Consider the following 115,343-nt stretch of genomic DNA (forward strand, 5'->3'; position numbering starts at 1 on the left):
TATATGAGCACCAAATGGGATGATTGATGAACGCTAAAGATCCGCCTAGATGCATCCTCCCCGTAACCGCTATTTATTATGGGGAGGATTTAGTGGCGCGCTGAACGCGCGGCCTGATACGGGAGTTGATAATAATGACGATTCTTATTTTGGGATTGCTCTACGCCATTTTAATGATCTCGGTGGGCGTTAATGAGATTTATTTTTATTCCACCGGAAAATCCAATTTTCTTACTAGCCTCATGCTGACATTCTCTGGCAGTATGCTGCTGATCGCCTTTGTCTGGCAATTATCCGCTAAAGTAAAAAAATAAATCACCGTCTGAATGTGAGCAGCATCATGCAGAATGAAAAACAGGCCGTGGCCAGAAACTCGATGATTGCCAGCGGGGTGCTGGCCACGGGCAAATTCGTCGCCGGCATTTTTACCGGCAGTATTGGCCTGATATCCGAAGGGATCCACTCTTTCACCGATTTTATCGCCACCAGCATCACCTGGCTGGCGGTGCGCATCAGCGATAAACCCGCCGATGACGATCACCACTTCGGCCACGGCAAAGTGGAAAACCTGGCGGCGCTGTTCGAAGTGCTGTTGTTGCTGGGCGCCGCCGGTTGGATTGTCTATGAGGCGGGCAGCAGCCTGCTCGGGCAACCGCATGAGATCGTCGCGGCGCCGGTGGTGATCGCGGTGTTGCTGATCTCCATCTGCGTCGATTTCTTCCGCGTGCGGGCGCTCAACCGCGTCGCCAAAGCCACCGACAGCGCGGCGCTGGAGGCGGATGCGCTGCATTTCTTCTCCGACATGCTTTCATCCGGCGTAGTGCTGCTGGGCATGGTGTTTGTGCTGCTAGGCTTTGGCCGTGCGGACGCCATCGCCGCGCTGATCGTCGCCGGTTTTATCTTTGTCGCCGCAATCAAGCTCGGTAAACGCTCCTTCGACTCGTTGATGGATACTGCGCCCGCCGGAGCCACCGAAGCGATTCGCGCCACGCTGGACAGCTTTCCGGCGGTGCTGGCCTGCGACAGCGTGCGCATTCGCAACGCCGGCGCCGTAATGTTTGTCGAGATCACGGTGGCGGTGTGCCGCACCTTGCCGCTGGAGCGCATCGATACGTTGAAGCGAGAAATCATCGAACGGCTGCGGGAGCAGTACGCCAGGGCGGAATTCACTGTCATCGCGGTGCCGCAGACCCGCAGCGACGAAGACATGGCGACGCGCATTCGGGCGATTGCCGCCAACCACGGCGCGCAGGTGCAGAATGTGACCTTGCAGCAGTTGCCGACGCGTATGGCGATCGGCATGGATTTGGCGGTGCCGGCCCACGTCAGCGTGGCGCAGGCGCATGACATCGCCACGGAGATAGAAGGGATCCTGCGCCAGGCGATCGGCGAAGACACTGAAATAGAGACGCACCTGGAGCCGCAGACGCCGCACTGGCTGACCAGCGAGGATGTCGATGCGGTGGAGCTGGCCGCTATTCGCCGTATCCTGCAATCGGCGCTGGAGCAGGGGGAGAATGTGCAAGACGTACACAACATCCGTGCGCGCAAGACCGACGGCGGCATCATCGTCAACTTCCACTGCCGCGTGTCGCCGGTGGTAACCATCGCCGCCGCGCACGATGCGGTCGATCGGGTCGAGCGGCGGCTGCGCGCGCTTTATCCGGCCATCACGCGCGCGATAGGGCACGTCGAGCCGATCAAGCCCGGCATTTGAATCAGCGCGGCCAACTGCGGATAGAGCACCGCGTTGGCCAGCAGCAGCGGGTTGCCGCGCCGCAGCCCGTTGTTGTGCATAAAGTCATTCGCCACGCCGCCGGCTTCGCGCGTCAGCACCAGTCCAGGCAGACTGTCCCAGGCATTCATGTGCGGTTCGTAATAGCCCAGCAGCCGTCCGGCGGCCACCTGGGCGGTCATCAACGCGCCTGAGCCGCTGCGCACAAACATTCCTCCCGCCTGCAGCAGGCGACAGAGAAAGCCGCTGAATTCCTCCGCCGAGGCGCGCGGTGATATCCCGACGCCCATCACGCCATCCGCAACGCTGCGCCCGGCATGCACGCCTATCGGTTCCCCGTTGAGGAAGGCGCCGCCGCCGCGGCAGGCGCGGAACATCTCGCGGTGGTTGGGATCGTAGACCACACCGATCGTCGGCTCGCCGTCGATCACCACGCCTATCGCGATACACCAGGTATGCAATCCGTTCAGGAAGCAGGCGGTGCCATCGATAGGATCGACGACCCAAACGCAGGCGGCGTGCTCGCCGCTGCTGCCGCTCTCTTCGCCGAGAAAGCCATCCTGGGGAAACCGGCGATTGATCATGCGGCGGATCAGCGCTTCGACGCGGCGGTCGGCTTCGCTGACCACGTCCTGCAGCCCCTGTTTAAACTCGACCGCCAGGCTTTGCCGCCGTTGATAAAAACTGAAAGCGAGATCGGCGGCGGCGCGGGCGATCTCACGCGCGAAGCGGTAGCGCGTTTCGATATCCTGTGGGGAAAGTAACGGCATGGCAGGCTCGATAACAAAGAATGAATCGACTTACTCTGCCATAAAAGAATGAACGTAATGTGTCGTTCAACGCGGCGGATAATAAAAACGTAGCAGTATCAGGGCGTCGTGGGCTGAAAGCGGTTCGGTCTTGGCCTCGGCCGGTATTATCGAGCGCCAAAACGCCAGCCCGCGCGGATTATCCTGGCTGACCGACAGCGACCAACCGCCGGGATGCTGCGCGAACAAGGAATGAGCGGCCCGTTGTCCCAGCCCGTTGCGTCGCCATTCGGGTTTGATGTAGAACTCCGCCATTTCGACGGTGGCGCTATCCAGGCGCCTGACCAACGCGAAACCGGCCGTTTGTCGATCGCTCAATATCAAATAAGGGTAGCGGCCGACCTCGCGCCAGTAGAGCGGCAGATAGGGGTAATCTCCATCGGCGCCCAACTCGCGAAGGCAATCGGACAGCATGGCCGCCAGCAGTGGCCGCTGCGAGAGTGAGGCTTGCTCAAGGGAAAATGCCATGTCGCACTCCATCAAAAAACAGGCCGCCGGATGGCGGCCTGTCAAGGTTAGCCCAGATGCAACCGGGCGGTGATGTCGGCAATCTCGCGGCGCCAGCGCGCCTGAAGCTCCGGTTTCTGATGCTTCGGCTTGCGCGCCTGGTCGGCCTCCAATTTGCTTTCGAGGGCAAACAGAGCGGTCAACAGCGCTTCTTCGCCTTCCAATCGATCGTCCGGCGTCGGGCCATCAGCATTAGCCCTGTCCGCCGTCGGCAGTGCCGGCGCTTCGCCCGCCAGGCGCTGATACACCGGCGCCAGATCGTGCCACTCCTCCAGTTTTTGCTGGTCGATCAGCCAAAAGCGGTTGCAGCTCTGTTCGATCAGCATCCTGTCGTGGGTAACCAGCATGACGGCGCCGGGGAACTGGCGCAGCGTTTCCGCCAGCTCCTCTTTGCCCGCCATGTCCAGGTGGTTGGTGGGCTCGTCCAGCAGCAGCAGCGAATGGTTGGCCAGCGTCAGACCGACGAACAGCAGCCGCGAACGCTCGCCACCGCTCAGCGAACGGATCTGCTGATGGTGGCGCAGGTAAGGAAAACCGGCGCCGATCAGCGCCAGTTTCCGCTGTTCCTCGGTCAGCGGTGCAAACTGCGCCAACGCGTCGCTCAACGTGTCTTCATCGCGCAGCTGTTGCAGGCTCTGATCGTAATAGCCGATGCGCACGCGCGGATGGAACAGCGCCGGGCGCTCCGTTTGTTGCTGATACTCACGCCACAACAGGCGCAGCAGCGACGATTTACCGCAGCCGTTGCGCCCGACGATGGCGATGCGATCGCCGCTTTTCACGCGCAGATGTTCGAGGCTGAACAGCACCGGCGCATCCGGCGCCGGGCGCACCGCCCAGTGCGGCAGCGCCAGCAGGCGATCGGCATCCAGCGCTTCTCCCTGCAGCCGCAACCGCCACGGGCTGCCGGCGGTCAGGGTGGTCTGTTCTTCCTTCAACCGATCGACGCGCTTCTCCATTTGCTTGGCCTTGCGCGCCAGATCTTCGTTGTCGTAGACCTTGCCCCAGGTCGCCAGGCGTTTGGCGCTTTTTTCCACCCGGTCTATCTCTTTCTGCTCGGCGTAGCGCCGCTGTTCGTCCGCGGCGTCCTGTTCCGCCAGCGCGGTGCGCGCCGCAGAGCAGGGCAAACGGAAGAACTGCAGCGTTTTGTCGCGCAGGATCCAGGTGCAGTTAGTCACCTGATCGAGCAGGTAGCGATCGTGCGACACCAGCACGAAGCTGCCGGCCCAGCTGCGCAAGAACTGTTCCAGCCACAGCAGCGTGGGCAGGTCCAGGTGGTTGCTGGGTTCGTCGAGCAACAGCAGATCGGGTTGGCGGATCAACGCGCGCGCCAACAGCAGCCGCGTATGCTGGCCGCCGCTGAGGGTGCCGGCGGTCAACGTCCAGCTCGCCGGTTCAAACCCCAGCTCGGCCAGTAACGCTTCACAGCGCCAGCGTTCACTGAGGTGTTGGCCCGCAGGCAGCCGCGCCAGCACCGCATCCAGCAGGGTGCAGGCGTGCAGCTCCGGCGGCAGGTGCTGCTCGATGCGCGCCATCAGACATTGGTGTGACAATGTCACTGAACCGGTGTGCGCAGGCAGGTCGCCGCTGAGAATTTGCAGCAGGGTGCTTTTGCCGCAGCCGTTATCGCCGATCAAACCGATGCGATCGCCTTTTTTCAGGCTGAAGGATATCTCGCTCAGCAGGACGCCGAACGCGTTGTCGTAACCGACAGATTGTGCAGACAGTAATGTGCTCATTGCTTACTCAAGAGTTACAGGCATGACAATGCCTATCGTCAAACATCGCTGACGACAACCCGGTAAGCCGGAGGGAAGATCCTGGATTTTAGTAAGCTTCGCTCAAGCTGGGTTATCGCAGCACGATACCGGTAATGCTTGAGCGGCGACGATTACCAAAGAAGTGTGAGTGAAAAACCAATTCACACGTCAGCATAGTAAGTCTCCTTTTATTGGTTGCAGGTTAATCGGTGGCTGGAGTATAGAGCGCTTTATGCCGTATCGCCAGTGTAAAAGCGCCTGAATAATCAGCAGGCTAAGGCGAGCACGGGCGCGTGGCACACAATGGGAATAATTACTGTATTTCGGCCGACATTAAGCAGCTATTATAATTAGCGTTTATGGTTAAGCGACGGTTCATCCGCCGCCTTTTCGTCTGTCTATCAGATAATGATGCTGAGCACTGAATTTATGTTAAAGCCCCGTTCGTTCCTGCTGTTGTTGTTATTGCTGTTGGGTTTGCAGCTGACGCCGCTCGGCGCCGTCGCCGCCCCCCAGGATGATCCCACCGCCGAAAGCGCGCCCGATCCCGCTACGCAGCTGAAAGCCGCGCAAAAGCAGTTGGACAGCATGAAGCAGCTGGTTTCAAAGGCTACCACCGACACCCAGCTCAGCAAGCTGCGGCTGGCGACCGACGATCTGGTCGCCAGCATGGATAAATTGTCTGCCGATCTGCAGCCGCTGCAGGAAAAACTGCAGGCACAGCTGGACGTGCTGGGGCCGGCCCCGGCGGCCGGCGCGCTGCCGGAAACCCCGGCTGTCGCCCAGCAGCGTAATGCGCTGAACAGCAGCAAGAAGCAGCTGGACGATGCGGTAAAACGCGCGCAGGCCATCAAGACCAGCGCTTTCGACCTGGGGCAGCAGATCAGCGATCTGCGCCGGGTAGCGTTTAAAACCCAACTGGCGCTGAACACCGGCAGCATTTTGGGCGTCAAATTCTGGACGCCGGTGGTGCAGCCGTCAGCGGATGACGTGCAGCGGCTGGACCAGTTCAACGCCGAGATGAAAGCGGCCTGGGACGCCAGTTGGCAGGACGAATGGCGTTACGGCACGCTGGCGTTGCTGGCGCTGGCGGTGATCGTCTGGTCCTGGGGGCGCTATTTGTCCGAGCGTTTCCTCGCCTGGGTCAGCATTCGCTTCCTGCCGGACGGGCGCCTGCGCCGCAGCTTTATGGCGATCATCACCGTGGCCGTGACGGTGTTCACTACCTCGATCGCGCTGAATTTGCTGTATTACGTTTTTATCCGCGTGCAGCCGCTGCCGGTGATGCTGGAAGACTTCGCCGAAGGCTTTAACCGTCTGGGGATTTTCTGCGCGCTGATCGCCGGGCTGGGGCGTGCGGCGCTGTCGCTGAATCGTCCGTCGTGGCGTTTGGCTTCGCTGGACAATGAAGTGGCCGCCGGGCTGCGTTACTTCTCGCCGCTGCTGGCCGGTCTGGCGCTGGCGTTCGGCACCGTTGAGCTGATCAACAACGTCGTCAGCGCCTCATTGGCCACCACCATCTTCGGCAACGGCCTGGTAGCGGGATTGATCGGCATGGTGCTGCTGGCGGCGCCGCTGCGCGGCCAGCGCATTCGTCGCCGTCTGGAGCAGCAGGGCGCGCACCTGGAAAAACGCACGCTGGTCGGCGGGCTGGTGCATATCGTCACCCTGGTGTGTTCGGTGGTGATCCTGCTTTCCTTGCTTGTGGGTTACATCGCCTTCGCCCGCTTCCTGACCTACCAGCTGATCTGGGTGGTGCTGGTGCTGATGGCGTTCTACTTCATGGTGTTGTTCGCCACTGACCTGTGCGCCGCGCTGTTTTCGCCGCAGACCGTCAGCGGCAAGATGCTGAAGAAAACGCTCAGCTTCAAGGATCGCCATCTGGAGCAGGTGGCGATCATCACCACCGCGCTGGCCAAATGTTCGCTGTTGCTGTTGATGATCGTCGCGTTGTTCAACGGCTCGTTCGGCAGCACCACGCCAGGCTCGCTGATGGAGAAAATCGTCTCGATCCTGACCGGCGAAGGCTTGCAGCGTTTCAACATCGTGCCCGGCAACCTGCTCAACGCCGTGATCTGTCTGGCGATCGGTATCTACATTCTGCGCGCGGTGCGGCGCTGGCTGGGCTCTGAGCTGCTGCCGAAAACCATTTCGGACGTCGGCATCCGGGCCTCGCTGGTGACGCTGTTCAGCAATATCGGTTATGTGCTGGTGATTCTGATCACCCTGGCGGCGCTCGGCATCCAGTGGAGCAACCTGGCGTGGATCGTCAGCGCCTTGTCGGTCGGTATCGGTTTCGGTTTACAGGAGATCGTGAAGAACTTTATTTCCGGCCTGATCCTGCTAACCGAGCGCCCGGTGAAGGTCGGGGATATGATCGGCATCGGCGGCGTGGAAGGCGACGTGCGGCGCATCAACGTGCGCGCCACCGAAATCCAGCTCAGCGACCGTTCCACCATGATCGTACCGAACTCGCAGCTGATCTCGCAGAACGTGCGCAACGCCACCATGGGCAACGCGCAAGGGGTAGTGACCATCGCGCTGACGTTCCCGACCTCGATCGATCCGGAGCAGGTGCGCAATATCTTGCTCAGCGCCTATAACGAGTACGAAACCATTCTGGAGACGCCGGCACCTTATGTGCGCTTTAGCCAGCTGGGGCCGGACGGTATTATCCTGAGCGTGACTGGCTACGTGCCGAGCCCGCGCATGGTCGGCGCCACCAAGAGCGAACTGCTGTTCAATATCCTCAAGCTGCTGCGCGCGCAGGAAGTGAGCCTGTCCAGCCCGCAAGAAGTGGTGTTTATGAAACAGCAGGCGACGCGGTATCAGGCCAACGAAGAGGAACATTCCTCCTAATCCAGCCCTGAGGCGGCGGGCCGTTAAGTGACGGCCCGCCGAACGTGGCTAGTACATCGACGGTTCCACCGATTGCGAGCAGTCGCTGTTGGCGCTGGATTTGGTGCAGGTGTAAGGTTCATTCGGCGATGCCGAAGGCGCATTCGATGGGCCGCCGCCTCCGCCGATACAACCGCTCAGCATCAGCATCAAAAACACGAGAATTATCTTCTTCATCTCACCGTCCTCCATTGCGATTCCTCCCTTAAGTATATGTCGGGAAAGCGAACGGCACCGCTCACCGGTGCAATCTATACTCCTTTGATAACGTTTCGGCGCACAACGGCGGCGAACGAGGAGGGAAAGATGCAAACCGACGACGATTTGACCCACTTTGCCGCGCAGGGCATGCCGCCTACCTGAGCGACAGCATCCCCGGCGCCCGTCTGGTTACGCTGCCGGGCGTCAGCCACTTCGTGCCGCTGCAGTGGCCGGTGTTGTTCAACCGCGCGCGGCTGGATTTTCTCGCCGGTGTGATGCCGCCGCCTGCACGCTGACGTTCGCTGTTCTATGCTGGAGGCGGGGCATTTTGACATCATCGAAGAGGACATCATGAGCGAAAGCATCGTGGTCAGGTCGCTGGAAGCGCGGGATTACACCGCCTGGCTGGCGCTGTGGCAAGGGTATAACGCATTTTACGGCCGTGAGGGGGGAACGGCGCTGCCGGACGACGTGACGCAGGCCACCTGGCGACGCTTTCTCGACGCCTACGAACCGATGTTTGCGCTGGTCGCGGAACATCAGGGCCAGGTGGTGGGGTTGACGCACTATATCCTCCACCGCAGCACCTCTCAACTTCAGCCAAATTGCTATCTGCAGGATCTGTTTACCGCGGAGGCGATGCGCGGCAAAGGGGTGGCGAGGGCGCTGATCGCGGCGGTCTATGAGCGTGCGCAGCAGTTGGGGTTGCCGCGAGTTTACTGGAATACCCACGAAACCAACCAGACCGCCATGCGGCTGTATGATCGGGTGGCAGAGCGCCCCGGTTTTGTGATGTACCGCAAGGCGCTTTGACGTGGGGTGAATTGCCCAATCTTATTTTGCTTTTTAGGGAAAAGGCGGCGTTTATTGCGGGTAACGGGCCACCCGGAGCTCGGGATGTTAAAAGTGAGGCGCCCAATTCAGCAGTTTCTGCGTTAGAAGGGTGGTGTCGTCAATATATTGATACACAAATATATTTTTCCTAGATGAATAAACAGGTGTCTGGGCCGGCAAAACTGGCAATAATAGGCGGATCGGCCGTTTATACTCTCCTCACCGTCGATGGTTGTGACACGAAAAGACGGTCACTTTATGCTGGCGCAAGTCTCTGGATCCAAGATGCAAACCACTTCGTTGTCCGATACCCGTAAAATCTGGCCCGCACTCACCGTTTTTTTGTTGGTGTTCGCGGTTTGCTTGTTGGGCATCGTGAGCCGTCCCGTCGGATTTTTGGCGGTATTCTGGCCGGCAAACGCCGTACTGCTGGCCGTTCTGGTGCGCCGCCCGCAGTGGGCCACGCGCGCCGGTTGGAGCATGGCGGTGTTGGGGTATCTGGCGGCGGATCTGCTGACTGGCAGCTTGCTGGAAAAGGCGCTGTTGCTGAACGCCGCCAATCTGATCGGCGTAGTGGTAGGGTATCTGTTGTTCATGCGCCTGCCGCCGCCGGCGCGTACGCTGCAGCGTGGCGCTTCCAGCATGTATTTGTTCGGTATCTGCCTGGCCGCTGCTGCCGCTACCGGCGTTGTGGGCGCGGGGGCCTCGCAGTGGCTGTTCGGCCGGCCCTATTTGACCTCGCTGGTGCTGTGGTTCTCTTCTGAATTTACCAACTACGTCACGCTGATGCCGTTCATTCTGGCGTTTCCCGCCGATTGGCGGCATAGGCTGCGCGCGTCCTGCAACATGGTGACGCAGCGCAGCCAGTGGCCGATTGCGGGGCAAAAACTGGTGGTGTTAGCGCTGCTGGTGCTGGCGGCGGTTTGCAGCGTGCTGATCGGCGGCCCCGGCGCGGTGATTTTTCCAATGCCGGTGCTGCTGTGGCTGGCGATGTCCTTTTCGCTCTTCAGCACTATGATCGCGGTGCTGGCCTATGTGCTGTGGTGCCATCTGGCGATCGATTTCGGGTTGCTTAGCACCACGCTCGACATGAAGGTGCCGCAGAACGCGGTATCGATGCGCTTGGGCATCGCGTTGCTGGCGCTGGGGCCCATCGCGGTGGCCAGCATGAACTATGCGCGCAACGCGCTGCTGCGCACGTTGGAGCACGTGGCGAATCACGATGCGCTGACCCACGTGTTGACGCGCAATGCGTTTATGCAGCGCGGCGAGCGGGTGATCGACCAGAAAGGCGAGCTGGTGTGCGTCATGATGCTCGACATCGACTATTTCAAATCGATTAATGATCGTTTCGGCCACGACGGTGGCGATCAGGCGCTGATGGCGTTTACCCGCGCCATCGCCACCGATCTGAACGTCAACGATCTGTTCGGCCGCATGGGCGGCGAAGAGTTCGCCATCGTCTCGACGCTCGGCCAGCCGCAGCAAGGATGGCAATTGGCCGAACGCCTGCGGCAACGCATCGAAACGGAGTCTATCCTCATGCCGGCCGGGCATCCGCTGCAGATCACCGTCAGCATCGGCATGGTGACCTGCCCAGGCGGTTCCGGCCATAGCCTGGCTGACCTGCTCAAACTGGCGGACCTGGCGGTATACAAAGCGAAAAATGCCGGCCGTAACCGGGTTGCCACGCCGGAATCTTATCCGCCCAACGATCCGAGCCACACGCCCGCCGTCTAAACTGGTAGGAGGCACGGGCAACGTCGCCCGTGCTGAACCGACGGTCCTTAATCAGACAAGAGGATGCCAGAATGAAATACGTAGACGGGTTTGTGGTGGCGGTACCGGCCGCCAATAAGGAGGCCTATCACCGGTTGGCGGCCGCAGCGGCGCCGCTGTTCAAAGAGTTTGGCGCCACGCGCATCGTGGAATGTTGGGGCGATGACGTGCCCGACGGCAAACTTACCGACTTTCGCGGCGCGGTGAAAGCCCAGGAAGACGAAGTGGTGGTGTTCAGTTGGATAGAGTACCCCTCCAAGACGGTACGCGACGCCGCCAACGAAAAAATGATGAACGACCCGCGCATGAAAGCGCTGGGCGAGATGCCGTTCGACGGCAAACGCATGATCTTCGGCGGTTTCGCGCCGATCCTCGATGCGTAAAGGAGGCACAGATGGCCAGAATTACGCAACATCTGTGGTTTGAAAAAGACATGGAAGCGGCGCTGAATTGCTATGTCGCGTTGATCCCCGGTTCGTCCGTGAACTGGTTTTCCGAGCTGCCGGCGGATACGCCGAGCGGCCCGGCCGGCAGCGTGAAGCTGGCTTCCTTCACGTTGGGCGACCAGCGCTATGCGGCGATCGAAGCCGGGCCGTTGGATCCGTTCAATCACAGCTTCTCCGTGATGGTGGAATGTGACGATCAGGCGGAGGTCGACAGGCTGTGGGGCGCGTTGAGCGAGGGCGGCGAGGCGGAGCAGTGCGGCTGGCTGCGCGATCGCTGGGGGCTGTGCTGGCAAATTGTGCCGCGGCGCCTGACGGAGTTGATGAACGATCCCGACGCCGCCCGCGTGCGGCGTGTCACGGAAGCGATGCTGTTGATGGGCAAAATCGACATCGCCGGGTTGGAAGCGGCGGCGCGCGAGTAGTGCAACGCTCACTGAGGGAGAGAACGGATGCACCGAGAACGGCACAGTATTGAACGCATCGGCTGGCTGCGGGCGGCGGTGCTCGGCGCCAACGACGGCATCGTTTCAACGGCCAGCCTGCTGCTGGGCGTCGCGGCGGCCAGCGCCTCGCATTCCGCGCTGATGATCGCCGGTGTCGCCGGGTGGGTGGCCGGCGCAATGTCGATGGCCACCGGCGAGTATGTGTCGGTCTCATCGCAGGCGGATACCGAAAAGGCCGCGCTGGCGGAGGAACAGGCGGAACTGCTTGAAGACTACCCGGGGGAGTTTCGCGAACTGACGTCAATCTACGTGCATCGCGGTCTGGATCCGGCGTTGGCCCGGCAGGTGGCGGAAAAGCTGATGGCGCATGATGCGCTGGAGGCCCACGCGCGCGACGAGCTGGGCATTTCCTCTGCCACCCGCGCCCGGCCGCTGCAGGCCGCGTTGGCGTCGGCCCTCAGTTTCTCTCTCGGCGCGCTGTTGCCTCTGCTGGTGGCGCTGCGGGTACCGGTCGCCTGGACGCGGCCGGCGCTGGTGGCGTCGGCGCTGATTTCCCTCGGCATTCTCGGCGGCATCGCCGCGAAAACCGGCGGGGCGCCGATCTTGCCGGGCGTGGCGCGCATCCTCATCTGGAGCGCACTGGCGATGGCGGTTTCTTCCGGCGTCGGCCTGCTGTTTGGCGTGACGGCCGGCTAACGTCGCACTTGCATCAATCTATTGCACCTCAAGCTCAGAATTTATCATTTGTCAGCCGCCGGCGTTCGCGGCAAGGTGACGGCAACGCCAACCTCAGTCAGGGACACTTATGCAGAAATCACAGATCCTATCGTGGGTCGCCCAGCATCCGCTGTTGCAACGCATGGTCGCGCTAGAGCCGATCACCTGGTTCAATCCACGCGCGACAACGCTGGCCGCAGGCTTGCCCCACGTCGGGTTGACCGCCGCCGACGTCGCCGACGCGGAGCAGCGCCTGGCGCGCTTCGCGCCTTATCTCGCCGCGGCCTTCCCGGAAACCCAACCCACAAAGGGGATCATCGAATCCGAGCTGGTGGCGATCCCTGCCATGCAGCTCGCGTTGGATCGGCGCTATGGGCAGACGTTGGGCGGACGCCTGCTGTTGAAAAAGGACAGCCATCTGCCGATTTCCGGTTCAATCAAGGCGCGCGGCGGCATCTATGAGGTGCTGAAGCACGCGGAAAAGCTGGCGCTGGAGGCGGGGCTGCTGCACACCGGCGACGACTACGCCCGGCTGTTTTCCGACGAGTTCCGTCAATTCTTCAGCCAGTACCGCATCGCCGTCGGATCGACCGGCAATCTGGGATTATCCATCGGCATCATCAGCGCCCGGTTGGGGTTTGACGTCAGCGTGCACATGTCGGCGGATGCGCGAGAGTGGAAAAAACAGAAGCTGCGCGAAAATGGCGTGACGGTGGTGGAGTACGCCGACGATTACGGCGTGGCGGTCGAACAAGGGCGCAAACAGGCGGCGGACGATCCGAGTTGCTTCTTTATCGATGATGAAAACTCGCAAACCCTGTTCCTCGGCTACGCGGTGGCCGGCGGTCGCCTGAAGCGGCAATTTGCCGAACAGGGCATTGTGGTGGACGCGCAGCATCCGCTGTTCGTGTATCTGCCGTGCGGCGTTGGCGGCGGGCCGGGCGGTGTGGCCTTTGGCCTCAAGCTGGCGTTCGGCGATCACGTTCACTGCATTTTTGCCGAACCGACCCATTCGCCCTGCATGCTGCTCGGCGTCTACAGCGGGTTGCATGACGGCATTGCGGTGCAAGATCTCGGCATCGACAACCGCACGGCGGCGGACGGGCTGGCGGTGGGGCGCGCCTCCGGCTTTGTCGGCCGGGCGATGGAACGTCTGCTGAACGCGTTTTACACTCTCAGCGATGAAGAGATGTTTGCGCTGCTCGGGTTGTTGGACCGGTACGAGCATATCCAACTGGAGCCGTCCGCGTTGGCGGGCATGGCCGGACCGTGGCGCGTTGCCGCCCATGCGAAGGCGCTCAGCGAGCAAGGCATCAGCGCCGAGCACCTGGCGCAGGCGACGCATCTGGTGTGGGCGACCGGCGGCGGCATGGTGCCGTCGGCGGAAATGGCGACGTACCTCGCCGCCGGGCAGGCGGCGGAGTAAGGCACAGTAAAAAGGGGCGAAAATCGCCCCTGATTGTCTGTCGTGCGGTTACAGCTGTTCGCCGTTGCTGGCGATCACCTGGCGATACCAGTCGAAGCTTTTCTTGCGCGAACGTTCGAGCGTGCCGGTACCGTCGTCGTGTTTGTCGACGTAGATGAACCCGTAGCGTTTGCTGTACTCACCGGTGGTGAACGACACGCAGTCGATGCAGCCCCACGGCGTGTAGCCGATCAGATCTACACCGTCTTCAATCACCGCTTTCTTCATCTCTTCGATATGGGCGCGCAGATAGTCGATGCGATAGTCATCGTTGATCTGGCCGTCCGCCTCCACCTTGTCGAAGGCGCCGAAGCCGTTTTCCACGATAAACAGCGGCTTCTGGTAACGTTCATACAGCACGTTCAGCGAATAGCGCAGCCCGACCGGATCGATCTGCCAGCCCCAGTCGGAGGCCTTGACGTGCGGGTTCGGCACGTTGCCCGGGAAGCCGAACATGCCGCCGCTGCCGTCCACCGCGTTGGCCTGCAGCGCGTTGCTCATGTAATAGCTGAAACCGATGTAGTCAGTACAGCCCTCGCGCAGGATCTGCGCGTCCTGCGGCTGCATCTCGATCTTCAGCCCTTTGCGTTCCCAATCGCGCAGCAGGTAGCTTGGGTAGTAGCCGCGCATCTGCACGTCGGTATACAGATAGCGCTGGTGCATCGCTTCCACGGCGTACATCACGTCGTCCGGTTTACAGGAATAAGGATAGAACGGCACGCAGGCCAGCATGCAGCCGATTTTGAATTCCGGGTTGATCTGATGGCCGAGTTTGACCACCTGCGCGCTGGCGACGAACTGGTGGTGCAACACCTGGTACAGCGCCTGTTCCGGGTTGTCTTCCTGGGTGTAATCCACGCCGGAACAGCAGTAGCCGAACAGCGGGTAGCGGTAGTTGCTCTGGTTGTTGATCTCGTTGAAGGTCATCCAGTACTTCACTTTTTCGCGGTAGCGACGCATCACCACCTCGCTAAAGCGCACGAAGAACTCCACCACCCGGCGATTTTTCCAGCCGCCGTAAGCTTTCACCAAATGGTAAGGCATTTCGAAGTGGGACAGGGTGATCACCGGCTGAATACCGTATTTCAGCAGTTCGTCGAACAGGTCGTCGTAAAACTGCAGGCCGGCCTCGTTCGGCGTCGCTTCGTCGCCGTTCGGGAAAATGCGCGTCCAGGCGATCGAGGTGCGAAAACACTTGAAGCCCATCTCGGCGAACAGTGCCACGTCCTGCTTGTAGCGGCCGTAGAAGTCCACCGCTTCGTGGTTGGGGTAACGATAGCCGTCGAGCACGCCGTCGGTCATCACGCGATCCACGCCGTGCGAGCCGCCGGACAGCACGTCGGCGATGCTTGGCCCTTTGCCGCCCCGATCCCAACCGCCTTCAACCTGGTGCGCGGCGACCGCGCCCCCCCACAGAAAATCCTTCGGCAACTGTTTCATCGTCAATGTCTCATCGGTTTATTTAATGAAGGGTAATAACGCTGCGTTGAGAACAGAGTAGCAAGACCGAAAGAAATGTCACGATATAACAAATCACCGTGAAAAGTGATTTGTCACAATAAAAAAACAGCCTGTTTTATTTTTCCGAATTAATATGCCCGAGCCGTTTGCCGATGGTTTCAATAATGTAAAGTACGGGGATCTGCGTGGTAATATTGTGATGCCCGCCGATCAAATGCTGCGGAACGTGGTAGGAGAGGTTGAAGTCCGCCAGCCGCGCCAGCGAAGAGGTTTCGTTGTTGGTGATGCTGATGATCTTGCAGTGGTGCAGGCTGAACTGGCTGGCCAAACGCAGGATCTCTTCGGTCTCACCAGAAACCGACAGCATGATCGCCACCGCGTTTTTATACATATCGCTGTTGACGGGATAATAAGGATCGTCGATATGGGTGCTGAATTTCCCGACGTTGGAAAAGAAACGCGCGCCATATTTCCCCAATGCGCCCGACGTACTGATGCCGACGAAAATAATTCGCTCGGCGGCGGCGATATGTTGCACCGCCTGATCGATCAGCTGATTAAATTCTTCGTTGCTGATGCTTTTAAAAAAGCTGAGGATTTCGCCGATGCCAGAATCGACCGGTGGCGCATCGGTTTGTTCCAGATACAGCTTGAAACGAATGCGAAATTCCGAATAGCCGTCACAGCCCATTTTCTTGCAAAACCGCAGCACGGTGGTGGTGGAGACGCCGGCGGCCTCGGCCAGCTCGCGGATGGTCATGTACATCACTTGATTCTTGTGTTTGCTGACGTAGGTATAAACCATCAGCTCCAGGGCGTTGAGCTCGGCGATTGCTTTATGGGTAAACATGAGTCGGTCCGGCGGCTGAAAACGGGAAGCTTATCTGCGGGTTAACATAGCAAAATTCACCGCCGCTGGCACTGCCGGGCAAAAAGAAAAGCCGCACCAGTCAGGCGCGGCCCAGGGTTCACGACGAACAAATTAAAGCAAAACGTTCCGGAAGACATGCCATGAAAACGCGTTTCATCACACAGGGTTAGCATAGGTCAGCTTATTCCGGTGGCAAAATGCCGGTTTCTGCTTTCTAAAGCCAAAGCGCGGCAAAGGCTATGGCGTCTCGGGTTTATCTTCGGACCAGCGGGCGGCGTTGACGTCCACCTTAACCGGCAGCAGCCCGATGGCGGTGAATTTATCCGCCAACTGCTGTTGCTGCCTGAACACCTCCGGCGACATGCGCTGGCTGCCGAACGGCATGCGGGCGATGGCTCTGGCCCAAATGGCCTGATCCAGGCCGGTGCTCTGAGCGAGGATCGCCGCCGCTTCCTGCGGATGGCCGTTGGCCCAGTCGCTCAGCACGCCGAGCTGTTGAATCACCTGCTTGGCGCTGTCCGGGTAGGTTTCGGCAAAGCGGCGGCTGGCGAGATAGAAGGTGTAGTGCGGCACGAGGCCTTCCGCGTCTTTCAGCCGACGGGCGTTGGCATGGGTTTCCACCTCGGCGTAGTAGGGATCCCAAATCACCCAGGCGTCGACGCTGCCGCGCTGGAAGGCGGCGCGGGCATCGCTCGGCGGCAGATAGACCGGCGTGATGTCCTTGTAGCTCAAGCCGGCCTGTTCCAGCGCGCTCACCAGCAGGTAATTGACGTCAGACCCTTTGTTCAACGCCACGCGTTTCCGTTTCAGATCGGCCACGGAGCGGATCGCCGAATCCTGCGGCACCACGATGGCTTCGGTTTTCGGGCTGGGCGGCGAATGCGCCAAATAAACCAGATCGGCCTTGGCGGCTTGCGCGAAGGCCGGCGGAGCGTCGCCGGTCGCCGCCAGATCGATGCTGCCGACGTTCAACCCTTCCAACATCTGTGGGCCGGCGGGGAATTCTATCCAGCGAACCTTGATACCCTGCGGCTCCAGGGTTTTTTCCAGCGTACCGCGGTATTTCAGCAGCGCAAAAATGTTGGCTTTTTGGTAACCGATGGTGATTTGCTGCAGTTTCTCCTGCGCGCCGGCCGGCAGGCTAAACAGCCCGAGCAGCAGGGCGGCGATCAGCGGCGTTGTGAGTTTTCTCATCATGATCTTCCGATAGGCGAAGTGAACGGTAGCGATGACGCGCTGGGCGTAACGCCATGAAACGGCATTTAAATTTTCCTGCGGCGGGATAAGGGCGATGATAATGAGCGGCGCAGTGGCGTGTAAAGCGCCCGCTTATGCTGAATAATGCCTTGCTTAGCCATAAATCAGCTTAATCGGGAGAGGGTGAGCTCGACGCTACGCCGCGTCACGCTCACGCGAACGCGCCAGCAACAGCGGAACCAACAGATACAGGGCGGCGGCCAACGCCCAGACCAGGCCGGGCCAGACATCGCGCGTGGCGGCGTACAGCGCCGTCGCGACCAGCGGCCCCGCGACGCCGATCAGGCTGCCCATGCTGGCCAGCGTCCCTTGCAGCTCGCCCTGATGATCGTCGTCCACCTTGTGCGCCATCAACGCCTGCAGCGCCGGCAGCGCCATACCGCCCGCGGCGAAGAACGGCAGCAGCGCAAAGGGCGCCCAGCCGCGGGTGGCGATCGATAACAGCACCAGACCCAGCGCGTCGGCCGCCAGGCCGATCAGCAGTGCCTTGCGCTCGCCGAGCCGTGCGACCAGCGGGCCGATGGCGAAGGCCTGCGACAGCGCGTGGCAGGCGCCGTAACCGGCCAGCGACAGGCCCGCCACCATCATGCTCCAGCCGAAACGATCCTGACCGTATAAAATCCACAGCGTGGCCGGCGCCTGTGAAACCAGCGCCATGATCAGGTAAATACCGGCCAGCGGCAGCAGGCCCGGTTTGCCGTGCAGCCGACGCAATGACGAAAACGGATTAAGGCGGATTTTCTCGGCGGCGCGGGCGCGGGGTTTACGCGATTCCGGCAGCAGGAAAAACGCCATGATCAGGTTGAGGGCATTCATCGCCGCCGCCGCCAGGAAGGGGGCATGCAGATGCCATTCGCCCAGCGATCCACCGAGCAGCGGACCGACGATAAAACCGACGCCGAACACCGCGCCCACCAGGCCAAAACGCCGCGCGCGCTGGCCGGCGGGGGTAATATCGGTGACGTAAGCGGTGGCGACCGCCATGTTGGCGCCGGTGATGCCCGCCAGCAACCGGCCCAGATAGAGCCAGGCCAGCGTCGGCGCGAACGCCATCAGCAGATAGTCGGCCGCCGCGCCGGCGAGCGAAATCAACAGCACCGGACGCCGGCCGAAACGATCGCTCAGTGCGCCGAGGATCGGTGAAAACAGGAATTGCATCAACGCATACGCCGCCAGCAGCGCGCCGTAATGCACGCTGCCGGCGTCGAGGCCGCCCAGTGAGCGCAACAGCGCCGGCAGGATAGGCATGATCAGGCCGATGCCTACCGCATCCAGCAATACCGTCAACAAAATAACCAGCATAGGTTTTTTCAAAATTGCGACTCTAACAGTGATAGAGTATTGAGTATTCCATAGTAACCCTATCAGTGATAGAGAGATGAGCGAAAAAAATACCGCGACGCGTTTAACGCGAGAGACCGTCCTGCGCGGGGCGCTGGCGTTGTTGAATGACATCGGCATCGATGCCCTGAGCACCCGTCGCCTGGCACAACATTTGGGGGTGCAATCTCCCACGCTCTATTGGCATTTCAAGAACAAGGCCGAACTGCTGAAGGCGATGGCGGAAACCATCATGTTGGATCACCGTGAAGAGGTGCCCGCCGACATGCCCTGGCAGGATTGGGTCGTTACCAATGCGAGCCATTTCCGTCGGGCGCTGCTGGCTTACCGCGACGGCGCGCGTCTGCATGCCGGCACCCGGCCGCAGGAACCGCAATTCGCCATCATTGAGGCCAAGGTGGCGCTGCTGTGTCGGGCGGGGTTGACGCCGGAACGCGCCGTTAATCTGCTGTTCGCCGTCGGACGTTTCGTGGTGGGCTGGGTGCTGGAAGAGCAACAAATGCAGTCGGACGATGCGCTGAATGACGCCGATCGCCGGCGTTACCCGCTGCTGTGCGAAGGCTGGGAAACATTGCAGGATAAGGGCGCAGACGCGCTGTTCGAAGCCAGCGTGCGGCTGTTGGTTGACGGCGCCGAGGCCGAATTGACGATCGACAATAATCACGGCCAGCAATCATAAAACCGAGCTTATCTATAGGAAATTTATAGGAAATACCCACTTTTCGTTAAAGCCATGGCGGCTACATTCCCTTAACATCATCATGTCTTTTGATGATAATTATTAGCACGCTGCTCAATTGTTCTTCGCAGTGATGTTACGGATTAAATCCGTTTGTTTAAGGGATAGTTTCACCATGGAAATCAATGTTAATGGCCGGGTGGTTCCACTCGGCAATCTCGCGCCCGACACGCCGCTGCTGTACGTTTTACGCAACGATCTGCAATTGAATGGCCCCAAATACGGCTGCGGCCTGGGGGAATGCGGCGCCTGCACGGTGCTGATCGACGGCGTCGCCGCGCGCTCTTGTTCAATGCCGCTGTCCGCCGTAGGAAGCAAATCCGTCACTACCCTGGAAGGCTTGGGCACACCGGACGCGCTGCATCCAGTGCAGCAGGGGTTTGTCGATGAGCAGGCGGCGCAGTGCGGTTACTGCACCAACGGCATGATCATGACGCTGGTCGCGTTGTTCGAACGCGAGCCGGAGGCGGACGAGCAAACGATCAAGAAAGCGCTGGCCTACAACCTGTGCCGCTGCGGCACTCACCTTGAGATCTTGCACGCCGCCGAGCGCGCCCGCGATCTGTTGGCAGCACGGAGGCAAGCATGAGCCGCCTCGAACTGACTCGCCGCCAGTTGTTGCAGGCCGGCGGGGTGGTGATGGTCAGCAGCCTGCTGCCCGCGCCGTTTAACGCCTTCGCCGCCGAGGCGGTTGTAGCGCCTGCCGATCTGCCGCTGGATCGGGTGGACAGCTTTATCAGCCTCACCGCCGACGGCCGGGTAACGGCCTTCAATGGTCACGTCGATCTGGGTACCGGCATTCGCACCGCGCTGGCGCAGATCGTCGCCGAAGAAATTTGCGTGCCGTTCGAGCACGTCACGATGATCCTTGGCGATACGCAGCGCACGCCGGATCAGGGGCCGACCATCGCCAGCGCCACCATTCAGGTCACGTCGGTGCCGCTGCGACAGGCGGCGGCGCAGGTGCGGCACATGCTGACGGCGTTGGCGGCCAAAGCCTTCGAACTGCCGGCCGACCAGCTGACGGCGGCGGCGGGGCAGGTATTTGTGACCAAAAACCCGGGGCGCTCACTGAGCTATGCACAGCTGGCGAGTGGGCAGAATCTGCACGTGATGCTGGATAAAAACGTTCAGTTGAACAGCGAACACCAGAATCGCTACGTCGGCCGCGCCGTTGCCCGGGTCGACATTCCGGCCAAAGTGAGCGGTGGGCTGACCTACGTGCACGACCTGCGCTTGCCCGGCATGCTGCATGGCCGGGTGGTGCGCCCGCCTTACGTAGGCGCCGACAGCAGCGCCCCGCTGGGCGGCGGCCTGCTGTCGGTGGATGAAAATTCGATCGCGCACCTGCCGGGCATCGTGAAACTGGTGGTGATCAACGATTTCATCGGCATCGTGGCCGAGCGCGAGGAGCAGGCGATCGCCGCCATGCGCCAGCTGAAAACCAAATGGCAACCCTGGGCCGGGTTGCCGGATCTGTCGCCGGAAGCGCTGCTCGCCGCGCTGGAAGCCAACCCGAAAACCGACCGCGTCCTGCGCGACGATGCGGGAACGGACGCCGCGCTGGCGGCGCTGCATACCGAAGTGCAGGCCGACTATGTCTGGCCCTACCATCAGCACGCCTCGATCGGCCCTTCCTGCGCGGTGGCGGAGGTTAAAGACGGGCGGGCGCAGGTGTGGTCCGGCACGCAAAACCCGCACGATCTGCGCAAAGACATCGCCACGCTGCTGGAATTGCCGCCTGAGCAGGTGCACATCACCCGCATGGAGGCCTCCGGCTGCTATGGCCGCAACTGCGCCGACGACGTCTCGGCGGACGCGGCGCTGTTGGCTCGGGCCACCGGCCGCCCGGTGCGGGTGCAGCTGATGCGCGAACAGGAATCTGGCTGGGAGCCGAAGGGCACCGGCCAGCTGATCCGGGTACGCGGCGGCCTCGACGCGCAAAACCGGGTGGCGGCCTACGAATTGAAAACCAGCTATCCCTCCAACAATGCGGTGACCTTGCCGCTGGTGTTGACCGGCAAGGTGGCCAACCGGGCCGACGTGCAACAGATGGGCGATCGCACCGCCATTCCGCAATACGCGTATCCGCACATGCGGGTGATCTGTCAGGACGCCGCGCCGATCGTGCGGGCGTCGTGGATGCGCGGTGTTTCGGCGCTGCCCAACGTGTTCGCCCATGAATCCTGGATCGACGAACTGGCCTGGCACGCCGGCGAGGACCCGATCGCGTTTCGCCTGCGTTACCTGAGCGATCCGCGCGCGGTGGCCTTGATTGAGGCCCTGAAGCGGCAAGCCAACTGGCAAGACGGCCCGGCGTACCGGTCGCACGCCGCCGGCGCCGAAGTGGTGAGCGGCCGCGGCTTCGCCTATGCCCGCTACTTCCACAGCAAATTCCCCGGCTTTGGTGCCGCCTGGGCGGCCTGGGTGTGCGATCTCAGCGTCAATCGCCTTTCCGGGCAGATCACGCTCGATAAAATCTTCGTGGCGCATGACTGCGGTCGCATGATCAACCCGGCCGGGGTGCGCCATCAGGTACACGGCAACATTATCCAGTCCGCCAGCCGGGTGCTGAAAGAGTTTGTGACCTTTAACGAGACGGGGGTGACGTCATTGGACTGGGGCGGCTATCCGATCCTGCGCTTCGACGAATTGCCGCAGATCGATATCCAGCTGATTGACCGCCCGGACGAAGCGCCGATGGGCGCCGGAGAGTCCGCCTCGGTGCCGAGTGCGGCGGCGATCGGCAACGCGCTGTTTGACGCGCTCGGCGTGCGGCTGCGCGAGGTGCCGTTTACGCCGGCGCGGGTGCTCGCCGCGCTGCGCGCCCAGGCCGGCCATTAACCCCCCGTAACGAACAAGGACAGCAAAGATGAGTAAGATGAAAAAAATCGTCGGGTGGGGCGGCGTCACGGCGATCGCCGTTGTGGTGGCCGGCGTGGTCGCCAGTTGGCAGCCGGAAATCGCACCGCTCGCCGCCGATGCGACCCACAGTTTCAGCGAGGCGCAGATCGCGCGCGGCAAAACGCTGGCCGATCTCGGCGACTGCGCCGTGTGCCACACCCGTGCGGGCGGCGAGCGCAACGCCGGCGGGCTGGCGATGGAGATCCCCTTCGGCACCATTTACACCACCAACATCACGCCGGACGTGGAAACCGGCATCGGCAGCTGGAGCTACGCGGCGTTTGAACGCGCCATGCGCCACGGCGTCGATCGCCAGGGCCGCTATCTCTACCCGGCGTTTCCCTATACCGCCTTTACCCGCACCCGCGACGACGATCTGCAGGCGCTGTACGCCTACCTGATGTCGCAGCCGCCGGTCAACTCCCGACCGCCGGCCACCGATCTGCACTTTCCGTTCAATATTCGCCAGGGCATTTTTGCCTGGAACCTGCTGTTCCTGACGCCGGGCGCGATGCAGGACGAGGCGGCCCAGAGCGCCGACTGGAACCGCGGCGCTTACCTGGCCGAAGGGCTGGGCCACTGCAGCGCCTGCCATTCGCCGCGCAACGTGCTGTTCGGCGAGAAAACCGGTGACGACCACCTGGCCGGCGGCGTGGCGGAGGGATGGACGGCGCCGGCGTTGACCGGCCGCTCGCCCGCGCCGCTCGATTGGACGCAGCAGGATCTGACTGATTTCATGCGTACCGGCTACTCGGCCAACCACGGCGTCGCCGCCGGTCCGATGGCGCCGGTGATCGAAGAAGGGCTGTCACGCTTGCCGCAGGCCGATCTGCAGGCGATCGCCGTCTATCTGCGCAGCTATCATCCTGAAACGGCGGCGGGCGCTACGGCGGCAACGTTAAACGCTCAGGCGGAACGGCAGGTGGAGCCTCTGAGTTCGGAAGGGGCGCGGCTGTTTTCCGGCGCCTGCATGGCTTGCCATGCGCAGGAAAAAGGCGCGCAGATGGCGGGGGTGCGGCCGTCTCTGGCGCTGAACACTAACCTGTTCGCCGACGCGCCGGACAACGCCATTCGCGTGGTGCTGGATGGCATACAGCGGCCGGCTAACGCCGAGCTGGGCTATATGCCGGGCTTTCGTCATAACCTGAATGACGCGCAGATGGCCATCCTGCTCAATTACCTGCGGCAGCACTACGCCGGTCAGGCGCCGTGGCCCGATCTGGTGGCTCAAGTCGGCCGTTTGCGCGCCGAAACCGCGCAGAAATAGCCGCCGGGGGCTGGACAGCCGCGCCGCGTTGGCGACAATAGGGTCTTTCACATGGACAGAGGCAGTAAAATGAATACGTTAGACGCAATCCGCCAGCGCCGCGCCACCAAGCAGTTCGATACGCAGCACGTGATGACGCTCGAAGAGAAAAAAGCGTTGCTGACTATCGCGCTGCAGGGCGCACCCAGCGCGTTTAACCTGCAGCACTGGCGCCCGCTGCTGATCGAAGATCGCGCCCAGCGCGAGAAAATTCGCGAGGCGGCGTGGGGGCAGGCACAGGTGACCGACGCGTCGATGCTGGTCGTGCTGTGCGGCGATCTGTCGAGCTGGGAGTCACAGGTAAAAAACGTCTGGGCCGAGGCGGCGGAGCCGGTACAGCAGTTCATGATCCCGGCTGTCGATCAGTATTATCGCGGCAAGCCGCAGGTGCAGCGCGACGAAGTGATGCGCAGCAGCGGCATCTTCGCCCAGACGCTGATGCTGGCGGCCAAGGCGCAGGGCTACGACTCTTGCCCGATGGACGGATTTGATTTCGACGCGGTGGGTGAGATTATCAATAAACCGGCGCATTATCAGATCGCGCTGATGGTCGCCATCGGCAAGGCGGCGGGGCAGCCTTATCCGCGCATCGGCAAACTGCCGTTCGACGACGTGGTGAAAACCGACCGTTTCTGATCTGAGCGGTGAATGACAAAAGGGAAGGCTTACGCCTTCCCTTATTTTTTTGTGACGCACAGTTCGTTCCAGTAGCTGAAACGGATGCGCCGTTGCAGGCGGTGATGCCACATAGAACACTCCTTCTACCCTACACGGTTTAAATAAATAGCACCGCGCCGGGCGCAAGGCGAATGTCTTATTGTGCATAGCTTGCCCGTCGGATGGGATTAACCGATTTTACCGACCCGGTGCGCGGCGAGCGTCCATCGCCAGCCGAAGTTCATGCCAGCAGCTGCGCCGAGAATGGCCAACGTGCCCAGCAACTGCAGCAGGCTAAGACGGTGGCCGAACACCGCCCAGTCCACCACGATCGCCACCGCCGGGTAGATGAACGACAGGGCGCCGACCAGGGCCGTGGGGATCTTCTGAATGGCGCCATATAACAACGTGGACATCAAACCGGTATGCACCAGGCCGAGGGTCGCCAGCAGCAGCCAGTCGATGGGGGCCACAGGCGGCGTGGCCAGGCCGGCGAACGGCGCCAGCGCCAACGTGCCAACGGTCAGCTGAATCAACACGATGAGCTGCGGCGGCAGCGCGGCCAGCTGTTTGACGATCGCCGCCGCCAGGGCGTACATCAGGGCCGCACCGAGCGCCAGCGCCACGCCGAGCAGATAGTCACCCTCGCCGCCACCGCTCTGCCGGCCGGCGACGATCAACACCATCCCCGCGAATGCCAGCAGAAGCCAGCCCAGCCGATCAGCCGTCAGTTTTTCGCCGAACAGCAGCGCCCCCAGCACCACCAATATGAACGGCTGAACGTGGTAGGTCACGGTGGCGACAGCGATCGAGGCATGCTTATAGGCGGCAAACAATAGCGTCCAGTTGAGCACCAGCGCGATACCCCCGAGGATGGCGACAGCCAGCTGCCGCCGGTTGATTGCGCCGGGTTTCAACTGCCCAAGCGCGGCGCAGGTGACCAGCATCGCCAGCGCGCCGAACGCGCAGCGCCAAAACACCACCGTCGTGGGCGGCTGCCCTAAAACGAGTACCGGCCAACCGACGGTGCCTGAGATAGTCATGGCGAGGATCATTTGCACTGCGCCGCGCGTCTTTGTTTTCACGTTGTTTCCCTCGCTGCCTGACCGTGCTTGTGGTGAAGCGGCTTAATCATTAAAATGAACAATTGGACATTATGATGAACACGCATGCAGCTGTTCGTCAAGTCGAACAAGCGGATGATATAGCGAACGATGAGCAATAACCTGATGCAGAACATTACGCCGATCGGCCTCTTGTCGGCGGCAATCCGCCGTGAGCGAGAGCGATTGAACCTGTCGGTGACCGAGCTGGCGAAGCGTGCGGGTATCGCCAAGTCCACGCTGTCGCAGCTCGAAGCCGGCAGCGGCAATCCCAGCCTGGAAACGCTGTGGGCGCTGGCGATGGCGCTGGATGTGCCGGTCAACCGGCTTATTTCACAGCCAAGCAGGCAAGTGCAAGTGATCCGCGCCCATGAGGGAACGTCGGCGCTGTCGGAGCAGGGCAACTACGCCGCCACGCTGCTGGCCACCTGCCCACCGGGCGCGCAACGCGACATTTACCGGCTGCGGGTGCAACCCGGAGAAGCGAAACTTTCCCGGCCGCATCCCCCTGGCACCGTCGAGCATGTGATTATCAGCAGCGGACGAGCGCGCCTCGGGCCTGCGGATCAGCCTCAGGTGCTGAGCGCCGGGGATTACATCAGTTACTCCGCCGATCGCGAGCATATTTTCGAAGCGCTGGAGCCGGAAACCACCGCCGTGATGCTGATCGAGCAGGGCTAGCCCGGGCGTTGAAGGTCCGTTTATTGAAAATGATTCTCAATTATATTAGTGTGCCCGCCTGTTTTGACGCCGGGACGGGCGCGTAGCCCGGCGTCGCCGTTTATTGCCCTTCAAGGACCGAAGATGAAAATCGCAATTCCTTCCATACTGTTACTCGCCGGTTTGACGGCGACACACCCGGCCACCGTGTTGGCCGCTGCACCGCCCGCCACGGCGGATCAGGGCCAGAACGACACGGCCAACAACGATTTCAGCTTCGTGCGCTATCGCGCGGATTATCGCGTTAACGCCAACGCCACCAACGTGAAGACAGAAAGCTACGAGGTGCTGCTGAAAACCAAGGCGGCGGTCGAAAAATTCAGCCAGATCCGCCTGAGCTACAGCGAGAAAATGGAAACGCTGGAGGTGGTCGCCGCCTATACGCTGACCGCCGATGGCCAACGCCACGACGTGGCGCCCGATCGCATCTACACCCAGGAAAGCTACTCCAGCGCCACGGCGCCGCTGTATGCCGACCGCAAAGTGCGCGTCATCGTTTTCTCCAACCTGGCACCGGGATCGCGCGTGGTATATGAGCTGCGCCGCACGCAAAACACCCCGTATTTCCCCGACTATTTCGGCCTGTGGGAGACGTTTAGCGTTTTCGATCAGTTCGACGACGCCGAAGTGACCCTGCAGGCACCGGCCAAGCTGCCGATGCATATCTTCACGCGTGGCGTGGAAGGCGGGGACAAGCCGCAGGTCCGCAACGGCCAAGCGCACTGGCGCTGGCATTATTCGCGCAGCGCGCCGATGAAGGCGCAAAACTGGGCAGCGGACAGCTGGACCTTCAGCCCGACCATCATGGCCAGCACCTACCGCGAGTGGCCGCAGCTAGCCAAGGCCTATCAGTTGAAGGCCGACGCGGCGGCGAAGGTGACGCCGGGCATTCAGGCGCTGGCGGACAACATCACCGCCGGCATCAGCGATCGGCGCGAGCAGGCGGAGGCCCTCTATCGCTGGGTGGCGCAAAACATTCGCTACGTGGCGGTATATCTTGGCAACGGTGGGCTGGAGCCGAATTCGGCGCAGAGTATTCTCGACAACCACTACGGCGACTGTAAGGACCACGTGGTGATCCTGGAGGCGCTGCTCGCCGCCAAAGGCATTGAAAGCTCGCCGGTGCTGATCGGTATGGATGAAGGCCCGTTACTGCCTAAAGTGCCGCTACTCAGCCGCTTTAATCACGCCATCACCTATGTGCCGGAATTCAAACTGTACCTGGATTCCACCAATCCCTGGGCGCGGTTCGGGCAACTGCCGCAAGGCGATTTGGGGGCGCCGGTGCTGCTGACGCGCGACGCCAAGCTGGCGCGCACGCCGGGCAACGACGAGCAGCCGGTCAAGAGCGCGCTGAGCGTCGATTTCGTGTTTGATAAAGCGGGCAATCTGCATGGGCAAACCGAGCGTCGGCTGAGCGAAGTGGAAGAGATTGACCTGCGGGGTTACTTCTCGCAGATCAACCGGCAGAACCGGGCGCAGGCCGAAGCGTCGATCATGTCCGCCTCCGGTATCGACGGCAGCGGCGAAGTGGCGATGAACAGCGATCCGTTGGATCTCAAAAAACAGTTCGGTTACCGCTTCCGCTTCAAGGCGGACGACTACGTCGATTTCGGCGTGGTGGGCGGCATGACGCTGCCCAATCCACCCGGCGGCAAGTCGTTCCGCACGCTGTATACCACCACGGCGGTGCCGGGCAATGAAACGCCGTTCTACTGCAGCGCGCAACGCTACGACGAAACCTACCGTCTGCAGCTGCCGGCCAACGTGCCGATCATCGCCATTCCGCAAGACAGGCAGTTCCGCAATGCGGCGGGCGACTATCGCGTCGCGTGGCGGCGCGACGGGCAGCAGGTGATCGTCAATCACCGCCTGCAGGTGAACGCCATTCGCGGCAAGGAAGCGCTGTGCCAGGCGCAGGATTACCCGGCGTTCCGCGAGCTGTTCCAGCAGGTGCGGCGCGGTTTCCGCGGCCAGGTGGTGTACGGCGAATTGGCCAACGGCAAATAAGCCGCTGCCCCGTCGCGCTAAGCGGCGGGGCGCACGCCTCAGTTGAACTCGCCCGCGACCTCGGACCACAGGCTGACGCGGCAGCCGCGTGCGGCGAAAGCGTCCATCTCGCGCTTGATGCCGCCGCTCTCTTGCCAACCCGGCAAATCGAGCACGATCAACTCATCCATCGCCGCCATGAACAGGGCGTCGATCGGCGCCCACAGCTTGCCGATGGCGGTTTTGTCGAGCTCTTGCAAACACAGGTTGATCGGATGTGACATGCTGACCTGGCTAAAAACGGCGCTGCCGGCGCGTACGATAGCGGCGGCGACGTCGTTGCACGCGATAAAGCGTTGCTGCACGACGTTGGCGTCGGCGTGGCTGTAGGGGCAGGCTAAAAATATTTTTCTCATTAGCGTTTGTTCTCTCAATCATTGATGTCCGGGGCGAAAAAAGGGCGCAGCTTCCCCGTGAGGCCGCGCCCCGTTTATTTTTATGGCTTAGGGATAAATTTAGCGAGCGGCGGCGGCGATGGCCGTCGATTGCCTTTGCGTCTGTTCTTTTTCCAGCAATTCGGCTTCCGGCACCGAGATCTTGATGGCGATCAGGACAGCAATCATGCCACCGAGGAATTTGCCCATCATGATCGGCAACACCAGCGAAGGTTGGAAGTTGGCGGTAAAAGCTAGGTGATCGCCCAGCGTGGCCTGTGCGCAGATGCCGAAGGCCACGCACAGCACCTTATCGCGGGCGCGCATGCCTTTGAACAGGTGATAAACGGCGATGATATTGGCCAATACCATAATAAAGCCCAGCGCGCCTGTATCCGATAAACCGAGCTTTTTACCGATGAAATGCATCGGCTTGCGGCAATAGCGCTGGAATAAATAACAAATGGGGAATGTGCCCGCCAACATAATGCCGATATAACCGGCGATCTCGATAGCGCGGAATAATTCGTCTTTGTCGGCAAATAACGGATCGAATACCCAGCCGCCGAACACCTTTTTAAACACACCGGTGAAATGCTCGATGATGCACAGCGCCAACACCAGCTTGATAAAGGCATCCGCCGCCTTGCCGAAGATCAGGAACCCTTTCACCATCGCCGCCGGCCGCAGCTTCAGCCCCAACGCCAACAGGAAGCACAGGGCGAACAGCGGGGACAGCAGCCGCAGCGCCTGCAGCAAGTCCAACTGCAGATAGTGCGCGGCAGGTGACGTGGTGGAGATAATCTCCCTGACCGGCAGGTTGTTGAAGGTGATGGTCACCAGGGCGATCAGCACGGCGAACGGAATGCTGATCAGGCCCGCCATGGCGCCCAGCGCCAGATATTTATGGTCGTCGCGGTTCAGCATGATAAGCCCGACCGGGATCAGGTACACGATGCTGGCGCCGGAGGTGTAGCCCACCAACATGGCGACGATCCACATGTCGCGGTTGGCGGCGATGGCGTCAGCCAACTGATAGCCGCCCATGTCCACGGCGATCACCGCCAGCGCCGCGATCGAGGCGTCGGAGCCGAGCGCCGAGAAGAAGGGGCCGATGCTGTACATGATCAGGTAAGAGATGATTGGGATCGCCGCCATGATGCCCGCCTGGGCGAGAAACACCGGGCCGATGGCGTGAATGCCGTTGACGAACTCACGTCCCAGTTCGCCTTCCGGTTTGACGATCGACGCCAACGCCCCGATCAGAGTGCCGGCCATGATGATATAGATGATGAAATTACCGAACTCAGCCATGGTGTTCCTCCTGCGATGAACGTAAGCCGCGCGAACGCGCGATGATTTCCTGATAGCGGGCAAACCAGACCGCCATATCGACCTCGGTGGGCTCCGTCACTTCATAGCGGTTGAGCACCTTGAGCGGCTGTTCCACGCCCAGCCCTTTACGCGCCAACAGCGCCACGCCCTGAGCGGTGATCTCTTTATTGGCGGGCGTAACGATGCGCTTTTGGATCAGGTTGGCGAGGAACTGCGTGAAATAGCGGTTGGCGGACAGACCACCGTCCACCGAAATGCTGTTGCCGATCGGTTTCAACTTATCCATGGCGTTGATCACCTCGGCGGAACGCATGGCGATGCCTTCGAGTATTGACTGCAGCAGATCCTTGCGTTCGGTTTCCAGCGACAGGCCGGCCCACATCCCGGCGGCGGAGCGATCCCAGTACGGGCAGGCCAGCCCGGAGAGCGCCGGTACAAAGGCCAGGCCGCGCGCGATGGCCGGCTGGGCCGGGAAATCGCCGAATTCATCGAAATCGTTGAACAGGCCTATCTTTCTCGCCCAGTTAATGGCGGAGGCCGCGTTATAAACGCCGCCGTCCAGGCCATACACCGGCTCGCTGCCGGGCAGCTTCCAGCACAGCGTGGGCAACAGGCCGGACTCGCCGGCATCGATCGGACGCGGCCCGGTGATCGCCTGTAAAAAAGCGCCGGTACCGAAGGTGATCTTCATCTGCCCAGGTTGATGGCAGCCGTGGCCGTATGTACCGGCAAACTGGTCGACGATGCAGGCCGTCAGCGGCACCGGTTTGCCGTTGAGCACGACGTCGCCGAAGTGGCCGATGTTGTCTCTGACCTCGGGCAGGCTGTCGATCGGCACGCCGAACAAACGGCACAGCTCCTCGTCCCACTGCAGGGTATGAATGTTGAACAACGAGGTGCGCGAGGCCGAGTTATAGTCGGTGAGATGCCGGCCGCACAGGTGGAACAGGAAGAAGGCGTCCATGGTGCCGAGCCGCAGGCGGCCGCGTTGCGCCAGCTGCCTGGCCCCCGGCGCGTTGTTCATCAGCCAGCCCATCTTGCTGGCGGAGAAGTAGGTATCGAGCGGCAGGCCGGTTTTCGCCATCACCAGCGGTTCGACGCCTTCGCGTTTCAGGCGCTGGATCTCCGGCTCGGTGCGCTGATCTTGCCAAACGATGGCGTTGTACAGCGGCAGGCCGCTGTCGGCGTCCCAGGCCAGCAGACTTTCGCCCTGATGCCCTAAACCGATGGCGTCCACCATGTCGCACTGGCTGAGACAGCGGCGGATATTCGCCAGAATCTCCAGGGCGTCGTGTTCCACCCAGCCCGGATTGGGGGTGATCTGCTTGTGCGGCATGCTGGCCGGCGAATGGTGCCTGCCGTCTTCGCCGAACACCACGACCCGGGTGCCGGTGGTCCCCTGATCAATCGCGGCATAACGTTGATTCATCATTGCTTCGCTCTCTTATAGGTTTTGTTTTTTATTGTGCCTGGTGTTGGTTGTGTGACTGTTTTAATAATCTATCTTCAATTTCACACATTAAAGCAACATAAATCACAAGATAAAATAACCCCGCGTGATCGACCTCATACTTTTTGCTTATCACTGCGTTCTGCGGCTTTTTTTTGGGAGTTATGTTGTTTTTACCATTTCAAATGCGGTTATTGTGTGGTTTTATTGTGGTTATCACATCAAAACGGGACATCAGCATGATGGAAGAACAAACGGATTGGGACATTGTCGTGATTGGCGGCGGTGTGGTCGGGTGTGCGGTATTCCGCCAATTCTGCCTGATGGGCGCCCGAACGCTGCTGTTGGAAAAGGGAGGCGATATCCTGTCTGGCGCCAGCAAAGCCAACAGCGCGCTGCTGCACACCGGCTTCGATGCGCCCAGCGGCAGCCTGGAACTGCATTGCATGCAGGCCGGGTACCGGGAATTTATCGCCATCCGCGAACGGATGAATTTGCCGCTGTTACCCACCGGCGCCTTGGTTGTGGCCTGGGATGAGCAGCAGTTGGCGGCGCTGCCCGCGATCGTGCAGCAGGCGCACGACAATGGCGTGCTGGACGTGGCACAGATCGACGCCGCCGAGCTGTATCGCCGTGAGCCACAGCTGGCGCCCGGCGCGTTGGCGGCGGTCGAGGTGCCGGGAGAGAGCGTGATCGATCCCTGGAGCACACCGCTGGCGTACCTGACGCAGGGCGTCAAACACGGCGGCAACTATCGCTTCAATACCGAGGTGACCGGCGCCGAACGCTTGCCGACCGGCTGGCGGCTAACCAGCAACCGGGGCGAGTTTCACGGCAAAATCGTCATCAACTGCGCCGGCAATCAGGGCGACCGGGTAGAAAGTTTCTGCCATCAGCCCGAGTTTGAAATCCGCCCGCGCAAAGGGCAGTTTCTGGTGTTCGACAAGGCCGCCGCCGGGCAGGTCAACGCCATTATCTTGCCGGTGCCGACGGCCATCACCAAAGGGGTGCTGCTGTCGAAAACCATCTTCGGCAATCTGCTGCTGGGGCCGACCGCCGAAGAACAGCAGGATCGAGAAACGGCAACGGTAGACGAAACCAAAATGCGCGAACTGATCGAACAGGGCACCCGGCTGCTGCCCTCGCTGGCGAATTACAGCGTGACCGCTAGCTATGCCGGATTACGCCCGGCGACCGAACAGAAACACTACCGCATTCAGCACTATCCCGAGCGGCAGTGGATCTGCGTGGCGGGCATTCGCTCCACCGGCCTGACGGCGGCGCTCGGCATCGCGCAATACGTGGAGCAGCTTTACCGCGACCATTTTACGCCGTGCTTCACGCCGACGGCGCCGCAAACCGTGCATTGGCCGCAGATGCCGATGCTCGCCGACTACGCGCTGCGCGATTACGCGCGCCCGGATAACGGCGGCATCGTTTGCCATTGTGAGCTGGTGACTCAGCGGGAGATTGAGGCGACGTTCGATTCCGCCGTGCCACCGGAGTGCATCGGCGGGCTGCGGCGCCGCACGCGCGTGATGATGGGGCGCTGCAACGGGTTTTATTGCAGCAGCCGGGTGGCGGAAATGGTAGGCGATCGTTTTGGCCAGACGCTGGCCGTAGGGAGCATTGATGAAAACTGAGTATCAGGTGGCGATTGTCGGCGCCGGGCCGGCCGGGATCGCGGTGGCGACCGCGTTGCGGCAGGCGGGCATCGAGGATGTGGTGATCCTGGAACGGGAGCAGCAAGCGGGCGGCGTGCCCAGACACTGTCGGCACCCCACCTTTGGGCTGCAAACGTTTTACCGGCCGATGTTGGGCTCCACCTATGTCGATAAGATACTGGCGCGCGCCGGGCAGGTGGAAATCCGTACCGGCGTGACGGTGCTCGCCATCAAGCCGGACGGCGAGCTGACCATCACGGATCGCCGCGGCGTCAGCACCTTGAAAGCGCAGCGGGTGATCCTGGCGACCGGCGTGCGCGAGACGCCGCGCCATCCGCGACTGGTGAGCGGCCTGCGGCCGCAGGGCGTACTCACCGCCGGTGCGCTGCAGCAGTTCGTCTATCTGCGCGGGCTGCAGCCGGGCAAGGCGCCGGTGGTGATCGGCACCGAGCTGGTCAGTTTCTCCGCGCTATGGACGCTGCGTAACGCTGGCGTGCGCGCCGTCGCCATGATTGAAAGCGGCGGCAGACCCGTCGCCTGGCGTCTGAGCGCGCTCTATGCGCGTCTGATGGGGGTGCCGATCCACTACTATTCGCGCGTGACCGATATTGCCGGCCGCGATCGGGTTGAGTCCATCGAGGTGGAAAACCGTCAGGGGGAGAAGCAGCGCATCGCCTGCGACAGCCTGATCTTCACCGGCCGCTTCACCGGGGAGTATACGCTGATCCGCCAGAGCCACCTGGCGCAGCGGCCGGAGAGCGGCTGCCCGTTGACAGACCAGTTCGGCCGCTGTTCCGACGCCGCCTATTTCGCCGTCGGCAACATGCTGCATCCGGCGGACATGGGCGACCAGTGTTATCAGGAAGGGCTGCGCGTCGGCGAGGCCGTTGCCCATTCGCTGCAGTGCACGCTGCCGCCGGCGCAGCAAATCCTGCCGGTGCGGCACGACGAACGGATACGCCTGACTGCGCCCGCCCGTGTGGCGCTGATCGGCAAGCCCGCCACGGTCACGATCAATATGCGCGTGGAACAGGCGGTGTCCGGTTCGGTGGTGGTGCGGCTGGGGGAGAAAGTGCTGTACCGCAAAACGCACCGCTGCCTGCCGGAACGGCGGATCCTGCTGCGCAACATCGCCTTGCCGACCGAGGCTGAGCGTGATGCACTGCACATCAGCATCGAATCCGCCGGGTGAACGATGGCAACGGCTTGCGTCTAACGCCCTGAAACCCGTAGTATTCCGTCAGTTAACGCCGCAAGTCTCGGCGGAGGCAGTCACTCTTACTAAAGGCAGCGAGTGTAATGTGAATGGATATCTCTAATTCCGTGGAAAGGCGCAATGAAATACTGGCGCTGATCCAGGCCAACGGCCGGGTTTACGTGAATGAGCTGGCGGATAAATTCCAGGTTTCGCAGGAAACCATTCGGCGCGACCTGAACAAGCTGGAAGACTATCGGCTGATCAAGAAGATCCACGGCGGCGCGGTGAGCAGCCAGTTTAAATTCGAGCATGAATTCAACGAGCGGGCCAAAATCGCCGAGGCCGAGAAGCGCGCCATCGCGGAGAAAGCGGTGACGCTGATCCAACCGGGCGATACGGTGTTCGTGGATTTCGGCTCCACCACGCTGGAGTTTGCCCGGCAGTTGGCGACGGTCGATCAGTTAACGGTCATCACCAACTCGCCGTTGATTGCCAACGTCTGTCTGGAGAATGACTCCATTGACGTGGTGCTGATCGGCGGGCAGTTCATCGACTCCAAAATGGCGTGCCTGGGTGCAATCGCGTTGAATAACATTGAGGCGTTTTTCGCCGATTACGCCATTATCGGTGCCGGCGCGGTCAACGTGCAGACCGGCGTAATGGATCAGAACGTCAATGAAGCGGCCATCGCGCGCAAAATGATGGCGCAGAGCCGCAAGTGCATCGTGCTGGCCGACGAAAACAAGCTGCGCGGGCATGCGATGACGCTGGTGGCCAAATGGCCCGAGGTCGATTATCTGGTGACCTCCGACAGCGGTAACGCATTAGAAGGCTTGGTTTTCCCCGCCAATGTTAATGTGTTGGTGGCGCAGGTCTAAAGGGGGAGAAGCCTTTCTCCATGCGGAGAAAGGCTCAAACCGCTTCCGTCAGGCGATATCGACCGCGCGCACCTCTTTAGATCTCAACTTCACGCGGATCGGCACCGATTTATACGAAGGCGTGCCGCTCTCCTCATCGATGTAATGCAGCGGCACCAGCACGTTGGCCTCCGGGTAGTAGGCGCCGACCGAACCGGCTGAGATGTTGTAGGCGATCACCGTGATGCCTTCCAGGCGCTGGGTGCTGCCGGGCAGCGCCGTTTCCAGATCGACCACGTCGCCATGTTCCAGCCCCAAACGTTGCAGATCGCTGTCATTCATGAACAGCACGTCGCGCCGGCCGAAGACCCCGCGGTAGCGATCGTCCAGAGCATAGATGGTGGTGTTGTACTGATCGTGGCTGCGCAGCGTTATGAGCCGCAACGTGTCTTTGTCTGTCGTTATCTCGTCCTCATGCAGCCCGCTGAACACGGAAAACATCGCCTTGCCCGTCGTCGTCGGCCACTGGCGTTCGGTCGGCGGCAGCGGCATGCGGAAGCCGCCGGGTTGGCGAATACGCGCGTTGTAATCGTCGAAGCCGGGAATGGTTTTTTCGATCAGCTCGCGGATCACGTCGTAATCTTCGATCAGCTCATCCCAGGGCACCTTGCTGGCGGGCATCACCGCTTTGGCCATGCCGGCCACAATGGCGGGTTCCGAACGCAGCAGTTCCGACGCCGGTTTTAATTTGCCGGATGACGCATGCACCATCGACATCGAATCCTCCACCGTCACCGATTGCCGCCCGCCGGCCTGCATGTCCAGTTCGGTGCGGCCCAGGCAGGGCAGAATGAGGGTTTCTTTTGCCACCAACAGATGGCTGCGGTTGAGTTTGGTGCCGATATGCACGCTTAACTCCAGGGCTTTCATCGCCGGGAAGCTCTGCTCGGGGTCCGGCAATGCTACGGCGAAGTTGCCGCCCAGGCAGATCAACGCCTTCGAGGCACCATCGATCATCGCCTGCATACATTTCACGGCATCGTGACCATGGGCTTTGGGCGGCGTGAAGCCAAACACCGTTTCCAGCTTTGCCAAAAAATCGGCCGACGGTTTTTCGGTGATGCCGACGGTGCGGTTGCCCTGCACATTGGAGTGGCCGCGCAGCGGGCAGATGCCGGCGCCCGGTTTGCCGATGTTGCCGCGTAGCAGCAGCAGATCGGCGATCAGGCGCACATTGGCCGTCCCTTTATTGTGCTGCGTAATGCCCATGCCGTAGGTCACGATGGTGGCGTTGGATTTTGCGTAGGCGGTGGCGACCCGTTCCAGGTCCTGGCGCGCCAGGCCGCTCTCCGCCTCAATCGCATCCCAATCGGTGGCCTTCAGATCGGCGGCGAAATCCGCAAAACCTTCCGTGTGCTCGGCAATAAAGGCGTGATCCACGGCGTTGCCTTGTGTTTCATCCAGCTGCAGCAGCGCTTTGGCGATGCCTTTGAGCGCCGCGGCGTCGCCGCCGGCCTTGACCTGATAGTAGGTGGACGCGATAGGGGTCGAACTGTAGGTCGCCATTTCGATGACGTTTTGCGGATCGGTGAAACGCTCGAGCGCCCGCTCGCGCAGCGGGTTAAACACGATAATCGGTACCTTTTTACGCGCCAGTTCATGCAGCGTGCCCATCATGCGTGGGTGATTGGTGCCCGGATTGTGCCCGATGGAGATAATCAGCTCCGCGCTGTCAAAGTCGTCCAGCGACACGGTGCCTTTACCGATGCCGATCGACTGGGGCAGGCCAACGCTGGTCGGCTCATGGCACATATTGGAACAGTCGGGGAAGTTATTGCTGCCGAACTCCCGCGCAAACAGCTGGAACAGGTAGGCCGCCTCATTGGACGCCCGGCCGGAGGTATAAAACTCCACCTGCTCCGGCGGCAGCGTTTGCAAAACGGCGGCGATGCGTTGAAACGCCTCATCCCAGGCCAGCGGGCGCAAGGTGTCCGTCCCGGCGTCATAGCACAGAGGGGTTGTCAGGCGGCCATAGTCTTCCAACTGGTAATCGGTTTTCTGCAGCAGCGACGTTACGGTGTTCTGCGCCAGAAATTCGGGCGTCACGCGCTTGCTGGTCGCTTCCCAGGTCACGGCTTTGGCGCCGTTTTCACAGAACTGGAAGGTAGATCGATGTTCTTTATCCGGCCATGCGCACCCCGGACAATCAAAACCGTCGGGTTGATTGGTGCGCATCAGCGTCACCGGCGCTTCTAAGGTGTCCATCTGCGTGCGCACGGCGATGGCCGTCGCTTTTAGTGCGCCCCAACCGCCGGCGGGCCCATCGTAGGGATGCACCCCGGGTACTGCTCGTCTTTTCGCCATTGTTGATTGCCTCCGACATCGCTTACGATAAATGCAGGTGATTGATTTACTGAAAATATTATTTTTATCGTCCAAGATGGAACGCAAGCGCCGTCGCCGTTAAACGCGAGCCTGTCGATTCAGTATAGATGAGTGAAAAAGGGAGCAACGTCAGTCTGTGCGGGGAGAGCGGCGGCCCGGCGTGGCTGAAGCGGGCCGCCGGCGCGTTACTTTTTCACCACCAGTCCGACGCCGCGGCCGCGCGGATCGGACGCGGTTTCCGGCGTGCGGCCATCGATGCGGATAGCCTGAATATCCCCCATGTTCCAGCCCTGGTCTTCGAGGGTGTAACCCATGACCTTCAGCTCGTCCGCCGGTTTGCCGGTCAGCGGCGCAAAGCTGTCATAGTAGACGGTGTCCTTCGGCAACAGCTGATGGTGCACGCGCTGGGCGGCCACCGCCTGCGCCAGCGGCAGGTGGTAATCGTAGAGGTTGTTGATCACCTGGAAGATCGAGGTGAAGATGCGTGAACCGCCCGGGGTGCCGATCACCAGAGTGACGTCGCCGTCGCGGGTGATGATGGTCGGGCTCATCGAGGAGAGCATGCGCTTGCCCGGCTCGATGGCGTTGGCGTCGCTGCCCACCACGCCGAAGGCGTTGGCGACGCCGGGTTTGGCGCTGAAGTCGTCCATCTCGTCGTTAAGCAGGAAGCCGGCGCCTTTGACCACCACGCCGCTGCCGAAGTCCCAGTTGAGCGTATAGGTGTTGCTGACCGCGTTGCCGGCGGCATCGACGATCGAGAAGTGGGTGGTTTGGTGGGTTTCCAGCCCCGGCCGCACCTTTTCGGTCGGCGAGATCGCCGTCGGGTTGATCTCGGCGGCGCGTTTTTTCAGGTAGTCGGGGGCGATCAGCTGCGCTTCCGGCACCTGGGTGAAGTCCGGATCGCCGAGGTAGTCGGCGCGATCGGCGAACACGCGCTTTTCGATTTCCGCCAGCAGGTGGATGTAGCGCGCCGAGTTCAGCGGCACGCCCTTGAAGTCGGCGGCGCGATCTTCTTTGATCCCCAGCAGCTGCGCCAGCGCGATGCCGCCGGAGCTGGGTAGCGGGGCGGTATACACGGTGTTGCCGCGCCAGCTGATGCGCATCGGTTCACGCCATTTCACCCGATAGTCGGCCAAATCCGCCGCGCCGATCAGCCCGTTGTCGCGCTGCATTTGCGCCACCAGCAGGCGAGCGGTTTCGCCGTGATAAAAATCGTCGGCGCCCGATTTGGCGATGCGCTCAAGGGTGGCGGCCAGCTCCGGCTGCTTGAACACCGTGCCGGGCTTCATGGCGCCGAAATAGTCGCCGAAGTTGGTTTTACCGGCGAACAGCTTGTTGGCATCTTCGCGGTACTGATACTGCTGATCCGCCACGGTGAAACCTTGCCGGGCGTAACCGATCGCCGGCGTCAGCAGCTCGGCCCAGGGCAGCTTGCCGAAGCGTTTATGCGCTTCCCACAATCCCAGCACGGTGCCCGGCACGCCGGCGGCGCGGCTGCCCACCAGGCTGAGATTCTCGATCACTTCGCCTTTCTCGTTCAGATACATAGTTTTGCCGGCGGCCTTGGGCGCCACTTCGCGGTAGTCGAGGAAATAGGGTTTGCCGTCGACGTACAGCGTCATAAAGCCGCCGCCGCCGATATTGCCGGCTTCAGGGTAGGTAACGGCCAGGGTAAAGGCGGTGGCGACCGCCGCATCGACCGCATTGCCGCCGGCCTGCAGAATGTGCGCGGCGACCTTGGCGCCATACTGATCCGGGGCGGCGACCGCGCCGGCGGTCAGTTCGGCGGCAAAGGCAGCGGGAACGGTGCAGGCAAGGGCCACGCTCAGAGCTATCGTTTTCAATAAACCGGCAGACATAGAAGATCCTTTTAGCGATGTTCAGTTATCAGGTGAATTCAACTAATTATTTTGAAACAGCAGGTTAGCGCGTTTTCTTCGGGCTGTTGCGACGCTTTATTGAAAGTAGCAGCGGTCAGGCGGGGCCGCCTGACCAGAGTAGCAAATCGTGACGTGGCGCGTTATGCGCCGGCGGGCAGCGCCGACTGCAGCCATTGGCAGAAGTGCCGGGCGAGCGGATTGTGTTCGCTGTCGCGGTGCAGCAGCCACGCCCAGTTGGCGCCGCGCACGCGTTGCTCGGTTAACGGTTGCAGCAGCCCGGCGTCGCGCGCGTGTTGCGCCAGCAGTTGGCTGACCAACGCGATGCCGAGGCCGTTGCAGGCGGCGTCCAGCAGCAGACCAGGATCGGAGAAGTTCAGCCCGCTGTCGCGCTGGCCGACGTGCGCGCCGCCCGCCACCGCCCAGTGGCTCCAATCCATCTCGCGTTCGCCGTGCAAGGTCACGCGCTGCTCCGGCGTCAACGCCAGCAGGCAGGGGTGGCAGGCGGGGTAGAGTCGGTCGGTACAGAGAACGTTAAAGGTGCAGTCCGCCTGCGCGCTGAGATCGTCACGGATCGCCAGATCGATGCTGTCCGTCGCCATATCCGGCGGTTCAAAGCTGGTGAACAGCCACAGATCGATCTGCGGATGCTGCCGATTGAAGTCGCCCAGCCGCGGCGTTAGCCAGTGGCGGGCAAAGGCCGGGGTGGTGTTAACGATCAGTTGGTTGGGTTTGCGGTACTGATCCAAACGGCGAATGCCGACGGCCAGCTGTTGCAGCATCACCTGTGCGGTGCTGAACAGATCGTGGCCGGCGTCGGTCAGCGCCACGCTGCGGCCGGTGCGGAAGAACAGCGGTTGCTCCAGAAACGCCTCGAGGCTGCGGATTTGCTGGCTGATGGCCGACTGAGTCAGGTGCAGCTCTTCGGCAGCCTGATGAAAACTGCCCAGGCGCGCCGCCGCTTCGAAACCGCGCAGGGCGCTCAAGGGGGGCCAGTGTTTTAACATTATCGATAAGCCTGTCTAATCAGATATCCGCTAAATATATCGTTTGTCGCGGTGGCAGGGGAAGACTAGCATGGGATTCAAGCGCCGGAGCGTAAAAAAACCGGATAACAGTTTGAATTTAAATCAATTTAAATAGGCTATTTATGTCAACGCGTCGCACCTTTATCAAGCAGCTTTCGGCGGTGGCCGGTGTGAGCTTGACGGCATCATTGGGCATCCCGTTACGCGGTCACGCGAAAGCTGCGCTTAATCCGACCTGGCGGATGCCCGACGAAGGGGAACCGCAACAGCGGGCGTTTCTCGCTTTCGGCGCGCAGCGTGCGATTTGGGGCGGGTTCACCGCGGACGTGCAGGCAGCGCAGGGGCGCATCGCCCGCGCCATCGCCGACTTTCAGCCGTTGACGGTTTTTTGCCGCGGCAATGAACGGCAATTGGCTGAGGCCACCTGCGGCAGTCACAACGTCAGCTATGTTGTCACTGAGCTGGATGATATCTGGATGCGCGACATCGGCGCCAATTTCGTCGTCAATGACGCCGGCGAACTGGGCGCGGTGGATTTCAACTTCAACGGCTGGGGCGATAAGCAGCAACATGCCAGGGATGCGCGTCTGGCAGGGTTTGTCGCCAGGCGATACGGCGTCGCTCAACCGCGCTGCAGCGCGCTGGTAGGCGAAGGCGGCGGCATCGAGGTGGATGGGCACGGCACCGGCATCATGACCGAGAGCAGTTGGGTGAATGCGAACCGCAACCCGGGCTGGAGCCGAGACCGGGTTGAGCAAGAGCTGAAGGCGATGCTCGGCCTGCGCAAAATTATCTGGCTGCCGGGCATTAAAGGCCGAGACATCACCGATGCCCACGTCGATTTTTATGCCCGTTTCGTGCGGCCTGGCGTGGTGGTGGCCAACCTGGATACCGATCCGGCCTCTTATGATCATGCGGTTACCCAAGCGCATCTGACGATCCTCAGAGCAGCGACCGACGCCGACGGCCGCACGCTGCAGGTACATACGCTTTCGCCGCCGCGGGCACCGCGCGAAAGCCGATTCAGTCGCCGCAACCCCGATTTCGCGGCGGGCTACATCAACTATTTCGTCATCAACGGCGCGGTGATCGCCCCTGAATTTGGCGATCCGCAGGCGGATAAGGCGGCGTTTGCGCTGCTGTCGGCGCTCTATCCGCAGCGCAAGGTGGTGCAGCTGGAGATCGACGCCATCGCCGCCGGCGGCGGCGGCATTCACTGCGTGACCAGCCAATTGCCGGTGCATGGCAAGCCAGACCAGTGAATGTTCAAAAAATGCGCACGCGGTTGTTTGTCGCCATAGGGTGTGATTGGCTGAGTGGAAACATAAGGAGGCCATAATGAACGACTCACCCTTGAGCATTCCCACCTGGTATCGCGATCCGCACGCAGAACAGGCCATGGCCGAAGGTCATGCGCCCATCTGGCGGCATCTGCTGAGCCTGGTGCCGGAACACGAATTGTCCGGCGTCAGGGTGCTGGACTTCGGCTGCAATCAGGGCGGTTTTCTGCGTCTGTTGCACCAAATCCGGCCATTTCGTGAAGGGCTCGGCGTTGATATCGCCCGCCAATCCGTCGAACACGCCAACCGCCTGAAAGGAAACCTGCCGATCGGTTATCAGACCGACACGCGGTTGACGGGTTATGAGAACCACTTCGATATCGCCTTCAGTCATGAAGTCATCTACCTGATTGAAGATATCGCGCAGCATGCCGCCGATATGCTGCGGGTGCTGAAACCGGGCGGCGTTTATTATGCGGTGACCGGTTGCCACACCGACAACCCGCTGTGGCCGCAATGGCGCGAAAGGGTGGCTGAACAGACGCATACCGTGGTGCAGGATCGCTCGCTGGACGACTATGCGCGCATTTTCTCCGCCGCGGGATTCCAGGTCTCTGCCCGCCGGCTGGGTTTTTCCGGTTTCGTGCCCTATGAGCCGGACGGTTGGATGCCGAATATCGCGGCGGCGATCGACTACTATTGGCACACCAAAACGGTGTTTAGACTGGTTAAACCCTAAAAATCCCCACGCGGCGCTCGGTACGCCGCCGCTGACGAGATAAGATGGCGAGATTTATGATGGATGAGGATGCGAAAACAATGGACTTTCGTTTGAACACCCGGTTATCCCTGCTTATGGTCTCGCTCTTGGCGCCCGTTGTTGGGGCCAGTGCCGCTACGCTTACGCTCGATAATCAGGATCCGGCGGCGGTGTATCTCATTCCGGACGCGAAGCTGATTCAAGAACGCGAGGGGGTGAAAATCGCCGGGCAGTCATACCGTTATTTCGTACTTCAGCTCGCCGACAATCTCCAGTATGAAGGCTATATCACCCGATGCGCCGACGACGATGCCGATAAATTGAATGAACAAGCGCGGCGACAATTGAACCGTTGTACCGAACAGGTCATCGACGACCTGGATCGGTTGATGGAAAAGACCGCCAACTTGACATTCGACTACGGCGGTACGCAAAACGTTTATCGGGGCGAAGAACATTCAACGCCTTATTATTACTATTCATTCGCCCGCGTGGCCCACTATTATCAGACCGAAGACGGACGTCATCCCCTGTATGGTCTGGTTTATCGTTGCAAACAGCCGGCGAGCGATGCTCATCGGGAGCAAGAGCCTGATGCGACTGAAACGACGCAGCCGCCGGCTGAAGTGGAACGCTTTATTGCATTGGCAAAAAATCGCTGCGCCAATGTGCTGAAACCACGCTGAACGATATTGCTCCACCGTTTCCCGCTTCGACAAGATTTTACGCTATCCTTACGCAACCCTTTCAGAAGCGAATGTCTGCATTCGATATATTGAGAATAGTCATTCTCAATGGGATCGTATTGCAATGCAGAGAAAAACGCTTTTGGTGCTTGGGCTGTCGCTGTTGCTGGCTGCCTGCGATGGGCAAAACGCCGGGGCGCCGACGGGCGCAGGCGGTGAGCAGGAGGTCGGCGTCGTCACGCTGCGCGGCCAGTCAGTGACCCTGAGCAGCGAGTTGACCGGCCGGGTCAACGCCACCATGACTTCCGACGTGCGGCCGCAGGTCGACGGCATCATCAAGCAGCGGCTGTTCACCGAAGGGGCCGAGGTGAAAGCCGGGCAGGTATTGTACCAAATTGACCCCGCCAGCTATCAGGCCAACTACGATCAGGCCGCCGCCCAGCTGAAAAACGCCCAGGCCACGGTGCAATCCACCCGGCTCAAATCACAGCGCTATGCGGCGCTGGTGAAAGAGAACGGCGTTTCTCAGCAGGATGCGGACGATGCCAAAGCCGCCTATTTGGCGGCCGTGGCGTCGGTGTCCCAGTATCAGGCAGCGCTGGAGACGGCGCGCATCAACCTCGCCTATACCCAGGTGCGGGCACCGATCGCCGGCCGCATCGGCATCTCATCGGTGACGCCGGGCGCGCTGGTCACCGCCAGCCAGACCGATGCGTTGGCCACCATCCGCGCGTTGGATCCGATCTATGTCGATCTGACCCAGTCCAGCGCCCAGTTGCTTAAACTGCGCCGTCAGCAGGCCGCTTTGCAGCGCGGTGCGGTCACGCCGGTCGCCATCAAGCTGGAGGACGGCACGCCTTATGCCCACGCCGGCAAGCTGGAGTTGACCGAGGTGGCGGTGGATGAGGCCACCGGTTCGGTCACGCTGCGTGCGGTGTTCCCCAACCCCGAGCATGAGCTGCTGCCCGGCATGTACGTCCACGCCACGGTGGATAACGGCGTCGATCCCAAAGCCATTCTGGCGCCGCAGCAGGGCATCACCCGCAACGCCAAAGGGGAAGCCACCGCGTTGGTGGTGGACGAGCAAAACAACGTGGCGCAGCGCACCGTCAGCGCCGAACGGGTGGTGGGCAGCAACTGGCTGATCGGCAGCGGGCTGAACGAAGGCGATCGTCTGATCGTCGAAGGCACCGGCAAGGTCACGATCGGCGCCGCGGTGAAGCCGGTTGAGGTTTCAGTCGACAAAACCCAACGCGGGGAGCAGTGATATGGCGCAGTTCTTTATCCGGCGGCCGGTATTCGCCTGGGTGATTGCCATCATCATCATGCTGTGCGGCCTGATGTCGATCAATTCATTGCCCGTCTCGCAGTACCCGGATGTCTCACCGCCGCAGATTTCCATCTCCGCCACTTACCCGGGCGCGGACGCGGAAACGCTGGAAAACAGCGTCACGCAGGTGATTGAGCAGCAGCTCACCGGCCTGGACGGCCTGCTGTATTTCTCTTCGACCAGCAGCTCCAGCGGCTCGGTCAGCATCAACGTCACCTTTGATCAGGGCACCGATCCGGATATCGCTCAGGTGCAGGTGCAAAACAAGGTGCAGCAGGCGGAAAGCCGTTTGCCGAGCGCGGTCACTGCGCAGGGCGTGACGGTCAAGAAATCCCAGAGCAGCTTCCTGCTGATCGTCGGGCTGTATGACGAAAGCGACAAGGCGACAATGGCCGATATCTCCGACTATCTGGTCAGCAACCTGCAGGATCCGCTGTCGCGCATCGAGGGCGTGGGGGACGTGCAGGTGTTCGGCTCGGAATATGCGATGCGTATCTGGCTGGATCCGACCAAGCTGGCGAGCTATGCGCTGATGCCTTCCGACGTGCAGACGGCGATCGAAGCGCAAAACACCCAGGTGTCTGCCGGCAAGGTAGGCGATCTACCGGCCGCGGCCGATCAGCAGCTGACCGCCACGGTAAAGGCGCAGTCGCGGCTGCAAACGCCGGAACAGTTTCGCAATATCATCCTGAAAAGCGACAGCAGCGGCGCGCTGGTGCGGCTGGGTGACGTGGCACGGGTTGAGCTGGGCAACGAAGACTACTCCGCCAGCGCGCACCTCAATGGCCACCCGGCGGCGGGGATTGCGGTCAAGCTGGCGGCGGGCGCCAACGCCCTGAGCACCGCCAAACTGGTTAAGGCCAAGGTGGCGGAATACCAAAGCGCGATGCCGCAGGGCTACAAGGTGGCCTACCCGAAAGACAGCACCGACTTCATCAACATCTCGATCGAGGAGGTGGTGAAAACGCTGTTTGAAGCGGTGGTGTTAGTGGTGGTGGTGATGTTCGTGTTCCTGCAAAACCTGCGCACCACGCTGATCCCGACCATCACCGTGCCGGTGGTGTTGCTGGGCACCTTCGGCGTGCTGGCGGCGTTCGGCTATTCGATCAATACCCTGACGCTGTTCGGCATGGTGCTTGCGATCGGGCTGTTGGTGGACGACGCCATCGTGGTGGTGGAAAACGTCGAACGCGTGATGCGTGAAGATAAACTGCCGCCGCGCGAGGCGACGGAGAAATCGATGCGCGAGATCACCGGCGCGCTGGTCGGCATCGCGCTGGTGCTGTCGGCGGTGTTTCTGCCGATGGCGTTCTTCGGTGGTTCCACCGGGGTGATCTACCGTCAGTTTTCAATCACCGTCGTTTCCTCAATGGTGCTGTCGGTGGTGCTGGCGTTGACGCTGGCGCCGGCGCTGTGCGCCACATTGCTGAAATCGACGCATGAAGAACAGACCGACAAAGGGCTGCTGGGTAGATTCAACCGCGGTTATAACCGGCTGCAGGAGAAGTACGCCGACAAGGTCGGCGCAGTGATCCACCGGCCAACGCGCTATCTGCTGCTGTACGGACTGCTGCTGATCGCCGCGGCCGTGATGTATCTGCGTTTGCCGACCGGTTTCCTGCCCAATGAGGATCAGGGTTCGGTGATGGTGCAGTACACCTTGCCGGCCGGCGCCACCAACGCGCGCACCTCGGCGGTGAGCGAGGCGGTGACCGCCTATTTCCTCGATCAGGAAAAGGCCAACGTCAGCACCATTTTCACCATCAACGGTTTCGGTTTCAGCGGCAGCGGGCAAAACGCCGGCATGGCGTTCGTCAGCCTCAAAGACTGGAGCCAGCGCAGCGGCAGCGAGAACACCGCCGACGCCATCGCCAAACGCGCCATGGCGCACTTCGCTTCGCTGCGCGACGCCCAGGTGTTCTCCATGAGCCCACCGGCGATCGACGGTTTCGGTCAGTCCGACGGCTTCACCTTCGAACTGCAGGCCAAAGGGGCGACCACCCGCGCCGAGCTGCAGGCGATGCGCGACCAGATCGTCGCCGCCGCCGGCAACAATCCGGCATTGCTGGCAGTGCGCGCCAACACCTTGCCGGACACCCCGCAGCTGCAGGTGGAGATCGACAACGGCAAGCTGCAGGCGCTCGGCCTGAGCGCCGGTGACGTCAACAGCACCCTCAGCAGCGCGTTCGGCAGCACCTACATCAACGACTTTATCGACCGCAACCGGGTGAAAAAAGTCTATATGCAGGGCGACGTGCAGTACCGCGCCAAGCCGGAAGACCTCGACCGCTGGTTTGTGCGCGGCACCAATGCGTCGGGCGCCAGCAGCATGACGCCGTTCTCCGCCTTTGCGTCTTCGCACTGGATCTACGGGCCGGAGAACCTGTCGCGCTATAACGGGCTGTCGTCGTTCGAGATCACCGGGCAGGGCGCCGCCGGCGTCAGCTCCGGTACGGCGATGAGCGAGATGGAGAAACTGGCGGCGAAATACTCCGCCGGCAGCAGCTATTCCTGGAGCGGGCTCTCCTATCAGGAACGGCTGACCAGCGGCCAGGCGTCGTCGCTGTATGCCATTTCGCTCATCGTGGTGTTCCTGTGCCTGGCGGCGCTGTATGAGAGCTGGTCGATTCCATTCGCGGTGATGTTGGTGGTGCCGATGGGTGTGGTGGGCTCGCTGCTGGCGATCACGCTGCGCGGGCTGGAAAACGACATCTACTTCCAAGTGGCGCTGCTCACCATCATCGGCCTGTCGGCGAAGAACGCCATTTTGATCGTCGAGTTCGCCGAGGAGATGCACCTGCGGGGCGAAACGCTGATTGGCGCGGCGGTCCACGCGGCACGCATGCGCCTGCGGCCGATCCTGATGACCTCGCTGGCGTTCACCGCCGGGGTGCTGCCGCTGGCGGTATCCAGCGGCGCTGGCGCCAACAGCCGAATCGCCATCGGCACCGGCATTATCGGCGGTACGATCACCGCCACCGCATTGGCCATCTTTTTCGTACCGCTGTTTTATGTGTTGGTGCGCCGCATGTTTACCCGCCGGCCCACCAACTCGCCGTCTCAGGCAGGAGAATAACGTGTTGCAACGAGTCATGATGTTAACTTTACCGCTGCTGCTGAGCGGGTGTCTGTCGCTGGATCCACACTACCAGCGCCCAGCGGCGCCGGTGCCCGCCAACCTGCCGCAGGGCGAGGCCGCCGGCAAGCAGGCGTTGAGCTACCCGGACGTCGCCTGGCGCGACTATGTGCAGGACGCCAGGCTGCGGCAGGTGGTGGCGCTGGGGCTGGACAGCAGCCGCGATCTGCGCGAGGCGATCGCCAATATCGCCTCGGCGCGCGCCCTGTACGGTGAGCAGCGCTCGGCGCTGTTCCCGACGATCAACGCCACCGCCGACGGCAGCCGCGGGCGTTCGCTGACCGGTAGCGGCAATGCCACCGCCATCAGTCAGAGTTATGAAGCGCAGGCCGGCGTCAGCGCGTTCGAGCTGGATCTGTTCGGCAAAAACGCCAGCCTGTCGCGCGCGGCGTTCGAAACCTATCTGGCCAATTCGGAGGCGGCGAAAAGTACTCGCCTGACGCTGATCGCCGATATCGTCACCGACTGGGTGGCGGTGGCGGCCGAGCGCAGCAATCTGGCGGTGGCGCAGCAGACGATGGAAAGCGCCAAACGTTCGCTGGACGTGACGCGTAAGAACCAGCAGCACGGCATTGCGTCGCTGGTTGACGTGGCGTCGGCGGAGACCGTTTATCAACAGGCGCGATCGGACGCCGCCAGCTATGCGACCAGCGCCGCGCAGGCGAAAAACGCGCTGGATTTGGCGGTGGGGCAAAGCGTGCCGGAAAATCTGCTGCCGAGCGGTATCGATGGGCTCGGCGAAATCATGCGCAATCTGCCGGCTGGGGTGTCTTCGCAGGTGCTGCTGACGCGGCCGGACGTGCTGCAGGCTGAGCATAACCTGAAATCCGCCAACGCCAACATCGGCTCGGCGCGGGCGGCGTTTTTCCCGTCGATCAGCCTGACCGCCAGCGGCGGCGTGGGCAGCGGTGAACTCTCCTCGTTGTTCAGCCACGGCGCCGGCGTCTGGTCGTTCGCACCGAGCATCAGCCTGCCAATCTTCAGCGGCGGCTATAACACGGCTCAGCTCAACTACACCCAGGCGCAGAAAGACCTGTATGTCGCCACCTATGAGAAAGCGGTGCAGACGGCATTTCAGGAAACCGCCGACGCGCTGGCGCGCAAAGCCACGCTGCAGGAACAGCTGGCGGCGCAAACCGGCTATGTGGCGGCGGCACAGCAATATTATCGCCTGGCCGAGCTGCGTTACCGCCAGGGCGTGGACAGTTATCTGACCTTGCTGGACGCGCAGCGCACGCTGTACACGGCGCAGCAGTCGCTGATCGCCGCGCAGCAGACCGCGTACGACAATCAGGCCACCCTGTATAAAGTGTTGGGCGGCGGCATTGCCGCCGAGCGGCAGGGGGACGGCGTCATCGCCGATAAGGCGACGCTCAGCCGCTAACCCTGGACCGCGCGCGCCAGGTGTTTGGCTGCGCGCGGTTTTTTTATGGAAAGTGTAAAGAAACAGAAAACCCGGCCGGCGGGCAGAACTCGCTGCGGTGAGCAGAGTCAGACAGAGAACCGCATTCATCTTTTATTCATATCGGCTCGAGGTCGTCATGGCAGAAGATATTCAGCAACAGGTCATCGCGCTTATCGCCGCATTCAACACGCCAGGGCGGTTGAAGAAGGGCGTGGCCATCACCCCGGAAACCGAGATCAACACCGCGCTTCACCTGTCGTTCAGCGATTCCAATACGCTGATGCGCCGCTACTTCGATACCTTCGGCGTCGACAGCGGCAACTATAACCACGAGCTGTATTTCCAGCCGCCGGCCAACACCGGGCGCTGGTTTTCTCCCTCCGCCTGCAAAGAGCACCCCCGGCCGCTGTGCGTGTCGATGCTGGTGCGCTCCGCGCGCGCCAAACGCTGGCTGTACGACATCCACTTCCTGATCGAGCAGCTCCGCTAGCGCCGCATTACTGCTCCAATACCTCGGCGAACTTCGCCAGCCACTGCGGGTGCGCCGGCCAGGCCGGGGCGGTGACCAGATTGCCGTCGACGTGCGCCTGATCGATGCCGATCTCCGCATAATGGCCGCCGCCGAGCCGCACCTCCGGCGCGCAGGCCGGGTAGGCGCTGCAGGTGCGGCCTTTCAATACTCCGGCCGCTGCCAGCAGCTGCGGGCCGTGGCAAACGGCGGCGATCGGTTTTTTCGCGGCGTCAAACGCCTGCACCAGCGCGATCACCTCGGGGTTCAGACGCAGGTATTCGGGCGCCCGACCGCCGGGGATCAACAGCGCGTCATAGTGTTCTTCTTTGGCGGCGGCAAAGTCGGCGTTCAGGGTGAAACGATGACCGGGTTTCTCGCTGTAGGTCTGTGCGCCGTCAAAGTCGTGGATCGCGGTCTGGATGTAGTCGCCGACAGCTTTGCCGGGGCACACGGCGTCCACCCAATGGCCGATCATCTGCAATGCCTGAAACGGCACCATAGTTTCGTAATCTTCGGCGTAGTCGCCGACCAGCATCAGGATTTTTTTCTTGCTCATGATCACAACTCCTGCAGGAGGGGGAATGCCTAAGGTATAGCCCAGCCCCCCTGGGAATGCGAACCGCAAAGCGCCTATCTATACTCGTGATACTGCGGCGCTTTTCTCGCCGCTCATTCCCAGGGAGGATCCCCGATGCTGAATCTGGCTACCTTGCTTGAAGAGAGTGCGCGCACCTGGCCGGAACGGCCGGCGGTGATACAGGACGATATCCCACTCAGCTATCGGGCGCTGAACGAAATGGCCAACCGGGTGGCGAATTTGCTGGTCGCGCGCGGCGTGCAGCCCGGCGAACGGGTGGCGCTGGCCTGCCCAAATCGACCGGAGTTTCCGGCTATCTATTACGGCATTCTCAAAAGCGGCGCGGTGGTGGTGCCGCTCAATATTCTGCTTAAAAGCGCAGAGTTCGACTACTACCTGGCGGATTCAGCGGCGGTGGCGCTGTTCTGTTTCGAGGGCAGCAGCGGCTTGCCATTGGGGGAAGAGGCGCTGCGGGCGGCGGCGAAGGCGGAGCAATGCCGCGAGGTGTTTATCATCGGCGATCGGCTACCGCTTGAGGGGGAACGTTTCAGCGCGGCGATAGCCGAGCAGGCTACCGAATTCGCTTCGGCCGCGACGCTCGAAAACGACACGGCGGTGGTGCTCTACACCAGCGGCACCACCGGCCGGGCCAAAGGCGCGGAATTGACCCACGCCAACCTGGTGCTCAACGCGCTGGGATCGGTACGGCTGTTCGACGGCTCAGAGACGGAGCCCGATCGCCATTTGGTGACCCTGCCGCTGTTCCATACGTTCGGCTCGACGGTGCAGATGAATGCCGGGTTTTCCGCCGCCGCTACCCTGGTGCTGGTCGAGCGCTTCGACGCCGCACAGGCCATCGCGCTGATGCAGCGGCACGGCATCACCTTCTTCGCCGGGGTGCCGACCATGTATTGGGCGCTGTTGAATGCGCTGGATGAGCACACGGATATCGAGCGCTTGCGCAGCACGCTGCGTATGGCGGTCTCCGGCGGCGCCAGTTTGCCGGTGCAGATCCTGGAGGATTTTTCGCGCCGCTTCGGCGTCAACATTCTCGAAGGATATGGGCTGTCGGAGACCAGCCCGGTCGCCACCTTTAACCATCCGCACCGCGTGACCAAACCTGGTTCCATCGGCCAACCGATCTGGGGCGTGGAGGTGCGCTTGCTCGACGTCACCGGGCAGCCGATCGACGGAGTCGATCAGGTGGGGGAGATCGCGGTACGCGGTTACAACATCATGAAAGGCTATCTGAACCGCCCCGAGGCGACGGCGGACGTGCTGGAAAACGGCTGGTTTCGCACCGGGGACCTGGCGCGCCGCGACGCCGACGGCTTCTATTTCATCGTCGATCGGGCCAAGGATATGATCATCCGCGGCGGGTTCAACGTCTATCCGCGCGAGATTGAAGAGGCGCTGATTCGCCATCCGGCGGTGTCGTTGGTGGCGGTGATCGGCGTCGAGCATCCGTCGCTGGGCGAAGAGATCAAAGCGGTGGTGGTATTGAAAGAAACGGAGGAGCCCATCGAGGAGGAAACGCTGATCGCCTGGAGCCGGGAGCGGCTGGCGGCGTTCAAATATCCGCGTATCGTCGAGTTTGTCGAACGCTTGCCGATGACCAGCACCGGTAAGGTGTTGAAACGCTGTTTGCGCTGAGGAGAATCCGGCCTGCCGGGGCAGGCCGGGATACGGGCATCAACCTGGGTAGATGCCGCGCTCTTTACGTGCGGTCAGGATGCGCTCACAAGCCACGATGTAAGCCGCGGTGCGCAGGCTGCACTCTTTCTCTGCGGCCTTGTTCCAGACGTGGACCATCGCGTCGGTCATGATCTTGTCCATACGCTCGTTGATCTCGGACTCGCTCCAGAAGTAGCTCGCCATGTCCTGAACCCACTCGAAGTAACTGACCGTTACGCCGCCGGCGTTACAGATAACGTCCGGAACCACGGTGATGTTACGGGAGCGCAGAATGTCGTCCGCTTCTGGGAAGGTTGGGCCGTTAGCCCCTTCCAGCACCAGCTTGGCGCTGAGGATTTCGGCGCGTTGACGGGTGATCTGGCCTTCCAGCGCCGCTGGGATCAGAATGTCCATGTCAACTGACCAGAACGCTTCGCTCTCGATCTCGCTGGCACCCGGGAAGCCGGCGATCTGCTTGTGCTTGGCCTGGTATTCGGTCAGCGCCACCAGGTCAATGCCGTCGGCGTTGAACAGGGTAGCGGAGTGGTCCTGGATGGTGACGACGCGCGCGCCGACGCCGACGAACAGACGGGCCGCTTCGCTACCCACGTTACCGAAGCCTTGTACCGCCACTTTGGCGCCTTCGATCTGCACGCCCAGACGCTTGGCCACTTCGCTGCCGGTCACGAACACGCCGCGGCCGGTCGCTTTCTCACGGCCCAGGGAGCCGCCGAGGTGGATGGGTTTGCCGGTGACCACGCCGGTGATGGTGGTGCCGTGGTTCATGGAGTAGGTGTCCATCATCCAGGCCATCACTTTGGCGTTGGTGCCGACGTCCGGCGCAGGGATGTCTTTCTGTGGCCCGATGATGAAGCCGATTTCGCTGGTGTAGCGGCGGGTCAGTCGCTCCAGTTCACCTTCAGACAGTTTGAACGGATCGACGCGGATGCCGCCCTTGGCGCCGCCGTACGGCAGGTTGACCGCGGCACACTTGATGGTCATCCAGGCGGACAGGGCCATCACTTCGTTCAGATCGACGTCAGGGTGGAAGCGGATACCGCCTTTGCCCGGCCCACGCGACAGGTTGTGCTGTACGCGGAAACCTTCGAAGTGACGGATGGTGCCATCGTCCATCTGCAGCGGGATATCAACAATCAAAGCGCGTTTAGGGTGACGCAGCGTATCAACCCAGCGTGAGAGGTCGCCGAGGTAAGGGGCGACGCGATCGATTTGTTGCAGATATGTAGCCCAAGCGGTGGTGCTGCTGTCTGAAGCGTAGGATAGCTTTTCCATAACCAACCTTTATATTTTAGAGGTATTTATTTCGTTTAACCGTGGATTAGCAAGCGCATAACACTTTGCGACGCTAAATTTACCACTAATTATGCCGGTTGTTAGCCCCCCTCTCATCGGGCCAGCGGACGGTTTTTCGCCGCCTGCAGGGCGGCAAATGAATAGTTAATTACTTTTTGTCGACGGTGAGCGAGCTCATGCATATTTTATGCATATAAAGCGCATAAAAACCCTTTTTATCTATTTTTCAGAAGCTTGAATGTGATCAAAAAGTTTCATTTTATTTAACTGCCATGTTGACAATGGCATTTCCCCTCGCCAGAGTTAAATTAATGTTAAAACGACTCCGGCGTCGTTTTTTTGTTGCACAAGGGAAAGTATAACCATTTGATATTGTAGTGTTTACCCACCACGCTCAGGCTATGTTCGCCAAACGTGGGCGATACGACGGCTCACGAGAGCATTTTCTCGGTACCCATTATTATTACCTCCCTGTCACAACGGGGCGGGCAGCGTTCGGTCTCACTTTTTTGCCGGTTAGAACGCCCACGGGCGTTTCATTCCTGCTGCAGCCGCATATCGGTTGCTTAATCGCCTTAATGACGGACAGGTAACACCATGACAAAAAATCACTGCGATCGGCTGAACCCAGGTTCAGCCGAGGGGCTAAACTGTGCCCAAACCTTGCAGCGCGGGCTGAGCGCGCGCCACATTCAACTGATTTCGATCGGCGGCGCCATCGGCACCGGGCTGTTTATGGGCGCCGGGAAAACCCTCGCGCTGTCGGGCACCTCCATCGTACTGACTTACGCCATCGTCGGCTTTTTCATGTTCATGGTCATGAGGGCGATGGGGGAGCTGCTGCTCACGCGGCTCGATTACCGTTCGTTCGCCGATTTCGTCTCCGAATACCTGGGGCCGCGCGCCAGCTTTTTTCTCGGCTGGTCCTACTGGCTGAGCTGGGTCGTGACCTGCATTGCCGACGTGGTGGTGTGCGGCGGCTACGTGCAGTATTGGCTGCCTAACGTCTCGCCCTGGTTGCCGGCGCTGCTGACGCTGGGGTTTCTGTGTCTGTTCAACATGCTGTCGGTCAAGATGTTCGGCGAAGCCGAATTCTGGTTTGCGATGATCAAGGTGGTGGCGATCGTCGCGTTGATCGCCACCGGCGCCTGGATGGTGTTCAGCGGATGGACCTCGCCGGACGGCGTGACCGCTTCGCTGCATAACGTCACCGATCCCGCCATTTTCATGCCGCACGGCATCTTCGGCTTTTTCGCCGGGTTCCAGATCGCCATTTTCTCCTGTACCGGCATCGAGCTGCTGGGCACGATGTCGGCGGAGACCAAAAACCCGCAGAAGGTGTTGCCGAAGGCGATCAACGCGATCCCGGCGCGCATCATCGTCTTTTACGTGTGCTCGATGCTGACCATTATCGCCGTCACCTCGTGGAGCCACATCTCGCCGGACAGCAGCCCGTTCGTGATGCTGTTCGATCGGGCGGGGCTGCCGGCTGCCGCCGCGGTGATCAACTTCGTGGTGCTGACTTCGGCGATGTCCTCGGCCAACAGCGGGGTGTATTCCAGCACCCGCATGCTGTACAGCCTGTCGATGGAAAAGCACGCCCACGGTCAGTTCCGCATTCTGTCTCGCACCACGGCCATTCCGATCCGCAGCCTGCTGTTTTCCTGCTTCTGCATGGTGGCCGGCACCTTGCTGCTGATACTGGTGCCGAACGTCATGACGCTGTTCACCATCGTCTCTACCGTGGCGGCGATCCTGGTGGTTTACAGCTGGGGCATGATTTTGGTCGCCTACCTGGTGTATCGCCAGAAGCGACCGGATCTGCACGCCGATTCCAATTTCAAAATGCCGGGCGGGGTCGCGATGGCCTGGCTGACGCTGGCATTTTTCGCCTTTACGCTGGTACTGATGGTGTTCGATAGCGATACGCTGATCGCGCTGTGCAGCATGCCGCTGTGGTTTACCACGCTCGGGCTGATCTGGCGCTATCGGGTCCGTGACAGCGTGGCGCGCGAGAGCTACGTGTTTTATCGGCGTGGCGCCGAGGCGGAATAACCGGCGAAGGATACGCCGCTTGCCGCCGCTCCACTCGGCAAGCGGCGGCAACTGCGGTATGCTAAGCGGCTGAACAGCAAACCAAACCGGGCCATACGGAGACCCCCAGCGTGCCGAACTCTTCTTCTCAACTCGAACTTTTGCGCTCGGTCGCTGACGGCATCGCGGCGCTGTTTTTCCCGAATGCGGAAGTGGTGATCCACGATCTGGCCACCAACAAGATTGCCTATCTGGCGAACAACCTGTCGAAGCGTAAACCGGGCGACGACGCCGGGCTGGAAGACTTCGAGCTCGATGGCGGCGCCGGCGTGACCGGCCCCTATGAGAAGCTGAACTGGGACGGCAAAAAGATGCGTTCGGTGAGCATTGCCGCACGCGACGAACAGGGCAAGCCCAGCTATCTGCTGTGCATCAACCTGAGCACCGCGATGTTCGAGGACGCCCGCAACGCGCTGGACATGTTCCTGTCGGTCACGCGATTGCAACCTCAGCCACAAGAGCTGTTCAAAGACGACTGGCAGGAGAAGATCAACACTTTCCTGCACGATTGGCTGCGGCGCGAAAACGCCGCGCTCGGCGCGCTGAGCCGCGAACAAAAACGGCGACTGGTCAGCGATCTCTACCATCAGGGCGCGTTCAAGGCCAAAAGCGCCGCGGACTACATCGCCAACGTGCTGTCGATGGGGCGCGCCACGGTGTACAAGCACTTGCGGGAATTGAAGCAGGAGTAAAGGCGGCGGGAAAGGGCACGACGCCCCAGGGCGAATGCCGAGGTAGCGCAATAGCTGCGATGATCGTTTATGAACGGTCTGAGACGACGTCCTGAAGAAGCCAGTCGTGGAAAATTTTCACTTCATCACGCATGACATGTTGCTGCGGGGTGACCAGATAGTAGGACCATCTAAGTGGCCAGCGATGGTCGGGATGGAGATGAACCAACTGCCCGGTCTCGATAAGCTGCTTTACCAGAGCGTTTCGAACGATGGCCACGCCCCTGCCGCTCAGCGCCGACAGGATCACTGCTGAAGTAGAATTGATATGCAGCCCGCTTTCCCGCGTTTCGGGCGCACCGACCGCTCTCAGTGCATCACCCCATGATGGAAAATCGGCACCAGGATGCGGCGTGTCATCGTGAATGAGTTTTTGCGTGGCGAGCCATTCACTGCAGGCCATTTTCTCGGGGGGAGCCAGGCGTGGACTGCAGACCAGCACGGCTTCCTCATCCATTAGCCAGGTTTTACTCACGCCGGGCCACTCTCCCTGTCCACAGCGAATGCCGATATCTGCCTCGCCATACGACACGTCCATCAGCTTTTCCGTGACGTTAAGCCGCAGATCGATATTCTCATGCGTTTCCGCAAACCGGTTCAGGCGGTCCATCAGCCAGTTCATCATCAGTACCTGGGACGCCGTCACCACGACCACCGAGCGTGACCGGCGACCACGAAGCTTACTTAAACCGGTTTCCAGTTTATCGAGACCTTGAGTGATATCTTGTAGGGCCTCCTGCGCTTCGTCTACCAGCGTCAGTCGCTCCTTGCCGGAGCGGGTGCGGTGAAGAAGCGGGTGTCCGACCCAGTCTTCCAGCGAACGGACCAACTGACCTACGGCGGCGGGTGTGACACCCAGCTCCTGTGCCGCGCCGGTAAAACTGCCATGCCTGGCGGTGGCTTCAAAAGCGTGCAGCCATTTAAGTCGGTTTAACGATCGCATTGTGATCATCCTGATTCATTCTTTTCCTCAGTATACGCCGGCGAGAAAGATTTTCTTTCCTGTGTCGCAATTTCTTCTCAGTCGTCAATCGGTTTTCAGGGTGGCAATCTGGTTTCACACGATGAGAAGCCAGGCTTCTTATTAATGACAACCAGATGAATGTAAAGAGGTTAGCGATGAATACATCTTTTGCTGGCAAAAAACTGTTAGTGGTCGGCGGTACAAGCGGTATGGGCTTCGAAACGGCGAAGCGGGTCCTGAAAAGCGGCGGCAGCGTGGTGCTTGTTGGCCATCGTCAGGACAAAGCCGAGCAGGCCCGTCAGGCGCTGGCTGCAGACGGCCAGGTTTCCGTCATCGTTGCAGACCTGATGAAAGAAGAAGGTCTGCAGCATGTAGTGAACATCATTAACAGCGAACACAAAGATATCAGCCTGCTGGTCAATGCGGCTGGCGTGTTCTTCCCGAAACCGTTTATAGAACACGAAGCGTCAGACTATGACATGTACATGAGCATTAACCGCGCCACGTTTTTTATCACCCGCGACGTAGTGCGCAATATGGTCGAGGCCGATATCAAAGGCGCTATCGTCAATATTGGCTCTATGTGGGCACGACAGGCCATCGGTGCCACACCGTCTTCAGCCTACTCAATGGCCAAAGCCGGTCTGCACGCGCTGACCAAAAACCTGGCTATTGAACTGGGTGAAAAAGGGATCCGTGTGAATGCGGTTTCTCCAGCTGTCGTTCACACGCCGATTTATGAGGGCTTCATTCCGAAAGACGACGTCAAGGATGTGATGAACAGCTTCGACAGCTTTCATCCGATCGGACGCGTGGGTTCACCGGTCGACATCGCGGAAACCATCACTTTCCTGCTTTCTGACAAGACTGGCTGGGTGACCGGCGCTATCTGGGATATCGATGGCGGCGTGATGGCGGGGCGTAACGCCTGATGACCATGCCGCACGAGTTAACCCGCGTGCGGCATGGGGATTGGACAAAGGCGTGGGTTGCAAGGGGCAGCATCTTACGGCCCCTTGCTCATTTTCATTTATCGCCCGAAGACGTCATCAATACCTTCAGAAAAACGCTAACTGACAAACATTACGATGTTGGCCACCCCTTTTTGTTACCAGCGGTAGTTGACCGAAGCGATGATGCTGCGGCCGCTGCCGTAGAAGCAGGCGTACTCGCCGCTGCAGGATGAGACGTATTTCTTGTCCGTCAGGTTCTGCACGTTGAGCTGGAGCGCCGCACCGCGCAGCGCCGACGAAGCCTGGCCGAGGTCATATTTCACCATGGCATCGTACAGCGTGTAGTGCGGCACGTCGTACTGGCCGGTGGCGTCGGCTGGCGCATCGCCGATGTAACGCACGCCGCTGCCGACGGTCAGGCCGTTCAGCGCACCGCTCAGGACGCTGTAGCTGCCCCAGGCGGAGGCCGCGTGGCGCGGGATGCCCGCCGGGCTGTGGCCAATTTCATCCGCCGAGTTGGAGTCTTTGGTCACTACGTCGGTGTAGGTATAAGCGGCGGTCAGCGTGATCTCCGGCGTAGGCTGAGCGTGCACTTCCGCCTCAATCCCTTTGGATTTCACCTCACCGATCTGCTCGTAGGCGGAGGTGAGACGGTTGTAAGACGCCACATTGCGCTGGGTAATGTCGAACCAGGAGAGGGTCAGCAGGGTGTTGCCGCCCGGGATCTGGTACTTCACGCCCACCTCGGTTTGTTTGCCGGTGGTCGGCTTGAGCGGATCGGCGCCCGCGGCACTTGGGTACAGGTTAGGATCGAACGAGGTACTGTAGCTGACATACGGTGAAATGCCGTTGTCGAAGGCGTAGAGCAGGCCCGCGCGGCCGGTGAACTGGGCATCGTTATAGGTCTGCTCTTTGCCGCCGCTGGTGCGATCGCGGGTGTTGACCTGCGACCAGTCCTGACGGCCGGACAGCAGCAGGTTCCAGTTATTCCACTCCAGCTGGTCCTGCAGATACACCCCGACCTGATTCAGCGTCTTCAAATCGCTGGAAGCCAGCGCCAACGTGCTGCCATCGATGCTGGGGCGAACCGGATTGGCCCAGTCGATCGGGTAATCGTTACCGCGATCGCGATACATCTTCGAATCGATATGGCTGTAGCGGTAATCCAACCCGCCCAGCACCGTGTGCTTCACCTCGCCGGTGTCGAACAAACCCTTCAGCTGGTTATCCACGCCAAACTCGTTGGTCATCTGCGTTTCATGCTGTGCCATGCGGGTGACGGTGTGGTCGTTGACCGTCGAGTTTACGTTATAAACCAGATATTTATAGTCTTCATCACGGTGGGTGAAGCGCAGGTTCTGGGTAAACGACAGCGCATCGCTGAAGTTATGCTCGAGGCTGTAGCCGATCGACGCCTGTTCGCGCCGCGACTTGTTGAAGCTGGGCTCGCTGATGTTGAAGTCATAGGGTACATAGCCCGCGCTGGTCGGGAACAGCGTGCCGGCGCGCGGCAGGAAGTTGCGCGATCCGGCTTTCGGATCGTTCTGGTAGCTGGTCAACAGCGTAAAGCTGGTGTCTTCGTTCGGTAGCCAGGTGAAGGCCGGGGCGATGGCCACCCGTTGCTGCTTGCTGTCTTTGACAAACTCATGTTCGGTTCTGGCGATACCGTTCAGGCGGTAGAACAGGGTGTTGTCGTCGTTAAGCTTGCCGCCAAAATCAAACGCCGTTTCCGCCAGATGGCGGTTGCCGGTGCTGAATTTGACTTCGTGAATGCTCTGGGCGGTAGGGCGCTTGCTGGTCATCACCACCACGCCGCCGGGGCTGACCTGGCCGTACAGCACGCCGGCCGGGCCGTGCACCATCTCCACGCGCTCCAACAGCCAGGGATCGATCTGCCCGGCGCCGCCATTTTGGCTCGAGAGGCCAAAGTGCAGGCCGTCGAGCAGCTTGGGCGCATAACGGAAGCCGCGGCTGATCACTTCGTCATTGCGGTTGGAGTTGCCGCGGTAGGTGGTGATCACCCCGCTGGTGTAGTTCAATGCGTCGGCGACCGACGCCGGCTCCTGGTCGTTCATCTGCTCGCGCGTGACCACCGAGATGGCCTGCGGCGTCTTACGCAGAGCGGTGGCGGTCTTGGTGCCAGCGGCGCTCTCTTTAGCGACGATCCCTTTGGCCGGTGCGGTCACGCTGTTTTGTGCGTCGGCGGTCACCAGAATCGTCTCGTCCGCTGCGGCGGACGCGTGTGGCGCGAAGGGCAGTAAGGCCAGCGCCGATCCCAGCAACAGACGCTTGGCGGACATCGCCTCCGCACTTCCGTTTGCTATCCCTTTGTTTTTAATCTTCATTATCTCTCCTGAATACCTGCTTTTGTGTGTCATGCCACCCTGATAAACCCCGAAATGCCGGCAAGCGGTCTTCACCCGTCGACGCGGAGACGTCGTGTTTGCACGACGGTAAAAATCCGACAAATAGTATTGAAAATGATAATGAGTATCAATACGATTGTCAGGTTTTGTAAAAGACACTCATGTTATGTAAGGGGCGCTATGGAGTTTTTGCCGGAAAAGAGGCCAGAAAACGGTCGTGAGGGATTGGCGGCGCAGTGGCTGCGTGAAGAGGCGGCAGGGCAATCCGCGTGGTGGCAGAAGGTTGCCGCTCACGGCACACCCGTGGTCGAACCGCACGATGACAGCCACGTCAAAATGACCTGGCTGTGGCGCGATCCCGACGGCGATGAACGGCACTCGCCGATATGCCGCGTTTACGCCGATATCAACGGCATTACCGATCACCACAGCACGTCCCCCAGCAGCCTGACCCGGCTCCCCGGCACCGACGTTTGGTACGGCGCGGCCGTTATCGATCGCCGCTGGCGCGGCAGCTACAGCCTGATCCCCATTACCGACCGGGATCTTCCCCCCGTCTTTAGCGACGACGAAACGTTGCGCGATCGCCAACAGCGCGCCTGGTGGGTATCGCTGTTCCCGTTGGCCATCGCCGATCCGCTGAATCGCGTATCGCTGGGGCCGTCTCATCGCCCGCGGCCCGTCTCTCTGGCGCAAGGGCCGGATGCCGACGATCAAAGCGCCTGGCAGGCCGCCGATCGGCCGCTGGAGGAGGCGCGGCTGCAGCTTTTCCAGTGGCAGAGCGAACGGCTCGGCACGCAGCGGCGCGTCTGGCTGTATGCCAGCGGCGACGCGGGGGTGAAAGCGAATCGCCCGCTGGTGCTGCTGCTCGATGGCCAAAACTGGGTCGAAAGGCACGCGCTGTTGCCGGTGATCGAGCACGAAACCGCAAAAGGGCACCTGCCGCCTGCATGTTGGCTGCTGATCGATGCGATCGACGGCGAACACCGGGAAAACGAGCTGCCTTGCAACGCCGCGTTTTGGCAGGCGGTGATCGACGAACTGTTGCCGCAGGCGCAGAAGCGCGAACCGTTCAGCGAGGCAGGGGCGCGCACCGTCGTCGCCGGCCAGAGCTACGGCGGGCTGGCGGCGTTATATGCCGGTTTGCACTGGCCAGAGCGCTTCGGCCACGTGCTGAGCCAGTCCGGCTCCTTCTGGTGGCCTACGGTGCAATTCGTTACCCAATTCGAAAAACGCCACGAGCTGGAAGAAGGCTGGCTGATACGCCAGGTTCGGCAACGCAGCCCGGCGGCGCCCAAGCTCACCGTGATTCAGCAAGCCGGCGATCGAGAGGCGGACATCGAATTCGTTAATCGCCAGATGCATCAGGCGCTGGCGGCGGCAGGGCACCGCGCCGAATACCGCGTGTTTTCCGGCGGACATGATGCGCTCTGCTGGCGTGGCGGCCTGGTGGACGGCGTGCGCCAACTGCTTTCCGCGATGGAATAACCCACACATTTTGACAGACAGGTAATGCAAATGACTCAGGAACAACAAAACCCGTTCGATGACGAAAGCCTACGTTTCTCCGTGCTGGTCAACGCGCAGCAGCAGTATTCGCTGTGGCCGCAGTTTGCCAATACGCCGCAGGGGTGGCGCGTGCTGATGGGGCCGGCGTCGCGCGGCGAATGTATCGACTATATCGAAGCGCACTGGCAGGACATGCGGCCGGCGGCGCTGAAAGCGGCGGATGCGGCGCGTTAAGCGCCAGGCAGCCACATCGATACATTCCGTTTGAGGGAAAGGACAGACACCATGTCAGAAACGCTTTCTTTACCGGATACTCAGGTCGAGTATCGGGATTATCCGCTGGTTGCGGCGCAACCGGGGATCTGGATCGCCGACCAAATCGCGCTGCGGCGCAACAGCTTCGCCGTGGCGCACTACACCGAATTGCACGGCGCAATCGATCGTTCGGCGCTGGAGCGCGCGATCCGTCAGGGGCTGGCCGAAGCGGATACGGTTCAGGCGCGGTTCTTTGAGGCGCAGGACGGCCAGCCGGTGCAGCGTCTCCCGTTGATAGCCGACCCTGCGCGCGTACAGGCGCCGGAGTGGTTCGATTTCAGCGCGCAGCCGGACGCCGAACAGGCGGCGCTGGCGCTGATGAACGACGATCTGGCGCAGGATTTGCCTGCGGACGGCGAACGGTCGCTTTATCGCCATGCGATAATCCGCGTCAGCGCCGATCGTTGGTTTTGGTACCAGCGCTTTCATCATCTGACCCTGGACGGCTTCAGTTTCGAAGCCATCACCCGCCGGATCGCCGATATCTATCGCGCGCTGCGCCACGGGCTGTCGCCGGTGGCCTCGCCGTTTACCCCGTTCGGCAAGGTAGTGGAAGAGTTTCAGCAATGGCAAACGTCGCCCGCACGTGAGCGGGCGGCCGAATTCTGGCGCCAGCATCTGCGCGAACTGCCGTCGCCGCTGTCATTATCGACGGAAAGCCGGGAGGTTGAACCGGGCGCCCGGCCGCTCAAACAGGTGCTGGTGCTGCCGGAGTCACTGTTTGACGAAGCGCTGCGCGACGACGCGTTGCAGGCGCTGCAACCGGCCGACATCGTCACGGCGGCGCTGGCGATGTATCTGGCGCGCATGAGCGGCGAAACCCGCTTCTCAGTCGGTTTTCCTTTCATGCGGCGGATGGGGTCGCAGGCGCTGGCGGCGGTCGGCCCGGTGGTCAACGTGCTGCCGCTGCTGCTGAACGTGACGCCGGAGCTGTCGCTGGCGGACGTCTGCCAGGCGACCGTAGCGCAGATCAAACAGGCGCGCCGCCATCAACGCTATGAGGCGGAGCAGATCAAGCGCGATCTCGGCCTGGTCGGTGGCCATCAGGAACTGTACGGGCCGGTGATCAACGTCAAGGTCTACCACAGCGCCTTGTCGTTCGACGGCCAAGCGGCCGTTACCCATACGCTGGCGATGGGGCCGGTCGATGACCTGGAGTTTGAGATCGGCTTTCGCAACGGCGTGCTGACGCTGTCTTTGGTGGCCAACCCGGCCAAATACTCGCCGCGCACCTTGCATCATCACGCGGAGCGCATCGGCCATTGGCTGCAGCAGTTGGCGCGACAGCCGCACCAGCCGAACGCTCAACTGGCGCTGATCGGCGAAGGGGAGCTAAGGCAACTCGCGGCCTGGGGGCGCGGCGCCGATCTGACGCCGCCGACGGGCATGGTGTCAATCATGGATGCGTTCCAGCGCCAGGTTGAACGCCAGCCTGAGGCATTGGCGGTGGCCTGCGGCGACGAGCGCCTCAGCTACCGGCAGCTCTCCGAACGGGTGATGCAGTTGGGGCGAGTGCTAATCGAAAGCGGCATCGGCGCTGAAGACGTGGTTGCCATCGGCATTCCGCGCTCGGTGGACACGCTGGTCGCGCTGTTCGGCGTTTTGGCCAGCGGCGCGGCCTATATGCCGCTCGATCTGGACTATCCGCGTGAACGTTTGGCGCTGATGTGCGACGACGCGCGGCCGGTAATGTTGCTGACCCACCGCGCCACGCTGACCAACATGCCGGACCTGCCACAAGTATTGTGCCTGGACGACGCAGCGTGCCTGGCGCGCTGCGCGGCTGCCGAGGCCACGCCGATAACGGACGACGAGCGGCGCATGCCGCTGAGCGAGGCGCATCTCGCCTACATGATTTACACCTCCGGCTCGACCGGCAAACCCAAGGGCGTCATGTCCACGCATCGCGGGCTGCTGAACCTGTTCCTGTCGCACCAGGCCTCTCTGTTCGGCCCGGCGATCGAAAAATTCCAGGCTCGCCACGCGCGCCGCTTGCGTGCCGGCCATACCGCCTCGTTTTCTTTCGACTCCTCCTGGGAACCGCTGTTCTGCATGATGATGGGCAGCGAACTGGTTATCTTCGACGAGGAGCTGCGCCGCGACCCCTGGGCGCTGCTGGAACAAACCCAACAGACGCCGATCGATCTGCTGGACATCACGCCGTCATTCTTCTCGCAACTGGTGGACTGCGGCCTGCTGAAGGGGCAGTTCCCGCTGCCGTCGTTCGTGATGATCGGCGGTGAGGCGGCGACGCCGACGCTGTGGAACCTGATGCAGCAGCATCCGGAGGTGGAGATCCACAACTATTACGGCCCGTCCGAATACACCGTCGATACCCTGGGCGCGCCGGTCACGGCCGCCGATCAGCCGGTGATCGGTCGCCCCCTCGCCAATACCGCCGTCTGGCTGCTCGACAGCCGGCTGCAGCCGGTGCCGATCGGCGCGGCGGGCGAGCTGTACATTTCCGGCAAAGGCATCGCGCGCGGTTACCTGCGGCGCCCGGATCTGACGGCGGCGCGCTTTGTCGCCAACCCGTTCGCCGAAGGCGAGGTGATGTACCGCAGCGGCGATCTGATGCGCTGGAGCGCGGAGGGTCAGCTGGTATTCATTGGCCGTACCGATCACCAAATCAAGGTGCGCGGCTTCCGCGTCGAGCTGGGTGAGGTGGAAAGCGCCTTGGCCGCCTTGCCGGACGTGGGGCGGGCGGTGGTGATCGCCGAGCCGATCGGCGCCACCTATCGTTTGATCGGTTACTGCTCGGTGCAGGATGACGCGCGGCGCGCCTCACCCACGCTGCAAAGCGAACTGCTGGGGCAACTGGCGCAGCGTCTGCCGGATTATATGGTGCCGGCGATCCTGGTGGTGATGCCGGAGCTGCCGCTTAACGTGAATGGCAAGATTGACCGTCAGGCGCTGCCCAAACCGCAGGAAACGCTGGCGCAAAGCATTCGTGAGCCGGCCACCGAACAGGAAAGGCTGATTTGCGGCGCCATGGCGCAGCTGTTGGGGATGGATCGCGTCGGCGCCGACGACGATTTCTTCGCGCTCGGCGGCGACAGCATCTCGGCGATGGGGCTGGGCACCGCCCTGCGGCGCAAAGGTTATCTGCTGCGGCCGCGCGAGATCTTCGCGCTGCACACCCCCGCACGCATGGCGCAGGCGATGCAGCCGCTGGCCATAGACTCTCAGGCTACACGCAGCGTACAGCAAGGCCCGATCGACGGGCTGCCGATCCTGCACTGGTTTGCCGAGACGGGCGATATGCATCGCCGCTTCGCGCACGGCGTTTTCCTGCGTGTACCTGCCGAGCTGCAGCCGCAACAGCTGCGTTATGCGTTGGAACAGCTGCACACGGCACACCCGGCGCTGGGCGCGCGGATCCGCGACGGTCAGTTGGTGGTTGAAACCGCCGCCGCCGGTGAGCTGATGCAGGTTAATACCGTGTCCGGTGAGCTGGAATCAGCGGCAGAACAGGCGTTTGATGCCGCGCTTGACCATCTCGATCCGGCGGCCGGCGCCATGATGCAAGCCATCCTGTTGCAGCGCGACGAGCAGAGCCTGGGGCTGGTGCTGGCGATCCACCATCTGGTGGTCGACGGCGTTTCCTGGCGCATCCTGCTCGACGAACTGCGGCAAGTGGCCGACAGCGCCATGCAGGGGCAGCCGATCATGCTGCCGCCGGAAGAAACCTCGCTCTATGAGTGGTCTGCACGCCTACGAGCCGACGTCGAACGCCGCGAAGCCGAGCTGCCGTTCTGGCGGCAGATGCTGGCGGACGAGGTGCCGCGTTTGGGGCGACGCGTGCTGGATCCGCAGACCGATCGCATCGCCTCGGTGAGCGAACGGCGCACGCTGATCGACAGCCGCCTGACCGCCGCGCTGCTCGGCACCTTGCCGCAGAGATACCGCGCGCAGGTTGAAGAGATCATGCTGTGCGCGCTGGCTCAGGCCTGCCGCCGCCGTTTCCAGGCCGCTTCGCTGCGTTTCTCTCTGGAGTCGCACGGCCGCGCTGAACTGGACGACGGTCTCGATCTGGCCCGCACCGTCGGCTGGCTGACGGCGGAGTATCCGCTGCGCATCGAACTGCATGACGCCGAGCACAATGAGGCCGTGCGCGCGGTGAAACGGGCGACGCGAGCGGTAGCCGATCGCGGCATCGGTTACGGCCAGCTGCGTTATCTGCATCCGCGGCGTGACGAACTGGCGGCGCTGGCGCAGCGCAATGCGCCGGAGATCTTGTTCAACTACCTCGGGCGCTTCAGCCAGGACGAGGGGAACTGGGCGCCGCAACGCAGCCAAACCCGCTTCCGCGACGCCTTCGCCGTGGCGCAGGATGCACAGCAGGCGCTGTCGTATGGCCTGGAGGTGAATATCTTTGTCGAAGAGCGGCGCGACGGCGCGTGCCTGGCGATCAACTGGAGCTGGCTGGAGGGGATTTTCAGCGAGAGCGACATTACGCAGCTGCACAGCGGCATCGAGCAAGCAGTGCGTGCACTGTGCGAATTTGCCGAACGGCATCCCGATCGCGCGGCGGCGACGTTGGTAGCGGCCGAGATCGCCCAGCCGAACGTTGACGATGAGACGGTGCGCGCCTGGGAGCGGGAGTGCGGGCCGTTAGCCGCGGCGCTGCCGCTGTTGCCGTTGCAGCACGGCCTGCTGTTCCATGCGCAGACCGCGCAGCAGGGCGGCAGCTATAACTCGCTGACGCGCCTGAGCCTTTGCGGCGAACTGGACGCACATCGCCTTCAGCAGGCGCTGGATGCGGTGATCCGCCGCCATCCGCAGCTGGCCGCCCGATTCAACCGCGAGGGCGAACCGCTGCAGCTGATACCGCAGGAAAGCCATTGGCCGCTGGACAGCCACAGGCTGCCGCCGCTGGCCGAAGAGCAAGAAATGCAGGCGCTGAATGAGCTGGAGCAGAAAGAGCTGCAGCGCGATCTGTTCAACCAGCCGGGCGCAATGTTGCATGCGCTGTGGGTCAAACACGGCGATAGCGAACGCCACACGCTGTTCCTCAATGCCCATCACTTGATCGTCGACGGCTGGTCGACGCCGGTAGTGCTCAACGATCTGATGCTGGCCTTGCGTGAAGGCGAGCAGGCGCTGCCGACGCTGCGTTCGAACTACGCCGATATCGTGCGCCGCCTGACCGCGCGGGATGCTGAAGCTTCGCGCCGCCTCTGGCGTGAGACGCTGCAGGATGTGCGCCCGACGTTGCTGTTCGGTGAAACGCAGGACGATCGCGTGCATGAGCTGGAAATGACGCTGCCGCCGGCCGAGGAGACGCGTTTGCTGACTCTGTGCCGCGAACGCGGGTTGACGCTCAATACCGTGATGCAGGGCATTTGGGCGCTGCAGCTGGCCAGCTGTTGCGGCCATCAGGACGTGGTGTTCGGCTCGCCGGTTTCCGGCCGCTTTGGCCAGATAGAAGGGGTTGAGGAGCATGTTGGCCTGTTCAGCAACACGCTGCCGGTGCGGGTTCGTCTGCAGCATGACCGTTCGTTGACGGATCAGTTGACCGAACTGCAGCACCGGCAGATTGAACTGCTGGAGCACGACGATTTGGGGTTGGGGGAGATCCAGCACCTGGCCGGGGCGGGCACGCTGTTCGATACGTTGTTGGTGGTAGAAAACTACCCGGACAACGACGCTCTGCTGGGCGGAGCAGGGGCGCTGCGCTGCGACGCCATCCGCAACAAAGGCTATACCCACTATCCGCTGACGCTGCTGGTGCTGCCGGGCGAACGTCTGCGTCTGCTGATGGAGTACCGCGCCTCGGTGCCGCAGCCTGAGCGCTTCGCCGCGCGGCTGATGGCGCTGCTGCAACAGTGGATCGCCCAGCCGGATCTGCCGCTGCCGCGCTGGCAGTTGCAAATCCCGCAGGAGCAGGCGCTGATCGCGGCGGTCAACCGCACCGGACAGGCGGTGGCGGACACCACCTTGCATCAGGCGATCGCGGATCAAGCGCGGCGCACGCCGGAACGCATCGCGCTGCAGGATGCCGGGCACAGCCTCAGCTACCGTGACATGCAGCGCCAGGCCGCGCTGTTGGCCGAGCGGCTGACGGCGGCCGGCATTCAGCCGGGCGATATTGTCGCGGTGGCGTTACCACGCTCCGTGCGCCTCAGCCTGGCGCTGACGGCGATTGTGCAGACCGGCGCCGCCTGGTTGCCGCTGGACACCGGCTACCCGGACGAGCGGTTGGCCTACATGGTGGAGGACGCCAAACCACGGTTGATTATCACCGAAAGCGCGTTGGACGCCCGCTTTGCCGCACTGGCGCCGACGCTGCGGTTCGATGTGCTGGACGACAGCGGGCGCGAACCGGCGCCGCGCCCACCGACGGGGAACGGCGATTATCCCGCCTACGTGCTGTATACCTCCGGCTCTACCGGGCGGCCGAAAGGCGTGGTGGTGAACCACCGGGCGATCGTCAACCGCCTGTTCTGGATGCAGCACGAGTATGCGCTCGATGCGCAGGACGTGGTCTTGCAGAAAACGCCGTGCAGCTTCGACGTTTCCGTCTGGGAGTTCTTCTGGCCGCTGATGGTCGGCGCGCGCCTGGTGATGGCGCCGCCGGAGGCGCACCGCGATCCGCAGGCGCTGACGACGTTGATCGACGACTATGGCGTGACCACGCTGCATTTCGTTCCATCCATGTTGGCTATCTGGGTGGAGGCCTTGAACGAGCGGGCGCCACAGCGCGCCGCCGCCAGCCTGAAACGCGTGTTCTGCAGCGGCGAAGCGCTGTCGTGCGAACTGGCTTCCCGCTATCAGGCGTTGGTCACGGCGCCGCTGCACAACCTGTATGGCCCGACGGAGGCGGCGGTCGATGTCACCTATCAACCGGCGTCCGGCGCGGCATTGGCGGCGGTGAACGGCGCCGGCGTGCCGATCGGCAAACCGGTCTGGAACACCCAACTGAGCATTCTCGACGCCATGCTGCGGCCGGTACCCGTCGGCTGCGCCGGCGATCTCTACCTGCGCGGCATTCAGCTGGCCGATGGCTATCTGCATCGGCCGGGGTTGACGGCACAGCGGTTTGTCGCCGATCCCGCCGGCAACGGGGCGCGCATGTATCGCACCGGCGATATCGCCCGCTGGCTGGAAGACGGCAGCGTCGAGTATTTGGGACGCAGCGACGATCAGCTGAAGATCCGTGGCCAGCGTATCGAGCTGGGCGAAATCGAACAGGCGTTGCTGGCACAGCCGGGAGTAGCGCAAGCGGCGGTGCACGCCATCGAACTGGGCGAGGGCGCGACGGGGCTGGGCGGCGCCGATATGCGGCAGCTGGTTGCCTGGCTGATCGCCCAACCGGGCGTGACGCTGGATACTGCCGTGCTGCATCAGGCGCTGGAGGCACGTTTGCCGGCGCACATGATGCCGGTCAGCTATGTCATGACCGACAGCTTCCCGCTCAGCGCCAGCGGCAAACTGGATCGCAAGGCATTGCCACGGCCGCAGCTGGCCCTGCAAGCCGGGCGTGCGCCGCAGAGCGACAGCGAGCGCCTGCTGGCGGCGCTGTTCGGGGAACTGCTGGGGCGCGAGACGGTGTATGCCGACGACGACTTCTTCGCGCTGGGCGGCCATTCGCTGCTGGCGATGCGTCTGGCGGCAGAGCTGCGCCGGCGCGTCCCGCGGCCGTTGAGCGTCGGACAGATCATGTTCGCCCGCAGCCTGGAGAAGATGGCGCACCTGCTCGATGACGCGCAGGCCGCCAACTCGGCCGAGAGCCGTGGCGTCGGCGAATGCCTGCAGCTGCGGGCCGGTCAAGGCCCGGCGCTGTTCTGCCTGCATCCGGCTTCCGGTTTCGCCTGGCAGTACTCGGGGCTGAGCCGTTATCTGCCGGGGAACTACCCCATCATCGGCCTGCAGTCGCCAAGACCGGATGGCGCTATCGCCACCTGCGAGGATATTGAGCAGATGGTCGATCGTCATCTCGCCCATCTGCGCCGCCTGCAGCCGCAGGGGCCTTACTACCTGCTGGGCTATTCGCTCGGCGGCACGCTGGCGCACTCGATGGCCGCGCGCCTGCAGCAGCAGGGCGAAGAGGTGGCGTTCCTCGGCATGCTGGATACCTATCCGCCGGAAGGCCAGGATTGGACCGGCCCCAGCGAGGAAGACGCGCAGAAAGAGGTGGCGCAGGAACAGGCCGAGTTTATGGCGGAAGATCATGGCGATCCGGCGCTGATGGCGGAGAAGGCGGCGATGTTCGACAGCATCGTCGCCAACTACCGCGATGCGGTGCGCATTCTGTCCCAGGCGCGCAGCCGGCGTTTCCACGGCACGGCGACGCTGTTTGTCGCCGACCAGACGCTGCCGCCGGAGATGGACATCAATGCCGTGTGGGCGCCGTATCTGGATGGGTTGATCTGCCATCATCAGCGCTGCGAACACGCGGACATTCTGTCTCCGGCCTCGCTGGAGACGCTTGGGCCGCTGTTGCATTCGCTGCTGACGCGGCAATACGGCTTGGTATAACGCAACCGGGCCGGGGGGCGTGCGTCCCGGCCCGCACTAAAACATGACATGCAGGACACTATGGCCAGACCTTCTTTTTTTCTTGATTTCAGTTTGCTGAGAAGCAATGCGCATTTCCGCGCGATTTTCTGCGCCCGCATGCTGTCGGTGTTTTCCCTCGGCATGTTGGCGGTAGGGGTGCCGATTCAGATCCAGGCGATGACCGGATCCACGTTGCAGGTGGGCGTGGCGGTGGCGCTGGACGGCGTAGGTATGTTTATCGGCCTGATGCTGGGCGGGGTGCTTGCCGATCGCTACGATCGCCGCAAGCTTATCCTGTTTGCGCGCGGCACCTGCGGGCTGGGCTTTGTCGCCCTGAGCCTGAACGCCTTCGCCCCGGCACCGTCGCTGTGGGCGCTCTACCTGCTGGCGGCCTGGGACGGCTTCTTCGGCGCGCTGGGTATGACGGCGCTGATGGCGGTGATCCCGCTGCTGGTCGGGCGTGAAAACCTGGCGGCGGCAGGGGCCTTGAGCATGGTGACGGTGCGCATCGGCGCGATCCTCGCACCGGCGCTGGGCGGGATTATCATCGTGTTCGGGGGTGTCGGTCTCGCCTTCGCCGTCGCGGCGGCAGGGACGCTGGGCACCCTGGTCCCGCTGGTGCGCTTGCCGACGCTGCTGCCGCAGCAGCAGGAGCCGGAACACCCGCTGCGTGCGCTCGCCAGCGGCTTCCAGTTTGTCTGGCGCAATAAGGTGGTCGGCTCGGTGGTGCTGCTGGGGATGCTAATGAGCATCGTCGGCGCCGTCAGGGTGCTGTTCCCGGCGCTGGCGCAGGACGCTTACCACGTTGGCGCGTCCTCTATCGGCCTGATGTACTCCGCGGTGCCGCTCGGTGCGATGCTGGGCGCGCTGACCAGCGGCTGGGTGGGGCGATACGCTCGCCCTGGCGTGCTGATCCTGGTCGCCGCTATCGTCGCGTTCACCGCCATCGCGTCACTGGGGCTGTTCAGCCACCTGGCGCCGGCGCTGCTGGCGCTGGTGTGCTACGGCTACGCCAACGCTATCGCCTCACTTCTGCAGTTCATGCTGATCCAGAGCAACACGCCGGATCATTTGCTTGGGCGGGTGAACAGCCTGGGCACCGCGCAGGACGTGACCGGCGACTCGATCGGTGCGCTGGGGCTCGGCGTACTGGGCAGGGTGTTCACCCCGTTGATGAGCGTGCTGTCGTTTGGTGCATTCGCCGCCGTGCTCGGCGTGCTGGTGGCTTTCAGCGTACGCACGCTGCGCCAGTGCCGGCCGGCGGACGCGTTGGTTGAGCACGACGATCCCACTCCGGCAACCTCAGCGGCGGCGGACAACTAACCTCTCAGGGCACCGGCTGTTCCGGCCGGTGCTGTTCCCCCCAGTTACACATCATGTCGATCACCGGGATCAGCGAACGCCCGCGTTCGGACAGGCTGTACTCCACCTTGGGCGGGATCTGCGGATACTCCTTTCTCACCACTAGCCGGTCTTTTTCCAGCTCTTTCAGCGTCGAACTCAGCGTTTTGTACGAAATGGTGCCGATGCAACGCTGCAGTTCGTTGAACCGCAATACCGGCTTATACAGCGCCAGCCAGTAGAGAATAATCATTTTATATTTGCCGTTGATCACCGACAGGGTGTAGCCATAGCCGGTGTCTTCGAGACTGATGCCCGTTGGGCTGCAGTGAGATTCGGCGGTCATTTTATACTTTCTCCAAGGTAAGTATGTGTCGTGAGTGTGCGTATTTTACATTCTGTCAGCATACCCTAAGATGCGTCGAAACACCTGACTGGAGAAATCAGTATGAAAACCTTGGTGATCGTGGCCCATCCCGATATGGCGAACTCGGTGGTTAACAAACGTTGGCTGGAGGAACTGCGTCGCTATCCGGAGCGGTATACGGTGCACGAATTGCATCAGGCCTATCCGGACTGGCAGATCGACGTCGCCAAAGAACAGCAGTTGATTGAAGCGCATGACAACATCGTGCTGCAGTTCCCGATTTACTGGTTCAGCAGCCCGCCGCTGCTGAAAAAATGGCTGGACGACGTGCTCACCTACGGCTGGGCCTACGGTTCCCGCAGCGGCTATAAGATGCAGAACAAGAAACTGGCGCTGGCGGTCACGGCGGGCGTGCGCGCAGAAGATTACGCGCGTGAAGGGCGTTATCGCTACTCGCTGGAGGAAATCTTCCGGCCGTTTGAAGTCACCGCCGGTTACGTGCGGGCCGACTATGCCTCGTTCTTCGCCTTTTATGGCAAGGAGGCCGCTTCGGACGGGGTGGCAGAGCAGGTTCAGCAGCATGAGCTGGACAGCAGCGCACAGGGCTACCAGACATTTCTCGCCGCCCTGAATTAACGCCACGCCCCGGATGCGCCAGGGCGTGCGCCTCCGGCTACTCGATGTGAACGCCGAAACCGTCCTGACCCGGCGCGAGATGCGCTTTCAGCGTCAACTGCGGGATCAGGTAGTCACCGGCGTTCTGTCGCCGAAACGGAATGGGCTCGGTGTGCCACAGGGTATCGAGCCGTTGCCCGAGCTGCTCGCACAGGGCGGCGAAGCGCGTCTCGTCGGTCTTTCCGGCGCGGTAGGTGACAAACGGCGGCAGCACCTCGAAGCCTGGGTAATGCAGCATGCCGTGCTGGATCGGAAACAGGATATCGTCGATCGGCCCGTTGATGCCGCGCGGGGCGTAATGGGACTCCCAGCCGCCGGCGGTGACGATCAGCATCGCCCGTTTGCCCGCCAGCGTCCCCTCGCCGTAACGGTCGCCCCAATGGGTGTCGGAATGCTCACCGACGCCGTAGGCAAAACCATAGGCATAGACACGCTCGAACCAGCCTTTCAGAATCGCCGGCATCGAGAACCACCACAGCGGAAACTGCAGCAGCACCGCGTCCGCCCAGCGCAATTTTTGCTGCTCCCGTTCGATATCGGCGCTCTGCACGCCGTTGGCAAACGCGCGCTGGGAATCCAACGAAGGATCGAAACGGGGCCCTGATGCACCTTCCAGGCTGTCGTTGGCGTCAAGTGCCGCTTTCCACTTCATGGCGTACAGATCGGACACCTGTACCTGATGACCGGCCTGCGTCAGGCGCTCAACGGCGAAGTTTTTCAGTGAGCCGGTCAGCGACTGCGGCTCCGGGTGGGCGTAAACAATCAGCACATTCATAGCAACTCTCCTTGGTGTGAGAGCTGCAGGTTAGGGCGTCACAAGGTATATTAGAAATGAATTACCGTTATCCCAGGTATAACCATGAATAATTTAAGGCGGCTGGATCTCAATCTGCTGGTGACGCTCGACGCGCTGCTGGCGGAGCACAACGTTACGCGCGCGGCGCAGCGGCTCAATTTCTCTCAGCCGGCGGTCAGCGTGCATCTCGCCAAACTGCGGGCGATCTTTGACGATCCGCTGCTGTTGCCCGGCCCGCGCGGCATGCGTCCGACCGCCAGAGCGGAGCAGCTGCGGGAACCGCTGCGCCAGGCGCTGGCGGCGCTTGAGTTGGCGGTAACGCCGGCGACGCCGTTCGATCCCGCCGTGGCGACCGATACCTGGCGTGTGGCCGCCTTCGACTACGGCGAATCCACCATCGTCCTGCCGGCGCTGAACGGTTTGCGCACGGCGGCGCCCGGCACCCGGCTGGCGGTGCTGGAAACCGCGCCGTCACGCATCGCCAAACTGGCGGAACAGGGAGAGATCGATCTGGCGTTTCACACCCGTGAAGGGGCGCCGCCCGGTTTGCGTCAGCGCACGCTGTTCAGTGAACGCTATGTGCTGGTGGGCAGAGTCGGCCATCCTAAACTGCATGAAAACCTGACGCTAACGCAATTTTGCCAATTGGAGCAGGTGATGGTCTCACCGGACGGCGGCGGTTTCTACGGCATCACCGACCAAGCGCTGGCGGACGTGGGGCTGACGCGGCGCGTGGTGCTTTCCGTGCCGCATTTTCTCTTCGTGATCTCGGTGCTGACGCAGTCCGATTTGGTGGCGATGCTGCCGGAGCGGCTGGTGCGCAACCAGCCTTTATTGCAACAACTCGAGCCGCCGCTGGCGGTGCCGGGTTTTGAAATGACCATGCTGTGGCACGAAAGATCGCATCGGGATCCCGCTCACCGGTGGCTGCGCGAACATATCGTGCGGTCAGTGTAAGCGGGTTAAACTGCGCGGGAAATTACATGAACAGGAAGCGGTCGGCCAGCGGAACGCCGCGTTCGAGGCGCGGTGGCAACGCGTCGTCGCGATCGTCTGGCTGAGTAGCCTGTGGCGCGACATCGTCGGCTTTTTCGATCATCAGCTCGCCGAGCAGGGCCAGAAAACGAGTGAGCTTTTGCATATTCCCTCCGGATCGTTGATTACGTTGAGGGTGATAGTAATCGCCGCTAAACCGAATGGGAAAAACTTAAAACTCATATCCTAAGAACCGGATCGCATATCGCATGACCGGGCGACGGTTGCCCATCGCCCGGTGGATGGCTTAGAAGGTGACGTTAACCTTGGCCCACAGGGTGCGGCCCGGTTCATTCACCGCGCTGTTGGCCGAATAGCCGAAGGCGCTGTTGCCCGCCAGGTTAAGGTGCTCGCTGTAGGTCTTGTTCAGGATATTATCCAGACCGGCGCTCAGCTTGACGTTTTTATTCACCTTGTAGGCGGCGTTGGCGGAGAGCACGCCGAAGCCGGCGCTTTCGGCAAAGTCTTTGCCCACCACGTTGCCTTCGTTGATCGCCACACGGTGCTGGCTGCTGACCAGACGCCACAGACCGGTGCCGCTCCAGTCGCCGTACTCATAGGTCAGCCCCAAGCGTGCCTCCAGCGGCGGGATCTGCGGCAGCGGGCGGCCGTCGCTGGTGTTTTTACCCCAGGAGTAGGCCAGGCTGGCGTCGGTTTTCCAGTGCTCGCTCAGTTGGTAACCCATGCCCATTTCGCCGCCCATGATGTTGGCGTTGACGTTATCGGCCTGGCTGAGACGCGCATTGTGCGGATCGTATTTGAACAGGATGAAATCATCGACGCGGCCCACATAAGCGGAGACCCAGCCGTTGAAGCGCTTGCCGTTGTATTGTGCGCCGATGTCGAGCTGCGTGGTTTTCTCGCTCTTGACGCTGGAGAACGGATCTTTGCTGCCGTTCGGGCCCAGCTTCGGCGAGAATAACTCCCAGTAATCCGGGAAGCGCTCGGTATAACCGACGCCGGCATACAGCATCAGCGGCAGGTCGGCCAACGTATGCTCAAGACGCATAAAACCGCTAGGCAGGGTGTCCGAACGCTCCCCATCGCTGCCGCTGCGGAAATTCTCCACCAGGGTGCGGTCAAGACGCGCGCCGCCGATCAGTTTATCCTGCTCGCTGGTGGACCAGGTCAGCTCACTGAAGGCGCCGTAGCTGTTGAACTGGGCGTCTTTTTCCCAGCTGCCGCGGCTCATGCTGCGGTGGGTGTTGGTCTGCGTGTCCAGGCCGCTTTCAAGCTTCACGTCCTGCCACTGCCAGGTGCCCATCACGCGGCCGCCGACGGTGCGGCGATCGAGCTGCATCGTCATGCCGGAAGACATCATGTGCCCGCCGTGGCCCCCCATGCTCATACCGCCATGGCCGCCGTGCCCCCCCATGCCACCGCTGCCCGGCGAGCGCAGGGTGACGTTGTCCATCACGTGGTTGGCGTAGTTGTAGTAGACCTGCGCTTCCAGCTTATCCAGCACCTCGCCGATGTTGGATTTTTCCACCCGCATGCCCAGGCTTTCGCGCTTGAACTGCGAACCGTCCATGCTGCGGCCGGCATAGCGCGCTTCGCCGTTGCCGCGGCCCATGGTCACTTCCAGCAGCGTATCGTTGTCCGGCGTCCAGCCGAGCGCCAGATCGCCGTTCCACTTGTCCCAGCGCGACGGCACGCGCGTATTGGTGCCGTCCTGATAATCGTTGGAGCGGGATTTGTTGGCCATCACCCGCAAGTAACCTTGCTCGGCGCCGAGGCTGGCGTCGATATTCTCGTCCCAGCGGCCATTGGAGCCGGTCAGCACGCTGGCGTTGCCCTTGATACCCGGCTCGTCGAAGCGCGGACGTTCACGTTCGAAACGCACGGTGCCCGCCGACGAACCCGGCCCCCACAGCACCGTCTGCGGCCCTTTGGTGATGGTCAGCAGATCGAAGCTTTCCGGCGAGATGTAAGAGGTGGGCGCATCCATTCTCGATGGGCAGGCGCCGAGCATCTCTGAACCGTCGGTGAGGATCTTCAACCGCGAACCGAACATGCCGCGAAATACCGGATCGCCGTTGGTGCCGCCGTTGCGGATCTGAGAAAAGCCGGGAATGGTTTTCAGGTAGTCCGAGCCATCGCTGGCCGGCACCGGCTGGCGTGGGGTTTTTGGTGAGGTGACGATGGTCAGCGGAGAGTAGAGCGGTGCGGTAACGGTGATCACGTCGCCATCATTAACCTGTGCGCCGGTAGGGGGCTGATGCGCCTGCGCCGCGTAGCCGGCCAGCAGGAACAGCGGCATGGCGGCGGTGATGGCGCGGGTAACGGCGTTCTTTTTATAAGTCGGTTTAAACATCATCTTTCCTTTAGCTAACTCTTTTCCGTTCTTGGCCGAGGGATTATTCAGGCGTGGGGCGGCCTGGCGAAAGTCACCATCGGAAAATACGGGGGTTAATTCCATCAACGTGGAAATAACCGGATTAATAATGTCGTCTCGGTGATTAATCGTTGGGCGAATTAATTCCGCCGGGTTGAAGCGATCAACGGCAATACAGAGAACGGCAATGGGTTTGTGGTTAAATCAGAGGAAAGAAATGGGGGGCGCGCGCGGCTGTAATTCGGTGTGAACAACGTGGGCAAACAGGGGAACGAGGTAGTGGATCGGCGGCGGGCGTGAAGCCAGCGACTGGGACCAGAACAGTGGGGCGTGGCTCACGTCCAGCAGCGGCGCGTGCAGCAACAGCACGCAGTAGCCGCAGGCGCTGTCGTCCATCATCATCGCCATGTTGTGGTGGCCGCCGCCGTGCTGCATCAGCGGCTGTGAGGCTTTTTCAGGCTCAGGCGGCGGCGAATGCATCCCGTGATGCATCGGCATCGCCATGCCGCAATCCGCCATGGCGGTCGTTCCAGCACTTCCGGCGCGTACATGCTCCAGGGATCGCGAGACCACCGGCGCAATGAACAACATCAGAATGGCAAACATCCCTAACCAGGCGGCGGCCCGATTTCGCGATGCAGAGCGCTGAATTAACGACACAATCAACCTAAAAAAAGGGTTAACACAGGGTAGGGAATTGTACTGGTTTATGTAGAAATGTTAAAACCTTTTATTTCTGGTCAACGGTCTGTTGATGAATATATTATCGGATAAGCGCTTTAATCCTGACCAAAGGCTATTTTTTTTGCGCCAATAACGTGACGGGGACAATATTAATGACGGAAAAACTGGCGAGCACGATTATTCTGCTTTATGACGAACATGCCGCCGCCTGGGAACGCCTCAGACCTACCACGCTGTTTGAACGGCCGTGGCTCGACCGCTTTTTGCAGCTCACTGCGGCCAATGCGCGGCTGCTGGATCTCGGCTGCGGCTATGGCGCGCCGATCGCCGCCTATTTTATCGAGCAGGGGTATCGCGTGACCGGCATCGACGGTGCGCAGGCGATGATCGCGCGCTGCCGGCAGCGTTTTCCGCAGCAGGAATGGCGACAAATGGATATGCGCCAGCTGGATTTGTCGGCGAAGTTCGATGGCCTGCTGGCCTGGGACAGCTTCTTTCATCTGGCGCGTGACGATCAGCGCCGCATGTTTCCGTTGTTCAGAAAACATGCCAAACCGCATGCCGCACTGATGTTCACCAGCGGCCCTGCAGACGGCGTGGCGATCGGCAGCTTCGAAGGCCAGGCGCTGTTTCACGCCAGCCTGGCACCGGAGGAGTATCGGCATTTATTGCAGGAGAACGGCTTCCGCGTGGTGGACCATGTAGTGGAAGATCCCACCTGTGGGGGAAGGACGGTCTGGCTGGCGCAGGTTATTGAGTGACAATGTCACGGGCAGGTTCGTCGGAACCTGCCCGTTAACCTTATTTAGCGCTGACGCGCCAAACGGTATTGCCCACGTCATCCGCAATCAGCAGGGCGCCGGACTTGTCAATTGCTAACCCTACCGGTGCGCCATAGAGTTCCTTCTCATCATCGGAGACAAAGCCGGTGACGACCGCTTTGAGTTTGCCGACCGGCTTGCCTTGTTCAAACGCCACGTAGCTGACCCGGTAGCCGTTCAGCGGCGAGCGATCCCAGCTGCCGTGCTCGCTGACAAAGGCGCCGCCGCGATACTCGGCCGGCAGAGCGCTCGCGGTGTAGAACAGCAGCCCCAGCGGTGCGACGTGCGAGCTGAGGGCGTAGTCCGGTTTGATGGCTTTCGCCACCCGATCCGGCCGCGCCGGCTGCACCCGACGATCGACGTGCTGGCCGAAATAGCTGTAAGGCCAGCCGTAGAAGCCGCCGTCCTGCACGGAGGTCAGATAGTCCGGCACCAGATCGGCGCCGATCTCGTCACGCTCGTTGACGATGGCCCACAGCTTGCCGCTGTGCGGTTCCCACTGCAGCCCGGTCGGATTACGCAGGCCGCTGGCGAAGATGCGGCTGGCACCAGAGGCGGTGTCCACTTCCAGTACCGCGGCGCGCCGGTACTCTACGGCCAGGCCATTTTCGGTGATGTTGCTGTTGGAGCCGACGCCGACATACAGCTTTTTGCCGTCCGGGCTAGCCAGCAGGGCCTTGGTCCAGTGGTGGTTGATGGTGTCCGGCAGATCGGCCAGCTCTTTACCCGGATCGCTGATGCGCGTTTCGCCCGGCTGATAGGCGTACTGCATGATATTGCCGGTGTTGGCCACGTACAGGGTGTTGCCAATCAACTGGACGCCGAACGGGGAATCGAGCCCCTCGAGGAAGATATGCTTTTCCCAGCCGCCGTCGGCAGTTGGGCGCAGCAGGGTGATGCGGTTGCCGCCTTTGCCGCCTTTACCGGATTGGCCTTTCACCAGCCCGGCGATCAGCTGCTTGGTCGTGCTCACCGCTTCCGTGCCCGGCCCGTTGGCTTCCACCACCAACACATCGCCGTTGGGCAGGGTAAGCAGCTGGCGCGGATGAAGCAAATCGTCCGCCACCTTATCGATTTTCAATCCTTCGGCCACTTTCGGCATCTGGTTCTGTTGCCAACCCACGCCCTTAGGCACCTGCATCGGCGGGATCAGAAAGTTTTGCGCCGGCGGTAATGTCGGATCCGGGCCCATTTGTTGTTCCGGCGAAATGACGGCGCTGTTATCGCAGCCGGCCACCGCCAAAACGGCAGCAAGAGTGAGCGCCAGGGATGATAGCTTCATGAAAACCTCCTTATTTTGCACGGGTGGCAAGGGCCAGCAGAACATTAGCCACGCTCAGCAGCGCGACCACGATGGCAGATAGCACCAGGCCTTCCGGCACCACGGCGTACGCATCCCGGCTATGCACGAAAGCGTTGATGATGGCGAAAACGATGGCGATCAGATTCAACCAGAAATGGAGTTTGACCGATGAACCCTGCCGCCGGCCGCTGCCGAACCACACCTGCACCAGGTTAATCAGCCGGGGAATAATGGCAAAAACCAGGCCAATGGCGATCAGCCAGCCTGCACCATTGACCCACTGAATGTTCGCCGTGCAGGCATAGATGATGTCGAAGATCAGCGCCGCGGTGAAAAATCCATAGGGTATCGGGTTGAGCCATTCATAGACGGCCACTGCGGCCGCCGAGGGCCTTGCTGTCGTTTGCGTGGTCATGCAGGTATCTCCATGAAAAATGATAGGTAAAAAGGGCATTGGCCCCTTAAAGCTTTGTTCAGATTTACCGATTTGAACAATTTTGATTCTCATTTTTAGCATGCGGTGTTAAAACCGAAGCCATCACTGCGGCATTATCAATGGCTTAGCAACATCAGGAGGAAGGGCATGAGTATAGAGCGCGTTCAGCGATTTCTGGCCGAGCACGCACCGGAAACGGCGGTGACGGTGCTGGCAAAGAATACCGCTACGGTGGCGCTGGCGGCGGAAGCCTTTGGGGTGGAGAGCGGGCAGATCGCCAAGACGCTGTCGTTTCGCGTGAACGACGGCGTGGTGCTGTTGGTGATGGCGGGAACCGCCAGAATCGACAACAAAAAGTACAAACAATTCTTCGGCGTAAAGGCGCGTATGCTGCCGGCAGAGGAGGTGGAGGCGCTGACCGGCTATCCGCCCGGTGGCGTTTGCCCCTTTGCCGCACCGGAAACGGTGAGAATTTACTGCGACCGCAGCCTGTGCAGCTACGGTGAAGTGCTTCCGGCAGGCGGCAGCGATAACTCAGGCGTGAGAATTGCGCCACAGCGACTGGCCAGCATCACCGGAGCAGAGTGGATTGACGTGACGGGGTAACGATAAGTGACCGCGTAACAATTGCGTTATGTTAAATAGAGTACATCAATTCGTGATTAATAAGCTGTTTTAACTGGTAAAATCACAAGCTCATCGGTTTATGGCAAACCGCCTTGATATTGTGGCCATCCGGGGCGATCACAAACGCCGCATAGTAGTGGGCATGGTAATTGGGCCGTAAACCGGGCGCGCCATTGTCTATGCCGCCGGCATTTAGCGCGGCGTGATAGAACGCATCGACCTGTTCACGGCTGCTTGCGGCAAATGCCAGGTGCAGATGCGCCGGTTTTTCATCGGTCTGAAACAGGCATAATGACACGTTACCCCGATCGGGGCACAGCTCAACGCCATAGTCGGGTTCGCCTTCGGCAACGATCTTTACGCCCAGTGGCGCCAGCGCATTGAGGAAAAACGCTTTGCTGAGGGCAAAGTCGCTGACGCCAAATTTCACATGATCAAACATGGGGAGGCTCCTTGAGCGTGAAAGAATGTTCCCATTCAGTATAGCCAACGCCGTGTTGGACGTAGAAAGCGATGCAAACGCACGCCAATGCGCATTTAACAGGCAAATACTGCCCGTTTAAGTGACGCGTTTGGATGAAATCTGCAGTATCGTAAGCCGCCAGGTTTTATCAGATTTCACGTAGCGCGATCAAAAAAGCAGGGGATTTCTGGCCAATATCGGCAGGTCGCCATTGGAAACCATGCCTGGTCATCATTATTGGAGTGGAAAATGTCAGCACGCATTATCACGATCGAAGCTTATGATCCGCAGTGGGTGGAACGTTATAAAGATGAAGCGCTGAAACTACGCGAGATATTGGCTGGCGTTTTAACGGCCATTCATCATATCGGCAGCACAGCAGTACCGGAACTGGCAGCCAAACCAACGATTGATATCTTGCTGGAGGTTGAAAGTCTGGCGGCGTTGGATGGCTTGAATGACGGGATGCGTAACATGGGATATACGCCGCGTGGCGAGAACGGCATTGCTGGCAGACGTTACTACATCAAGGGAAACGGCGATCGCACGCATCACGTACATGCATTTACTACAGGAAGTGAACAGGCGATCAGACATTTGGCGTTCAGAGATTATCTGCGCAAGCATCAGGGTGTTGCTCAGCAATATGCGGCAATCAAACGCCAGGCAGCAGAAGACAGCCGGCAAAACCCGGCGGCTTATGGCCGGTTGAAAAACGAATTTGTTCAGCGGCATGAGCAGCTGGCGCTGGCATGGCTGGCCGCAGGAGAAAGCCCATGATCAGGCCTGGACGGCAGAATCCACATATCACCACCTAGGTGCGCATAATGTATATTATGTTAAATGTAATTACTGGGTACGCACCGGGGTTATCCTGCCCGTCCTTTCTCACCTCACCTTCAAGGCTTATCAGGCTGACATCCTTTTTTATGTTTTAAGCCCATCTGTCAACCCATCTCAGTTTAGCCCTTAGTCGGCGTACCTTGATGAAAGCGCATCTGCCAACCCGCCTTTTCCGTCAGGAGCCAAATCGATGAGCGTTCGGTGCAACGAACGACGCGGCCCTGCGCGTCATGCTGAAAACTTTTATACGTCAGCAACACGGCGCCTTCACTGATTTTCGCCAGCTTAAACCCTTCGGCGAAAATCGGCGGATAATCCGTTTCCATCTCCAGCGCCGCAACGGTTTGGCATTTGTCATAACGTAGGCCTGAACGACCAATCTCTTCAAAGTCTTCATGCAACAATGCCGCGACATGTTTCGGATCGCAGCGCGTTGTTGGCTGGTGCAGTTCAACCTCAAGCGCCTGAATTTGGCTAAGCCACTGTGCAAAATGGGTCAAAATGCCCTCCTTTTTTGATCGCGCTACGTGAAATCTGGCAAACTTCGGCAGTCAATCTACACCAGAATGACACTCGTGAAACCTGACTATTCCCAGGATTCCTTCTCATAGGGTTTTTGCCAGTTCTTTTCCGTGACGGGTACGAGTTCCCCGTTGAACGTATAGGTACAACAGCGGCATCTCACCGGCACATCTTCTGCGGTGAATGCCGGGTTCACTTTCTGCAGTATCCCGTGATCATCTATGCATAGTCCGCTGTAATAGCTCGACTCACCACAGCGGACATAGCTCTGCCAGTTTTTACGGTGCAGCGCCACCAGGTAAAAAATAGGCGCTTCTTTATCCAACCGACTTACCGCTTCGCTATGTACTTCATTCCAGGGTTGGCCCACTTTACTGAGCAGAAATTGAAATAGCGGCGTGTAATCCATGCCATGTTGTATCTGCCCATGCATACTTTCACGCAGTGGCAACTGCTCATCGTCTGCCTGTTTGCCATGGCGTTCCCAGCGGTACTTACCACCGCTGGCGATGGGCCCTCTGGATGTAACGCTTTCTCTTCTATAGAGTTTCTTCTTTACATCTCGATGTGCTCTCATCAAGTCTCAATAGTGACATTGTCACACAAAAAGAAATCCTTACGCCGGTTTCCCAGCCAAATGCGACCGCCGAACTCGCAACTCTCCATGCCGCCAGGCGCCGTCTGCCGTGGTGCGATTGTCGATCAGGCGATTCAAGGCCTCCTCGACTAACCGGTCAATGCGTTGGCTGTAGCTGGTCAGCGCCCAATTGGCTGAGCCGGCTTCGTCGATATCGTCGAAACCTACCACGGCCATGGCTGACGACGGTGCTACTTGCCTGAGCGCTTCGAGCGCCCCCAGTGCCAGCACGTCGTTCTCGCAGAACAGCGCTTCAACCCGCTCACTTTCCGGCGTTGCCTGCAGGTATTCACTCATCAGTTGGAAACCGCGCTGGCGATCGTAGTGGCCAGCGGTGAGCACCCGATCCAGCTGAAAACCGGCGGCCATCAGTTTGTCGCGGTAGCCTTCCATACGCAGCAAATGGCTGCTTTGCGTGTCTGGCCCCTTCATGTAGCCAAAGCGCCGATGCCCTTGTTCTATCAGCAACCCAGCGATCTCTTCGCCGGCGCGGTAGCCGTCGATGTTCACCACATCAATGTGTTCACTTTCCGTATTGCGGCACACCTGCACCAGCGGGATCTGATGCAGATCTTGCGCGATCGCCGCCCACTCTTGGGTTAACACCGTCGCCAGGAACAAAATGCCATCGACCTGCAGCTGATCGGCCATCGCCATCACCGCCCGGTAGTTTTCCCCCGCGGTGATGTTCAGCAGCAGCGCCATATAGCCGCGGGTTTGCAGCTGTTTGGTGACCATATCGAGCATCATCATCGAATGCGGGTTCTTCATTTCGTCGATGGCCACGCCGATGATGTGCGTGCGTTTTTGCGACAGGCTGCGCGCCAGCAGATTGGGTCGATAGCCCAGCTCGGCCGCCGCCGCCAGTACGCTTTCACGCGCGTTGTCTGAGATCGACGCGCCGGGCGTAAAGGCGCGCGATACCGTCCATTTAGAGACGCCGGCCTTTTCGGCGACATCGCTGGCGGTGGCTTTGTGGTGTTTCGTCATGGTTGCGTCGATCTCTGCTTCGGTGAAGTCACACTATACCCTGCTCGCTCAGATCCCCTAAGCGCCTGCCGGCATGCCTGCTGCAATTATGTCCCGTTTTTGCACCCGATTGCAATTTGTTATGCAACCGAGTGCAAAAAGTAAAGAGTTTGTGATCGTCCGCGCTGTTTTCACCTTTCCCCAGTTGACCAAATTTTCTTCATGGCCGACATTCACGGTGGCATTCAGAGACTCACGGCCGTTTTGCCTTCTGCTTTGCACCCGGTTGCAAATTCGCTGTTTGCCTACAACGCCTCTTTTCTCAACAGGATACCGTAATGAAAAAAACCAGACTGCTGTTGATGTTAGCCTGCTCGCTGTTTGTCGTGACCGCCCAGGCCAAGACCTACCAGGTCGGCGTGGCGCTGGCCAACTTCGATCTCAACTTCGTCTCCATCCTGCGCAGCCAAATGGCACGAGAACTGGCTGCGCAGCAGCTGCAAGGCCAGTTCGTCGATGCCAAGGGCGATGTTGCCCTGCAGGTGCAGCAGGTAGACGATCTGATTAATCAGGGCGTGGATGCCATTATCCTCAACCCGGTCGATACGCAAGGCGTCCAGCCGATGATAACGGCTGCCCAACGCGCCGCGATCCCCCTTATCTTCGTCAACCGCAAGCCCGAAGTGCCGCTTAGCGGCGCGACGGCCTACGTCGGCTCCGATTCGGCGCTCAGCGGCCGCCTGCAGATGGAGGCCCTGGCGAAAAAAATGAATTACCGCGGCAACGTGGCGATCCTGATGGGTGCCCTATCCAACGAAGAAACCCGCGAACGTACCCGTGCGGTAGAAGCGGTGATCGCCAAACACAAAGACCTGAAAGTGGTAGAGAAACAGACCGCCAAATGGCAGCGCAACGAAGCGGTCGACGTGGTTTCCGGCTGGTTGCTGAACGGCGCGGCGATCGATGCGATCGCCGCCAACAACGATGAGATGGCCATCGGCGCGATCATGGCGCTGAAACAGGCCAAAAAGCGCGACGTGCTGGTTGCCGGTATCGACGGCACACCCGACGGCCTGCAATTTATCAAAAATGGCGACCTGGCGGTGACCATTTTCCAGGATGCCAAAGCCCAGGCGATCGGTGCGGTGCAGGTGACCCGAGCGATGTTGGATCACGCCAAAACCGAGCCCTATAACTGGGTACCCTACGCAACCGTGACGCGAGAAAACTACCCGCAATTTGCGCAGATGAACCAGAAATAAGCCGTTGCCACTCTCTTTTTCAACCCATTTTGCACCCGAGTGCAAAGCCACAGTATCAGGAGTCAGCATGTTAAATGGTGAAAGAAGCATCCCTCGCCCGCTGCGTTGGGCGATGATCGGCGGCGGCCGCCTCAGCCAGGTGGGCTACAAGCACCGTTCCGGCGCACTGCGCGACAACACCGCCTATCGGTTGGTTGCCGGCGCCTTTGATATCGACGCGGCGCGCGGACGTGAGTTTGGCGTCAATCTCGGCGTGCCCGCCGAACGCTGCTATGACAACTATCAACAGCTGCTGGAGCAAGAAGCTAACCGCGAAGATGGCGTTGAGGTGGTAACCATCGCCACTCCCAACGGCACCCACTATGAAATCACGCGCGCCGCGCTGAATGCCGGCCTGCATGTCATCTGCGAAAAGCCGCTGTTCTTCACCACGGCGGAGGCGAGAGAAATCAAGGCGCTGGCGGCGGAGAAAGGCCTTATCGTCGGCGTAACCTACGGCTTCTCCGGCCATCCGCTGCTGATGCAGATGCGCGCCATGATCGCGAACGGCGACATCGGCGAAATACGCATGGTCGAATTGCAGTACACCCACGGCTTCAATGCCAACGAAAGCGCGGACACGTTCGAGGCACAAAAGTGGCGCGTCGATCCGAAAATCGCCGGCCCCTCTTTTGTGCTGGGCGACATCTCCACCCACACCTTCTACATCTCGCAGCTGGTGATGCCCGATATGAAGATTGCCTCCCTGCTGTGCGATCGCCAAAGCTTTATCTCTTCCCGCGCTCCGTTGGAAGACAACGCCATGGTGCTCATGCACTACGAAAACGGCGCCGTCGGGCGCATGTGGGCCTCCGCCATCAACGCGGGCGCGATGGACAGCCAAAGCATCCGCGTGGTGGGCTCACGCGCCAGCCTGCAATGGAGCGATTCCACGCCCGGCGAATTGCGCTATGAGATCCAGGGGCGGCCCAACCAAACGCTGCACCACGGCATGCCCTATCTGGACGACAGCGCCCTGGCAGAAGAGCGGCTTGGCGCGCTGCATACCGAAGGGTTGGCCGAATCCTGGGCCAATATCTACCTCAAGTTCGCCATCGCGATCAGCGCCAGTCAGCGCGGCGATCGGCAGACGCTGGCCGCGCTGATCTATCCGGATATCGATGCCGGATTGGAAGGCGTGCGCTGGATTGAAAACTGCGTTCGTTCCGCCGACAACGGCGCCACCTGGGTCAATTACCAATAAGGAAAGCACCATGAAACTTTCGTTCTGTACCGACAGCCTTGGCCATTTACCCTTCGAGCCGATGCTGGATCGGCTGCTGGAGCTGGGGGTGCGCGGCGTGGAAATGACCACCGGCGGTTGGTCCCCGGCGCCCCATCTGGATGCCGACGATCTGCTGGCCAACCCCGCCAAACGCCGGCAGCTGCAGCAGGCGCTGGCCAGCCGCGGCATGGAGATCGCCGCGCTCAATGTCTCCGGCAATCCGCTCGATCCGGGCGAGCTGGGGCAGAGTCATCTGCGGCAAACCGATAATACGCTGGAGCTGGCCGGCCTGTTGGGGGTGAAAAAGATCGTCATGATGAGCGGCCTGCCCCCGGCCAGCCCGCATGACACCATCCCCAACTGGATCACCTATACCGTCAGCTGGCCGCCGACGGTGAAAAACTGTTTGGACTATCAATGGAATGAAGTGGCGATCCCCTATTGGCAGGCGCTGGTCACCCGGGCCAAAGCGTGCGGCGTCGAGCGCTTTGCGCTGGAAAACTTCAGCGCCATGCTGGTGTGGAATCCGGACTCGCTGTTCCGGCTGCGCGCGGCCGTTGGCCCGATGGTGGGCCTGAACCTCGATCCCAGCCACTTGATCTGGATGGGCGCAGATCCCATCGCGGTGGCCCGCGCCCTTGGGCCCGCCATTCACCATGTGCACGGCAAAGACGTGCGCCTTGAGCGCGGCGTCGTCGAGGTTAACGGGCTGCTGGAGACCAAACCGATCGACGACGTGGCCGGCCGCGCCTGGAACTATGTCGCCGTCGGCTGCGGCCGGGATCTGCAGTGGTGGAAGGAGTTCTTCTCGGTGGTGCGCATGATGGGCTACAACGACTGGGTGTCGCTGGAAATGGAAGACCTGACCATGTCGGTCGATGCCGGCATCGCCTCTTCCGTTCAGGCGCTGCAGCAGACGATCAGCCAATAACCCCCTGCGCGGCGGCTACGGCCGCTGCGCAGGCCAGTGCATCGCCAACAGCTTACAAACACCATACCGGCCGGGCGCCGACCGTAGCACTAGCGTGCCCCGCACCATGGCTCAGGCACAGCGTCCTCAGTCCGGCGGCGGCGCCGGAATACCAGGCACCGCCGCGCATCAGAATGCGTTCACCGTAATTACGCAGATAAACCTGATCGCCGTCCGCACACCGGTGATGAGGGACAATGCCAAGAATTTTCAACACATCCGGTAACGGTGCCCCGCTTGCCATGCGAATACGATCGAACGCATCGTCCATCAATCCAGGCGGATATCCGTTATCCTGCGGATCGCCGTTAAAATGCTGAATAGAGTCGGTAATAAGCGGCGCGCCGGCATTGCCTGTACGAATGGGTGCGACTGCATCGAATTTAGCCGTCCCTCCACTGCCGGGCAGCACCCATGCCCCTGTCGCCAGGTCGACCGCGCGCCAGCGTTCGTCTTCATCGTCGGTCATTGGCATTGCGGCGTCATTATCCGGCAAGAGCAGAATTTCCCCCGCGACCAATTTCAGCCCGTGCTGCCATTCCCACAAATTACCGCACAGATCGCCGATGCCGTACGGCGTACCGTCGTGATACCAGGCTCCCGGGCCGGATGCGGTAAAGGTTGTCGGATCGCCCTGTCCATCGCCCACGGCACCGCCGTCGCATCGTTTACCATACTGACGGCGATCGTGATGCGACCGGCCACTCTCGGTATTGCCCAACTCCGGCCATCCTTGATGGCGGCACCAGAACATCAGCGCGGCCCATTCCGCATTGGTGCCAATATGCCATCCGGCGCCGTTGCGCGCCACCGCCCGACGAAATGTGGCCAGATCGTGCCAGCTCGCCGGAGCCGTATCGGGTTGGCTGACCAGTTCTCCATCGACCAGAGTTCCCGGATAACAGCCATAAAAAAAGGCGTCTTTAAGTTGGCCGTTGACGATAAAGGCAGGATGAACCGCCTTTCCTAACCCTGATGTGACCTCTTGCAGCGTAAAGCGAGAGATCACATGCATATAACTGGGTTGACCACTTGCTGTATACAGCACGGTGCGGTGCCCCTGTGACTCGGTTTCCACTTTGCTCCGCAAAGCGTCTTTTACGATGATCATGAATTTATGCCCGTTAAACAGCTAAGGCCGGGAAAGCGCAGGCTTCCCGGCCCATTGTTACGCCACCATGGCGGCGGATTTGATCGGTTGCAACAATTGCCCGACATCGCAATTGAGCAGTTGAGCACGCTGCAGCAACTCCTCGGTCTTGGCGCCAATCACGGAATGCACATAGGCATTGACCTGTTCCTGATTCATTTGGTTATACCGGTCGGTGAACGCCATTTCGATGCTGTCGCAGATCACCGCGCCGGCATTACTGACATAGTCCGGCAGATAGTGGATGCCGCGCGCCAGCAGCCGCTGTTCTGCCTGCGGCGTACTGAACGGCGAATTGGCGCTGCTAATCACCCAACGCGTATTCAGTTGTTCAACGTTCTGCGCATTTAATATGTTGGACAAGGACGCGATGCAAAGCACCTCGCTGGATTGCGCCCAGAGTTCGTCTTCACTGACGCGGCGGACCCCAGGCGGGAACTGCGCCGCAGGATTGATGTCATACGCCGTCACTTCGCAACCGAACAGCAGGCTTTGTTTCGCCACTTCCGCCCCGACTTTACCCATGCCGTGAATAGCAATGCGGGCCCGCGGCAAATGATTGAGCCGCAGCGTCAACACCTTTTTCATCGAGCTCCAGACGCCGTAGCCCGTCGCCACCGACGTGTCGACTTGCGGGCTGTCCATGGCATTCAGGATCCATGGCGTAAACTGCCGCAAATAGTCCATCTCTCGATTGCCAGTATTGATATCGCATCCCGTAAACATGGTGCCGCCATAGCGATTGAGCAGGTCGCCGATCGCTTCAAGCACCGCCGGTTGTTCTTGGGGAGAACGCTTGCTGTTCACCACGATTTTGCCACCGCTGAAACCGGTATTGTACAATCCATGCTTCAGCGACATGCGCTGCGCCAGCATGATCGCCTCTTCTTCCTGCTGCTGGCGGGACGCATAGTTGCGCCAGCGGATCCCGCCATTGGCCGGCAGCAGCTTGATCTGCGACGAGTAAGCCAGAGTGAATGACGTGTCGTCATCGATTACGATCGTTTCTACCTGATATTGGTTGTGCGTATTCAGCAATTCATTGTTAACTGACATAATTTGCCATCCTGTTTTAATGGGATTCTTGCTCGAATGCTCCAGCCTGGTCTAACTGTTGTTTTATGCCCCACGGCGTTGGCCGCTTAAGGAAATCGGCCATGCCTACCGACCGGCCAAACTCTTGTTCCAACAAGGCCATCAGCCGCAATGCCATCAGCGATTGCCCGCCGGCGTCAAAAAAGTCGCAGTGGTTGGAGTCAGGGTTCACGCCGGTCACGTCGCCCCAAATGCGCCAGATGCGCGCCATCTGCGGATCGGGTTTATCCGCCGTCGTCGATGTTCGCCCTGCTTCCGGCCCCTGCATATCTCGCTCGCCCAACCACCATTGCGCCGGATCGAAGGGATACATTGGCAATGCAATGCGGGAAGGAGGCTGTTGCCACAGGCGGCGCCAGTTAACGTTGACGCTGGCACGCCAGATTTTTTGCAGCGCCTGGATCCACACGGCGGTTTCGCTCTGGGCTTCGTCGCGGCGCGGCAAGGTGCGCACCGCCGTTACGGTGCCGGCGGATTTTAGCTGCGCGACCAGCGCCGTGAGTGTCGATCCCGGCCCTACTTCGATGAAAAGCGTTTTTCCGCGCCGCGGTAGGTGTTGCAAGGCGCGGTGATAATCCACCGGTTCACGGGCATGGCGTGACCAATAGCGGGCATCGAGCGCCGCGGGAGCGACTTCGGTCGCCAGCAATGCGGAGACGTAGCGGACCTTTGACGTCGACTCACGCGGCGGCGGCGCAATGCTGGCCAGTTCATCAAGAATGGGATCCATCAACGCCGAGTGGAACGCGTGCGAAACGCTCAGCACCTTGCAACGTACTCCTCTGTCCCGCATCTGTCCTTCGCAGGCGCGAATCGCCGCCACCGGGCCAGAAAGCACGCAGCCGTTCTCACTGTTTTCCGCCGCCAGAGACAGCCGATCGCCAAGCCAAGGTTGGGCTTGCTGAGCGCTCAGTTCTACCGCCAGCATCGCACCAGGCTGCAGCCCGGCCATCAGATGCCCGCGCCGGGCGGCGAACACCAACGCGTCTTGCGCCGAGAACACACCGGCGGCCCAGGCGGCGGCAATCTCACCCAAACTGTGCCCCACGACCCAATCCGGCTCGACGCCGTAATGTTTCAACAGTTCGGCCACGGCGATCTCGACGGCGATCAGGGCCGGCTGCGTCAAGGCCGTGTTGTTAATTGTTTCGGGGGCCGCCTGGCCGGTAAACAACGGGGAGAGATCCAGTGCAGCCTGTGTTTGCAATATCTGCAGCTTGTCATTCATCAGCGTTTTGAATGTCGCATCCTGCGCCATCAGTTCGCTGGCCATACCGATAAACTGGCTTCCCTGCCCGGGAAATTGGAAAACCACCGACAAACGCCCTTTTCCCGTATCCACCATGCTTTCTTTCATGCTCAACACGCCCTGCTCGCCGATATGCAGAGTGCCGCGATAACGCAGCGACTTTCTTCCACTTTGTGCGCTCCAGGCCAGGCGTTCGTCGTTCTCGCCGCATGGCCGCTGTTGATAACGTTTGACCAAGCGATGCCAGGCCTGCTCCGATTGCGCACTGATCGGCACGACAGTCGCCAACGGCGCTATCGCCGCCCGCATTTGAGGCGTTTTCGGCGGCCTTGCCAGCACGACATGCGCATTGGTACCGCCGATGCCGAAGGCGCTAACGCCGATGGCGTTGCGTGGATCGTCGCGATCCCAACGTTGAGCGGAACAGAGAAACTCAAACGGGCTATCCGCCAACGCCATTTCCGGGTTCGGCGAGTCAAAGTTGATCTGCGGCGTGAGCCAACCGTGTTTGATTTGCAGCGCGGCCTTGATCAGTCCCGCCATGCCGGCGCAGGTTTCCAGGTGCCCGACGTTAGCCTTGACTGCACCGATGGCGCAGAAAGCCCGGTGCGTCGTCCGCTCGCGGAAAACGCCGTTCAGCGCCTCAAATTCGATGGGATCCCCGGCCAACGTTCCCGTGCCGTGCGCTTCGACGGCGCGAAAATCTTCCGGTGCCAGGCGGGCATCGTCCATAGCTTGGCGCAGCAGGCGTTGCTGGCCGTGCAAACTGGTGGTGGTAAAACTGACTTTGCGCGCGCCGTCATTGTTCATCGCTACGCCTTTGATCACCGCAATGATGTCGTCACCGGCCGCCTGTGCGTCAGACAGCCGTTTCAGCACGACAATGCCGACGCCGCTGCCGAACACCGTGCCGCTGGCATCTGCAGAAAACGGCCGACAGTGCCCATCGGTGGAAAACACCATGCCTTGCTGCGCGAAATATCCTTCATGTTGCGGGAGCCTGAGGGTACAAGCGCCGGCCATAGCCATATTGCAACGGCCACTGCGCAACGCGTGAACCGCTTCGTAAACCGCCACCAGCGAAGTGGCACAAGCAGCCTGTACATTACACACCGGCCCCCCGATGCCTAGGTGCCAGGCCACTCGGCTGGTGAGGTAATCTTTATCGCTCGCGATTTGCCGCTCGAACGGCGAAGGGTTGAGTTTGTCGAGCAACGCAGAGCCCTGTGCCTGACGTAAATAATCGGAACTGCTACAGCCGGCAAACAAGCCCGTATCGTCAAGCTCACCCGGCGTTACTCCGGCGTTTTCCAGAGCGTGCCAGGCGCACTCTAAAAAGAGCCGATGCTGGGGATCCATCAGCAGCGCTTCGCGCGCACTCAGGCCGAAGAATCCCGCGTCGAAGCGGGATATGTCGCCGGCTACCGGTGCGGCGACGGGAATATAGCCCGCGTCGGCCGAGTCAAGTTGCTCGTTGTCGACGCGAACCAGCGATTCGACGCCGTTGATCAAGTTATGCCACCAGCTTTCCACGTCCTCGGCGCCCGGGAAGCGGCAGGCCATGCCCACCAAGGCGATATCCCGGTCATTGCTGTTCACCTGCTGCATAGAGGTTCTCCGATTAGAAGCGCAATGCGCTGATGTCCCACCGAGGTTCTCGTTCCGCCAGCAGATCGGCGCAAATTTGCCCCATCAGAGGGGTAAACTTGAATGCCCATCCACCTGCCGACACCACCAGATGCTCGCCGCCGTGGCAGCGGCCCTTGGCGCTGTCGAGATAGAATTGACGCGCCGGATCGGTAGGCAACACCGCCAGGCAGCTCGCGGCGGAATGTTGTTTGTCCGGCTCGAGGAACGGCATATGCCGCCGGGCAAACTCCAGCGCTCGCTCAACGTGTTGCGGGTTGGCCCGATAGCTCGGCGCATTGGCTTCGGTGATCGGATCCACTTCAAAATCGGTCCCCAGTCGGTCAAATCCATTGACTGACCACGGATTGGGCGGGAAACCGTAAAACAGGTTACTGTCGCTCTCCACCGGCGGTTGGAAAGCAAACCAGAAGGGATCGTTGGCCCCCAGACGCTGACTGCGCAGCATGCTGATGCAAGCCATCTCATAGGTGGAAAGCGCAAGATCGATATCCAGCTGGCGCAGCAGCTTCTTGCTGCCCGGCCCGCCAGCGACCAGCACCTTACGGGCGCGATAGCGATGCTGCGCCGTCAGCACCGTTGCCCCCCGCGCATCCGGCTCCACGGCCTTCACGCATTGTTGGAACTGGAATTCCACGCCGGCCTCGCTAGCCAGAGAGTAAAGCGACATCAGGGTACCTTTAACATCGATTACCCCGCCGTCTTGCTGCAAGAACCCTTCATAGTTGCTGTCCAGACCGGTAAAACCGTAGCGCCGTTCGATTTCGCGCATCGTCAGACGTTCATAGGGCAATCTCATCTCATCCATCGACAGCATGGTTTGACGGATCTGCCCCTCATTGGTCCAGACATCCGCATCGCCGAACCACAGGCTGCCAATGCGGTGGATCAGTTTTCTGTCCGCCTGTTGTTCCAACTGCCGCCATAATTTGTCGGCTTCCAGGGTAAGGCGGAATATTTCCAATTCCGAATATTGCAAACGCCAATGGCGTTCCTCCCCGCTGGTACCCGCTAATTGCGTAAATAGCGCATATTGCTCCAGCACCAAAATTTTATGATCCTGATGTTCACGCGCATAATTCCACGCGGCGGCCAGCCCTATGGGGCCAGCACCGATAATAATGACATCCCAGTGTACTGACGTGTGCATACCTATCCCTCGCAATGGATATTGTGTGTGTTTGGTAGAATTATTTTTTAATTAAGCTTTTAATCTGATCCAACGGCAACAGAACGATCAGCGTCAGATATTTTTCTCGCGGAATATCCTGATAAAGCTGACGAACGCCGATTTTCCCCATGACATCCCCGCTAACGCCGGCAGCGAACAGCGATTGCCATTGTCCTGCCCAAATGGCGCTGGAGTTCCAAATGCCGGCGGTTTCGATCCGTCCCAGCGGCGTTTCAGCGGTTTCGTGATACCAGGAAATCACGCTGTCGTCAGGCAGTGACGCGATTTTCCACCCCTGGCCCTTCATCGTGCCGATATCACGCCCTTGCTGATCCACCAGCAGGTCAGTGTGTGAATTGGCATCACCCACGTTAGGCGCATTGTTCGTTTTCGCTTTGAAGGTAATATTGGCCATTTCTATAACGGAAAGGATCGTGACATTTTTATAGCCGTCTTTCGATGCCAGAACACGTTCAATTTCCGCAGTGCTTTTGCCGGAACCGATTAATTCCCGAACATAATCGCCAAGCGTAATTAACTCAGACAATACATTATTATTGCCCTGTATAATTTCCATAAAATATTCCTTTGAGGTGTTGTTAAACCGATAAGGCTTCAGATTGTTTGAACCACTCACGCCCTTTTTCTCGGTCGATATCGGAACCCGCGTCGGCAAAAAGCGTGACAATGCGTTGATCTGCACTCAACGTTTCAGCCAGCTTACAGGCCGTTTTCCAGTTGGCGGCGGAGGAGGCACCGATTTTGACGCCGGTCAGTTGATGGAACTCATGCATCGCACTGAGTGCTTCCCGATAAGAAACCGGATTGAAAGGCGGTTCTTGCTGCATCAGCTTACTGATGAAAGGCTGGCGAAAACCAAATCCCAACCCGCCGGCACCGGCGAACTTCGGTTCTCCGTTCGGGGCGGACAACGTACCGTAAGGCAGTTCGCGCGGCGTGCTGCCCCACACGATCAGCTGTGGGTTATCCTGACGTAGCGCCGCCGCAACGCCAGACAGTGTGCCTCCAGTCCCTACCGCGGACACCCAACCATCGACACGCTCGCCGTTCAACTGCCGACGGATCTCCGCGCCCGTCGCATGCTGATGTACGGCGGTATTAACCAGGTTGAGATGCTGGGATAACAGCGTCCAACTCCCATCTTCATGCGCAATCTGCTGGCTGCGTGCAATGACGCCGAGCAGGAACTGATTGCGATCGACCAGGGTAACGACGGCGTTGTCCCCCTTCAGCGTGTCGATCAACGGTTGCGGGGATGAATCCGGGATCACCACCTGCACCGCTATCCCGCACATGTTGCCGAGCTTAGCCAGCGCTTTCGCCATATTGCCCCCCGAGGAATCGAGCAATTTCAATTCGCCGGCGGCGAAATCGTGTTGATTGATGGCATCGCAAAACAGGCCGAATGCGGTGCGATCCTTCACCGAGCCAAACGGATTTTCAAACTCAAACTTGGCGTAAATCGACGCCTTCCCCTTTGGCGAGGGCACTTCAACCAGCGGGGTGTTACCTAACGCCGCATAGAATTTTTTCAACTGGGGGAACAGAGTAAAGGCTTTCTCCGTATCCGGTGCGCAATCCTGTGGGTTAAACAGCTCAAAATTCATCAGAGGTTCCTTTAAAGCCATAGGTTGACAAATAAGCCAGCGTTACTGAAGCAGCCGGCGGAGAAATGCAGCGGTATCCTGCATGAAATAAAAGTGATCGCCCGTAAGGAGTTGAACCTGGCTGCCAGGGAGTTCTTTTTTCCACTGCGACAGCGCGGAGCGGCTAACCAACGGGTCGTCGTCGCCGCCCCAAATGCGCGGCTGCAGGCCGGGCAACGGTTCTGCGCTGAGTTCGCCCAGCAGCCGTAGGTCTTGCTGTATCAATCGGGTGACAAGCGGGCGAGTGAGCGCATCCAGCGTCAACGCGCCGCTGCTTTCACTGAATGCCAGGATGTGGTCCAACACTTTTTGTCGCTGGCTTTCCTGCTGGAGTAATTTCAGTTCTGACGGCGCGCGCTGGGCCGACAAAACGGTGTCGATGCGAAAGCGCGACGTTTGCAGCGCCGCGGCAACCTGCAGGGCAAGCAGCGTGCCCATGCTGTGACCGAAAATCACCGCCGGTGCGATGCCCAGCGAGGCATGCAGCGCATCGACGCAGCGCGCAATGGCGTACTGAGCCGTTTCCCAGGCCGGCGCGCTTTGCGCTTCTTCCCGGCCGGGATATTGCATGATGAACAGATCCACCTCGTCCGGCAGCAGCTCTCGCCAGTGCTGGTAGAACGCAACGCCGCCGCCGGCATGCGGAAAGACCACCAATTGTTTGGTGACCGGCGAACTGCGCGGGCGGCTGAGTCTCACCGCGCAGCCGAGAGAAGTGCGCAATTGCGTCATGAGTTCAACCCCGCCGTGTTTCTGACGGACTGCTCCTGGCGCAGCATATCGCGCAGCGTCAGGCGATCTATCTTGCCGATGCCTTTCATGGGGATGGCGTCGATAACGATCAATTTTTCCGGTGCCTTGAACGCCGCCAGCCCTTCTTTCTCAAAGAAACGGCGCAATGCGCTGAGGGTTAGCGTGTCATCCGTACTGGTGACAAACAGACACGGCACCTCACCGTACAGATCGTCCGCCATGCCCACGCAAGCGGCTCGCACCACGGCAGGATGTTGTTCTGCCAGTTCTTCTATCTCGTTCGGACTGAATTTTTCTCCCCCGCGGTTAATCGAATCGTTGACGCGCCCATCGATGAAAATATTGCCTGCGGCATCGACATGCGCCAGATCGCCGGTGCGGTAAAAACCGTCAGCGGTAAATGCGGCAAGATTCGCCTGGGGATTTTGGTAGTATTCGGTGAGCGTATAAGGGCCGCGGGTGATCAGTTCACCTGATTTACCCACGGGCAAAGAACAGCCATTTTCATCGACGATCAGCACTTCATCATAGGGACTCAAAGGCCGACCCTGAGAGCTGAACCGCACCGCATCGTCATCGTCAACCGCGTTAAAACACAGTAGCCCTTCGCTCATGCCATAACATTGCTGCAGGGTAATGCCGAGACTGCGGGACGAGGAGGCCGCCAGCTCTGGCGTCACTCTGGCCCCTCCCACCTGGACATGCCACAACGTTGCCAGGTTGCGCGGCGTTTTTTGCTGCAGTTCGCTCCATTGCGACAGCAGCGCAGGCACCAGCGTGGTATGCGTCACGCCGCATCGCTCGATCGCGTCCAACGCCGTTTCCGCCGAGGGCGCATCGGCGAGCGCCACAGCGCCGCCGCGAGAAAGCGTACCCAGTATGCCGGGGCAATTGATGACGAATCCATGTGAAACCGGCATCGCAGCGAAATAGACCGACTGGCTGTCCAGAGCAAACACGTCACAGCCGCATTCGATCATATAACTGTAACCGCCATTCTTGCGGGCGATCGCCTTGGGCAAACCGGTGGTGCCGCTCGAAAGCAACATGACGGCGGTATCCGACTGCGTCATGGTGACGGCGTGAAGTGGCGGCGAAGGCACCAGGGGTGAACAGAACTGTTGTAAGTTCAGGTAGCGAGTATCGTGCCCGGCGTCGTCGTAATCTTCGACCAGTATCACATCGATATTGAGACCTTCCGTCAACAGCGTCTGCAGAGCGGCAAGTGGGTTATAGCGACGGGAACCGCGCTGCAAGGCAAATACTTTCGGCGCGGTCAGATGCAGAATGTGCCTTAGCTCTTTTTCACGATAAGAAGGTAATATCGGCACCGGGATCGCACCGAGCATCAACGAAGAGAGCATGACGACAACCGCTTCACGGGTATTGCGCAATTGATACGCGATCCGATCGCCTTTTTGCACGCCTAATTGGCGCAACTTCAAGGCGGCTGAAGCGACCGCACCGTTCAGCCAGTCGTAACTGTAAATCTCCCCGCGTTCAAAAAGCGCCGGGCGCTGTCCATGTTGTTGAAGGGCCTTTAATAAACGTTGATTGATTGAATCCCCAACACTAACCATAGCGACTCCATAATGAGTTAACTCACTGTTTGACTGTTATCTTTCTCAATCACAATTCGTTAAACAAACAGCTTTCGGCACCTCTGTCAGGCGGCGCCGTTACTTCTGTATTGGCTCACAATGAAAAGCAAAATGGACTCAAAAACACTTCATTTTCTGGTCGCCATCAAACACTACGACCGACCGTCAGTCAATTACTTTGGGGTTAATTATTTGTATATCTTATGTTTCATGCGGGCCATTTTGCCGTAAATTTGTTTTTAAACATAAGGTTATAAACAATGTTTTTTTCATAGTTGCTTATAACATTTCAGAAATAAGCTGATCTAATGAATAGTCTTGTCCTCCCCACAGCGAGGGCGCATCGACGCGGCGGGCCTTCAACAGAGCCTGCAACGCCACGGTTTCCGCCGAACTGAGCGCTAAATCCTGGCGCAGTTGCCAGCTGCCATCCGCCGCTTGCAGTACGTCTTCAGGTACGCCCACCTCCGCTAACAGCGCCAATAAATCATCCAGAGTCTTCATAATGTTATCCAATCGTTAAATGGTATTGATAATTATTCATATTGACCGTCAGTCGGTCAATGGGTATTTTAACGCTTGCCTGAGATGGCCAGGCTCCCGCCCCACAGCGAGACTCTTACTTGAAGAGGGATTATTTTTGAATAAATTCAACGAATTTCATTTGCGGCACGCTTATCTTTGCCCGTTTTTTTTGGGCATGGTGCCTTGCCTGACTCTGGCGGCAGGCGAAGAGTCGATATGGGTGGTAGCTGACGGTTCGTCCTCGGGCAACGTTCCACAGGGCTACGCGGCCCAACAAGCGGAGGTGGCAACCAAAACCCGTTCGCCGCTTGTCGACGTGCCGCAATTCGTCTCGGTGGTTAATCGACAGCAAATGGACGTGCAATCAGCCGATACGGTCAGTCAGGCGCTGCGCTACAGCGCCGGCGTTGCCGTAGAACGCTTCGGTGCATTTTCCAGCGGCGTGGACTTCGCCAGAATGCGCGGCTTTGAGGCGGACTACTATCTGGATGGTTTACGCGTCATCGGCAATACCGGCATTTGGGGGCCACAGATTGAAACCTGGGGGTTGCAAAGCGTCGAAGTCTTGCATGGCCCCTCCTCCTCGTTATACGGCCAGGGCGGTGCCGGAGGCGTAATCAATATGATTTCCCGGCGGCCTTCCGCTACCGAGTCGAATCAGCTTAAATTGGATGTCGGCAACGACCGTACGCGTTCCCTCAGTCTCGATGCCACCGGCGCACTGACCGATGACGAACAGTGGTTGTATCGTTTCGATGGCCTGGCAGCCACGCGCGGCTCGCAGATAGAAGATACCCGGCAGAAGCGTCTCTATCTGGCCCCCGCCATCACCTGGCAGCCCAACGAACGCACGCGCTGGACCGTGCTGACTCACTATTTGCGTGAACCCGAGTCGGGCTATTACAACACCTTGCCCGCCCAGGTTCTGGGGCTGTTGCCCAACGCGCGCGGCAAGATAGATACCGATAAAAATTACAGCGATCCGGCGCACGAGAACTCAAGCCGCACGCAATATGATGTGACCTCACTGTTTGAAGTGCAGTTGAACGATCGCTGGCGATTAAAGCAAAACCTGCGCTATTCCCATGTAGACTCTGCGGTGCGACGCGATTTTACCCGCGCCATCACGCCGGACAACCGCCTTTTGACGGCGGTCTACCAAGATTCCCCGAGTCAGGCGGACAGCATCGTGATGGATAACCAGGCCGAGGTGAAATTCGCTACCGGCGCCATCGCCCACCAAGGGTTGGTCGGCATCGACTACCAGACCGGTAAACTGGATAAAGACTGGTGGGGATCGCAAACCGTGACGTTCGATCCCTGGTCCGGTCAGTACCGCCCTTCATTCGATCCTGTTACGGTTTCACGCACGTCGACAACGCAACGTTTTCACCGCACCGGTTTATACGGGCAGGACGAAGCCAGCTGGCGCGGATGGCATTTGCTGTTGGGCGGCCGTCATGACTGGTCGCGTATGCGTACCAGTGACAATCTGGTCCATACCCAAACGCAAACCAATGACGCCGCCTGGAGCTATCGTGCCGGATTGAGCCACCCGTTCGACAGCGGCCTGGCGCCGTGGGCCAGCGTCTCTACCGCCTTCGATCCGCTGACCGGCACCGACGCTCAGGGCTCACCGTTCAAACCCACCCATTCCACTCAGTATGAGATGGGATTGAAACTGCAGCCGCCCGGCAGCGCAATGATGACCAGCCTGGCGGTCTACCAACTAACGCAGCGCGATGTGAACACCATCGATCCCCTCAATCCCAGCTATTACACCCAGACTGGTGAAGTACGTTCTCGCGGCGTGGAGCTGGAATCGCGTGCGGCGCTGACCGATAGCCTTAACCTGATGCTGTCCTATGCCTGGGTCAACAACGTCGTGACTCAAGCCAACGATAACACCCTGGGGCGACATCCGGTCGGTGTTCCGGCGCAAACCGGCTCAATGTGGCTGGACTATCGCTTTACTAAAGGGCCGCTGCAGGGGCTGCTGATCGGCGGCGGCGCTCGCTACCTGGGGGCCAGCTGGGGAGATGGCGCCAACACCTTTAAAGTGCCTGCCGTTTGGCTCGGCGATATGACCGTTCGCTATACGCCGGGTGCCTGGGACCCGCGCCTGTATAACCTCGAATTGGGGTTGACCATCAACAACCTGACCAACAAATCTTATGTCGCCAGTTGCACCAGTGCGCCTTACTGCAGCATCGGCATCGAACGCAGCGTCACCGGTTCGATAAGTTGGTATTTCTGATGCGCAGACGGCGTTTTCTGCAGGTCGCCACTTTGCTGACGCTTTCCTCGCCGTTGCGATCTCTGCGCGCGCAGGCCGATACGCAGACCGTGACCGATATCGTCGGGCGAACGGTGACCTTACGTTATCCCCTGCGGCGTATTTTCCTGGCGGAAGGCAATCTGTTTTATACCGTTGCGGCGCTTAATCCCCGCGCGCCGATGGAAAGACTGGTGGGCTGGCGAGACAATTTTCGCACCGCCGACCTGGATAGCTATCGGCTGTATCTGCGTCATTTTCCAGAGTTGGCGCAGTTGCCGACATTCGCCGGGGTGCAGCAGATGCAATTCGATCTGGAAAGGTTGATCGCCTTGCGGCCCGAAGTCATGTTGCTCAATGCGAATACTCGCTCGGCGCTGGAAGCGAGCGGTTTGATGGCTAAGCTCACGGCGGCCAATATCCCCGTGGTATTTGTCGATATGAGCATCGGCCTGATGAACAACAGCGCCAGAAGCATCGCCATCATGGGACAGCTGTTTGATAATCCGCAAAGCGCAGACAGCTTGGTTCGCTTCCGTCAGCGACATCTCGATACGATCCTCGATACGCTGGCAAAACGGTCTCCGCCGCGCCCACGCGTAATGATGGAGCGCGCCGCCGGGTTGTACGACGATTGTTGTCTGTCTTGGGGAAATGGCAACTACGGTGAAATGGTGAATATCGCAGGCGGATTCAACTTGGCCCAGAGGCATATCCACGGCGTTTACGGTTCACTGAGCCAGGAAACGGTGATCGCTTCCCGGCCCGATAAAATCGTTGTGACCGGCAGCAACTGGAGTCATTATTCACCTAGCGGTGACTGGGTCAACCTTGGCCCCGGCGCAGATTTGGCGCTGGCAAAAACGCGCCTGGAAAAATTGATGCGACGCCCGGCTTATCGCACCCTGGCCGCGGCAAAGAGCGGAAAAGCGTATGCCATCTGGCACCCGTTTTACGATCATCCCTTTAATTTCGTCGCTATCGAGCGGCTGGCCACCTGGTTTCATCCGTCGCTGTTCGCCGGCGTCGATCCCGAAGCGACATTTGCGGAGCTTTTCGCGCGTTTTCTTCCCATTCCGTATCAGCCCGGTTACTGGGTATCGCTCGATGCGGAGCCGTGAACGATCAGCGACACCCCAGCAAACGCATGAACTCCTGCGCCAGCGCCGCCCCCAGTCCTTGACGATCGGCGTTGGGATTGACCATGACGTCATCCACGGCGCCGTGCATGCCGTGATACATCAGGATGGCGGTCAAGTGCGGATTATCCAGACTCCAGGCGCCCGCCGCGGCGCCATCGTTTAAAATCGTCAGGATCTGTTCCAGCACGGCATCACGATCCTGATTGCCCCGGGTATGATAATGATGATCGTGATACAGCGCATCGTGCAATTCCATACCTTCAAAATAGGTCGCCACGCCGGCATCACACCAGGCTCTTAGGCGCGCCAACCAGTCATCTTGTGCACATTCATCGATAGCCAGCTGAATTTTCTCGATAAAGTGATTAGTGAACCGTATACGTAAAGCGGACAACATTTCGTTTTTGGACGGAAAATAGTGGTAGAACGTCCCTTTGGCGACGTTGGCGTCACGGACAATATCGCTGATGGTGGTCGCTTCAAATCCTTTTTCGATAAACAGCTTCTGTGCCGCATCCATCAATTCATCCAGGCGCACTTCTGCCGGTTTGGTTCGAGGCTGTGTTTCTTTCATCTTTTCTTTTGTCTTCATATCAACGTCCAGTGTGGATCCAGCGGCCATCGTAACCAATGTTGTTGCCATTGACCAGCCGACCTAGCGCAGTGAAATCAATATTCACACTCCATTGACCGACGGTCAGTCATAATATAATGTGAGAATAGTTTTCACTATCACCCTCTCTCAATAAGGAGCCCCTCTATGTCCGGTATGCGCAGGATTTCGCTCGTTGCCGCCATCTGTCTGGGTACATTTATGGCGTCGCTCGATATCAGCATCGTCAATGTGGCACTGCCCACGATGCTGGAATCACTGCAAACCGACATGTCGGGCTTGCAGTGGGTCGTTGACGCTTATGCCCTATGTCTCTCCGCGTTAATCCTTTCGTCCGGCCCGCTGGGCGACAGGTTTGGCCGTAAACGCATTTGGCTCTTCGGCGTCGCCCTGTTTACCGTTGGTTCGATCGTTTGCGCATTCGCGACCAGCCTCGGCATGCTGCTGACCGGTCGAGTGATCCAGGGTATCGCCGGTGCAGCCGTCATCCCGGGTGCGCTGTCCCTGCTGACACACGCGTTTCCGGAAGAACAGCTGCGGACCCGCGCGATCGGCATTTGGTCCTCGGTTAATGCGCTTTGGTTGGTGATCGGCCCGGTTTTGGGCGGCCTGCTGGTACACACCACTGGTTGGCCGGGCATTTTCTGGATCAACATTCCGGTCGGGATCGTCGCGCTGGTATTGGGCGGTTGGGGATTGAGAGAGAGCTCGCATCCGGAACACGCTGCGCTCGATCCGCTAGGGCAAGGGCTGAGCATCTTGTGGCTCGGCGCGCTGACCTATGGGCTGATTGCCGCCGGTGAGTTCGGCTGGCACAGCTTGCAGTCGCGCCTTCCGCTGTACGCCGCCCTGGTGCTGTTTGCGCTGTTTCTCTGGGTGGAAACCCGGGTCAAACGCCCCTTGCTGCAACTGAGTCTATTTCGTCACGCCGACTTTACCGGCTACAACTTCGCCTCTTTCGTGCTTGGATTCTCCGCTTACAGCAGCGTCTTCTTCGTCTCGTTATTTCTGCAACAGGCTCAGGGTTGGAGCCCCGCGGACACCGGTTGGCGCATGGCACCGGAGTTTCTCGCCATGGCGCTGGCCGCTTCGGGTTTTGGCCGCCTGTCCGCCAAACTGAGTGTGAACTCGCTGATGATCGCCGGCTATGGTCTGATGGGCATTGCCCTGCTGTTGCTGACGCAGCTGCACGCCGACTCGTCTTACCCCCTGGTGGCGCTGTATTTGGCGCTACTCGGCTTCGGCATGGGGTTGTCGATGCCGGCGACCAGCGCGCTGGTGATGCGCACCGTCGCGCCGCAACGATCTGGGATGGCATCGGCAACGATGAACGCGCTGCGACAAACCGGCATGACGCTGGGCATCGCGCTGCTGGGCACATTGATGAGCATGCAAGCGGTCACGACTTTAACAGCGGCGTTGCACACGCAGGGGGTGGAACAGGCTGCCGAAATCGCCCGGGTAGCGGTGATAGAGCAACAGCAGACGGCCGTGGACGCGGTGGGCGCGAATCGCCTGCAAGATCTGACGCACAGCGCCTTCGCCGACGGTTTCGGGATCGCTATGTTTTGGGCCGGATTGCTCAGCATCGCGATGACCGTATGGCTGCTGATCATGCTGCATCCGCGTTTCCGTCTGCATTCACAGGCTGAAAACGCCCTGCTGAGCAAGTCCGCTGAACGACTGAACGAGGAATAAACATGACAAAATTATCGGTCGACCCGATCGAGGAATTGATCGCTTTCGCCTCACAGATAGATGCGTGCATGGTTCCCCCCGCTGTCCTGGCATTCCAATGCAAACGACTGATGGATAATCTTGGCTGTCTCGCCGCAGGTTATGACCAAAGCGGCGTCGACGCGGCGCTCTCGCTGGCCAGACGCTGGAGCGGCAACGCCGAGGCCAGCATTATCGGCAGTGAAGAACGCCTCGCCGCGCCGCAGGCGGCGTTCGTCAACGCCGTGCGAGCCCGCGCGCTCGACTATTGCGACGTTCTCTCCCCCGGCTGGCATCCCAGCTCTTCGGATATTCCAGTCGCGCTGGCTGCGGCGGAACTGTCGGGCGCTTCCGGATTGGATATGTTGGCGGCATTGGCCGTCGGCCAGGACTTCGCACAACGCATCAACCTTGCTGCGCAGGCGAACGGCTTTTTCTACCGCGGATTCGACTCAAATATCCTTGGCCTGTTTTCAGGCGCAGCGATCGCCGCCCGCTTGCTGCGCCTGGATCAACAAGCTTTCGCCGACGCCATAGGTCTGGCGTTCGATTTCGGCATCGGCACCTTCCAACACTATCAGGACAAGACGCTGGCGGTGCGCATCAGCCAGGGATTGGTGGCGCGCCATGCGCTGGAAGCCGTTTTGATGGCTCAGGCGGGGATAAGCGGCCCCAAACGCGTCCTGAGCGGCGAGAACGGTTTTTTCAATCTCTATGCGCCGGGCGAACCCGATCTGGGGATGCTGACCCACCAATTGGGCATTGCCTTTCTGGGGGAAGAAGCGACCTGCTTCAAGCTATACCCACATTGCAGCATTCTGCTGGCGTTGACAGAAACGCTCTTGAACGACGGGCCACACCGGCAATTGCCCGATCCCGAACGAGCGAAGATCACGCTGCATGCATCACCGACCATGCGCATGGTGTGCGGTGCGCCATACGAGCCGCAGAAAACGGCCGAAATCGATGCGCAATTCAGCGCGCGTTACATCATCGCTAACGCGCTGCTGCGCGGCCAAGCCAGCGCTCTCGAATTCAGTGCGGCCTTCGCGACAGAACCTACGGTCGTTGCGCTAGCGCAGCGTATCGAGGTTCATGAACAACACGCCTTTGAACGGTTTGACCGCTTCGAACTTCATATCACGCCGGAACAAGGTGATACGCTGCGGCTCGAAGCCGAATTCGGCCGCGGCTGGCCGGAGAACCCGGCGGATATGCAGGATATTCGGGATAAATTTCTTCGCTGTTGTGAGCAGTCGCCGAATCATGGATTGAGGAATAACGCGCGACGGCTGATGGCCTGTATCGAGAATCTGATCGAAGCGCCCTCGTTACAAGCCTTGTTAGCCGCAACTCGGGAGGGGCGCTAGTCAGGCTTAGCCACCGCATATCGCCGGAGTTAACGTGGCGGGGTCCGTCCTGTCACTTCGGCGTGTAAATCTCTCGGAGTGTGGCGATCACTTTCGCCACGTTTGGGTTATCGAGTGGCGGCGGCATTCGCCGGCGTTACAGCATCCACTCGATAGGCAACCAGCCGGCCACGGTAAGAACGATGCGTTTTACCCAGCCGGCGCCGGGTTCTTGCTGGTGTACCTCGGTATGGCCGTCTTCGAAGGCTTCTTTCCACACCATTTTGCCTTCGGGCGTCAATACCGGCCGATAGGCGGCGTACTCAAGCGGGCCATCAAACAGTTGGCGGGTGTCGGCCGCCAGCGCCGGGCTGTCGATCAAGAATCCCATTTCGCAGTTCAGGTGCGCCGAGCGCGGATCGAAATTGAACGAGCCGATAAACACCCGCTTATCGTCGATGGCGAAGGTTTTGGCATGCAGCGCCGCGCCGGACAGCCCCAGCGGCTTGAGCTCCTTGCGCCCGGTCGGTTGACCGGCGCGCAGCTTCAGCTCGAACAGTTCGACGCCCGCCTGCAGCAGCTCACGTCGGTATTTGGCGTAGCCCGCATGCACCACCAGCACGTCGGTGGTGTTCATCGCGTTGGTCAGCACGCGAATGGATTTCCCCTGTTTGGCAAGCGATTCAAAGAAAGTCGCCCCTTCTCGCCCCGGCACGAAATAGGCGGAGACCAGATCCAATTGCTGGCTGACGCCGCCGATGATCTTACCCAGTTGCGTCACCATCAAACGATCGCGCGAAGCCTTGCCCAACCCTTTCGCCGGATCGTCGGCCACCAGCTCTACCTGGGTGAATTCCGGCTGTACGGCGCCATCGCGAAAGCGCACCGCGCTGGTTTCCAGCTGCACCGCCAGTTTACGGGCGCGCTCGCTGGTTTCGGTGGCGGCGGCCTGCGTCAGGAAGGCGGAAAGATCGCCTTTTCCCCGAATAATCTGCTCAACGCCGAACACCGAGGCGCTGTTCCAGTAGCGATCGAAGACCTCGGCGGTCTCCGCCACCACGTTGCCGACGCTCAACACGTCGAGATCGAGGAAATAGTTTTCGTCACCGACCTGAAAATACTCGTCGCCGATGTTGCGGCCGCCGATGATCGCCACGGCGCCGTCGACGATGTAGGACTTGTTATGCATGCGCCGGTTCATGCGCATAAAGTCGAAGGCGTAACCGGCCAGCTTCGGCGTACGTACGGTGGACGGATTGAACAGACGGATCTCGACGTTTTCCTGGGCGTTCAGCGCCGCCAGCGTCTCATCCATGGCGACGCCGTTATCGTCCAGCAGCAGCCGCACGCGCACCCCACGTTGGGCCGCGTCATACAGGGTTTTCAGCAGGATCTGCCCGGAGGTGTCGTTATGCCAGATGTAGTACTGAGCGTCGATAGACCTTTCCGCCATCCGCGCCAGCGCCAGGCGGCTGGCGAACGCATCGTGGCCGCTGACCAGCGGCACCACGCCGCTCAGGCCGGAATGTGCCGCCATCTGTTCGGCGGCCCGCGCCGGCAATAGCGCGGTAGGATCCGCCGGCAATGCCGCCTGCGGCAGACGCTGCGAAATATCCGGCAAACGAAAGATGACTCTTGCCGCAATAATGGCGATCGTCACGGCGATAATCAGATACACGACAATTTTTATCACGGGAGGCGGCCTCGGAGGTTGACTGCTTTGCTTTATACGTCATTAGGTTGCTTCAATCTATAGGAGAAGCGCGCTATGCCATAAGGCTATAGCGTAAAGCGCGAAGGCGAAACGCCAAACAGTTTTTTGAACGCCACCGAATAGGCGCTGTGGCTCTCATAACCGCTTTCGAAGGCGGCGTGGATGATCGAGTTGCCCGCCAGCAGCAGCGGGATGGACGACAACAGCCGTAGACGCTGTTTCCACTGACCAAAGGTGATGCCGGTTTGTTGAGTGAAGTGACGCTGGAAGGTTTTCGCGCTGATCGACAATGAATCCGCCCAGATCTCAATGCCGCGATCGTCGGCCGGCGTGATGACCAACTGCCGGCAAATGTCAGCCATTCTCGCTTCCATCGGCCAAGGGAGATGCAGCGCCAGCTGCGGCTGCAGGCTCAGTTCCTCGAGGAACAATGCTCTGAGCAACGCGTGGCGTTTGGTCTCCTCGCCCTCGGGCGCCAGCGTCGCCAACTGGGCGATCAGCTCGCGCAGCAGCGGCGACACCTGCAAGACGCCGTCGCGCAACGGCAACCGCGCGGCGGTGAATTCATCAACAAAAATCCCGTAAACGCAAATGTTGCTCTGCATGACCAGCTGATGTTCTACCCCCGGCCGCAGCCAGACTGCGGTGGTAGGCGGTACGATCCAGCGTCCGCAGCTCGCCTCGACCGCCATAACACCCTGTTGCGAATAGAGCAAATGGCAGCGTTTATGCGAGTGGTAAGGAATGACAAAGCCCGCCGGGTAGTGTTTCACCAGCCCCGTCACCTCGAACGCAGAGTTTTCGTGGCTGCTGAGGTCGATGCGTTTCGTTTCGGCGTTGTCGACGTCGAATCCCATGGTCGTTTGTCCCTTTTGATAACGCGAATGTCTTTTATTTGATAGAGAGGCCGCATGATCCTCCATATAGTGACGTTCTCGCAAGCCACACCAGGGGCCTTATGCGAAGAAACTCACTATTTACACCAAAATTTCATCGTTCTGCTTAAAACGAAGGCGATGACGTTGCGCATGCGCTGCGCAATGGCGGCTCGTTGCGGGGGCGACGCGGCCGAAAGTGATGGAAAGGGAAAGCGCGGTGGCTTAAATCAGGAGGTATGCGCATCAATCAGCAGGTAGCTCAGCCTGGGGGGCGGCTTAATGCTAAAGGGATAGGGAGAGCGCCTAGGCTCTCCTCCATCCAGAATGGTTATCTCGTCAACGGGCCAACTCGGCGCCGTCCAGCTCGGAAATCGCCAGACAAATCACTTCCGTGATGGCCTGTACCGTATAGGCGGTCTTGGCAGGAATGATTAACATCTCATGGGGTTGCAACGTCTGATCGTCAACCTTCAGTTCACCGCTCAGCACCATCAGTTTCACCCAGCCCGGATGAAAACGCGCCGGTTGTTGGCTGCCCGCATCCAGCTTCAGCAACGCCGTATGGCCAGGCGTCTCCCGTTTCAAAATGTGAAAGTGTACCCCATCGTAAGGCATGTTTTCGTAATGCAGTGACGCCAGTGTTCTCTTATGCATGGTAAGTGTCCTCGTGACCTGTGAGTAGCTGCTCCGCCTTCGGTCGCCGTAAAAACGATTGGCGGCTGTCCCTACCGAAAGCACCGGCTCGCAGCCTCTTGGCGAACGGATTAACTGTCGTACTTGCAGCGGCCAGATCGACCGCCGTTTCATGCCTAACCTGCCTCAGGCATGCTACTAAATATATAAGAGCCTCGCCGACGGCGCAAAAAACCGCTGCAGGGTTGAGCGTATTACGGTGCTGATCCGTAGTCGGAAAACCTGAACGGCGAGACCAAGGCGCCGTCTGCCGGAGATCGCGATGGTCTCCCCCTTCACACCCCATCATTAATAAATCGCGCCGGGCGATAAGCGTGCGGAATGGCGGAATTGACGCCATGCAGCAGCTCGTCTCCGATCAGCCGGCCAAGCGTCGGTGCGCACATCACGGCCGGATGCATCACCGCCACATAGAGACAGGTGGCGCCCAGCGGCCCAACGATGGGATAACCGTCGCGCGGCCGGGGGCGCATCCCCACCGAACACGCCTGCAGTTGCAAGGGCGCCGTGCCTGGCAGGCGCCCTTCAATCGCCGATTGCGCTTCGCCCTCCACGCGATTTTCATCGCCGTGCGCAGGATAATCTTCCGCCGCCAGCAGATCGCCATTTTGCGCATGACGCACTTCGATGTCGTCGCCCGCAATCAGCGTGTTCACCACCTGCGCCGCCGCGTGATAGCGTAACAAAATGGCCGGCGACGCCTCGATCGGCAGTGAGAATCCGCTGCCGTCCAGCAGCGCCGAGATCCCCGTGCCGCAGGCGAGCACCACCCGATCGGCGGCAATCGCGCCTTCCTCGGTAACGATGCCAACGATCTGCCCGTCTTCACGCAAAAATCCGCTGACGGTTCGCCCCAGGAACAACTCCCCGCCCCACGCGCGAACGCATTCGAGCAACCGCTGCGTCACTTCTTGCGGATCGACGGCGCCGTCACGCGCCGCAAAATAGGCTTGACTATCGGGCTGCCTGAGCCCCGGTTCCAGCGCGGTCACCTCGGCGGAGGGCAAAAGCCGATTATCGGGGTTTTGCGTCGCCGGCGCCTGACCATAGCTGAGCGCGCCGGACCAATTCACCCAGAGATCCGGGATCTCCTGCGCCAAGCGTATCCAGTCAGCCACGATCTCGCGCCGCAGAAACGCGTCGGGCGCGCCCTCAGGCACGCCTTCGCTGATCCAGCCGAACGAGCGGCCTGTGGCTCCCGCCGCGGGATGCGCCTGCTCAACCACGATAACGTGCTGCCCTTGGCGCGCGAGATGATAGGCGATCGATGCGCCGACAATCCCGGCGCCCACGATAACCATGCGTGATGATGTTCCATTCATTTAATGATGTCCGAACCTCATTTCAAGTGTTGTCGCCAAAGCAATCCTGCCGCCAGGCAGGCTACCCCGCCGCCGCAGGCCAACACGGCATAAGACGTGCCCCAGCTCTGGGTGGTATCCATCACGATGCCAAAGGATAACGGGGCGAACGAACCGATGCCGAACCCCAGCAACGATCGCCAGCCCATCACGCTGCCGAGCTGTTGCGGCGGCACGTTGTCCGCCATCGCCGCCGACAGCACGCCGGAGTCGCCAAGAATAAAGAAACTGCCGATGCTGACGAACAGCAGCGTCCAGCCCGGCCCCCAGTTCGCCGACCACCCCATCAGCAGCGATCCCAACGCACCGGCGGCGCCCACAAACGTCAGCACCGAGGCACGATTGAAATAGTCGGAAACGGTGCCGACAATCAGCGTGGCGATCATGCCGGCCAGGTGGATCACCGCCGCGGCGATCAATCCGGCGCTGAGCGGATCCAGAGAGAAACCGCTCAACGCCTCGCTGACCAGGCTGGGTGCCCAGGCCCAGTTACCGAGCAGTTCCCAGCTGTGAGCGATATACCCGATCAGTAACAGCAGGGTCGCATAGGTGATAGCATAGCTTTCTCGTTTCGTCTTCCTCCCCAGCGTGCGCGGTTGCGGTTCCTGATAACCGACCAGGGCCAACGAACCCGCCAGCGCCCCCAGTAGCGCACCGGCGGCGCACAGGGCAAACGCCACGCCGGCGCCCCAGCGCATGGCGCTCCAACCGGCGATGAAAACCGACAGAAAATACCCCAACGAACTGGCCGCCAGGATCATACCGATGGCGTAACCGCGTCGGGCCGGGCCGTTCATCCCCATCGCTAACAGCAGCGCCGGCGTATAGGCGCCGCCCTGCGTCAGGCCGACGAAGGCCATCAACACCAGTGCGCCGATATACGAATGGGCAAACACGGCGAACAGCATCAGCGCACCGGCACCCAGCCAGGAAAACAGCAGATACACCCGACGCGCGCCCAGCGAATCACACCACCAGGAAGCCACCAGCAACGCCAGGGCGTTGGTCAGGCTGAACACCGTCTGCACTGTACCGGCGGAGGCGGCGCCGAGCTGCCACTCGCTTCTGATGGTCGGCAGCGCGCCGGCGAACATCATGGTGCCCAGGCAGAGGCCGGCCCGGCTCACGCAAAGCAAAAAGAAAGCTCGCATCTCAGGGGCGCCTCCCTGTCAACCGCAGGGTGAGGATAACGCCATTAACACGCATGACCGATAGCCAAAAGATCCGCATCATAAACTCAGTAATCAGAAGGAGATGCCTCATCATAGTGAGCAAAATCAACGGCTGACAAACGATCTTTCCTCCCTCACTTGGTTGAGCTAGACTCAACCTATGAAAAAAATTCACTCCCTGCCGCACCTGTCCGCTTTCGAAGCCGCCGCCCGTCTCGGCAGCTTCAGCGCCGCTGCGGATGAGCTGTTTCTCACCACCGGCGCGGTCAGTCGCCACATCCGCAGCCTGGAAGAACAGCTGGAGCTCAAACTGTTTTATCGCGGACACAAGTCCGTGCGGCTGACGCAGGCCGGCGAGAATTTTTCCCGCACTGCGTCCCGAGTGATAAGCGAATTGTTTTCGGCGGAAAGCGCACTGAAAGCGAGCGCCGGCCGGCAGCGGCTGGTGGTACACAGCCTGCCGACGTTCACCATGCACTGGCTGATGCCGAAATTGGCAGCGTTCAACGAGATTCATCCGGAGGTCGCGATTGATATCACCACCGCCACTGGGGCCGTCGATCGCAATATGCCGTTTGACCTGGCGATCCGGCGCGATCCCGCGCACTTCTCCGGGCTGAAAGCGATCCCTTTTTTGCAGGAAGACAGCCTGTTGGTCTGCAGCCAGAGCTATTTGCGCACCATGCCGATCAGCGCGCCAGACAATCTGGCCGGGCATACCGCCATTCGCATCCGCGCCCGTGAGGATTTATGGCACAGCTGGTTGAATACCTATCCGACGGCGCTGGACGCCTCGCCGCCGCCGCTGACGCTCGACCATACCTTCGCCGCCATTCAGGCGGCCGAAGACGGCCTGGGGCTGGCCGTCGTGCCTTACCTGTTCTGCGCCAAACATCTGTCGTCTGGCCGGCTGGTGTCGCCTTTCCCAGCGTTGACTATCCGAACCGGCGTTTATTCCCTGCTGCTGCGCGATCGGGACGATGAGGTCGTGAGCCAATTCGCCGCCTGGCTGCAAACGTTCCAGGCGTAAGCGCCGTATCGGAAACGCGTCACCCTCCTGGACATGCGCGAGCGTTTCGCGCGTCCACTCGGTAAACCAGGCAAAGACATTCTCAGGCGTGGAGCGTCAGGCCTTTTATCGCCTTATCCACCGCTTTCTTCGGCCCGCGCAGCGCCAGGCCGACCAAATCCAGATTGTCCGCGTCTTCAGCGAGAAAAACCTGCCGGTTGGCTGCATCGTGCCCGGTCGCAAACATGGCGTACACATAGGGAACCAACGTCAATTCCCGCTCCAGCCCTTTGCGATGCACATTTTGCAGGCCCGGCAGATCCGCGGCAAAAATCAGCATCGGCTGCCCGGAAATGCCGCCGTAGCGTCTGCCTTGCGCATCCACATAACACTCGCCGATGATTTCCGGGGCGGCGGCGGCGATGCCCGTCGCCAGAAAGGCCACCACATTCAGCCGCTGCCAGGTCTGCAGATCGTCGCGTACGATAAACGCTATCTTGGTATCAAACATGTTTCGCTCTACTCCGTTGTGCTCTTAAAATAAAAGCGCATCATCGGCGATGGGCGAATCAGCGGTATAGAACGTTTGTGCACTGACGTTGATAGGCCGCCGGCGATAAACGGTAGGCGCGCTGGAACCAGCGGCCCAAGTGGCTCTGATCGGCAAAGCCCACCTGCATCGCGACCTGCGCCGGTTCTTCCCCCTGCGCCAACAACAAGCGTGCAGCCCGCAGCCTCAGCCGGACCAGGTAAGCATGCGGCGACTGGCCGAAGGCCCGGGTGAACTGGCGAGTCAGGCGGAAGCGGTCCAGGCCGCACTGAAGCGCAAGTTCATCCAGGCTGGGGTTACCCGCCATGTGCTCGTGCAGGTAGTCTCGTAAGCGATTCATCACAATCAAAGCATCATCGCTTTGGGACGTTGGCCTGACGCGAATATGCCGCGCCAAAAGCGTCAGCAGTTGATCCAGGCTTTGATCGCGCGCCAGCCGGCCTTCCCCCTGATGCAACGCAAAAAAAGCCTGTTGTATCGTGGTCGCCAGCATCGGATCGTCGGTCAACGTGCTGTGGAAGGCGCCTTCCAGCACAGAAACGTCCCCTAATCCGCGGCGGTTCATCGCATCGGAAACCCAATGCTGCGGCAGATAAAGCATGGCATAGGTAAACCCTTCGGCCTGCGGCGCATGGCCATCATGCACCGCACCCGGTTCGATCAGCATGGCGCGTCCCGGCCGGCTGGTATGCAATGAGCGATGGCAGTTGAAACGTTGTAAACCTTGCTGCGTTACGCCCACCAGCATTTCGTCATGATCGTGGGGATCGTAGGCATGCCCCTGAAAGTGGGCATTGACGCTTTCGATGCCGGTTTCGTCATCGCGCCGCAGTTCCAGCCAGTCTTTGTGTTGATGATTAGACGCCATGCACTCAGTCCGGAGTTCTGCCCATAGGAAAGAAGAAAACAGCTTACCCTGAGACGGTCACCGTTTCACGCTCATAACTCGCAGATGGCATAAGTGCCCTTACCGGCCGATTTCGCCTGATACATCGCGCCGTCGGCGCGGGTCAACAGCATCTCCTCCGTCACGTCAGTGTGTGAGGAAATCGCCGCCCCCAGGCTGGCGGACAGGCTCACCGTCTGCTGCCCGATCTGCGAAATATCAGCCAGCCGCGCCAACACGTTTTCGCAAAATTCGCTGACCTCGCGCTGCGGTTCCGCCAACGGCCACAGGATGACCGTGAATTCGTCACCGGCCAGGCGCGAAACGCTATGGCGCTCGCCGGCGCAGGCGCTGAGCAACCTGGCGAACGTCTTGAGGATCAGATCGCCGAAGTCATGGCCATAGCTGTCATTGAGGGCTTTGAAACCATCGAGATCGATGAACACCAGCGCCATTTGCCGCTGTTCGCAACAGGCCTGCACCGTGCTGGACAACCGACGCAGAAAAGCGCGGCGGTTGGTCAATCCGGTCAGCATGTCGTGCGTAGCATCGTACTCCAGCCGTTGCTGCAGGCGCTTCAACTCGGTAATGTCCATGGACAGAATGTAAAACCCCTGAGCCTCGCACGGCACCAGCGTAGTGTGGATCATCAGCAACCCCTTCTGGGTCTGGAGCTCATTTTCGAAGCTCACCATTTCCCCCGCCAGGGCCCTGTCTATCATCGGTTTCGCTATCTGATAAACGTTCTCCCCCATAAAATCGCGCACCGTCATTCCTCTAAGGCGGCTTTCTTCCAGGCCAAACCAGGTTTTATAGGCGCTGTTAGCGAACAGGTAGCGTTCATTACCGTCGATTTGGCTGATCAACGCCGGCATGTTGTCAGTAATGGCCCGCAGGCGTTCCTTCTCCGTGCTGAGCTGATATTCGGCGAGTACCCGGGTTTCAATCTCTTCGTTGAGTTTCTTGACGACCACGTTCAGCTCCCGCGTGCGGATTTCGACGCGTTGTTCCAGCTCGTGTTGCAGAGCGAACAGATCGGCCTCCGCCGCCTTGCGCTCGCTGATATCGACGATAACCGAGATGAAATGATCCGGTTTGCCGTTAGGCAGCCGGTTTAACGCCACCGTCAGCTGCACCCAGACGATCGAGCCATCGGCACGGAAATAGCGTTTTTCCAGCGAGTAAGTACTGATCTCGTTTCTCAGCAGTTGCTGCAGTTTTTCCAGATCGGTGTTGAGATCGAGCGGATAGGTAATGTCCTGAAAGGTGCGATCCATCAGCTCGCGCTCGGAATAGTGCAACATTTCGCAGATGCGCGGATTGACCCGCAGCCAATACCCCTGCAGCGACACCAGCGCCATCCCTACCGCCGCCTGGGCGAAGGTCTGTTCGAACAAGGCTTCCGAGCGTTGCAGGTTGGACTTCAGGTTTTCGGTATAGACGTGGCGTTCAATGCTCTGGAGGTACTCTTCCACCACGGCGGCGAAGTCGTGCAGATCG

96 protein-coding genes (2 of these 96 only partly in view) are annotated in these 115,343 nt (G+C 60.4%); 48 read left to right on the forward strand and 48 right to left on the reverse strand.

Annotated features, from left to right (window positions below; all coding sequences use genetic code 11):
• The 3 genes from mgtS to ACJ8J5_RS05570 form a co-directional block, all read left to right on the forward strand.
• Nucleotides 1–27, forward strand: partial view of a protein MgtS gene (mgtS, locus tag ACJ8J5_RS05560; RefSeq protein WP_004938109.1) — the final stretch only. The gene continues 66 nt to the left of window position 1, outside the view; only the last 27 of its 93 coding nucleotides appear in the window; its start codon lies beyond the left edge, outside the window; the stop codon is at nt 25–27.
• A gap of 107 nt (nt 28–134) precedes the next feature.
• On the forward strand, nt 135–314 hold the full coding sequence (locus ACJ8J5_RS05565; RefSeq protein WP_025302915.1) for a hypothetical protein: 180 nt from the start codon (nt 135–137) through the stop codon (nt 312–314).
• A gap of 26 nt (nt 315–340) precedes the next feature.
• Nucleotides 341–1,717, forward strand: a complete 1,377-nt coding sequence (locus ACJ8J5_RS05570) for a cation diffusion facilitator family transporter (RefSeq protein WP_060433122.1) — start codon at nt 341–343, stop codon at nt 1,715–1,717.
• Here ACJ8J5_RS05570 and ACJ8J5_RS05575 read toward each other — a convergent pair.
• The 3 genes from ACJ8J5_RS05575 to ACJ8J5_RS05585 form a co-directional block, all read right to left on the reverse strand.
• Nucleotides 1,660–2,505 (reverse strand): inositol monophosphatase family protein, encoded by an 846-nt coding sequence (locus ACJ8J5_RS05575; protein WP_173888759.1) that lies wholly within the window; start codon nt 2,503–2,505, stop codon nt 1,660–1,662. The two genes, ACJ8J5_RS05570 and ACJ8J5_RS05575, sit on opposite strands and share 58 nt — an antisense overlap.
• 66 nt (nt 2,506–2,571) lie before the next feature.
• A complete protein-coding gene (locus tag ACJ8J5_RS05580) occupies nt 2,572–3,012 on the reverse strand; it encodes a GNAT family N-acetyltransferase (protein WP_141998144.1) in 441 nt (146 codons plus the stop codon).
• Nucleotides 3,013–3,059: 47 nt separating this feature from the next.
• Nucleotides 3,060–4,790, reverse strand: a complete 1,731-nt coding sequence (locus tag ACJ8J5_RS05585) for an ABC-F family ATP-binding cassette domain-containing protein (RefSeq protein ID WP_167324329.1) — start codon at nt 4,788–4,790, stop codon at nt 3,060–3,062.
• Between the two features lie 450 nt (nt 4,791–5,240).
• On the opposite strand from ACJ8J5_RS05585, the gene ACJ8J5_RS05590 reads away from it, so the two are divergent.
• The gene (locus ACJ8J5_RS05590) at nt 5,241–7,670 is read left to right on the forward strand and encodes a DUF3772 domain-containing protein (RefSeq protein WP_065424061.1); all 2,430 of its coding nucleotides are present in this window, start codon (nt 5,241–5,243) and stop codon (nt 7,668–7,670) included.
• Nucleotides 7,671–7,718: 48 nt separating this feature from the next.
• Here the strand turns inward: ACJ8J5_RS05590 and ACJ8J5_RS05595 are convergent, their stop codons facing one another.
• The gene (locus ACJ8J5_RS05595) at nt 7,719–7,886 is read right to left on the reverse strand and encodes a hypothetical protein (protein ID WP_164550866.1); all 168 of its coding nucleotides are present in this window, start codon (nt 7,884–7,886) and stop codon (nt 7,719–7,721) included.
• Nucleotides 7,887–8,261: 375 nt separating this feature from the next.
• Between ACJ8J5_RS05595 and ACJ8J5_RS05600 the strand changes: the two genes are divergently transcribed.
• From ACJ8J5_RS05600 to ACJ8J5_RS05625, 6 genes are all read left to right on the forward strand, one after another.
• Entirely contained in the window at nt 8,262–8,723 is a 462-nt protein-coding gene (locus tag ACJ8J5_RS05600) for a GNAT family N-acetyltransferase (protein ID WP_147823830.1), read from the forward strand.
• A 306-nt stretch (nt 8,724–9,029) separates the two neighbouring features.
• Nucleotides 9,030–10,484 carry a GGDEF domain-containing protein gene (locus ACJ8J5_RS05605; protein ID WP_060433117.1) on the forward strand — a complete coding sequence of 485 codons (1,455 nt, stop codon included), beginning with the start codon at nt 9,030–9,032 and terminating at the stop codon, nt 10,482–10,484.
• Nucleotides 10,485–10,555: 71 nt separating this feature from the next.
• Nucleotides 10,556–10,906 (forward strand): DUF1428 domain-containing protein, encoded by a 351-nt coding sequence (locus tag ACJ8J5_RS05610; RefSeq protein WP_060433116.1) that lies wholly within the window; start codon nt 10,556–10,558, stop codon nt 10,904–10,906.
• An 11-nt stretch (nt 10,907–10,917) separates the two neighbouring features.
• Nucleotides 10,918–11,391 (forward strand): VOC family protein, encoded by a 474-nt coding sequence (locus ACJ8J5_RS05615; RefSeq protein ID WP_025302904.1) that lies wholly within the window; start codon nt 10,918–10,920, stop codon nt 11,389–11,391.
• A gap of 27 nt (nt 11,392–11,418) precedes the next feature.
• Nucleotides 11,419–12,108, forward strand: coding sequence for a VIT1/CCC1 transporter family protein (locus ACJ8J5_RS05620; protein WP_060433114.1), 690 nt, complete (start codon nt 11,419–11,421; stop codon nt 12,106–12,108).
• A 109-nt stretch (nt 12,109–12,217) separates the two neighbouring features.
• The gene (locus tag ACJ8J5_RS05625) at nt 12,218–13,555 is read left to right on the forward strand and encodes a D-serine ammonia-lyase (protein WP_173888761.1); all 1,338 of its coding nucleotides are present in this window, start codon (nt 12,218–12,220) and stop codon (nt 13,553–13,555) included.
• Nucleotides 13,556–13,603: 48 nt separating this feature from the next.
• Here the strand turns inward: ACJ8J5_RS05625 and ACJ8J5_RS05630 are convergent, their stop codons facing one another.
• The 4 genes from ACJ8J5_RS05630 to tet form a co-directional block, all read right to left on the reverse strand.
• On the reverse strand, nt 13,604–15,040 hold the full coding sequence (locus ACJ8J5_RS05630; RefSeq protein ID WP_173888763.1) for a 6-phospho-beta-glucosidase: 1,437 nt from the start codon (nt 15,038–15,040) through the stop codon (nt 13,604–13,606).
• A gap of 130 nt (nt 15,041–15,170) precedes the next feature.
• Nucleotides 15,171–15,905, reverse strand: a complete 735-nt coding sequence (locus tag ACJ8J5_RS05635) for a MurR/RpiR family transcriptional regulator (RefSeq protein WP_173888764.1) — start codon at nt 15,903–15,905, stop codon at nt 15,171–15,173.
• A gap of 258 nt (nt 15,906–16,163) precedes the next feature.
• Nucleotides 16,164–17,120: a sulfonate ABC transporter substrate-binding protein gene (locus tag ACJ8J5_RS05640; protein WP_173888855.1), complete on the reverse strand. Its 957-nt coding sequence runs from the start codon at nt 17,118–17,120 to the stop codon at nt 16,164–16,166.
• 198 nt (nt 17,121–17,318) lie between these two features.
• Entirely contained in the window at nt 17,319–18,644 is a 1,326-nt protein-coding gene (tet, locus tag ACJ8J5_RS05645; RefSeq protein ID WP_306789722.1) for a Tet(A)/Tet(B)/Tet(C) family tetracycline efflux MFS transporter, read from the reverse strand.
• Here tet and tetR point away from each other — a divergent pair.
• From tetR to ACJ8J5_RS05670, 5 genes are all read left to right on the forward strand, one after another.
• Nucleotides 18,562–19,203: a tetracycline resistance transcriptional repressor TetR gene (gene tetR / locus ACJ8J5_RS05650; RefSeq protein ID WP_043143511.1), complete on the forward strand. Its 642-nt coding sequence runs from the start codon at nt 18,562–18,564 to the stop codon at nt 19,201–19,203. The genes tet and tetR overlap by 83 nt on opposite strands.
• Nucleotides 19,204–19,378: 175 nt before the next feature.
• Entirely contained in the window at nt 19,379–19,852 is a 474-nt protein-coding gene (locus tag ACJ8J5_RS05655; RefSeq protein ID WP_025302897.1) for a (2Fe-2S)-binding protein, read from the forward strand.
• Complete coding sequence (locus ACJ8J5_RS05660; RefSeq protein ID WP_414104479.1) at nt 19,849–22,107, forward strand: xanthine dehydrogenase family protein molybdopterin-binding subunit; 2,259 nt, start codon at nt 19,849–19,851, stop codon at nt 22,105–22,107. Before ACJ8J5_RS05655 ends, ACJ8J5_RS05660 begins: the two co-directional genes overlap by 4 nt.
• 28 nt (nt 22,108–22,135) lie before the next feature.
• Nucleotides 22,136–23,434, forward strand: coding sequence for a c-type cytochrome (locus ACJ8J5_RS05665; protein WP_414104480.1), 1,299 nt, complete (start codon nt 22,136–22,138; stop codon nt 23,432–23,434).
• Nucleotides 23,435–23,503: 69 nt separating this feature from the next.
• Entirely contained in the window at nt 23,504–24,109 is a 606-nt protein-coding gene (locus tag ACJ8J5_RS05670) for a nitroreductase family protein (RefSeq protein ID WP_038871554.1), read from the forward strand.
• Nucleotides 24,110–24,318: 209 nt separating this feature from the next.
• Here ACJ8J5_RS05670 and ACJ8J5_RS05675 read toward each other — a convergent pair whose 3' ends face one another.
• A complete protein-coding gene (locus ACJ8J5_RS05675; protein WP_414104481.1) occupies nt 24,319–25,215 on the reverse strand; it encodes a DMT family transporter in 897 nt (298 codons plus the stop codon).
• A gap of 129 nt (nt 25,216–25,344) precedes the next feature.
• Between ACJ8J5_RS05675 and ACJ8J5_RS05680 the strand changes: the two genes are divergently transcribed.
• Both ACJ8J5_RS05680 and ACJ8J5_RS05685 read left to right on the forward strand, forming a co-directional pair.
• Entirely contained in the window at nt 25,345–25,914 is a 570-nt protein-coding gene (locus tag ACJ8J5_RS05680; RefSeq protein ID WP_414104482.1) for a helix-turn-helix domain-containing protein, read from the forward strand.
• A 123-nt stretch (nt 25,915–26,037) separates the two neighbouring features.
• Nucleotides 26,038–27,963: a DUF3857 domain-containing protein gene (locus ACJ8J5_RS05685; protein ID WP_414104483.1), complete on the forward strand. Its 1,926-nt coding sequence runs from the start codon at nt 26,038–26,040 to the stop codon at nt 27,961–27,963.
• A gap of 38 nt (nt 27,964–28,001) precedes the next feature.
• On the opposite strand, the gene ACJ8J5_RS05690 is transcribed toward ACJ8J5_RS05685, so the two are convergent.
• The 3 genes from ACJ8J5_RS05690 to ACJ8J5_RS05700 all read right to left on the reverse strand — a co-directional run bounded on the left by ACJ8J5_RS05690 (nt 28,002) and on the right by ACJ8J5_RS05700 (nt 31,143).
• On the reverse strand, nt 28,002–28,358 hold the full coding sequence (locus ACJ8J5_RS05690) for a DUF1937 family protein (RefSeq protein ID WP_049205691.1): 357 nt from the start codon (nt 28,356–28,358) through the stop codon (nt 28,002–28,004).
• 99 nt (nt 28,359–28,457) lie between these two features.
• On the reverse strand, nt 28,458–29,690 hold the full coding sequence (gene eutH / locus ACJ8J5_RS05695) for an ethanolamine utilization protein EutH (protein ID WP_033643135.1): 1,233 nt from the start codon (nt 29,688–29,690) through the stop codon (nt 28,458–28,460).
• Complete coding sequence (locus ACJ8J5_RS05700; protein ID WP_197810885.1) at nt 29,683–31,143, reverse strand: FGGY-family carbohydrate kinase; 1,461 nt, start codon at nt 31,141–31,143, stop codon at nt 29,683–29,685. The genes eutH and ACJ8J5_RS05700 overlap by 8 nt, the downstream gene beginning before the upstream one ends.
• 257 nt (nt 31,144–31,400) lie before the next feature.
• Here ACJ8J5_RS05700 and ACJ8J5_RS05705 point away from each other — a divergent pair, with 257 nt between their 5' ends.
• The 3 genes from ACJ8J5_RS05705 (at nt 31,401) to ACJ8J5_RS05715 (ending at nt 34,901) form a co-directional block, all read left to right on the forward strand.
• The gene (locus ACJ8J5_RS05705; protein ID WP_060447142.1) at nt 31,401–32,804 is read left to right on the forward strand and encodes an NAD(P)/FAD-dependent oxidoreductase; all 1,404 of its coding nucleotides are present in this window, start codon (nt 31,401–31,403) and stop codon (nt 32,802–32,804) included.
• The gene (locus ACJ8J5_RS05710; RefSeq protein ID WP_414104484.1) at nt 32,794–34,017 is read left to right on the forward strand and encodes an NAD(P)/FAD-dependent oxidoreductase; all 1,224 of its coding nucleotides are present in this window, start codon (nt 32,794–32,796) and stop codon (nt 34,015–34,017) included. The genes ACJ8J5_RS05705 and ACJ8J5_RS05710 overlap by 11 nt, the downstream gene beginning before the upstream one ends.
• A gap of 113 nt (nt 34,018–34,130) precedes the next feature.
• Nucleotides 34,131–34,901, forward strand: coding sequence for a DeoR/GlpR family DNA-binding transcription regulator (locus ACJ8J5_RS05715; RefSeq protein ID WP_060447144.1), 771 nt, complete (start codon nt 34,131–34,133; stop codon nt 34,899–34,901).
• Nucleotides 34,902–34,949: 48 nt separating this feature from the next.
• Here ACJ8J5_RS05715 and ACJ8J5_RS05720 read toward each other — a convergent pair whose 3' ends face one another.
• From ACJ8J5_RS05720 to ACJ8J5_RS05730, 3 genes are all read right to left on the reverse strand, one after another.
• Nucleotides 34,950–37,244, reverse strand: coding sequence for an FdhF/YdeP family oxidoreductase (locus ACJ8J5_RS05720; RefSeq protein ID WP_414104485.1), 2,295 nt, complete (start codon nt 37,242–37,244; stop codon nt 34,950–34,952).
• Nucleotides 37,245–37,450: 206 nt separating this feature from the next.
• The gene (ggt, locus tag ACJ8J5_RS05725) at nt 37,451–39,124 is read right to left on the reverse strand and encodes a gamma-glutamyltransferase (protein ID WP_369436499.1); all 1,674 of its coding nucleotides are present in this window, start codon (nt 39,122–39,124) and stop codon (nt 37,451–37,453) included.
• A gap of 161 nt (nt 39,125–39,285) precedes the next feature.
• Nucleotides 39,286–40,149, reverse strand: a complete 864-nt coding sequence (locus tag ACJ8J5_RS05730; protein WP_197781535.1) for a LysR substrate-binding domain-containing protein — start codon at nt 40,147–40,149, stop codon at nt 39,286–39,288.
• Between the two features lie 143 nt (nt 40,150–40,292).
• On the opposite strand from ACJ8J5_RS05730, the gene ACJ8J5_RS05735 reads away from it, so the two are divergent.
• The 7 genes from ACJ8J5_RS05735 to ACJ8J5_RS05765 all read left to right on the forward strand — a co-directional run bounded on the left by ACJ8J5_RS05735 (nt 40,293) and on the right by ACJ8J5_RS05765 (nt 49,257).
• Nucleotides 40,293–41,432 carry an agmatine deiminase family protein gene (locus tag ACJ8J5_RS05735; protein ID WP_197781534.1) on the forward strand — a complete coding sequence of 380 codons (1,140 nt, stop codon included), beginning with the start codon at nt 40,293–40,295 and terminating at the stop codon, nt 41,430–41,432.
• A gap of 76 nt (nt 41,433–41,508) precedes the next feature.
• Nucleotides 41,509–42,189 carry a class I SAM-dependent methyltransferase gene (locus tag ACJ8J5_RS05740; protein WP_141998113.1) on the forward strand — a complete coding sequence of 227 codons (681 nt, stop codon included), beginning with the start codon at nt 41,509–41,511 and terminating at the stop codon, nt 42,187–42,189.
• A 56-nt stretch (nt 42,190–42,245) separates the two neighbouring features.
• Complete coding sequence (locus ACJ8J5_RS05745) at nt 42,246–42,896, forward strand: hypothetical protein (RefSeq protein ID WP_049207561.1); 651 nt, start codon at nt 42,246–42,248, stop codon at nt 42,894–42,896.
• A gap of 124 nt (nt 42,897–43,020) precedes the next feature.
• Nucleotides 43,021–44,163: an efflux RND transporter periplasmic adaptor subunit gene (locus ACJ8J5_RS05750; protein ID WP_414104486.1), complete on the forward strand. Its 1,143-nt coding sequence runs from the start codon at nt 43,021–43,023 to the stop codon at nt 44,161–44,163.
• Between the two features lies 1 nt (nt 44,164).
• Nucleotides 44,165–47,302: an efflux RND transporter permease subunit gene (locus ACJ8J5_RS05755; protein WP_197810897.1), complete on the forward strand. Its 3,138-nt coding sequence runs from the start codon at nt 44,165–44,167 to the stop codon at nt 47,300–47,302.
• 1 nt (nt 47,303) lies between these two features.
• Nucleotides 47,304–48,746, forward strand: a complete 1,443-nt coding sequence (locus ACJ8J5_RS05760; protein ID WP_414104487.1) for an efflux transporter outer membrane subunit — start codon at nt 47,304–47,306, stop codon at nt 48,744–48,746.
• A gap of 157 nt (nt 48,747–48,903) precedes the next feature.
• A complete protein-coding gene (locus ACJ8J5_RS05765; protein WP_060433101.1) occupies nt 48,904–49,257 on the forward strand; it encodes a DUF1493 family protein in 354 nt (117 codons plus the stop codon).
• 7 nt (nt 49,258–49,264) lie between these two features.
• Here the strand turns inward: ACJ8J5_RS05765 and ACJ8J5_RS05770 are convergent, their stop codons facing one another.
• The gene (locus ACJ8J5_RS05770; RefSeq protein WP_043143542.1) at nt 49,265–49,834 is read right to left on the reverse strand and encodes a DJ-1/PfpI family protein; all 570 of its coding nucleotides are present in this window, start codon (nt 49,832–49,834) and stop codon (nt 49,265–49,267) included.
• A gap of 135 nt (nt 49,835–49,969) precedes the next feature.
• Here ACJ8J5_RS05770 and ACJ8J5_RS05775 point away from each other — a divergent pair, with 135 nt between their 5' ends.
• The gene (locus ACJ8J5_RS05775; protein WP_060433099.1) at nt 49,970–51,508 is read left to right on the forward strand and encodes a long-chain-fatty-acid--CoA ligase; all 1,539 of its coding nucleotides are present in this window, start codon (nt 49,970–49,972) and stop codon (nt 51,506–51,508) included.
• A 39-nt stretch (nt 51,509–51,547) separates the two neighbouring features.
• Here the strand turns inward: ACJ8J5_RS05775 and ACJ8J5_RS05780 are convergent, their stop codons facing one another.
• Nucleotides 51,548–52,822 carry a Glu/Leu/Phe/Val family dehydrogenase gene (locus ACJ8J5_RS05780; RefSeq protein WP_025302877.1) on the reverse strand — a complete coding sequence of 425 codons (1,275 nt, stop codon included), beginning with the start codon at nt 52,820–52,822 and terminating at the stop codon, nt 51,548–51,550.
• A 618-nt stretch (nt 52,823–53,440) separates the two neighbouring features.
• Between ACJ8J5_RS05780 and ACJ8J5_RS05785 the strand changes: the two genes are divergently transcribed.
• The gene (locus tag ACJ8J5_RS05785) at nt 53,441–54,898 is read left to right on the forward strand and encodes an amino acid permease (RefSeq protein ID WP_173888782.1); all 1,458 of its coding nucleotides are present in this window, start codon (nt 53,441–53,443) and stop codon (nt 54,896–54,898) included.
• Between the two features lie 110 nt (nt 54,899–55,008).
• Nucleotides 55,009–55,629: a helix-turn-helix transcriptional regulator gene (locus ACJ8J5_RS05790; protein ID WP_016927684.1), complete on the forward strand. Its 621-nt coding sequence runs from the start codon at nt 55,009–55,011 to the stop codon at nt 55,627–55,629.
• A 67-nt stretch (nt 55,630–55,696) separates the two neighbouring features.
• On the opposite strand, the gene ACJ8J5_RS05795 is transcribed toward ACJ8J5_RS05790, so the two are convergent.
• Nucleotides 55,697–56,611, reverse strand: a complete 915-nt coding sequence (locus ACJ8J5_RS05795) for a LysR substrate-binding domain-containing protein (protein WP_060433893.1) — start codon at nt 56,609–56,611, stop codon at nt 55,697–55,699.
• A gap of 176 nt (nt 56,612–56,787) precedes the next feature.
• On the opposite strand from ACJ8J5_RS05795, the gene ACJ8J5_RS05800 reads away from it, so the two are divergent.
• Nucleotides 56,788–57,564 (forward strand): SDR family NAD(P)-dependent oxidoreductase, encoded by a 777-nt coding sequence (locus tag ACJ8J5_RS05800; RefSeq protein ID WP_060433096.1) that lies wholly within the window; start codon nt 56,788–56,790, stop codon nt 57,562–57,564.
• 176 nt (nt 57,565–57,740) lie between these two features.
• Here the strand turns inward: ACJ8J5_RS05800 and ACJ8J5_RS05805 are convergent, their stop codons facing one another.
• On the reverse strand, nt 57,741–59,930 hold the full coding sequence (locus tag ACJ8J5_RS05805) for a TonB-dependent siderophore receptor (RefSeq protein ID WP_147823811.1): 2,190 nt from the start codon (nt 59,928–59,930) through the stop codon (nt 57,741–57,743).
• 201 nt (nt 59,931–60,131) lie between these two features.
• Between ACJ8J5_RS05805 and fes the strand changes: the two genes are divergently transcribed.
• From fes to entS, 4 genes are read left to right on the forward strand one after another with little or no spacing between them, the layout of a single operon-like run.
• Nucleotides 60,132–61,439 (forward strand): enterochelin esterase, encoded by a 1,308-nt coding sequence (gene fes / locus ACJ8J5_RS05810; protein ID WP_261424521.1) that lies wholly within the window; start codon nt 60,132–60,134, stop codon nt 61,437–61,439.
• A 30-nt stretch (nt 61,440–61,469) separates the two neighbouring features.
• Nucleotides 61,470–61,694 carry an MbtH family protein gene (locus ACJ8J5_RS05815; RefSeq protein ID WP_404758482.1) on the forward strand — a complete coding sequence of 75 codons (225 nt, stop codon included), beginning with the start codon at nt 61,470–61,472 and terminating at the stop codon, nt 61,692–61,694.
• Nucleotides 61,695–61,745: 51 nt separating this feature from the next.
• Nucleotides 61,746–70,256: an amino acid adenylation domain-containing protein gene (locus ACJ8J5_RS05820; RefSeq protein ID WP_442520471.1), complete on the forward strand. Its 8,511-nt coding sequence runs from the start codon at nt 61,746–61,748 to the stop codon at nt 70,254–70,256.
• A 60-nt stretch (nt 70,257–70,316) separates the two neighbouring features.
• Nucleotides 70,317–71,600 (forward strand): enterobactin transporter EntS, encoded by a 1,284-nt coding sequence (entS, locus tag ACJ8J5_RS05825; RefSeq protein ID WP_261456374.1) that lies wholly within the window; start codon nt 70,317–70,319, stop codon nt 71,598–71,600.
• A gap of 4 nt (nt 71,601–71,604) precedes the next feature.
• Here the strand turns inward: entS and ACJ8J5_RS05830 are convergent, their stop codons facing one another.
• Nucleotides 71,605–71,964: a winged helix-turn-helix transcriptional regulator gene (locus tag ACJ8J5_RS05830; RefSeq protein WP_025302868.1), complete on the reverse strand. Its 360-nt coding sequence runs from the start codon at nt 71,962–71,964 to the stop codon at nt 71,605–71,607.
• 102 nt (nt 71,965–72,066) lie between these two features.
• Here ACJ8J5_RS05830 and ACJ8J5_RS05835 point away from each other — a divergent pair, with 102 nt between their 5' ends.
• Nucleotides 72,067–72,621 (forward strand): NAD(P)H-dependent oxidoreductase, encoded by a 555-nt coding sequence (locus ACJ8J5_RS05835; protein WP_147823808.1) that lies wholly within the window; start codon nt 72,067–72,069, stop codon nt 72,619–72,621.
• A 37-nt stretch (nt 72,622–72,658) separates the two neighbouring features.
• Here ACJ8J5_RS05835 and ACJ8J5_RS05840 read toward each other — a convergent pair whose 3' ends face one another.
• Nucleotides 72,659–73,435: an NAD(P)H-dependent oxidoreductase gene (locus tag ACJ8J5_RS05840; RefSeq protein ID WP_060433089.1), complete on the reverse strand. Its 777-nt coding sequence runs from the start codon at nt 73,433–73,435 to the stop codon at nt 72,659–72,661.
• Nucleotides 73,436–73,519: 84 nt separating this feature from the next.
• On the opposite strand from ACJ8J5_RS05840, the gene ACJ8J5_RS05845 reads away from it, so the two are divergent.
• On the forward strand, nt 73,520–74,413 hold the full coding sequence (locus tag ACJ8J5_RS05845) for a LysR family transcriptional regulator (protein WP_164067130.1): 894 nt from the start codon (nt 73,520–73,522) through the stop codon (nt 74,411–74,413).
• A gap of 22 nt (nt 74,414–74,435) precedes the next feature.
• On the opposite strand, the gene ACJ8J5_RS05850 is transcribed toward ACJ8J5_RS05845, so the two are convergent.
• The 3 genes from ACJ8J5_RS05850 to ACJ8J5_RS05860 form a co-directional block, all read right to left on the reverse strand.
• Nucleotides 74,436–74,597 (reverse strand): hypothetical protein, encoded by a 162-nt coding sequence (locus ACJ8J5_RS05850; RefSeq protein ID WP_162837924.1) that lies wholly within the window; start codon nt 74,595–74,597, stop codon nt 74,436–74,438.
• Nucleotides 74,598–74,738: 141 nt separating this feature from the next.
• Nucleotides 74,739–76,805, reverse strand: a complete 2,067-nt coding sequence (locus ACJ8J5_RS05855; RefSeq protein WP_414104489.1) for a TonB-dependent copper receptor — start codon at nt 76,803–76,805, stop codon at nt 74,739–74,741.
• Between the two features lie 225 nt (nt 76,806–77,030).
• Nucleotides 77,031–77,432 (reverse strand): DUF2946 domain-containing protein, encoded by a 402-nt coding sequence (locus ACJ8J5_RS05860; RefSeq protein WP_147823804.1) that lies wholly within the window; start codon nt 77,430–77,432, stop codon nt 77,031–77,033.
• Nucleotides 77,433–77,662: 230 nt separating this feature from the next.
• Here ACJ8J5_RS05860 and ACJ8J5_RS05865 point away from each other — a divergent pair, with 230 nt between their 5' ends.
• The gene (locus tag ACJ8J5_RS05865) at nt 77,663–78,271 is read left to right on the forward strand and encodes a class I SAM-dependent DNA methyltransferase (protein WP_414104490.1); all 609 of its coding nucleotides are present in this window, start codon (nt 77,663–77,665) and stop codon (nt 78,269–78,271) included.
• 40 nt (nt 78,272–78,311) lie between these two features.
• Here ACJ8J5_RS05865 and ACJ8J5_RS05870 read toward each other — a convergent pair whose 3' ends face one another.
• Nucleotides 78,312–79,613 (reverse strand): PQQ-dependent sugar dehydrogenase, encoded by a 1,302-nt coding sequence (locus ACJ8J5_RS05870; RefSeq protein ID WP_414104491.1) that lies wholly within the window; start codon nt 79,611–79,613, stop codon nt 78,312–78,314.
• 10 nt (nt 79,614–79,623) lie between these two features.
• Nucleotides 79,624–80,049 (reverse strand): DUF2231 domain-containing protein, encoded by a 426-nt coding sequence (locus tag ACJ8J5_RS05875; protein ID WP_060433083.1) that lies wholly within the window; start codon nt 80,047–80,049, stop codon nt 79,624–79,626.
• A gap of 168 nt (nt 80,050–80,217) precedes the next feature.
• On the opposite strand from ACJ8J5_RS05875, the gene ACJ8J5_RS05880 reads away from it, so the two are divergent.
• Complete coding sequence (locus ACJ8J5_RS05880; protein WP_261424505.1) at nt 80,218–80,676, forward strand: YbaK/EbsC family protein; 459 nt, start codon at nt 80,218–80,220, stop codon at nt 80,674–80,676.
• An 82-nt stretch (nt 80,677–80,758) separates the two neighbouring features.
• Here ACJ8J5_RS05880 and ACJ8J5_RS05885 read toward each other — a convergent pair whose 3' ends face one another.
• Complete coding sequence (locus tag ACJ8J5_RS05885; protein ID WP_442520472.1) at nt 80,759–81,139, reverse strand: VOC family protein; 381 nt, start codon at nt 81,137–81,139, stop codon at nt 80,759–80,761.
• Between the two features lie 270 nt (nt 81,140–81,409).
• On the opposite strand from ACJ8J5_RS05885, the gene ACJ8J5_RS05890 reads away from it, so the two are divergent.
• Nucleotides 81,410–81,940, forward strand: coding sequence for a GrpB family protein (locus ACJ8J5_RS05890; protein ID WP_060433080.1), 531 nt, complete (start codon nt 81,410–81,412; stop codon nt 81,938–81,940).
• 182 nt (nt 81,941–82,122) lie between these two features.
• Here ACJ8J5_RS05890 and ACJ8J5_RS05895 read toward each other — a convergent pair whose 3' ends face one another.
• The 3 genes from ACJ8J5_RS05895 to ACJ8J5_RS05905 form a co-directional block, all read right to left on the reverse strand.
• Nucleotides 82,123–82,503: a nuclear transport factor 2 family protein gene (locus ACJ8J5_RS05895; RefSeq protein ID WP_197769603.1), complete on the reverse strand. Its 381-nt coding sequence runs from the start codon at nt 82,501–82,503 to the stop codon at nt 82,123–82,125.
• An 86-nt stretch (nt 82,504–82,589) separates the two neighbouring features.
• Entirely contained in the window at nt 82,590–83,102 is a 513-nt protein-coding gene (locus ACJ8J5_RS05900) for a hypothetical protein (protein ID WP_043137327.1), read from the reverse strand.
• Nucleotides 83,103–83,141: 39 nt separating this feature from the next.
• Nucleotides 83,142–84,152, reverse strand: coding sequence for a LacI family DNA-binding transcriptional regulator (locus tag ACJ8J5_RS05905; RefSeq protein ID WP_049204044.1), 1,011 nt, complete (start codon nt 84,150–84,152; stop codon nt 83,142–83,144).
• A 317-nt stretch (nt 84,153–84,469) separates the two neighbouring features.
• Between ACJ8J5_RS05905 and ACJ8J5_RS05910 the strand changes: the two genes are divergently transcribed.
• From ACJ8J5_RS05910 to ACJ8J5_RS05920, 3 genes are all read left to right on the forward strand, one after another.
• Nucleotides 84,470–85,393: a substrate-binding domain-containing protein gene (locus tag ACJ8J5_RS05910; RefSeq protein WP_380827732.1), complete on the forward strand. Its 924-nt coding sequence runs from the start codon at nt 84,470–84,472 to the stop codon at nt 85,391–85,393.
• 67 nt (nt 85,394–85,460) lie between these two features.
• Nucleotides 85,461–86,636, forward strand: coding sequence for a Gfo/Idh/MocA family protein (locus ACJ8J5_RS05915; protein WP_043137340.1), 1,176 nt, complete (start codon nt 85,461–85,463; stop codon nt 86,634–86,636).
• A gap of 10 nt (nt 86,637–86,646) precedes the next feature.
• Nucleotides 86,647–87,588 (forward strand): sugar phosphate isomerase/epimerase family protein, encoded by a 942-nt coding sequence (locus ACJ8J5_RS05920; protein ID WP_414104493.1) that lies wholly within the window; start codon nt 86,647–86,649, stop codon nt 87,586–87,588.
• A gap of 52 nt (nt 87,589–87,640) precedes the next feature.
• On the opposite strand, the gene ACJ8J5_RS05925 is transcribed toward ACJ8J5_RS05920, so the two are convergent.
• The 9 genes from ACJ8J5_RS05925 to ACJ8J5_RS05965 form a co-directional block, all read right to left on the reverse strand.
• On the reverse strand, nt 87,641–88,738 hold the full coding sequence (locus ACJ8J5_RS05925; RefSeq protein ID WP_414104494.1) for a hypothetical protein: 1,098 nt from the start codon (nt 88,736–88,738) through the stop codon (nt 87,641–87,643).
• Between the two features lie 57 nt (nt 88,739–88,795).
• A complete protein-coding gene (locus ACJ8J5_RS05930; protein ID WP_060433075.1) occupies nt 88,796–89,833 on the reverse strand; it encodes an NAD(P)-dependent oxidoreductase in 1,038 nt (345 codons plus the stop codon).
• Between the two features lie 16 nt (nt 89,834–89,849).
• Nucleotides 89,850–92,729 carry a type I polyketide synthase gene (locus ACJ8J5_RS05935; RefSeq protein WP_060433074.1) on the reverse strand — a complete coding sequence of 960 codons (2,880 nt, stop codon included), beginning with the start codon at nt 92,727–92,729 and terminating at the stop codon, nt 89,850–89,852.
• 13 nt (nt 92,730–92,742) lie between these two features.
• Complete coding sequence (locus ACJ8J5_RS05940; RefSeq protein WP_060433073.1) at nt 92,743–93,918, reverse strand: NAD(P)/FAD-dependent oxidoreductase; 1,176 nt, start codon at nt 93,916–93,918, stop codon at nt 92,743–92,745.
• A gap of 40 nt (nt 93,919–93,958) precedes the next feature.
• Nucleotides 93,959–94,516: an allene oxide cyclase barrel-like domain-containing protein gene (locus ACJ8J5_RS05945; protein ID WP_060433072.1), complete on the reverse strand. Its 558-nt coding sequence runs from the start codon at nt 94,514–94,516 to the stop codon at nt 93,959–93,961.
• Between the two features lie 22 nt (nt 94,517–94,538).
• Nucleotides 94,539–95,567 (reverse strand): PLP-dependent cysteine synthase family protein, encoded by a 1,029-nt coding sequence (locus ACJ8J5_RS05950; RefSeq protein WP_060433071.1) that lies wholly within the window; start codon nt 95,565–95,567, stop codon nt 94,539–94,541.
• 42 nt (nt 95,568–95,609) lie between these two features.
• Nucleotides 95,610–96,338: a thioesterase II family protein gene (locus ACJ8J5_RS05955; protein ID WP_060433070.1), complete on the reverse strand. Its 729-nt coding sequence runs from the start codon at nt 96,336–96,338 to the stop codon at nt 95,610–95,612.
• Nucleotides 96,335–97,939 (reverse strand): AMP-binding protein, encoded by a 1,605-nt coding sequence (locus ACJ8J5_RS05960; protein ID WP_414104495.1) that lies wholly within the window; start codon nt 97,937–97,939, stop codon nt 96,335–96,337. The genes ACJ8J5_RS05955 and ACJ8J5_RS05960 overlap by 4 nt, the downstream gene beginning before the upstream one ends.
• Nucleotides 97,940–98,239: 300 nt before the next feature.
• Nucleotides 98,240–98,464, reverse strand: coding sequence for a hypothetical protein (locus ACJ8J5_RS05965; RefSeq protein WP_060433068.1), 225 nt, complete (start codon nt 98,462–98,464; stop codon nt 98,240–98,242).
• 136 nt (nt 98,465–98,600) lie between these two features.
• Between ACJ8J5_RS05965 and ACJ8J5_RS05970 the strand changes: the two genes are divergently transcribed.
• Nucleotides 98,601–100,742, forward strand: coding sequence for a TonB-dependent siderophore receptor (locus ACJ8J5_RS05970; protein WP_060433067.1), 2,142 nt, complete (start codon nt 98,601–98,603; stop codon nt 100,740–100,742).
• The gene (locus ACJ8J5_RS05975; RefSeq protein WP_072269830.1) at nt 100,742–101,881 is read left to right on the forward strand and encodes an ABC transporter substrate-binding protein; all 1,140 of its coding nucleotides are present in this window, start codon (nt 100,742–100,744) and stop codon (nt 101,879–101,881) included. Before ACJ8J5_RS05970 ends, ACJ8J5_RS05975 begins: the two co-directional genes overlap by 1 nt.
• Nucleotides 101,882–101,885: 4 nt before the next feature.
• On the opposite strand, the gene ACJ8J5_RS05980 is transcribed toward ACJ8J5_RS05975, so the two are convergent.
• Nucleotides 101,886–102,545: a TetR/AcrR family transcriptional regulator gene (locus ACJ8J5_RS05980; RefSeq protein ID WP_230201386.1), complete on the reverse strand. Its 660-nt coding sequence runs from the start codon at nt 102,543–102,545 to the stop codon at nt 101,886–101,888.
• A 117-nt stretch (nt 102,546–102,662) separates the two neighbouring features.
• Here ACJ8J5_RS05980 and ACJ8J5_RS05985 point away from each other — a divergent pair, with 117 nt between their 5' ends.
• On the forward strand, nt 102,663–104,213 hold the full coding sequence (locus ACJ8J5_RS05985; RefSeq protein ID WP_442520473.1) for an MFS transporter: 1,551 nt from the start codon (nt 102,663–102,665) through the stop codon (nt 104,211–104,213).
• Nucleotides 104,214–104,215: 2 nt separating this feature from the next.
• Nucleotides 104,216–105,601, forward strand: coding sequence for an MmgE/PrpD family protein (locus ACJ8J5_RS05990; RefSeq protein ID WP_060433064.1), 1,386 nt, complete (start codon nt 104,216–104,218; stop codon nt 105,599–105,601).
• A 136-nt stretch (nt 105,602–105,737) separates the two neighbouring features.
• Here the strand turns inward: ACJ8J5_RS05990 and ACJ8J5_RS05995 are convergent, their stop codons facing one another.
• The 5 genes from ACJ8J5_RS05995 to ACJ8J5_RS06015 all read right to left on the reverse strand — a co-directional run bounded on the left by ACJ8J5_RS05995 (nt 105,738) and on the right by ACJ8J5_RS06015 (nt 111,377).
• Nucleotides 105,738–107,273 carry a phospholipase D family protein gene (locus ACJ8J5_RS05995; protein ID WP_060433063.1) on the reverse strand — a complete coding sequence of 512 codons (1,536 nt, stop codon included), beginning with the start codon at nt 107,271–107,273 and terminating at the stop codon, nt 105,738–105,740.
• A gap of 86 nt (nt 107,274–107,359) precedes the next feature.
• Nucleotides 107,360–108,151, reverse strand: coding sequence for an AraC family transcriptional regulator (locus ACJ8J5_RS06000; protein WP_025302842.1), 792 nt, complete (start codon nt 108,149–108,151; stop codon nt 107,360–107,362).
• 357 nt (nt 108,152–108,508) lie between these two features.
• Entirely contained in the window at nt 108,509–108,826 is a 318-nt protein-coding gene (locus ACJ8J5_RS06005) for a cupin domain-containing protein (protein ID WP_025302841.1), read from the reverse strand.
• Nucleotides 108,827–109,140: 314 nt separating this feature from the next.
• Nucleotides 109,141–110,187 (reverse strand): FAD-dependent oxidoreductase, encoded by a 1,047-nt coding sequence (locus tag ACJ8J5_RS06010; protein ID WP_060433062.1) that lies wholly within the window; start codon nt 110,185–110,187, stop codon nt 109,141–109,143.
• Nucleotides 110,188–110,204: 17 nt separating this feature from the next.
• Complete coding sequence (locus ACJ8J5_RS06015) at nt 110,205–111,377, reverse strand: MFS transporter (protein ID WP_230201384.1); 1,173 nt, start codon at nt 111,375–111,377, stop codon at nt 110,205–110,207.
• 181 nt (nt 111,378–111,558) lie between these two features.
• Between ACJ8J5_RS06015 and ACJ8J5_RS06020 the strand changes: the two genes are divergently transcribed.
• Nucleotides 111,559–112,428, forward strand: coding sequence for a LysR substrate-binding domain-containing protein (locus ACJ8J5_RS06020; RefSeq protein ID WP_060433061.1), 870 nt, complete (start codon nt 111,559–111,561; stop codon nt 112,426–112,428).
• Between the two features lie 82 nt (nt 112,429–112,510).
• Here ACJ8J5_RS06020 and ACJ8J5_RS06025 read toward each other — a convergent pair whose 3' ends face one another.
• From ACJ8J5_RS06025 to ACJ8J5_RS06035, 3 genes are all read right to left on the reverse strand, one after another.
• Entirely contained in the window at nt 112,511–112,918 is a 408-nt protein-coding gene (locus ACJ8J5_RS06025) for a DUF2000 family protein (protein ID WP_060433060.1), read from the reverse strand.
• A gap of 58 nt (nt 112,919–112,976) precedes the next feature.
• Nucleotides 112,977–113,825, reverse strand: coding sequence for an AraC family transcriptional regulator (locus ACJ8J5_RS06030; RefSeq protein WP_414104496.1), 849 nt, complete (start codon nt 113,823–113,825; stop codon nt 112,977–112,979).
• A 71-nt stretch (nt 113,826–113,896) separates the two neighbouring features.
• Nucleotides 113,897–115,343 carry the 3' portion of a diguanylate cyclase domain-containing protein gene (locus tag ACJ8J5_RS06035; protein WP_414104497.1) on the reverse strand. It continues 419 nt past the right edge of the window, so 1,447 of the gene's 1,866 nt are visible here — the last part of the coding sequence; the start codon falls outside the window, past its right edge — the gene reads right to left on this strand; its stop codon occupies nt 113,897–113,899.

It is taken from the genome of Serratia sp. CY43202 (genome assembly GCF_052168755.1).
Taxonomy (GTDB): domain Bacteria; phylum Pseudomonadota; class Gammaproteobacteria; order Enterobacterales; family Enterobacteriaceae; genus Serratia; species Serratia bockelmannii.

Excerpts from the sequence above, each read along its gene's own strand:
- ACJ8J5_RS05950 (WP_060433071.1), bottom strand. The coding sequence starts at position 95,567 with ATGAATTTTGAGCTGTTTAACCCACAGGATTGCGCACCGGATACGGAG.
- ACJ8J5_RS05900 (WP_043137327.1), bottom strand. The coding sequence starts at position 83,102 with ATGAGAGCACATCGAGATGTAAAGAAGAAACTCTATAGAAGAGAAAGC.
- ACJ8J5_RS06000 (WP_025302842.1), bottom strand. The coding sequence starts at position 108,151 with ATGGGATTCGACGTCGACAACGCCGAAACGAAACGCATCGACCTCAGC.
- ACJ8J5_RS05965 (WP_060433068.1), bottom strand. The coding sequence starts at position 98,464 with ATGAAGACTCTGGATGATTTATTGGCGCTGTTAGCGGAGGTGGGCGTA.
- ACJ8J5_RS05705 (WP_060447142.1), top strand. The coding sequence starts at position 31,401 with ATGATGGAAGAACAAACGGATTGGGACATTGTCGTGATTGGCGGCGGT.
- ACJ8J5_RS06010 (WP_060433062.1), bottom strand. The coding sequence starts at position 110,187 with ATGAATGGAACATCATCACGCATGGTTATCGTGGGCGCCGGGATTGTC.
- ACJ8J5_RS05750 (WP_414104486.1), top strand. The coding sequence starts at position 43,021 with ATGCAGAGAAAAACGCTTTTGGTGCTTGGGCTGTCGCTGTTGCTGGCT.
- ACJ8J5_RS05780 (WP_025302877.1), bottom strand. The coding sequence starts at position 52,822 with ATGGAAAAGCTATCCTACGCTTCAGACAGCAGCACCACCGCTTGGGCT.
- ACJ8J5_RS05575 (WP_173888759.1), bottom strand. The coding sequence starts at position 2,505 with ATGCCGTTACTTTCCCCACAGGATATCGAAACGCGCTACCGCTTCGCG.
- ACJ8J5_RS05830 (WP_025302868.1), bottom strand. The coding sequence starts at position 71,964 with ATGACCGCCGAATCTCACTGCAGCCCAACGGGCATCAGTCTCGAAGAC.
- ACJ8J5_RS05845 (WP_164067130.1), top strand. The coding sequence starts at position 73,520 with ATGAATAATTTAAGGCGGCTGGATCTCAATCTGCTGGTGACGCTCGAC.
- ACJ8J5_RS05710 (WP_414104484.1), top strand. The coding sequence starts at position 32,794 with ATGAAAACTGAGTATCAGGTGGCGATTGTCGGCGCCGGGCCGGCCGGG.
- ACJ8J5_RS05850 (WP_162837924.1), bottom strand. The coding sequence starts at position 74,597 with ATGCAAAAGCTCACTCGTTTTCTGGCCCTGCTCGGCGAGCTGATGATC.
- ACJ8J5_RS05985 (WP_442520473.1), top strand. The coding sequence starts at position 102,663 with ATGTCCGGTATGCGCAGGATTTCGCTCGTTGCCGCCATCTGTCTGGGT.
- ACJ8J5_RS05990 (WP_060433064.1), top strand. The coding sequence starts at position 104,216 with ATGACAAAATTATCGGTCGACCCGATCGAGGAATTGATCGCTTTCGCC.
- eutH (WP_033643135.1), bottom strand. The coding sequence starts at position 29,690 with ATGGCTGAGTTCGGTAATTTCATCATCTATATCATCATGGCCGGCACT.
- ACJ8J5_RS05660 (WP_414104479.1), top strand. The coding sequence starts at position 19,849 with ATGAGCCGCCTCGAACTGACTCGCCGCCAGTTGTTGCAGGCCGGCGGG.
- ACJ8J5_RS05785 (WP_173888782.1), top strand. The coding sequence starts at position 53,441 with ATGACAAAAAATCACTGCGATCGGCTGAACCCAGGTTCAGCCGAGGGG.
- ACJ8J5_RS05715 (WP_060447144.1), top strand. The coding sequence starts at position 34,131 with ATGGATATCTCTAATTCCGTGGAAAGGCGCAATGAAATACTGGCGCTG.
- ACJ8J5_RS05925 (WP_414104494.1), bottom strand. The coding sequence starts at position 88,738 with ATGATCATCGTAAAAGACGCTTTGCGGAGCAAAGTGGAAACCGAGTCA.
- tetR (WP_043143511.1), top strand. The coding sequence starts at position 18,562 with ATGAGCGAAAAAAATACCGCGACGCGTTTAACGCGAGAGACCGTCCTG.
- ACJ8J5_RS05860 (WP_147823804.1), bottom strand. The coding sequence starts at position 77,432 with ATGTTTGCCATTCTGATGTTGTTCATTGCGCCGGTGGTCTCGCGATCC.
- ACJ8J5_RS05735 (WP_197781534.1), top strand. The coding sequence starts at position 40,293 with ATGTCAACGCGTCGCACCTTTATCAAGCAGCTTTCGGCGGTGGCCGGT.
- entS (WP_261456374.1), top strand. The coding sequence starts at position 70,317 with ATGGCCAGACCTTCTTTTTTTCTTGATTTCAGTTTGCTGAGAAGCAAT.
- ACJ8J5_RS05700 (WP_197810885.1), bottom strand. The coding sequence starts at position 31,143 with ATGATGAATCAACGTTATGCCGCGATTGATCAGGGGACCACCGGCACC.
- ACJ8J5_RS05640 (WP_173888855.1), bottom strand. The coding sequence starts at position 17,120 with ATGAGAAAACTCACAACGCCGCTGATCGCCGCCCTGCTGCTCGGGCTG.
- ACJ8J5_RS06005 (WP_025302841.1), bottom strand. The coding sequence starts at position 108,826 with ATGCATAAGAGAACACTGGCGTCACTGCATTACGAAAACATGCCTTAC.
- ACJ8J5_RS05960 (WP_414104495.1), bottom strand. The coding sequence starts at position 97,939 with ATGGTTAGTGTTGGGGATTCAATCAATCAACGTTTATTAAAGGCCCTT.
- ACJ8J5_RS05795 (WP_060433893.1), bottom strand. The coding sequence starts at position 56,611 with ATGCGATCGTTAAACCGACTTAAATGGCTGCACGCTTTTGAAGCCACC.
- ACJ8J5_RS05585 (WP_167324329.1), bottom strand. The coding sequence starts at position 4,790 with ATGAGCACATTACTGTCTGCACAATCTGTCGGTTACGACAACGCGTTC.
- ACJ8J5_RS05905 (WP_049204044.1), bottom strand. The coding sequence starts at position 84,152 with ATGACGAAACACCACAAAGCCACCGCCAGCGATGTCGCCGAAAAGGCC.
- ACJ8J5_RS05885 (WP_442520472.1), bottom strand. The coding sequence starts at position 81,139 with ATGTTTGATCATGTGAAATTTGGCGTCAGCGACTTTGCCCTCAGCAAA.
- ACJ8J5_RS05920 (WP_414104493.1), top strand. The coding sequence starts at position 86,647 with ATGAAACTTTCGTTCTGTACCGACAGCCTTGGCCATTTACCCTTCGAG.
- ACJ8J5_RS05880 (WP_261424505.1), top strand. The coding sequence starts at position 80,218 with ATGAGTATAGAGCGCGTTCAGCGATTTCTGGCCGAGCACGCACCGGAA.
- ACJ8J5_RS05910 (WP_380827732.1), top strand. The coding sequence starts at position 84,470 with ATGAAAAAAACCAGACTGCTGTTGATGTTAGCCTGCTCGCTGTTTGTC.
- ACJ8J5_RS05870 (WP_414104491.1), bottom strand. The coding sequence starts at position 79,613 with ATGAAGCTATCATCCCTGGCGCTCACTCTTGCTGCCGTTTTGGCGGTG.
- ACJ8J5_RS05625 (WP_173888761.1), top strand. The coding sequence starts at position 12,218 with ATGCAGAAATCACAGATCCTATCGTGGGTCGCCCAGCATCCGCTGTTG.
- ACJ8J5_RS05815 (WP_404758482.1), top strand. The coding sequence starts at position 61,470 with ATGACTCAGGAACAACAAAACCCGTTCGATGACGAAAGCCTACGTTTC.
- ACJ8J5_RS06030 (WP_414104496.1), bottom strand. The coding sequence starts at position 113,825 with ATGGCGTCTAATCATCAACACAAAGACTGGCTGGAACTGCGGCGCGAT.
- ACJ8J5_RS05580 (WP_141998144.1), bottom strand. The coding sequence starts at position 3,012 with ATGGCATTTTCCCTTGAGCAAGCCTCACTCTCGCAGCGGCCACTGCTG.
- ACJ8J5_RS05610 (WP_060433116.1), top strand. The coding sequence starts at position 10,556 with ATGAAATACGTAGACGGGTTTGTGGTGGCGGTACCGGCCGCCAATAAG.
- ACJ8J5_RS05945 (WP_060433072.1), bottom strand. The coding sequence starts at position 94,516 with ATGGAAATTATACAGGGCAATAATAATGTATTGTCTGAGTTAATTACG.
- ACJ8J5_RS05620 (WP_060433114.1), top strand. The coding sequence starts at position 11,419 with ATGCACCGAGAACGGCACAGTATTGAACGCATCGGCTGGCTGCGGGCG.
- ACJ8J5_RS05800 (WP_060433096.1), top strand. The coding sequence starts at position 56,788 with ATGAATACATCTTTTGCTGGCAAAAAACTGTTAGTGGTCGGCGGTACA.
- ACJ8J5_RS05600 (WP_147823830.1), top strand. The coding sequence starts at position 8,262 with ATGAGCGAAAGCATCGTGGTCAGGTCGCTGGAAGCGCGGGATTACACC.
- ACJ8J5_RS05565 (WP_025302915.1), top strand. The coding sequence starts at position 135 with ATGACGATTCTTATTTTGGGATTGCTCTACGCCATTTTAATGATCTCG.
- ACJ8J5_RS05890 (WP_060433080.1), top strand. The coding sequence starts at position 81,410 with ATGTCAGCACGCATTATCACGATCGAAGCTTATGATCCGCAGTGGGTG.
- ACJ8J5_RS05720 (WP_414104485.1), bottom strand. The coding sequence starts at position 37,244 with ATGGCGAAAAGACGAGCAGTACCCGGGGTGCATCCCTACGATGGGCCC.
- ACJ8J5_RS05615 (WP_025302904.1), top strand. The coding sequence starts at position 10,918 with ATGGCCAGAATTACGCAACATCTGTGGTTTGAAAAAGACATGGAAGCG.
- ACJ8J5_RS05685 (WP_414104483.1), top strand. The coding sequence starts at position 26,038 with ATGAAAATCGCAATTCCTTCCATACTGTTACTCGCCGGTTTGACGGCG.
- ACJ8J5_RS05805 (WP_147823811.1), bottom strand. The coding sequence starts at position 59,930 with ATGAAGATTAAAAACAAAGGGATAGCAAACGGAAGTGCGGAGGCGATG.
- ACJ8J5_RS05605 (WP_060433117.1), top strand. The coding sequence starts at position 9,030 with ATGCAAACCACTTCGTTGTCCGATACCCGTAAAATCTGGCCCGCACTC.
- ACJ8J5_RS05595 (WP_164550866.1), bottom strand. The coding sequence starts at position 7,886 with ATGAAGAAGATAATTCTCGTGTTTTTGATGCTGATGCTGAGCGGTTGT.
- ACJ8J5_RS05980 (WP_230201386.1), bottom strand. The coding sequence starts at position 102,545 with ATGGCAACAACATTGGTTACGATGGCCGCTGGATCCACACTGGACGTT.
- ACJ8J5_RS05730 (WP_197781535.1), bottom strand. The coding sequence starts at position 40,149 with ATGTTAAAACACTGGCCCCCCTTGAGCGCCCTGCGCGGTTTCGAAGCG.
- ACJ8J5_RS05875 (WP_060433083.1), bottom strand. The coding sequence starts at position 80,049 with ATGACCACGCAAACGACAGCAAGGCCCTCGGCGGCCGCAGTGGCCGTC.
- ACJ8J5_RS05635 (WP_173888764.1), bottom strand. The coding sequence starts at position 15,905 with ATGTTTACCCATAAAGCAATCGCCGAGCTCAACGCCCTGGAGCTGATG.
- ACJ8J5_RS05975 (WP_072269830.1), top strand. The coding sequence starts at position 100,742 with ATGCGCAGACGGCGTTTTCTGCAGGTCGCCACTTTGCTGACGCTTTCC.
- ACJ8J5_RS05775 (WP_060433099.1), top strand. The coding sequence starts at position 49,970 with ATGCTGAATCTGGCTACCTTGCTTGAAGAGAGTGCGCGCACCTGGCCG.
- ACJ8J5_RS05865 (WP_414104490.1), top strand. The coding sequence starts at position 77,663 with ATGACGGAAAAACTGGCGAGCACGATTATTCTGCTTTATGACGAACAT.
- ACJ8J5_RS05670 (WP_038871554.1), top strand. The coding sequence starts at position 23,504 with ATGAATACGTTAGACGCAATCCGCCAGCGCCGCGCCACCAAGCAGTTC.
- ACJ8J5_RS05855 (WP_414104489.1), bottom strand. The coding sequence starts at position 76,805 with ATGTTTAAACCGACTTATAAAAAGAACGCCGTTACCCGCGCCATCACC.
- ACJ8J5_RS05840 (WP_060433089.1), bottom strand. The coding sequence starts at position 73,435 with ATGAATGTGCTGATTGTTTACGCCCACCCGGAGCCGCAGTCGCTGACC.
- fes (WP_261424521.1), top strand. The coding sequence starts at position 60,132 with ATGGAGTTTTTGCCGGAAAAGAGGCCAGAAAACGGTCGTGAGGGATTG.
- tet (WP_306789722.1), bottom strand. The coding sequence starts at position 18,644 with ATGCCGATGTCATTCAACAACGCCAGCGCCCCGCGCAGGACGGTCTCT.
- ACJ8J5_RS05930 (WP_060433075.1), bottom strand. The coding sequence starts at position 89,833 with ATGTCAGTTAACAATGAATTGCTGAATACGCACAACCAATATCAGGTA.
- ACJ8J5_RS05745 (WP_049207561.1), top strand. The coding sequence starts at position 42,246 with ATGATGGATGAGGATGCGAAAACAATGGACTTTCGTTTGAACACCCGG.
- ACJ8J5_RS05680 (WP_414104482.1), top strand. The coding sequence starts at position 25,345 with ATGAGCAATAACCTGATGCAGAACATTACGCCGATCGGCCTCTTGTCG.
- ACJ8J5_RS05570 (WP_060433122.1), top strand. The coding sequence starts at position 341 with ATGCAGAATGAAAAACAGGCCGTGGCCAGAAACTCGATGATTGCCAGC.
- ACJ8J5_RS05820 (WP_442520471.1), top strand. The coding sequence starts at position 61,746 with ATGTCAGAAACGCTTTCTTTACCGGATACTCAGGTCGAGTATCGGGAT.
- ACJ8J5_RS05590 (WP_065424061.1), top strand. The coding sequence starts at position 5,241 with ATGTTAAAGCCCCGTTCGTTCCTGCTGTTGTTGTTATTGCTGTTGGGT.
- ACJ8J5_RS05955 (WP_060433070.1), bottom strand. The coding sequence starts at position 96,338 with ATGACGCAATTGCGCACTTCTCTCGGCTGCGCGGTGAGACTCAGCCGC.
- ACJ8J5_RS05755 (WP_197810897.1), top strand. The coding sequence starts at position 44,165 with ATGGCGCAGTTCTTTATCCGGCGGCCGGTATTCGCCTGGGTGATTGCC.
- ACJ8J5_RS06015 (WP_230201384.1), bottom strand. The coding sequence starts at position 111,377 with ATGCGAGCTTTCTTTTTGCTTTGCGTGAGCCGGGCCGGCCTCTGCCTG.
- ACJ8J5_RS05770 (WP_043143542.1), bottom strand. The coding sequence starts at position 49,834 with ATGAGCAAGAAAAAAATCCTGATGCTGGTCGGCGACTACGCCGAAGAT.
- ggt (WP_369436499.1), bottom strand. The coding sequence starts at position 39,124 with ATGTCTGCCGGTTTATTGAAAACGATAGCTCTGAGCGTGGCCCTTGCC.
- ACJ8J5_RS05765 (WP_060433101.1), top strand. The coding sequence starts at position 48,904 with ATGGCAGAAGATATTCAGCAACAGGTCATCGCGCTTATCGCCGCATTC.
- ACJ8J5_RS05690 (WP_049205691.1), bottom strand. The coding sequence starts at position 28,358 with ATGAGAAAAATATTTTTAGCCTGCCCCTACAGCCACGCCGACGCCAAC.
- ACJ8J5_RS05665 (WP_414104480.1), top strand. The coding sequence starts at position 22,136 with ATGAGTAAGATGAAAAAAATCGTCGGGTGGGGCGGCGTCACGGCGATC.
- ACJ8J5_RS05835 (WP_147823808.1), top strand. The coding sequence starts at position 72,067 with ATGAAAACCTTGGTGATCGTGGCCCATCCCGATATGGCGAACTCGGTG.
- ACJ8J5_RS05940 (WP_060433073.1), bottom strand. The coding sequence starts at position 93,918 with ATGCACACGTCAGTACACTGGGATGTCATTATTATCGGTGCTGGCCCC.
- ACJ8J5_RS06020 (WP_060433061.1), top strand. The coding sequence starts at position 111,559 with ATGAAAAAAATTCACTCCCTGCCGCACCTGTCCGCTTTCGAAGCCGCC.
- ACJ8J5_RS05740 (WP_141998113.1), top strand. The coding sequence starts at position 41,509 with ATGAACGACTCACCCTTGAGCATTCCCACCTGGTATCGCGATCCGCAC.
- ACJ8J5_RS05655 (WP_025302897.1), top strand. The coding sequence starts at position 19,379 with ATGGAAATCAATGTTAATGGCCGGGTGGTTCCACTCGGCAATCTCGCG.
- ACJ8J5_RS06025 (WP_060433060.1), bottom strand. The coding sequence starts at position 112,918 with ATGTTTGATACCAAGATAGCGTTTATCGTACGCGACGATCTGCAGACC.
- ACJ8J5_RS05915 (WP_043137340.1), top strand. The coding sequence starts at position 85,461 with ATGTTAAATGGTGAAAGAAGCATCCCTCGCCCGCTGCGTTGGGCGATG.
- ACJ8J5_RS05935 (WP_060433074.1), bottom strand. The coding sequence starts at position 92,729 with ATGCAGCAGGTGAACAGCAATGACCGGGATATCGCCTTGGTGGGCATG.